This window comes from Microbulbifer mixtoriginis (SeqCode) (assembly GCF_052466865.1).
In genome coordinates, this window is sequence record NZ_CP174293.1 from 790,001 (window position 1) to 902,500 (window position 112,500).

Annotated in this window: 106 protein-coding genes, 5 tRNA genes and 2 rRNA genes (2 of these 113 only partly in view); 91 read left to right on the top strand and 22 right to left on the bottom strand. The window is 51.8% G+C overall.

Annotation, left to right across the window (positions count from 1 at the left end; translation table 11 throughout):
• Together ACJJJA_RS03495 and rrf are read left to right on the top strand one after the other, a co-directional pair.
• A 23S ribosomal RNA gene (locus ACJJJA_RS03495) occupies positions 1-2,828 on the top strand (it extends 53 nt beyond the left edge of the window).
• Between the two features lie 208 nt (positions 2,829-3,036).
• Positions 3,037-3,152, top strand: a 5S ribosomal RNA gene (rrf, locus tag ACJJJA_RS03500).
• Between the two features lie 785 nt (positions 3,153-3,937).
• Here rrf and ACJJJA_RS03505 read toward each other — a convergent pair.
• Entirely contained in the window at positions 3,938-4,900 is a 963-nt protein-coding gene (locus ACJJJA_RS03505; RefSeq protein WP_444903754.1) for a hypothetical protein, read from the bottom strand.
• A gap of 300 nt (positions 4,901-5,200) precedes the next feature.
• Here ACJJJA_RS03505 and ACJJJA_RS03510 point away from each other — a divergent pair, with 300 nt between their 5' ends.
• The 25 genes from ACJJJA_RS03510 to tuf (ACJJJA_RS03630) all read left to right on the top strand — a co-directional run bounded on the left by ACJJJA_RS03510 (position 5,201) and on the right by tuf (ACJJJA_RS03630) (position 31,210).
• Complete coding sequence (locus tag ACJJJA_RS03510; protein WP_444905285.1) at positions 5,201-6,514, top strand: alpha/beta fold hydrolase; 1,314 nt, start codon at positions 5,201-5,203, stop codon at positions 6,512-6,514.
• Positions 6,511-7,266, top strand: a complete 756-nt coding sequence (locus tag ACJJJA_RS03515; protein WP_444903755.1) for an ABC transporter ATP-binding protein — start codon at positions 6,511-6,513, stop codon at positions 7,264-7,266. The genes ACJJJA_RS03510 and ACJJJA_RS03515 overlap by 4 nt, the downstream gene beginning before the upstream one ends.
• Positions 7,263-8,453, top strand: a complete 1,191-nt coding sequence (locus tag ACJJJA_RS03520) for an ABC transporter permease (RefSeq protein WP_444903756.1) — start codon at positions 7,263-7,265, stop codon at positions 8,451-8,453. The genes ACJJJA_RS03515 and ACJJJA_RS03520 overlap by 4 nt, the downstream gene beginning before the upstream one ends.
• A gap of 25 nt (positions 8,454-8,478) precedes the next feature.
• Positions 8,479-9,591 (top strand): alanine racemase, encoded by a 1,113-nt coding sequence (gene alr, locus ACJJJA_RS03525; protein WP_444899144.1) that lies wholly within the window; start codon positions 8,479-8,481, stop codon positions 9,589-9,591.
• 5 nt (positions 9,592-9,596) lie between these two features.
• Positions 9,597-10,598 carry a bifunctional biotin--[acetyl-CoA-carboxylase] ligase/biotin operon repressor BirA gene (gene birA, locus ACJJJA_RS03530; protein WP_444903757.1) on the top strand — a complete coding sequence of 334 codons (1,002 nt, stop codon included), beginning with the start codon at positions 9,597-9,599 and terminating at the stop codon, positions 10,596-10,598.
• Positions 10,595-11,332, top strand: a complete 738-nt coding sequence (locus tag ACJJJA_RS03535) for a type III pantothenate kinase (protein ID WP_252084402.1) — start codon at positions 10,595-10,597, stop codon at positions 11,330-11,332. The genes birA and ACJJJA_RS03535 overlap by 4 nt, the downstream gene beginning before the upstream one ends.
• A gap of 15 nt (positions 11,333-11,347) precedes the next feature.
• A complete protein-coding gene (locus ACJJJA_RS03540; RefSeq protein WP_444903758.1) occupies positions 11,348-12,037 on the top strand; it encodes an SPOR domain-containing protein in 690 nt (229 codons plus the stop codon).
• Between the two features lie 192 nt (positions 12,038-12,229).
• Positions 12,230-12,305, top strand: a tRNA-Thr gene (locus ACJJJA_RS03545).
• 111 nt (positions 12,306-12,416) lie between these two features.
• Positions 12,417-12,500, top strand: a tRNA-Tyr gene (locus ACJJJA_RS03550).
• Between the two features lie 60 nt (positions 12,501-12,560).
• Positions 12,561-12,634 (top strand) — tRNA-Gly (locus ACJJJA_RS03555).
• A 68-nt stretch (positions 12,635-12,702) separates the two neighbouring features.
• A tRNA-Thr gene (locus tag ACJJJA_RS03560) sits at positions 12,703-12,777 on the top strand.
• A gap of 130 nt (positions 12,778-12,907) precedes the next feature.
• Positions 12,908-14,101, top strand: coding sequence for an elongation factor Tu (tuf, locus tag ACJJJA_RS03565; RefSeq protein ID WP_252084404.1), 1,194 nt, complete (start codon positions 12,908-12,910; stop codon positions 14,099-14,101).
• 101 nt (positions 14,102-14,202) lie between these two features.
• Positions 14,203-14,278: transfer RNA gene (locus ACJJJA_RS03570), tRNA-Trp, on the top strand.
• Positions 14,279-14,394: 116 nt separating this feature from the next.
• Positions 14,395-14,763, top strand: coding sequence for a preprotein translocase subunit SecE (gene secE, locus ACJJJA_RS03575; RefSeq protein WP_152451114.1), 369 nt, complete (start codon positions 14,395-14,397; stop codon positions 14,761-14,763).
• A 10-nt stretch (positions 14,764-14,773) separates the two neighbouring features.
• Positions 14,774-15,307, top strand: a complete 534-nt coding sequence (gene nusG / locus ACJJJA_RS03580) for a transcription termination/antitermination protein NusG (RefSeq protein ID WP_252084405.1) — start codon at positions 14,774-14,776, stop codon at positions 15,305-15,307.
• Positions 15,308-15,461: 154 nt separating this feature from the next.
• The gene (gene rplK, locus ACJJJA_RS03585; RefSeq protein ID WP_152451118.1) at positions 15,462-15,893 is read left to right on the top strand and encodes a 50S ribosomal protein L11; all 432 of its coding nucleotides are present in this window, start codon (positions 15,462-15,464) and stop codon (positions 15,891-15,893) included.
• Positions 15,894-16,589: a 50S ribosomal protein L1 gene (gene rplA / locus ACJJJA_RS03590; protein ID WP_152451120.1), complete on the top strand. Its 696-nt coding sequence runs from the start codon at positions 15,894-15,896 to the stop codon at positions 16,587-16,589.
• 279 nt (positions 16,590-16,868) lie between these two features.
• Entirely contained in the window at positions 16,869-17,363 is a 495-nt protein-coding gene (gene rplJ / locus ACJJJA_RS03595) for a 50S ribosomal protein L10 (protein WP_020411124.1), read from the top strand.
• 78 nt (positions 17,364-17,441) lie between these two features.
• Positions 17,442-17,810, top strand: a complete 369-nt coding sequence (gene rplL / locus ACJJJA_RS03600; RefSeq protein WP_252084407.1) for a 50S ribosomal protein L7/L12 — start codon at positions 17,442-17,444, stop codon at positions 17,808-17,810.
• 294 nt (positions 17,811-18,104) lie between these two features.
• A complete protein-coding gene (gene rpoB, locus ACJJJA_RS03605) occupies positions 18,105-22,178 on the top strand; it encodes a DNA-directed RNA polymerase subunit beta (RefSeq protein WP_444903759.1) in 4,074 nt (1,357 codons plus the stop codon).
• 131 nt (positions 22,179-22,309) lie between these two features.
• Positions 22,310-26,539, top strand: a complete 4,230-nt coding sequence (gene rpoC / locus ACJJJA_RS03610) for a DNA-directed RNA polymerase subunit beta' (protein ID WP_444903760.1) — start codon at positions 22,310-22,312, stop codon at positions 26,537-26,539.
• Between the two features lie 249 nt (positions 26,540-26,788).
• The gene (rpsL, locus tag ACJJJA_RS03615) at positions 26,789-27,163 is read left to right on the top strand and encodes a 30S ribosomal protein S12 (RefSeq protein WP_067150990.1); all 375 of its coding nucleotides are present in this window, start codon (positions 26,789-26,791) and stop codon (positions 27,161-27,163) included.
• Positions 27,164-27,273: 110 nt separating this feature from the next.
• Entirely contained in the window at positions 27,274-27,744 is a 471-nt protein-coding gene (gene rpsG, locus ACJJJA_RS03620; RefSeq protein ID WP_143729448.1) for a 30S ribosomal protein S7, read from the top strand.
• 90 nt (positions 27,745-27,834) lie between these two features.
• Positions 27,835-29,940 (top strand): elongation factor G, encoded by a 2,106-nt coding sequence (gene fusA, locus ACJJJA_RS03625; RefSeq protein ID WP_444883680.1) that lies wholly within the window; start codon positions 27,835-27,837, stop codon positions 29,938-29,940.
• Between the two features lie 76 nt (positions 29,941-30,016).
• Entirely contained in the window at positions 30,017-31,210 is a 1,194-nt protein-coding gene (gene tuf, locus ACJJJA_RS03630; RefSeq protein ID WP_252084404.1) for an elongation factor Tu, read from the top strand.
• A gap of 668 nt (positions 31,211-31,878) precedes the next feature.
• On the opposite strand, the gene ACJJJA_RS03635 is transcribed toward tuf (ACJJJA_RS03630), so the two are convergent.
• Positions 31,879-32,355, bottom strand: a complete 477-nt coding sequence (locus ACJJJA_RS03635; RefSeq protein WP_444903761.1) for an aminoacyl-tRNA deacylase — start codon at positions 32,353-32,355, stop codon at positions 31,879-31,881.
• 175 nt (positions 32,356-32,530) lie between these two features.
• Between ACJJJA_RS03635 and rpsJ the strand changes: the two genes are divergently transcribed.
• From rpsJ to ACJJJA_RS03785, 30 genes are all read left to right on the top strand, one after another.
• The gene (gene rpsJ, locus ACJJJA_RS03640) at positions 32,531-32,842 is read left to right on the top strand and encodes a 30S ribosomal protein S10 (protein ID WP_010133849.1); all 312 of its coding nucleotides are present in this window, start codon (positions 32,531-32,533) and stop codon (positions 32,840-32,842) included.
• A 111-nt stretch (positions 32,843-32,953) separates the two neighbouring features.
• Complete coding sequence (gene rplC, locus ACJJJA_RS03645; RefSeq protein WP_252084412.1) at positions 32,954-33,589, top strand: 50S ribosomal protein L3; 636 nt, start codon at positions 32,954-32,956, stop codon at positions 33,587-33,589.
• Positions 33,590-33,607: 18 nt separating this feature from the next.
• Positions 33,608-34,222 carry a 50S ribosomal protein L4 gene (gene rplD / locus ACJJJA_RS03650; RefSeq protein ID WP_252084413.1) on the top strand — a complete coding sequence of 205 codons (615 nt, stop codon included), beginning with the start codon at positions 33,608-33,610 and terminating at the stop codon, positions 34,220-34,222.
• On the top strand, positions 34,219-34,515 hold the full coding sequence (rplW, locus tag ACJJJA_RS03655) for a 50S ribosomal protein L23 (protein ID WP_152451143.1): 297 nt from the start codon (positions 34,219-34,221) through the stop codon (positions 34,513-34,515). The genes rplD and rplW overlap by 4 nt, the downstream gene beginning before the upstream one ends.
• Positions 34,516-34,529: 14 nt before the next feature.
• Entirely contained in the window at positions 34,530-35,354 is an 825-nt protein-coding gene (rplB, locus tag ACJJJA_RS03660; RefSeq protein WP_020411387.1) for a 50S ribosomal protein L2, read from the top strand.
• A 37-nt stretch (positions 35,355-35,391) separates the two neighbouring features.
• Positions 35,392-35,670 (top strand): 30S ribosomal protein S19, encoded by a 279-nt coding sequence (gene rpsS, locus ACJJJA_RS03665; protein WP_020411388.1) that lies wholly within the window; start codon positions 35,392-35,394, stop codon positions 35,668-35,670.
• Positions 35,671-35,685: 15 nt separating this feature from the next.
• Positions 35,686-36,018, top strand: a complete 333-nt coding sequence (gene rplV, locus ACJJJA_RS03670; RefSeq protein WP_020411389.1) for a 50S ribosomal protein L22 — start codon at positions 35,686-35,688, stop codon at positions 36,016-36,018.
• Positions 36,019-36,037: 19 nt separating this feature from the next.
• Complete coding sequence (gene rpsC, locus ACJJJA_RS03675; RefSeq protein ID WP_252084414.1) at positions 36,038-36,718, top strand: 30S ribosomal protein S3; 681 nt, start codon at positions 36,038-36,040, stop codon at positions 36,716-36,718.
• 11 nt (positions 36,719-36,729) lie between these two features.
• Entirely contained in the window at positions 36,730-37,143 is a 414-nt protein-coding gene (gene rplP, locus ACJJJA_RS03680; protein WP_020411391.1) for a 50S ribosomal protein L16, read from the top strand.
• Positions 37,143-37,334: a 50S ribosomal protein L29 gene (gene rpmC / locus ACJJJA_RS03685; RefSeq protein ID WP_020411392.1), complete on the top strand. Its 192-nt coding sequence runs from the start codon at positions 37,143-37,145 to the stop codon at positions 37,332-37,334. The genes rplP and rpmC overlap by 1 nt, the downstream gene beginning before the upstream one ends.
• Positions 37,335-37,336: 2 nt before the next feature.
• On the top strand, positions 37,337-37,600 hold the full coding sequence (gene rpsQ, locus ACJJJA_RS03690; RefSeq protein ID WP_108731660.1) for a 30S ribosomal protein S17: 264 nt from the start codon (positions 37,337-37,339) through the stop codon (positions 37,598-37,600).
• 46 nt (positions 37,601-37,646) lie between these two features.
• Positions 37,647-38,015 carry a 50S ribosomal protein L14 gene (rplN, locus tag ACJJJA_RS03695; protein ID WP_067151032.1) on the top strand — a complete coding sequence of 123 codons (369 nt, stop codon included), beginning with the start codon at positions 37,647-37,649 and terminating at the stop codon, positions 38,013-38,015.
• A 20-nt stretch (positions 38,016-38,035) separates the two neighbouring features.
• Positions 38,036-38,347, top strand: a complete 312-nt coding sequence (rplX, locus tag ACJJJA_RS03700; protein ID WP_108731661.1) for a 50S ribosomal protein L24 — start codon at positions 38,036-38,038, stop codon at positions 38,345-38,347.
• Positions 38,348-38,378: 31 nt separating this feature from the next.
• Complete coding sequence (gene rplE / locus ACJJJA_RS03705) at positions 38,379-38,918, top strand: 50S ribosomal protein L5 (protein ID WP_020411396.1); 540 nt, start codon at positions 38,379-38,381, stop codon at positions 38,916-38,918.
• A gap of 9 nt (positions 38,919-38,927) precedes the next feature.
• Complete coding sequence (gene rpsN, locus ACJJJA_RS03710; RefSeq protein ID WP_020411397.1) at positions 38,928-39,233, top strand: 30S ribosomal protein S14; 306 nt, start codon at positions 38,928-38,930, stop codon at positions 39,231-39,233.
• 40 nt (positions 39,234-39,273) lie between these two features.
• The gene (rpsH, locus tag ACJJJA_RS03715; RefSeq protein ID WP_252084415.1) at positions 39,274-39,666 is read left to right on the top strand and encodes a 30S ribosomal protein S8; all 393 of its coding nucleotides are present in this window, start codon (positions 39,274-39,276) and stop codon (positions 39,664-39,666) included.
• A gap of 12 nt (positions 39,667-39,678) precedes the next feature.
• Positions 39,679-40,212 (top strand): 50S ribosomal protein L6, encoded by a 534-nt coding sequence (rplF, locus tag ACJJJA_RS03720; protein ID WP_252084416.1) that lies wholly within the window; start codon positions 39,679-39,681, stop codon positions 40,210-40,212.
• A 13-nt stretch (positions 40,213-40,225) separates the two neighbouring features.
• Positions 40,226-40,576 (top strand): 50S ribosomal protein L18, encoded by a 351-nt coding sequence (rplR, locus tag ACJJJA_RS03725; protein ID WP_252084417.1) that lies wholly within the window; start codon positions 40,226-40,228, stop codon positions 40,574-40,576.
• Between the two features lie 10 nt (positions 40,577-40,586).
• Positions 40,587-41,093: a 30S ribosomal protein S5 gene (gene rpsE, locus ACJJJA_RS03730; protein WP_252084418.1), complete on the top strand. Its 507-nt coding sequence runs from the start codon at positions 40,587-40,589 to the stop codon at positions 41,091-41,093.
• A 38-nt stretch (positions 41,094-41,131) separates the two neighbouring features.
• Entirely contained in the window at positions 41,132-41,317 is a 186-nt protein-coding gene (rpmD, locus tag ACJJJA_RS03735) for a 50S ribosomal protein L30 (protein WP_020411402.1), read from the top strand.
• 1 nt (position 41,318) lies between these two features.
• On the top strand, positions 41,319-41,753 hold the full coding sequence (rplO, locus tag ACJJJA_RS03740; protein WP_020411403.1) for a 50S ribosomal protein L15: 435 nt from the start codon (positions 41,319-41,321) through the stop codon (positions 41,751-41,753).
• An 11-nt stretch (positions 41,754-41,764) separates the two neighbouring features.
• Positions 41,765-43,111, top strand: a complete 1,347-nt coding sequence (secY, locus tag ACJJJA_RS03745; protein ID WP_444883684.1) for a preprotein translocase subunit SecY — start codon at positions 41,765-41,767, stop codon at positions 43,109-43,111.
• 41 nt (positions 43,112-43,152) lie between these two features.
• Positions 43,153-43,269, top strand: coding sequence for a 50S ribosomal protein L36 (rpmJ, locus tag ACJJJA_RS03750; protein ID WP_010133825.1), 117 nt, complete (start codon positions 43,153-43,155; stop codon positions 43,267-43,269).
• Between the two features lie 346 nt (positions 43,270-43,615).
• Positions 43,616-43,972 (top strand): 30S ribosomal protein S13, encoded by a 357-nt coding sequence (rpsM, locus tag ACJJJA_RS03755; RefSeq protein WP_152451165.1) that lies wholly within the window; start codon positions 43,616-43,618, stop codon positions 43,970-43,972.
• 87 nt (positions 43,973-44,059) lie between these two features.
• Positions 44,060-44,449, top strand: coding sequence for a 30S ribosomal protein S11 (rpsK, locus tag ACJJJA_RS03760; protein ID WP_020411406.1), 390 nt, complete (start codon positions 44,060-44,062; stop codon positions 44,447-44,449).
• A 15-nt stretch (positions 44,450-44,464) separates the two neighbouring features.
• A complete protein-coding gene (rpsD, locus tag ACJJJA_RS03765) occupies positions 44,465-45,085 on the top strand; it encodes a 30S ribosomal protein S4 (RefSeq protein ID WP_108731669.1) in 621 nt (206 codons plus the stop codon).
• A 44-nt stretch (positions 45,086-45,129) separates the two neighbouring features.
• Positions 45,130-46,134 (top strand): DNA-directed RNA polymerase subunit alpha, encoded by a 1,005-nt coding sequence (locus ACJJJA_RS03770; RefSeq protein ID WP_252084420.1) that lies wholly within the window; start codon positions 45,130-45,132, stop codon positions 46,132-46,134.
• Between the two features lie 123 nt (positions 46,135-46,257).
• Positions 46,258-46,644 (top strand): 50S ribosomal protein L17, encoded by a 387-nt coding sequence (gene rplQ / locus ACJJJA_RS03775; RefSeq protein WP_152451171.1) that lies wholly within the window; start codon positions 46,258-46,260, stop codon positions 46,642-46,644.
• Positions 46,645-46,716: 72 nt separating this feature from the next.
• Positions 46,717-46,971, top strand: coding sequence for a YeaC family protein (locus ACJJJA_RS03780; protein ID WP_444887953.1), 255 nt, complete (start codon positions 46,717-46,719; stop codon positions 46,969-46,971).
• A 158-nt stretch (positions 46,972-47,129) separates the two neighbouring features.
• Entirely contained in the window at positions 47,130-47,765 is a 636-nt protein-coding gene (locus ACJJJA_RS03785) for a hypothetical protein (RefSeq protein WP_444887954.1), read from the top strand.
• A 52-nt stretch (positions 47,766-47,817) separates the two neighbouring features.
• Here ACJJJA_RS03785 and ACJJJA_RS03790 read toward each other — a convergent pair whose 3' ends face one another.
• The 6 genes from ACJJJA_RS03790 to uvrA all read right to left on the bottom strand — a co-directional run bounded on the left by ACJJJA_RS03790 (position 47,818) and on the right by uvrA (position 55,798).
• The gene (locus tag ACJJJA_RS03790; protein WP_444887955.1) at positions 47,818-49,272 is read right to left on the bottom strand and encodes a pectin acetylesterase-family hydrolase; all 1,455 of its coding nucleotides are present in this window, start codon (positions 49,270-49,272) and stop codon (positions 47,818-47,820) included.
• 406 nt (positions 49,273-49,678) lie between these two features.
• Positions 49,679-50,656: a 5-oxoprolinase subunit C family protein gene (locus ACJJJA_RS03795; RefSeq protein ID WP_444903762.1), complete on the bottom strand. Its 978-nt coding sequence runs from the start codon at positions 50,654-50,656 to the stop codon at positions 49,679-49,681.
• Between the two features lie 13 nt (positions 50,657-50,669).
• The gene (pxpB, locus tag ACJJJA_RS03800; RefSeq protein ID WP_444903763.1) at positions 50,670-51,401 is read right to left on the bottom strand and encodes a 5-oxoprolinase subunit PxpB; all 732 of its coding nucleotides are present in this window, start codon (positions 51,399-51,401) and stop codon (positions 50,670-50,672) included.
• Entirely contained in the window at positions 51,398-52,147 is a 750-nt protein-coding gene (gene pxpA, locus ACJJJA_RS03805) for a 5-oxoprolinase subunit PxpA (RefSeq protein ID WP_444903764.1), read from the bottom strand. The genes pxpB and pxpA overlap by 4 nt, the downstream gene beginning before the upstream one ends.
• Before the next feature lie 52 nt (positions 52,148-52,199).
• Positions 52,200-52,802 (bottom strand): hypothetical protein, encoded by a 603-nt coding sequence (locus ACJJJA_RS03810; RefSeq protein WP_444903765.1) that lies wholly within the window; start codon positions 52,800-52,802, stop codon positions 52,200-52,202.
• A 170-nt stretch (positions 52,803-52,972) separates the two neighbouring features.
• Positions 52,973-55,798 (bottom strand): excinuclease ABC subunit UvrA, encoded by a 2,826-nt coding sequence (uvrA, locus tag ACJJJA_RS03815; RefSeq protein WP_444883692.1) that lies wholly within the window; start codon positions 55,796-55,798, stop codon positions 52,973-52,975.
• 160 nt (positions 55,799-55,958) lie between these two features.
• On the opposite strand from uvrA, the gene ACJJJA_RS03820 reads away from it, so the two are divergent.
• The 4 genes from ACJJJA_RS03820 to ACJJJA_RS03835 all read left to right on the top strand — a co-directional run bounded on the left by ACJJJA_RS03820 (position 55,959) and on the right by ACJJJA_RS03835 (position 60,249).
• On the top strand, positions 55,959-57,365 hold the full coding sequence (locus tag ACJJJA_RS03820; protein ID WP_444903766.1) for a mannose-1-phosphate guanylyltransferase/mannose-6-phosphate isomerase: 1,407 nt from the start codon (positions 55,959-55,961) through the stop codon (positions 57,363-57,365).
• A gap of 90 nt (positions 57,366-57,455) precedes the next feature.
• A complete protein-coding gene (locus ACJJJA_RS03825; RefSeq protein WP_444903767.1) occupies positions 57,456-58,637 on the top strand; it encodes an MFS transporter in 1,182 nt (393 codons plus the stop codon).
• 161 nt (positions 58,638-58,798) lie between these two features.
• Positions 58,799-59,386 (top strand): single-stranded DNA-binding protein, encoded by a 588-nt coding sequence (gene ssb / locus ACJJJA_RS03830; protein WP_252084431.1) that lies wholly within the window; start codon positions 58,799-58,801, stop codon positions 59,384-59,386.
• A gap of 14 nt (positions 59,387-59,400) precedes the next feature.
• Complete coding sequence (locus ACJJJA_RS03835) at positions 59,401-60,249, top strand: sugar nucleotide-binding protein (RefSeq protein ID WP_444903768.1); 849 nt, start codon at positions 59,401-59,403, stop codon at positions 60,247-60,249.
• A 65-nt stretch (positions 60,250-60,314) separates the two neighbouring features.
• Here the strand turns inward: ACJJJA_RS03835 and fabB are convergent, their stop codons facing one another.
• Entirely contained in the window at positions 60,315-61,538 is a 1,224-nt protein-coding gene (gene fabB / locus ACJJJA_RS03840; RefSeq protein WP_444887964.1) for a beta-ketoacyl-ACP synthase I, read from the bottom strand.
• A 65-nt stretch (positions 61,539-61,603) separates the two neighbouring features.
• Complete coding sequence (gene fabA / locus ACJJJA_RS03845; protein WP_444883698.1) at positions 61,604-62,128, bottom strand: 3-hydroxyacyl-[acyl-carrier-protein] dehydratase FabA; 525 nt, start codon at positions 62,126-62,128, stop codon at positions 61,604-61,606.
• A 276-nt stretch (positions 62,129-62,404) separates the two neighbouring features.
• Here fabA and galU point away from each other — a divergent pair, with 276 nt between their 5' ends.
• Both galU and ACJJJA_RS03855 read left to right on the top strand, forming a co-directional pair.
• Entirely contained in the window at positions 62,405-63,253 is an 849-nt protein-coding gene (gene galU / locus ACJJJA_RS03850) for a UTP--glucose-1-phosphate uridylyltransferase GalU (protein ID WP_444883699.1), read from the top strand.
• Complete coding sequence (locus tag ACJJJA_RS03855) at positions 63,254-64,603, top strand: phosphohexomutase domain-containing protein (RefSeq protein WP_444903769.1); 1,350 nt, start codon at positions 63,254-63,256, stop codon at positions 64,601-64,603.
• Positions 64,604-64,745: 142 nt separating this feature from the next.
• On the opposite strand, the gene ispB is transcribed toward ACJJJA_RS03855, so the two are convergent.
• Entirely contained in the window at positions 64,746-65,708 is a 963-nt protein-coding gene (gene ispB, locus ACJJJA_RS03860; protein WP_444883701.1) for an octaprenyl diphosphate synthase, read from the bottom strand.
• A gap of 247 nt (positions 65,709-65,955) precedes the next feature.
• Between ispB and rplU the strand changes: the two genes are divergently transcribed.
• From rplU to proB, 4 genes are all read left to right on the top strand, one after another.
• On the top strand, positions 65,956-66,267 hold the full coding sequence (rplU, locus tag ACJJJA_RS03865) for a 50S ribosomal protein L21 (protein ID WP_252084438.1): 312 nt from the start codon (positions 65,956-65,958) through the stop codon (positions 66,265-66,267).
• Between the two features lie 17 nt (positions 66,268-66,284).
• Positions 66,285-66,542 carry a 50S ribosomal protein L27 gene (rpmA, locus tag ACJJJA_RS03870; protein ID WP_067086922.1) on the top strand — a complete coding sequence of 86 codons (258 nt, stop codon included), beginning with the start codon at positions 66,285-66,287 and terminating at the stop codon, positions 66,540-66,542.
• A 199-nt stretch (positions 66,543-66,741) separates the two neighbouring features.
• A complete protein-coding gene (gene cgtA, locus ACJJJA_RS03875) occupies positions 66,742-67,947 on the top strand; it encodes an Obg family GTPase CgtA (protein ID WP_444903770.1) in 1,206 nt (401 codons plus the stop codon).
• A gap of 121 nt (positions 67,948-68,068) precedes the next feature.
• Positions 68,069-69,205 carry a glutamate 5-kinase gene (gene proB / locus ACJJJA_RS03880; protein WP_444903771.1) on the top strand — a complete coding sequence of 379 codons (1,137 nt, stop codon included), beginning with the start codon at positions 68,069-68,071 and terminating at the stop codon, positions 69,203-69,205.
• Positions 69,206-69,275: 70 nt separating this feature from the next.
• On the opposite strand, the gene rpsT is transcribed toward proB, so the two are convergent.
• The 5 genes from rpsT to ACJJJA_RS03905 form a co-directional block, all read right to left on the bottom strand.
• Positions 69,276-69,542: a 30S ribosomal protein S20 gene (gene rpsT, locus ACJJJA_RS03885; protein ID WP_020411431.1), complete on the bottom strand. Its 267-nt coding sequence runs from the start codon at positions 69,540-69,542 to the stop codon at positions 69,276-69,278.
• Positions 69,543-69,685: 143 nt separating this feature from the next.
• Positions 69,686-71,719 (bottom strand): ATP-binding protein, encoded by a 2,034-nt coding sequence (locus ACJJJA_RS03890; RefSeq protein WP_444903772.1) that lies wholly within the window; start codon positions 71,717-71,719, stop codon positions 69,686-69,688.
• A gap of 49 nt (positions 71,720-71,768) precedes the next feature.
• Complete coding sequence (pdsR, locus tag ACJJJA_RS03895; protein ID WP_252084443.1) at positions 71,769-72,458, bottom strand: proteobacterial dedicated sortase system response regulator; 690 nt, start codon at positions 72,456-72,458, stop codon at positions 71,769-71,771.
• A 220-nt stretch (positions 72,459-72,678) separates the two neighbouring features.
• Entirely contained in the window at positions 72,679-73,365 is a 687-nt protein-coding gene (locus ACJJJA_RS03900; protein WP_444903773.1) for an OmpA family protein, read from the bottom strand.
• 152 nt (positions 73,366-73,517) lie between these two features.
• The gene (locus ACJJJA_RS03905) at positions 73,518-73,826 is read right to left on the bottom strand and encodes a hypothetical protein (protein ID WP_444887970.1); all 309 of its coding nucleotides are present in this window, start codon (positions 73,824-73,826) and stop codon (positions 73,518-73,520) included.
• Between the two features lie 4 nt (positions 73,827-73,830).
• On the opposite strand from ACJJJA_RS03905, the gene murJ reads away from it, so the two are divergent.
• The 6 genes from murJ to ispH all read left to right on the top strand — a co-directional run bounded on the left by murJ (position 73,831) and on the right by ispH (position 81,341).
• Positions 73,831-75,441: a murein biosynthesis integral membrane protein MurJ gene (gene murJ, locus ACJJJA_RS03910; RefSeq protein ID WP_444883707.1), complete on the top strand. Its 1,611-nt coding sequence runs from the start codon at positions 73,831-73,833 to the stop codon at positions 75,439-75,441.
• A 111-nt stretch (positions 75,442-75,552) separates the two neighbouring features.
• A complete protein-coding gene (gene ribF / locus ACJJJA_RS03915; RefSeq protein ID WP_444903774.1) occupies positions 75,553-76,536 on the top strand; it encodes a bifunctional riboflavin kinase/FAD synthetase in 984 nt (327 codons plus the stop codon).
• Between the two features lie 49 nt (positions 76,537-76,585).
• Positions 76,586-79,390 carry an isoleucine--tRNA ligase gene (gene ileS, locus ACJJJA_RS03920; RefSeq protein WP_444903775.1) on the top strand — a complete coding sequence of 935 codons (2,805 nt, stop codon included), beginning with the start codon at positions 76,586-76,588 and terminating at the stop codon, positions 79,388-79,390.
• Positions 79,383-79,910 carry a signal peptidase II gene (lspA, locus tag ACJJJA_RS03925; protein WP_252084448.1) on the top strand — a complete coding sequence of 176 codons (528 nt, stop codon included), beginning with the start codon at positions 79,383-79,385 and terminating at the stop codon, positions 79,908-79,910. The genes ileS and lspA overlap by 8 nt, the downstream gene beginning before the upstream one ends.
• A 6-nt stretch (positions 79,911-79,916) precedes the next feature.
• The gene (locus tag ACJJJA_RS03930) at positions 79,917-80,357 is read left to right on the top strand and encodes an FKBP-type peptidyl-prolyl cis-trans isomerase (protein WP_252084449.1); all 441 of its coding nucleotides are present in this window, start codon (positions 79,917-79,919) and stop codon (positions 80,355-80,357) included.
• Between the two features lie 51 nt (positions 80,358-80,408).
• Complete coding sequence (gene ispH, locus ACJJJA_RS03935; RefSeq protein WP_252084450.1) at positions 80,409-81,341, top strand: 4-hydroxy-3-methylbut-2-enyl diphosphate reductase; 933 nt, start codon at positions 80,409-80,411, stop codon at positions 81,339-81,341.
• A gap of 35 nt (positions 81,342-81,376) precedes the next feature.
• Here ispH and ACJJJA_RS03940 read toward each other — a convergent pair whose 3' ends face one another.
• Entirely contained in the window at positions 81,377-81,892 is a 516-nt protein-coding gene (locus ACJJJA_RS03940; RefSeq protein ID WP_444887974.1) for a GspH/FimT family pseudopilin, read from the bottom strand.
• Positions 81,893-82,082: 190 nt separating this feature from the next.
• Between ACJJJA_RS03940 and ACJJJA_RS03945 the strand changes: the two genes are divergently transcribed.
• From ACJJJA_RS03945 to ACJJJA_RS03970, 6 genes are read left to right on the top strand one after another with little or no spacing between them, the layout of a single operon-like run.
• The gene (locus ACJJJA_RS03945; protein WP_444903776.1) at positions 82,083-82,649 is read left to right on the top strand and encodes a GspH/FimT family pseudopilin; all 567 of its coding nucleotides are present in this window, start codon (positions 82,083-82,085) and stop codon (positions 82,647-82,649) included.
• Between the two features lies 1 nt (position 82,650).
• Positions 82,651-83,088: a type IV pilus modification protein PilV gene (pilV, locus tag ACJJJA_RS03950; RefSeq protein ID WP_252084453.1), complete on the top strand. Its 438-nt coding sequence runs from the start codon at positions 82,651-82,653 to the stop codon at positions 83,086-83,088.
• Between the two features lie 10 nt (positions 83,089-83,098).
• Positions 83,099-84,166: a PilW family protein gene (locus ACJJJA_RS03955; protein ID WP_444903777.1), complete on the top strand. Its 1,068-nt coding sequence runs from the start codon at positions 83,099-83,101 to the stop codon at positions 84,164-84,166.
• Between the two features lie 17 nt (positions 84,167-84,183).
• Positions 84,184-84,729, top strand: coding sequence for a pilus assembly PilX family protein (locus ACJJJA_RS03960; RefSeq protein ID WP_444899123.1), 546 nt, complete (start codon positions 84,184-84,186; stop codon positions 84,727-84,729).
• A 6-nt stretch (positions 84,730-84,735) separates the two neighbouring features.
• The gene (locus ACJJJA_RS03965; RefSeq protein WP_444903778.1) at positions 84,736-88,149 is read left to right on the top strand and encodes a pilus assembly protein; all 3,414 of its coding nucleotides are present in this window, start codon (positions 84,736-84,738) and stop codon (positions 88,147-88,149) included.
• Between the two features lie 13 nt (positions 88,150-88,162).
• A complete protein-coding gene (locus tag ACJJJA_RS03970; protein WP_444887980.1) occupies positions 88,163-88,594 on the top strand; it encodes a type IV pilin protein in 432 nt (143 codons plus the stop codon).
• Positions 88,595-88,685: 91 nt separating this feature from the next.
• Here ACJJJA_RS03970 and ACJJJA_RS03975 read toward each other — a convergent pair whose 3' ends face one another.
• The gene (locus ACJJJA_RS03975; RefSeq protein WP_444903779.1) at positions 88,686-90,092 is read right to left on the bottom strand and encodes a sigma-54-dependent transcriptional regulator; all 1,407 of its coding nucleotides are present in this window, start codon (positions 90,090-90,092) and stop codon (positions 88,686-88,688) included.
• 131 nt (positions 90,093-90,223) lie between these two features.
• On the bottom strand, positions 90,224-91,804 hold the full coding sequence (locus ACJJJA_RS03980) for a sensor histidine kinase (RefSeq protein ID WP_444903780.1): 1,581 nt from the start codon (positions 91,802-91,804) through the stop codon (positions 90,224-90,226).
• 89 nt (positions 91,805-91,893) lie between these two features.
• Here ACJJJA_RS03980 and ACJJJA_RS03985 point away from each other — a divergent pair, with 89 nt between their 5' ends.
• On the top strand, positions 91,894-93,522 hold the full coding sequence (locus ACJJJA_RS03985) for an NAD+ synthase (RefSeq protein WP_444903781.1): 1,629 nt from the start codon (positions 91,894-91,896) through the stop codon (positions 93,520-93,522).
• Positions 93,523-93,580: 58 nt separating this feature from the next.
• On the opposite strand, the gene ACJJJA_RS03990 is transcribed toward ACJJJA_RS03985, so the two are convergent.
• Complete coding sequence (locus ACJJJA_RS03990; RefSeq protein WP_444903782.1) at positions 93,581-94,531, bottom strand: outer membrane protein assembly factor BamD; 951 nt, start codon at positions 94,529-94,531, stop codon at positions 93,581-93,583.
• Positions 94,532-94,631: 100 nt separating this feature from the next.
• Here ACJJJA_RS03990 and rluD point away from each other — a divergent pair, with 100 nt between their 5' ends.
• The 5 genes from rluD (at position 94,632) to ACJJJA_RS04015 (ending at position 103,940) form a co-directional block, all read left to right on the top strand.
• Complete coding sequence (gene rluD / locus ACJJJA_RS03995) at positions 94,632-95,588, top strand: 23S rRNA pseudouridine(1911/1915/1917) synthase RluD (protein WP_444887984.1); 957 nt, start codon at positions 94,632-94,634, stop codon at positions 95,586-95,588.
• Positions 95,589-95,668: 80 nt separating this feature from the next.
• The gene (gene pgeF / locus ACJJJA_RS04000) at positions 95,669-96,442 is read left to right on the top strand and encodes a peptidoglycan editing factor PgeF (RefSeq protein ID WP_444903783.1); all 774 of its coding nucleotides are present in this window, start codon (positions 95,669-95,671) and stop codon (positions 96,440-96,442) included.
• A 358-nt stretch (positions 96,443-96,800) separates the two neighbouring features.
• Complete coding sequence (gene clpB, locus ACJJJA_RS04005) at positions 96,801-99,404, top strand: ATP-dependent chaperone ClpB (protein ID WP_444903784.1); 2,604 nt, start codon at positions 96,801-96,803, stop codon at positions 99,402-99,404.
• A 348-nt stretch (positions 99,405-99,752) separates the two neighbouring features.
• On the top strand, positions 99,753-100,850 hold the full coding sequence (locus ACJJJA_RS04010) for an efflux RND transporter periplasmic adaptor subunit (protein ID WP_444887986.1): 1,098 nt from the start codon (positions 99,753-99,755) through the stop codon (positions 100,848-100,850).
• An 18-nt stretch (positions 100,851-100,868) separates the two neighbouring features.
• Entirely contained in the window at positions 100,869-103,940 is a 3,072-nt protein-coding gene (locus ACJJJA_RS04015; RefSeq protein WP_444903785.1) for an efflux RND transporter permease subunit, read from the top strand.
• A 20-nt stretch (positions 103,941-103,960) separates the two neighbouring features.
• On the opposite strand, the gene ACJJJA_RS04020 is transcribed toward ACJJJA_RS04015, so the two are convergent.
• Entirely contained in the window at positions 103,961-105,025 is a 1,065-nt protein-coding gene (locus tag ACJJJA_RS04020; protein ID WP_444883728.1) for an AraC family transcriptional regulator, read from the bottom strand.
• A gap of 252 nt (positions 105,026-105,277) precedes the next feature.
• Between ACJJJA_RS04020 and ACJJJA_RS04025 the strand changes: the two genes are divergently transcribed.
• Together ACJJJA_RS04025 and ACJJJA_RS04030 are read left to right on the top strand one after the other, a co-directional pair.
• Entirely contained in the window at positions 105,278-106,495 is a 1,218-nt protein-coding gene (locus ACJJJA_RS04025; RefSeq protein WP_444903786.1) for a hypothetical protein, read from the top strand.
• Between the two features lie 19 nt (positions 106,496-106,514).
• Positions 106,515-107,594: a DUF4785 family immunoglobulin-like domain-containing protein gene (locus ACJJJA_RS04030; protein WP_444903787.1), complete on the top strand. Its 1,080-nt coding sequence runs from the start codon at positions 106,515-106,517 to the stop codon at positions 107,592-107,594.
• Positions 107,595-107,604: 10 nt separating this feature from the next.
• Here ACJJJA_RS04030 and ACJJJA_RS04035 read toward each other — a convergent pair whose 3' ends face one another.
• Positions 107,605-108,084, bottom strand: coding sequence for a DUF4124 domain-containing protein (locus tag ACJJJA_RS04035; protein WP_252084469.1), 480 nt, complete (start codon positions 108,082-108,084; stop codon positions 107,605-107,607).
• Between the two features lie 459 nt (positions 108,085-108,543).
• On the opposite strand from ACJJJA_RS04035, the gene ACJJJA_RS04040 reads away from it, so the two are divergent.
• The 4 genes from ACJJJA_RS04040 to pssA form a co-directional block, all read left to right on the top strand.
• Positions 108,544-110,280 carry an acetolactate synthase 3 large subunit gene (locus ACJJJA_RS04040; protein WP_444903788.1) on the top strand — a complete coding sequence of 579 codons (1,737 nt, stop codon included), beginning with the start codon at positions 108,544-108,546 and terminating at the stop codon, positions 110,278-110,280.
• An 11-nt stretch (positions 110,281-110,291) separates the two neighbouring features.
• Complete coding sequence (gene ilvN, locus ACJJJA_RS04045) at positions 110,292-110,783, top strand: acetolactate synthase small subunit (RefSeq protein WP_252084471.1); 492 nt, start codon at positions 110,292-110,294, stop codon at positions 110,781-110,783.
• Between the two features lie 24 nt (positions 110,784-110,807).
• Positions 110,808-111,833, top strand: coding sequence for a ketol-acid reductoisomerase (gene ilvC, locus ACJJJA_RS04050; RefSeq protein ID WP_444891386.1), 1,026 nt, complete (start codon positions 110,808-110,810; stop codon positions 111,831-111,833).
• Between the two features lie 112 nt (positions 111,834-111,945).
• Positions 111,946-112,500: the 5' portion of a CDP-diacylglycerol--serine O-phosphatidyltransferase gene (gene pssA / locus ACJJJA_RS04055; protein ID WP_444903789.1), read on the top strand. It continues 321 nt past the right edge of the window; the window shows 555 of its 876 coding nt (coding positions 1-555); it begins with the start codon at positions 111,946-111,948; the stop codon falls past the right edge of the window.

The window sequence follows — 112,500 nt, forward strand, 5'->3', positions numbered from 1 at the left end:
GGACGTAGGAGCCTGCGAAAAGTCTAGGGGAGCTGGCACACAAGCTTTGATCCTAGAATGTCCGAATGGGGAAACCCACCTGTTTTACAGGTATCCATAACTGAATACATAGGTTATGGAGGCGAACCCGGGGAACTGAAACATCTAAGTACCCGGAGGAAAAGAAATCAACCGAGATTCCCTGAGTAGCGGCGAGCGAAAGGGGATTAGCCCTTAAGCTCTTTATGTTTTAGTGGAAGGTTCTGGAAAGTACCGCGATACAGGGTGATAGCCCCGTACACGAAAAGGCATTTAGAGTGAAATCGAGTAGGTCGGGACACGTGTTATCTTGACTGAATATGGGGGGACCATCCTCCAAGGCTAAATACTCCCAGCTGACCGATAGTGAACCAGTACCGTGAGGGAAAGGCGAAAAGAACCCCGGAGAGGGGAGTGAAATAGAACCTGAAACCGTATACGTACAAGCAGTAGGAGCCCTTCGGGGTGACTGCGTACCTTTTGTATAATGGGTCAGCGACTTATTGTCTGTAGCAAGGTTAACCGCTTAGGGGAGCCGTAGAGAAATCGAGTCTTAATAGGGCGTTTAGTTGCAGGCAATAGACCCGAAACCCGGCGATCTATCCATGGGCAGGTTGAAGGTTGAGTAACATCAACTGGAGGACCGAACCCACTAATGTTGAAAAATTAGGGGATGACCTGTGGATCGGAGTGAAAGGCTAATCAAGCCGGGAGATAGCTGGTTCTCCTCGAAAGCTATTTAGGTAGCGCCTCGCGTCTCACCCTCGGGGGTAGAGCACTGTTTGGGCTAGGGGGTCATCCCGACTTACCAACCCCATGCAAACTCCGAATACCGAGGAGTGCAATCGCGGGAGACACACGGCGGGTGCTAACGTCCGTCGTGGAAAGGGAAACAACCCAGACCGCCAGCTAAGGTCCCAAATACCAGTTAAGTGGGAAACGATGTGGGAAGGCCCAGACAGCTAGGAGGTTGGCTTAGAAGCAGCCATCCTTTAAAGAAAGCGTAATAGCTCACTAGTCGAGTCGGCCTGCGCGGAAGATATACCGGGGCTAAAACTGGTAACCGAAGCTGCGGATGCTCTTAGGAGCATGGTAGAGGAGCGTTGTGTAAGCCGTTGAAGGTGGATCGGGAGGTCTGCTGGAGGTATCACAAGTGCGAATGCTGACATGAGTAACGACAAGGGAGGTGAAAAACCTCCCCGCCGGAAGACCAAGGGTTCCTGTCCAACGCTAATCGGGACAGGGTTAGTCGACCCCTAAGGCGAGGGCGAAAGCCGTAGTCGATGGGAAACAGGTTAATATTCCTGTACTCGCTATTGCTGCGACGGAGTGACGGAGAAGGCTAGGCCAGCATGGCGATTGGTTGTCCATGTTTAAGGTTGTAGGCTGGGGACTTAGGCAAATCCGGGTCCCTAAGGCTGAGAACTGATGACGAAGCCCACTTGTGGGTGAAGTGGTTGATGCCCTGCTTCCAGGAAAAACTTCTAAGCTTCAGGCAATAGTGAATCGTACTCTAAACCGACACAGGTGGTCAGGTAGAGAATACCAAGGCGCTTGAGAGAACTCTGGTGAAGGAACTAGGCAAAATGGTACCGTAACTTCGGGAGAAGGTACGCCGGTTTTGGTGATGGGACTTGCTCCCTAAGCTGAGGCCGGTCGAAGTGACCAGGTGGCTGCGACTGTTTATTAAAAACATAGCACTCTGCAAACTCGTAAGAGGACGTATAGGGTGTGACGCCTGCCCGGTGCCGGAAGGTTAATTGATGGGGTTAGCTTCGGCGAAGCTCTTGATCGAAGCCCCGGTAAACGGCGGCCGTAACTATAACGGTCCTAAGGTAGCGAAATTCCTTGTCGGGTAAGTTCCGACCTGCACGAATGGCGTAACGATGGCCACGCTGTCTCCACCAGAGACTCAGTGAAATTGAAATCGCTGTTAAGATGCAGTGTACCCGCGGCTAGACGGAAAGACCCCGTGAACCTTTACTACAGCTTTGCACTGAACTTTGAGCCTACTTGTGTAGGATAGGTGGGAGGCTTTGAAGCAGTAACGCTAGTTACTGTGGAGCCGTCCTTGAAATACCACCCTGGTATGTTTGAGGTTCTAACTCTGGTCCGTTATCCGGATCGAGGACAGTGTATGGTGGGTAGTTTGACTGGGGCGGTCTCCTCCCAAAGAGTAACGGAGGAGTACGAAGGTGCACTCAGCATGGTCGGAAATCATGCAATGAGCATAATGGTATAAGTGCGCTTGACTGCGAGACAGACATGTCGAGCAGGTACGAAAGTAGGTCATAGTGATCCGGTGGTTCTGTATGGAAGGGCCATCGCTCAACGGATAAAAGGTACTCCGGGGATAACAGGCTGATACCGCCCAAGAGTTCACATCGACGGCGGTGTTTGGCACCTCGATGTCGGCTCATCACATCCTGGGGCTGAAGCCGGTCCCAAGGGTATGGCTGTTCGCCATTTAAAGTGGTACGCGAGCTGGGTTTAGAACGTCGTGAGACAGTTCGGTCCCTATCTGCCGTGGGCGTTGGAAATTTGAGAAGAGTTGCTCCTAGTACGAGAGGACCGGAGTGAACGAACCTCTGGTGTTCGGGTTGTCACGCCAGTGGCATTGCCCGGTAGCTATGTTCGGACGGGATAACCGCTGAAAGCATCTAAGCGGGAAGCCTCCTTCAAGATTAGATTTCCCTGACTCCTTGAGAGTCCTAAAGGGCCGTGGAAGACTACCACGTTGATAGGCTGGGTGTGGAAGCGTTGTGAGGCGTTGAGCTAACCAGTACTAATTGCCCGTGCGGCTTGACCATACAACAGAGATGGTTACTAACGACTAGCTAAGCTAGCGGATTGTGGAATGAAAGACACACAATGATCGCTTGCGGTGTATTACTACAGATTGTTTTACCGACTTATTTGGGGTTATCGCCGGTCACCAACATGACCGAGGCAAACAGCGATAATACGGCAGGCCAAGCAAAATTGCTTATAAGACCAACGCCAACCCAAGCCAGTTTGCCTGACGACAATAGAGTTGTGGAACCACCTGATCCCTTGCCGAACTCAGAAGTGAAACGCAACATCGCCGATGGTAGTGTGGGGCTTCCCCATGTGAGAGTAGGTCATCGTCAGGCTTCTAATCCGAAAAGGGCCACCCAACAGGGTGGCCCTTTTTTTATGTACAAAAAAAATGAATGCATAAAAAAATAAAAACAGAGAATAAAAAAATAAATTCAAAATGCAGAAAAAATAAAAAGCCCAATCGAATTTTTACTCGCAACACTCCCGCCGAAAAATCCAACTCGGTAAAGCCAATGAAAAAAGCGCAGGCTCTAAAAAGCTCCGAGGAGCCTTCCCTCCTATAAATAAAGCACTTTCTTAAATTTTTTCTGTAAGGAAAAAGTGGAAATACAAAAAAATAATGCGCCTTATTTAATTTACACCCCAGGCACCACCTAAAAAATACCTGAAATTAAAAAGTGCTCTTTAACCTAGAAAAATCATTGCGTTGAAAAAAACGGCGCAGAAATACCAATAAAAATACCGGTGATTTTTTGCACGTTTTAATGAACCTGTGCAACCACGGGGCCTGGCGCGGATATACCGCAGTTATGCACAAGTCTATCCAGACTTTCTGTTAATAACGCCAAGCGCTGGAAAGTGGATAAATGGCTGGTGTTTTTTTACCCGTTGAAAAGGCCCCCGCGGAAACAGGGGCCTGAGCGTGGATATCCCTGAGTTATACACAGCTCTATCCATGGATTCTGTTAGTAACAGCCTGTTAATGGAATGGTCATCAGCAGGAAACAGAAATATGCCTTGGTGTTGTGGGTAACTTGGAAGAATGTTCGGGTGTGTGTAAAAGGGGAGTAATAAAAAGCCCCTAGAGAGGGGCTTCAGAAAGTACTTACAACTTGAATTAATTTACCTGCTCATAGGCATTGTCCGGAACTAGATCATACTGCATTTCTTTCAAGCGTAATTCATCGAGAGGAACAAGAGCTGAGGGAAGAGTAAAGTGCCGAATAACTGTACCTGCCTGGCAGTCTATTATCTCAATATCCTCCTGTGTCTCCTGCAGACTATGTAACAAGCCCTTCAGGTGGGTTGCACAGGCATTGGAGAGGGATTGGTAATCATGTGTGCCATTGAGCCTGACAAAACGAGCTTCGGCGCCAGCTTCTTCTATACGGAGCCAGGCAATACCGGCTTCCTTTCCAGGTTCTCCAAAGACTATAGGGCCGAGAGAGTCTTCGTCGACAGGAGCAAAATCTGTGTCGGTTGGGGATAGTAAGGTACCTACCCAAACCCAGCCGGGGAGGCTTATACGGCTAAGCTGCCACTCACACAACCAGACAGTTTGATCGTCATCAATACGGAATTCTCGATAGTCTCTTTGGCTAAGGTAATTGTCAAAGGAGACTTTGGCGGTGGGGTTGTCTCTGCGAAAGCTGTGTAGTTGTTGGGTCATCTCATAATTGACTTCCCAGTGTTTTTTTAATCGCCATTGCATGGGGTATTGTCCCCACTCAACGATATATTCTTCACGCTCAGAAATGGTTTCAACCACTCGCCAAAAAGCGCCATCAATCAGTATGCAAGTTTCACCAATTTTACATCCTGGCGCGATGATACTGCACTCGGGAGATGCTTCAGAAGCACTGACGATATGCTCAGCACGCCCCTCAATAACTTCATACCAGGGAAAACCGTGGCGCAGAGGGGGAGGAAAAGCCAGTGCTGGTCGGCCACCAAGTAAGCGACGGAAAAGTACAGACTTCTCAATTTCAAGGTCAGAAAGTGTATAGCCCTCCTGCTGGGTGATCTGGCCCCAGGCAAAAGCGGCTCGAATTAAGTGTTTTTCACGGTCTGAAAAGCTCATGGGTGCAGTCATGGGCAAGCTAAAACTGAAACCTTACCACTCAGAGCAGATGGGTGCTAATGCAATTCTTCGAGATTGAGTGGCTGGGGACAGAGATGTTGGAAGTTGGATACACTGCGATGCTTGGCACCATAGGTTAAGGAGAATAATAACGTGTTAGGGGTAAAGAGTCTTCGAACTGCTGTCGCCATATTAAGCGTCTTGTTATTAGCGCCGGTAATAACTGCAAAGGAATTGTCTAATACGCAGGAATGCTATTTGGATGGTTGGCGGCACCCATTAAGATGCGAGCGAATTTCAGTGGGGCACGGAGATAGCAAGGTAAATTTAGCAGTATTTGTTTCACCGGCTCTAGATGAGACGCAGCGAGAGCCTTTATATCTTCTCGCTGGTGGTCCAGGTCAGGCCGCAAGTGGTCTGATTCCGCTATTGCACACATTCCGAAAAATTAATCAGAAGCGGGCAATAGTCATGGTTGATCGGAGGGGAACCGGGCACTCTCGGTCATTTGGTTGTGGTATAGATCGGCATACACCAATGGATTTATCACTGATTTCCAAAGAATTGGAGCAGTGTTATCTACAGCAGGCTAATTTTGCTAATTCATTGAGTAGTCGACAAGCGGTTGAGGACCTGGAAAAGGTACGAAAGTATTTTAATCACAAGCAAATATCTCTTTGGGGGGGATCTTGGGGGACCCGAACAGCGCTTCTCTATCAACAGTGGTATCCGAACAGTTTGAAATCATTGGTGCTCGATGCGGTTGCACCTATCGACACAAAAGTCTTTTTGAGTGCGGCAGCTGCGGAGGACGCTATTCAAATACTGATGCGTGATTGCAACTTAGAGTTGAGCTGTTCTAAGTTTGGAAGCTGGAGGGAAGTATTGGATAAATTATTAAGTCAATGGGATGAGTCTAAATCCATAGATTTCCCTGATCCTGTGACAGGAAAGCCAATGAAGCACCCAGTGTCTCGTTGGGTGCTACAAAATACCATACGTGCCGCCCTTTACTCTCCAGAAGCTGCTGCACAATTACCCTTTGCTATTCAGCAGGCTGGCTTGGGGAATTATTATCCGCTTGCGGGTATTACTGGTTTATTTCCCGAGTCAGCGTTAGGTATGTCCCTTGGCTTAACGCTTTCTATTGCTTGTGCGGAAGAATTATCCCGTATCAGTGAGGAGGAGGTTTTAGCTGATACTAATGGGTCTTTTGCGGGAAATGCTTTTCTTGAGATATTTGAACGTGGTTGTGAAGTTTGGCCTGTAGCCGATCGCTACTATGCAAAACCACAACATCGAGAGCACCCGGTGTTACTAATTTCTGGGGAAGCCGATCCAATAACACCTCCAAGGTATGCCGAAAAACAACTTGGCTACTTGACCAATAAACAGCATTTAATCATTACTAGCGGTGGTCATATTAATTCCATGAGAGGTTGTGTACCGCGATTAATCGAAGAGTTCCTGGACTCTTCAGGGAAAGAATTGGCAACGACTTGTGTTGATAAAATCCTCAGACCACCGTTTGTGAGTGGAATTTATGGGCCAGAGATAATGCAGCGCGTAGCGCCTACCACTACAAGTGGAAAGCTTGGGGAGAATGCACTGTGATTAAGGTTGAGGGGGTAAATAAGCAATTTTCTGGGGATTCTATACTGCGCAATCTTAGCTTTTCTGTGCCAGATGGTGAGATAACGGCCTTGCTTGGTGCTAACGGTGCTGGAAAGACCACGTGCCTGAGAATAATTGCCGGTCTTTTGAATGCAGATAGCGGCAAAGTTTTTGTTGGTGATATAGACCCTTGTAAAAATCCAAAAGATGCTCGTAGGCAGCTTGGTATTGTAGGTGATAGGGAGGGGCTTTATGAGCGGCTCACTGTTGCAGAATATTTATCGTTTTTTGCCTGTGCTCAAGGGCTGACTGGGTCAGAATTAGAATTTGCACTGCAATCGGTTAAGGAAGAATTAGAGCTATCGAACCTGTGGAATCGCCGAACCAAGGGGTTTTCTCAGGGAGAGCGGATGAAAGTTTCTCTCGCTAGAGCATTGGTGCATCGTCCGAGTCACTTGGTGCTCGATGAGCCAACCCGGGGGTTGGATATACTTGCTGCTCGCCTGTTACGTAAGACGCTTTTGCGCTTGAGGGCAGAGGGAACTGCTGTTTTATTTTCCAGCCATATTATGGCTGAAGTGCTCGAGCTATCCGACAGGGTTCTAGTTATGGCGGGAGGTTCGATAGTGGGGAACGGGACCCCGGATGAACTTATGCAACAGACTGGCTCCGCAAGCCTTGAGGATAGCTTTGTGGAGCTTGCCTATGGGAATTTGTTAGAAAAAGACAAATGCGGTGAGCCGGTAGGATGAGTTTTAAAAATCTATTTTCTTTGCAGATGCGAGCATTACTTCTTAAAGAGTTACGCGAAGTTTGGCGTGATCGACGCGCCCTAATGATCACGCTAGGTTTCACCTTATTGTTCCCTGTGCTGATCATCAGTAGTGGCGCTTTATCTTTGAAAGTAATGTCTGATACCTCCTTTGATGTAGCTATTATTGGGGCTGAGTATGCGCCGCTGTTGGAGGAGCAGTTACAGACAGGGGACTTGCGAATTGAGCGCTTACAAGATGGGGATCCTCAAGCGCTTTTAGCAGATACATATGATGTGGTTTTGCGAATAGAGAAAAACTTTACTGAAGATTATCGAAGCCTGTTGTCTCCCAAGATTTATCTGTATGTAAATAGTGCCGATCAGTCTGCGGGGCGTGCTGGGCAGCTGGTGCAGCAGCAGTTGGCGCTATTTCAGCAGGTGATTGTACGGCAGCGTTTAGCGGTCAGAGGTTTAGCAACTCAGGTTTTAGCACCGTGGCAGCTTGAGGTGCGGGATGTCAGTACGCCGTCCAGTCGAGGCTTGGCAATTTGGGGACTGATGGTTCCCTTGTTACTGATAATGGCACTGCTAGTGTGTAGTGCGGCCCCTTCTATTGATACTTCTGCTGGGGAGCGTGAGCGCATGACCATCGAGGTATTATTACAGCAGCCTATAAGCAGCTGGCAACTTGTGGTGGCGAAAGCTGTAGCCGTTACCAGTATTGGTTGGTTTGGTGCACTTCTTTCTCTGGCAGTTTTAACTGTATCACTGAGCTTGCTTCCCTTGGCTGAGATTGGTGTCCGCTTTTCAGCTGGCATCAATGAACTGATGGGGATAAGTCTTATTTTACTGCCCTTAGCACTTCTGGTTGCGGTATTGCAGATTCTGCTATCTCTGCGTTCCCGTTCTTTTAAAGATGCCCAGATTCAGCTGAGTATTTTACAGGCTCTACCTGTCACACTGTTAATTGTATTGAAATTGTCCAATATTGAACTGGACTCGCCCTTGTGGCAGTTGACTCCACTTATCGGGCAGCAGCAGTGGTTGAGTGCATTAATGGCTGGTGAGTCCGTTTCTGTCTCCCTGGCGATAGCTGGTTCCCTGGTCACCCTTTCTTTGGTCGGGCTGTGTATATTAGTAGGTGCCCGTGCTTTAAGGCGTGAAAGCTTACTTGGGGCAACCTAGCTGGTGAACTGAGAGTTGTAATGGCATGAACGATTTTCGCGAGGGTCTGCTGAGTATCAATTTGCAGTCCATTGCTGACAACTACCTGGATCTGACTAAGCGACTGGCAGCGGGTACTCGTTGTGGCGCAGTAGTCAAAGCGGATGCCTATGGCCTTGGTATGAATCAGGTAGTGCCGGCTCTGTATAGACAGGGTTGCCGAGACTTTTTTGTGGCAACGCAAACGGAAGGGGAGCGCCTGCGTAAAGAGCTGGGTGATAGCGTTCGCATTGTTATCTTGACTGGGGTGCGCACCGGGGCAGAGCTGGAATGTGCACGCGCAGGATTAATGCCGACACTTTTCACACTAGAGCAGTTGCGCAACTGGGTGGATATTTCCGTTAGCGAGGGGATTAAGGCGCCTTGTGCGGTAAAGATAGATTCGGGTATGACTCGCCTGGGTATGTCTCCCGAAGAGTTTGACCTACTGCTAAGAGATAGTCAGTTGTTGCGCTCGGCGGATATTCGTATTTTGCTGAGCCACCTTGCCTGTGCGGATGAACCTCAGCATCCACAAAACAATATTCAGTTGCGTAGCTTTAAAGCGGCTGGGGAAAGATTGAGGGCCCTGTGCCCTGAGGTTCAGCTGAGTCTCGCCAATTCATCGGGTATTTTCCTAGGTGAAGAGTATCACTTTGATATTGCGCGGCCGGGCTCTGCGCTTTATGGCGTCAATCCAATACCCGGGACCACAAACCCTATGCGCTCAGCTGTGGCACTCAGTCTGCCTATCGTGCAAAAGCGATTTGTCAGTCGTGAACAATGGGTAGGCTATGGAGCTACCCAACAAATAGCAGCGGGCAGCTGGTTGGCGGTAGCCCGTGGTGGATATGCCGATGGGATAATCCGGGCTCAGGGAGGGCGCGGTTGTGGCTGGGCCTATGGCCGCCAACTGCCGATAATTGGCCGGATTTCCATGGATTCCACAACATTTGATATTTCTGCTCTCTCTCAAGAGGAGCGGGAATCTCTCCAATCGATTGAGATACTGAATAAAGACCTGACCGTAGATGAGGTGGCTGAATACGCTGGCACCATAGGTTATGAAGTGCTGACCAGCTTAGGGCACCGCTATTTCCGTCGCTATATAAAAAGTTAATTACCTTGTTAGACACTATTAAGAAAAGTCCACTGGAACCATTGCGCCCAGTTTTGGAATTATTGGCTGATGGCGAGACGCACTCTGGCGAGGCGCTCGGATTGGCTCTAGGAGTAAGCCGGGCTGCGGTTTGGAAGCAGTTACAGAAGCTAGAGCAGTACGGATTGGCTTTGGAGTCCATTAAGGGGCAAGGCTACCGCTTGCCTGGTGGTTTGGAGCTCCTGTCCTCAGAAAAAATTTACAGCACATTGGGTGAGCAAGCCGGGATGCTATTGCGAGAGTTGATGCTATTTGATGAGGTCGACTCCACCAATACCCAGTTGCTATCACTCATGGAGGAGGGAAGAGGGCACGGGGTTGCACTGCTCTCCGAGCGGCAGAGTGCCGGCCGCGGTCGTCGTGGTCGGCAATGGGTTAGCCCCTATGGGACGGGCATCAGCCTATCCATTGGGTGGGAGTTCAATGGGGGGGTGCAATGCCTCGAAGGATTGAGCCTCGCCGTTGGGGTGGCTATTGCCCGGGCATTGGAGCGCTTTTCGGTGCCAGATGTTCGTCTCAAATGGCCAAATGATGTTTGGTGTCGCGGTCGAAAGTTATCTGGTGTTTTACTGGAGCTTAAAGGCGATCTTACGGATCGCTGTGCTGTGGTGATTGGTATTGGCTTAAATAGTGGCCTGCGAAGTGAGATTGCCACGGCAATAGATCAGCCATGGGCAGACTTGCAACAAGTGAAGCCCGGAATATCTCGCAATCAATTGGTGGCAGCGATTCTGACTGAGCTGCTACCGCTTTTATACAGCTATACCGAACAAGGTTTTGTTGCTTACCGTGAAGCCTGGATGAAGCTGGATCAGTTTGCTGGGCAAAAGGTTACTCTGCAGACAGGTAGTCAAACCTGGCGCGGAGTTGCAGTTGGCGTTAGTGAAAAGGGTGCTTTGAAGTTAAATATGGACGGGCAAGTGCAACACTTCCATGGTGGTGAGATTTCTTTACGGGGGCAGGTTTGATTCTCGAACTGGATATCGGTAATACCCGGGGTAAGTGGCGCCTGTTAGATGAATTACAGGTGAGCGCCAGGGGTAGCTTTATGACTGCCGATCTGCGCGATGGGCATTTGCCCGATGGGTGGGATCTGTTGGATCCGCGGAGAGTACGCGTGGTCAATGTGGCCGGACCGCAAGTTGCGGAGACGCTGATCGGGCATATTCAGGAGTTGTTTTCACTTGAGGTGGAGTTTTCTCAGGTACTGCTGGAGTGCGCTGGGGTAGCCTGTGGTTATGATAATCACCGCCTGCTCGGCACTGATCGCTGGCTGGCTATGCTGGCTGCCTATGATCGAGAGCGGCGGGCGGCCCTAATTGTCGACTGCGGCAGCGCGGTCACTCTGGATTTGGTCGACAATAGCGGGCGTCACTTGGGAGGCTACATTGTCCCTGGTGTTGGCCTTATGCAACGTTCTTTGTATCTGGATACTCATGCGGCTAAAAGTGCGCAGGATATTGCTCTAACGGAGTCCCTCGGTGCAGGCCGCAGTACCGATGAAGCCATAAACCGAGGCCTCCTGCTTATGGTACTTGGTGCCATCGATCGTGCACTGGAAGAGTTGCGTGGATACTGTGCTGAAGAACCGCTGTTGTGGTTGACAGGCGGCGATGCCCCAGTGCTGTCAGCTCTTTATCAGCGGGAGCACCATTTGGTTCCTGAGCTGGTAATGGATGGCTTGGCGTTAAGTAATCCTTAAAATAAATAACACCCTATGCGCTGGATAGCTCTTTTCTTAATACTGTTGAATTTCGGCGTCTTTGCTTGGTTTGTTGGTACTTCAACCTCTGATAAAGAGAGAATAAGGGTTGCCGATAAAAGGGCGGAGGTACAGGTCCAGAGTATTGCCCTGGTCAATGAAATATCTCCGCAGGAGCTGTCTCCTCTGCCGGTGGCTCCCATGTCGCCAGCAAAGGCAAGCTCTACTGAGCAGCTCTGCACTTTGCTTGGCCCATTTGCGGAGGAGTCGCTTGGAGAGGCGATAGTACAGCGCTTAAAGTCCCTGCAGGTTTCTGCCGTATTGCGAGATGTGGAGATGCAAGGGCAGATGCGTTACTGGGTTTTTCTGCCACCATTGAATTCCAGGCGAGAAGCCTACAACCGTTTACGAGAATTGCAGGCACAGGGAATAGATAGTTATGTGATCCCCAAGGGTGCGTTGGCTGATGGTATTTCCTTTGGCATTTTCAGCGAGCGTTCGCGTGCTGAATCTCTGACAAGTGAGTTGATTGAGAAAGGCATACGGGCTCAATTCCGCGAGGAGCCTCAGACCCACGCCGAACGCTGGATCGTATTGGCGCCAGGCGCCTCAGATAGTTTAGCCCCGGATTTTTGGTTGCAGTTGCAGCAAGAGCATCCCGAGCTGGATCGTCGCCGTAATCTTTGTGCAGAAGTGTCCGGTTGATGGGGTTGGGCTAGAGGTCTAGGTCCCCAGCCGCGAAACAAGGTTCGCCGTATTTTTCTATATGTGGCAACAGGCGACATAAAAATTCTGATTTTTCTGCAAAAAGGGTGTTGCGTGTCGGGATAACTTCCCATAGAATCCCGCCTCCATTGACGAGGGTGACTATTCAACTTCGGCAATGGACGGGATAGGGCTGGCGTAGCTCAGTTGGTAGAGCAGCTGACTTGTAATCAGCCGGTCGGGGGTTCGACTCCTCTCGCCAGCTCCATTTTTATCCCGGCGCTGCTCGACATTAGATTTTTCAGCTAAGTCTGTGAAATTTAAAGAAAAAAATGTTGACAGCGCGGCGGAAGGTGTAGAAAATGCACCCCGCATTGAGGCAGGGGTTCCCGAGTGGCCAAAGGGATCAGACTGTAAATCTGACGCGAAAGCTTCGGTGGTTCGAATCCACCCCCCTGCACCATTTTTTACACCGTAAGGTGTTGCCGGCAAGACAGGTAGTTTTGTCTGGAGGCTCCCGCAAGCGGGCATAGTTCAATGGTAGAACCTCAGCCTTCCAAGCTGATGATGCGGGTTCGATTCCCGCTGCCCGCTCCAACTATGGGTTCGGCTGGAATGCTCTCCAAAATGGCAAGCCTTGTGGTCGCCTAGGAAGGCGTTGATTTGCTCATGTAGCTCAGGGGTAGAGCACACCCTTGGTAAGGGTGAGGTCGGCGGTTCAAATCCGCCCATGAGCTCCATTTTTCAATAGCCGCAAGGGTGAAAGCTCTTGCGGTTGTTTGTGTCCGGGGTCGGGCTTTTCCGGGTCGGATGCGCATGTTCTGTACGTGGGTGGTGCCGTTAGCGGCTCATCTATATTAGGAGGCTGCAATGGCAAAAGAAAAGTTTGAACGTTCCAAGCCCCACGTGAACGTGGGCACCATCGGTCACGTTGACCACGGTAAAACCACCCTGACCGCTGCTCTGACCCGCGTATGTGCGGAAGTATGGGGCGGTGACGCTGTTGCTTTCGACGGTATCGACAATGCTCCGGAAGAGCGTGAGCGCGGTATCACCATCGCTACTTCTCACGTTGAGTACGAGTCCCCGACTCGCCACTACGCGCACGTAGACTGCCCGGGACACGCCGACTACGTTAAGAACATGATCACCGGTGCTGCTCAGATGGACGGCGCTATCCTGGTATGTTCCGCTGCTGACGGCCCCATGCCGCAGACTCGTGAGCACATCCTGCTGTCCCGTCAGGTAGGTGTACCTTACATCGTTGTATTCCTGAACAAGGCGGACATGGTAGACGACGAAGAGCTGCTCGAGCTGGTAGAGATGGAAGTTCGCGAACTTCTGGACCAGTACGAGTTCCCGGGTGACGACACTCCGATCATCGTTGGTTCCGCTCTGATGGCCCTGAACGGTGAAGACGACAACGAAATGGGTACTACCGCTGTTAAGAAGCTGGTAGAAACTCTGGACGAGTACATTCCTGAGCCGGAGCGTGCAGTAGATCAGCCGTTCCTGATGCCGATCGAAGACGTATTCTCCATCTCTGGCCGTGGTACCGTAGTAACTGGTCGTGTAGAGCGTGGTGTAATCAACACTGGCGACGAAGTTGAGATCGTTGGTATTAAAGAAACCACCACCACTACCTGTACTGGTGTTGAAATGTTCCGCAAGCTGCTCGACGAAGGTCGTGCTGGTGAGAATATCGGTGCGCTGCTGCGTGGCACTAAGCGTGACGAAGTAGAGCGTGGTCAGGTACTGGCTAAGCCGGGCTCCATCACTCCGCACACCAAGTTCGAAGCGGAAGTGTACATCCTGTCCAAGGACGAAGGTGGTCGTCACACCCCGTTCTTTAAAGGCTACCGTCCTCAGTTCTACTTCCGTACTACCGACGTAACTGGTGCGGTTGAGCTGCCGGAAGGCACTGAAATGGTAATGCCGGGCGACAACATTCAAATGGTTGTTACCCTGATCGCTCCGATCGCCATGGAAGACGGCCTGCGCTTCGCTATCCGCGAAGGTGGTCGTACCGTAGGTGCGGGCGTTGTTGCTAAGATCATTGAGTAATCTTTGATCTTCGTGTCGCCAGGGTTCCCTGGTGGCGCAGTAGATGAGAGGGTGGTCTGTAGCCCTCTTTATCTTCGGGTGCTAAGGCATCCAAGCTGTACAGGCCAGTAGTTCAATTGGTAGAGCACCGGTCTCCAAAACCGGGTGTTGGGGGTTCGAGTCCCTCCTGGCCTGCCATTTTAAACACTCCACTTGAAATAAGTTTAGGGGTGTCGCAAGACCCTACTTGTCAGTGGGGCTTTTGTGTTTTTGAGCACTAAGGGCTTATCTGTAGTGCGCTAAGGGCTTCATATATGAATGCTAAAGCAGAAGCGAAAACCTTTCGTCTTGACGGCCTGAAATGGCTGCTAATAGTACTGCTGGTTGGTGGTGCTGTAGCGGGCAATTCTTATTATGCCGAATTCCCCCTGATTTACCGCGTGCTGGCAGTGACTGCAATCTGCCTGGCTGCCCTGGTTGTCGCGGTGAATACTGCGAAGGGTAATGCACTCTGGCAACTGTTGCGCGAAGCGCAAACGGAAGTCAGGCGCGTGGTTTGGCCGACTCGTCAAGAGGCCACCCAGACGACTGTGATTGTGGTGGTTTTTGTGTTGATTATGGCGCTAATTCTCTGGGCGCTGGACTCCGCTTTAGGTTGGGCGGCATCCAAACTCATCGGCTAAAGGTTGATACATGTCAAAGCATTGGTATGTGGTCCAGGCTTACTCGGGCTATGAGAAGCGTGTAGCTAGCTCTCTCAAGGAGCGAATTGAGCTGCACGAAATGGATCACCTGTTTGGTGAAGTGCTGGTTCCCACCGAAGAAGTGGTGGAGATGCGAGCAGGGCAAAAGCGCAAGAGTGAGCGCAAGTTCTTCCCCGGTTATGTCCTGGTGGAAATGGAACTGAATGACGATACTTGGCACTTGGTAAAAGAAACTCCTCGAGTGCTCGGTTTTATCGGAGGCAAGGCGGATAGGCCGGCCCCGATCACTGACCGCGAAGCGCAGGCTATCCTGAATCGAATCGACGATTCCGCCGATAAGCCCAAGCCCAAGACCCTATTTGAGCCAGGTGAAATGGTTCGGGTTATCGATGGTCCGTTTAATGATTTCAACGGTGTGGTCGAAGAGGTCAACTACGAGAAGAGCCGCCTGCGCGTGGCCGTATTGATCTTCGGGCGCTCCACCCCCGTTGAACTGGAGTTTAGTCAGGTAGAAAAGACCTGATTCCAGTGTAAATTTTTTGCCCTCTTTCGCCGCAAGGTGGAAGGGGGTTTTCGCGTCCCCGGAAAATATATTTTGTTTTTTGGGGCGGGGAGCCAGCTCTCTGCCGAGAGGTAAGTTGTGGCTGGCGTTACCACCCATCTAGAGGAGAGCTGTAATGGCTAAGAAAGTAGAAGCTTATATCAAGCTGCAAGTTAAGGCCGGTCAGGCCAACCCAAGTCCGCCCGTTGGTCCTGCACTGGGTCAGCACGGCGTGAACATCATGGAATTCTGTAAGGCGTTCAACGCCCAGACTCAAAGCCTTGAGCCGGGTCTGCCGGTGCCGGTTGTGATCTCTGTATACAGCGATCGCTCCTTCACCTTCATCATGAAATCTCCGCCCGCCGCAGTACTGCTGCGCAAGGCCGCCAAGATCAAGAGTGGTTCCGGTCGCCCGAATACCGACAAGGTCGGTAAGGTTACCCGCGCTCAGATCGAAGAGATCGTAGAAATGAAAAAGGCTGACCTGACTGCATCCGATATGGACGCGGCCGTGCGCACCATCGCCGGTTCCGCACGCAGTGCCGGTATCGAAGTGGAGGGTCTCTAAGTGGCTAAATTGAGCAAGCGTCAGCGCGTAATCGCTGAGAAAGTTGAAGCTGGTAAAGCATACGGCATCGAAGAAGCCGTAGCTCTGCTGAAAGAGCTGTCCAACGTTAAGTTTGCAGAGACTGTAGACGCTTCTGTAAACCTGGGTATCGATCCGCGTAAATCCGACCAGGCTGTTCGCGGTGCGACCACTCTGCCGCACGGTACTGGTAAAGAAGTTCGCGTAGCTGTTTTCACCCAGGGTGCAAACGCTGATGCCGCTAAAGAAGCGGGCGCTGACCTGATCGGTATGGACGAGCTGGCTGCCGACGTTAAAGCGGGCAAGATGGACTTCGACGTAGTAATCGCTTCTCCCGATGCGATGCGCGTTGTAGGTCAGCTGGGTCAAATCCTCGGCCCGCGCGGCCTGATGCCGAACCCGAAGACTGGCACTGTAACTCCAGACGTTGCTACCGCAGTTAAAAATGCCAAAGCTGGTCAGGTGCGTTTCCGCGCTGACAAAGGCGGCATCATCCACGGTGGTATCGGCAAAGTTGCTTTCGATGCGAACTTGCTGAAAGAGAACCTGGAAGCTCTGGTAGCAGACCTGAAGAAGGCCAAGCCGGCTTCTGCAAAAGGTGTGTACCTGAAGAAGATCACCCTGAGCACCACTATGGGCCCAGGTCTGGTTATCGACCAGTCTTCCCTGAACATCTAATTGAAGCTGTGCGCTGACACTGTTGGCGCATAGTAAATCGAACTTTGGGGTCCACTTGATGCTTAGGCAGAAATGTGGGCCGTCAAAGACCGTAGGTGCCAGATGCGTTGAGGTTTAACGTGTCTGGCTTAATCCAAATCTCGGCCAGGTTGGCCGTTGAGAGGTTTGAGCCTACGCAGACGGTGTCGCCCAAACCAGTATTTTTACTGGATTTGAGCTTTATGCACCGGAACGGATCGGGCTTTGAGCCCGGTTTTTTTCAAATCCAGGAGTGACACTATGGCTATTGGACTCGAAGACAAGAAAGCGATTGTCGCAGATGTCCAGCAAGCTGCTGAGGGTGCTCTGTCTGCGGTAGTTGCGGATTCCCGCGGCGTTACCGTAAATGACATGACTGCCCTGCGCAAAGAGGCTCGCGAGAACGGCGTTTGGTTGAAAGTCGTCCGCAATACTCTGGCGCGTCGCGCTCTGGCAGGAACCGATTACGAATGTCTGACTGACAAATTCGTAGGTCCTAGCATCATTGCATTCTCTAACGAACACCCAGGTGCCGGCGCGCGCATCCTGAGCCAGTTCGCCAAGGGCAATGACAAGCTGGAACTGAAAGGTGCTGCCTTCGAAGGCGCGATCACCGACGTCGCATTGTTGGCAAGCCTGCCGACTTACGACGAGGCGATCGCCAAGCTGATGAGCGTGTTGAAAGAAGCATCTGCTGGCAAGCTGGTCCGCACTATTGCGGCCGTTCGCGACCAAAAAGAGCAGGAAGCTGCGTAATTGTATTCGCTTTAGCGAATCGCGGTTTCAAAACGAAATACGAGCAGCTACTGCTCAAACCAATTCAGGTAATGACTCATGTCTCTGACTAAAGAAGATATCATCAACGCTGTTGCCGAAATGTCTGTTAAAGACGTTGTTGAGCTGATCGAAGCAATGGAAGAGAAGTTCGGTGTAACTGCTGCAGCAGCAGTTGTAGCCGGCCCGGCTGGTGGCGAAGCTGCCGCTGAAGAGAAAGACTCTTTCGACGTAGTTCTGACTTCTGCAGGCGACAAGAAAGTGAACGTGATCAAGGTTGTTCGCGGCATCACCGGCCTGGGCTTGAAAGAAGCCAAGGCACTGGTTGACGGCGCTCCAAGCCCGCTGAAAGAAGGCGCAACCAAAGACGAAGCTGAAGCCGCTAAGAAAGAGCTGGAAGAAGCTGGCGCAACTGTAGAACTGAAGTAATTCGGTTGTTGCGATTCCCGCTATTGGTCGCCTAAAACGACACATAGCGGTAAGGCTGGTGGACTTTTGTCCGCCGGCCTTTTTGCCGTTTGCGGTACTGAGGTTTTAGCGGTGCCGGCGGTATAAAACCGTGGCAAACCTCATTTAAACATAGCGCAGTTGCGCTGCCCGAAAGCAAGCGGAGAGGTTTCTGAACAGCACAGGCAATCTGTGTTGTTCAGAGGCTTCTCGCCCGGAGGGGCTCCCGAATGGAGTCCCACGAAGTCTTGTCACTGATCAAGCTGGGGAATTTGAATGGCTTACTCATATACTGAGAAAAAACGTATCCGCAAGGATTTTGGCAAACTGCCTAAGGTCATGGATGTGCCCTTCCTGCTTGCGATACAGCTGGATTCATATCGCAATTTTACACAGGCCGACAAGCGCCCCGACGATCGCTTAGATGTCGGCCTGCAGGCGGCGTTTAAATCCGTATTTCCGATTGTTAGCTATTCAGGCAATGCCGCTCTGGAGTACGTGAGCTACACACTGGGTAAGCCCGCTTTCGATGTTAAGGAATGTACTCTGCGCGGCGTGACCTACGCCTGTCCGCTGCGTGTACGTGTGCGCCTGATTATTTACGATAAAGAGTCTGCGAATAAGTCCATTAAGGACATCAAAGAGCAGGAAGTTTACATGGGCGAAATCCCGCTCATGACCGACAACGGTACCTTTGTAATTAATGGTACTGAGCGTGTTATCGTATCCCAGCTACACCGTTCCCCGGGTGTATTTTTCGATCACGACAAAGGCAAGACCCATTCCTCCGGTAAGCTGCTGTACGCCGCGCGTGTAATTCCTTATCGTGGCTCCTGGCTGGACTTCGAATTCGATCCAAAGGACTTGGTATTCGTTCGTATCGACCGCCGCCGCAAACTGCCTGCGACAATTCTGTTGCGTGCACTGGGATATAGCTCCCAGGAAATGCTGGAGATGTTCTTCGAGACCAGCAAGTTTGAGCTGCAGGAAGACCGCGTTAGCCTGGAACTGATTCCCTCCCGCTTGCGCGGTGACGTGGCCTCTTTTGATATTAAAGATGGCCAGGGCAAGGTGATTGTGGAAGAGGGGCGTCGTATCACCCCGCGTCATATTCGCCAGCTGGAGAAAGCCGGCGTAGAAAAGCTGGACGCGCCACTGGAATACCTGTTTGGCCGTATTCTGGCTCACGATATTGTCGATGAGTCTACTGGTGAAATTGCAGTTGAGTGTAATGCTGAGATTACCGCTGAAGTAATCGCCCAGTTACGCACACTCAATATTAAGACTTTCGAAACGCTGTACACCAATGATCTAGACCGTGGGCCGTTTATCTCCGATACCCTGCGTGCAGAGCCTTCCCGCACTCAGCTGGAAGCGCTGGTAGAGATCTACCGCATGATGCGCCCAGGCGAGCCGCCCACCAAGGAATCTGCGGAATCCCTGTTTGAAAACCTGTTCTTCACCGACGAGCGCTACGATCTGTCCGCCGTTGGTCGCATGAAGTTCAATCGTCGCCTGGGCCGTGAAGACGAGACCGGCGAAGGTACCCTGAGCAAAGAAGATATCGTCGATGTACTGAAGACCTTGATCGATATCCGTAACGGCCAGGGCATGGTGGACGATATCGATCACCTGGGGAACCGCCGCGTGCGCTCCGTTGGTGAGATGGCCGAGAACCAGTTCCGCGTTGGTCTGGTACGTGTGGAGCGCGCGGTCAAAGAGCGCCTGTCCATGGCGGAGTCCGAAGGCCTGATGCCGCAGGACCTGATCAATGCCAAGCCGGTAGCTGCTGCAGTGAAGGAATTCTTCGGTTCCTCGCAGCTGTCCCAGTTTATGGACCAGAACAACCCGCTGTCGGAAGTAACTCACAAGCGTCGTGTTTCCGCACTGGGCCCAGGTGGTTTGACCCGTGAGCGCGCTGGCTTTGAGGTGCGCGACGTGCACCCGACGCACTACGGCCGCGTATGTCCGATTGAGACACCGGAAGGACCGAACATCGGTCTGATCAACTCCCTGGCCACTTACGCTCGCGCTAACCACTACGGTTTCCTCGAGAGTGCTTATCGCAAAGTGGTTGATGGCAAGGTAACCGACGAAATCGCTTACCTGTCAGCGATCAATGAAGCAAATTACATTATTGCCCAGGCGTCTGCGGAAGTAGATGACAACGGCAACTTCATTGATGACCTGATCAGCGTGCGTCACCATGGCGAATTTACCCTGAAGGCACCGGGTGAAATCCAGTATATGGATGTTTCTGCCAAGCAGGTGGTTTCTGTCGCTGCGGCGATGATCCCGTTCCTTGAGCACGATGACGCCAACCGTGCATTGATGGGCTCGAACATGCAGCGTCAGGCGGTACCGACCCTGCGTGCTGAAAAGCCGCTAGTAGGCACCGGTATGGAGCGCACAGTAGCGCGCGACTCCGGGGTATGTGTGGTAGCCAAGCGTGGCGGTGTGATTGAGCGTGTTGATTCCAGCCGTGTGGTAGTCCGCGTGGCGGACGCTGAGGTGGAAGCCGGTGATGCAGGTGTAGATATTTATAACCTGACCAAATACATCCGCTCCAACCAGAATACCTGTATCAATCAGCGCCCGATTGTTAACACTGGTGATCGCGTAACCCGCGGCGATATCCTCGCCGATGGTCCTTCTGTAGATCTGGGTGAGCTGGCTCTTGGCCAGAATATGCGCATCGCCTTTATGCCCTGGAATGGTTACAACTTTGAGGACTCCATCCTCATTAGTGAGCGCGTTGTACAGGAAGACCGCTTCACCACTATTCACATCCAGGAACTGACCTGTATTGCCCGAGATACCAAACTGGGTAGTGAGGAGATCACTGCGGATATCCCCAATGTGGGTGAGTCTGCGCTGAATAAGTTGGACGAGTCCGGCATTGTATATATCGGTGCGGAAGTAGGTGCCGGCGATATCCTGGTCGGTAAGGTGACTCCTAAAGGCGAAGCACAGCTGACCCCAGAAGAGAAGCTGCTGCGTGCAATCTTCGGTGAAAAAGCTTCCGACGTTAAAGACACTTCCCTGCGCGCGCCCAGTGGCACCCGCGGTACCGTGATCGATGTTCAGGTGTTCACCCGTGACGGCCTGCAGAAAGATCAGCGTTCCATCGATATCGAGAAGGCGCAGCTGGACGAGGTTCGCAAGGACCTGAACGAAGAGTACCGCATTGTTGAAGGCGCTACCTTTGAGCGTCTGCAGCAAGCACTGCTGGGCCAGAAGGCTGCCGGTGGTAAAGGTATCAGCAAGGGCCAGGAGCTCACCACTGAAGTACTCGCCGCTCTGCCGCGTGAAGACTGGTTCAAGCTGCGCATGGAAGACGAGGGTCTCAACGAGCAGCTGGAGAAGGCAGAAGTACAGCTGAAAGAGCGTCGCAAGCTGCTCGACGAAGCCTTCGAAGACAAGAAGAAAAAACTGGAGTCCGGCGATGACCTGGCTCCGGGCGTATTGAAAATCGTCAAGGTCTACCTGGCGATCAAACGCCGTATCCAGCCGGGCGACAAGATGGCCGGTCGCCACGGTAACAAGGGTGTGATCTCCGTGATCAAGCCCGTTGAGGATATGCCTTACGACCAAAACGGTGAGCCGGTAGATATCGTTCTGAACCCACTGGGTGTTCCCTCGCGGATGAACGTTGGTCAGGTTCTGGAAATGCACCTGGGTATGGCTGCTAAAGGTCTTGGCGTAAAAATCGACAAGATGATCAAGGAACAGCAGGAAGTCGCCAAGGTGCGCGGATTCCTGGAAGAGGTCTACAACTCCACAGGCGGTCGCAAGGAAGAACTGGATCAGTTCTCCGATCAGGAAGTCATGACCATGGCGCAGAACCTGCGTCGCGGTGTACCCATGGCGACCCCGGTATTCGACGGTGCCGATGAGAGCGAGATCAAGCAATTGCTGCGCCTCGCCGATATCCCGGATTCCGGCCAGATCACTCTGCACGACGGTCGTACCGGTGATGCTTTCGAGCGTCCGGTTACCGTGGGCTACATGTACATGCTGAAGCTGAACCACCTGGTGGACGACAAGATGCACGCGCGTTCTACCGGTTCCTACAGCTTGGTTACCCAGCAGCCGCTGGGTGGTAAAGCCCAGTTCGGTGGTCAGCGCTTCGGGGAGATGGAAGTGTGGGCGCTGGAAGCTTACGGCGCTGCATACACCCTGCAGGAAATGCTCACGGTCAAATCAGACGACGTGGAAGGGCGGACCAAGATGTACAAAAACATCGTGGATTCCGACCACCGTATGGAGCCTGGCATGCCGGAGTCCTTCAACGTACTGGTTAAGGAAATCCGCTCTCTCGGTATGAACTTCGAGCTCGAGCACGAGTAAGACCGATTGGTGCAAAAGCCTGTTCGCAGGTGAATTGAGACAAGCGCCGGCACCCTGGAAGCAGTGGGGTTGCCGGCCCGCCCGGCCCGGCGTAACGGCCGGGTTGACTACCCCCTAGTGGAGGAAAGGCCTTGAAAGATTTATTAAATCTGGTGAAGTCCCAGGAGCACCTGGAAGAGTTTGATGCGATTCGTATCGGTCTGGCCTCGCCGGACATGATCCGCTCCTGGTCCTACGGCGAAGTGAAGAAGCCGGAGACCATCAACTACCGTACCTTCAAGCCTGAGCGTGAAGGCTTGTTCTGCGCCAAGATCTTCGGCCCGGTAAAAGACTACGAGTGCTTGTGCGGTAAGTACAAGCGCATGAAGCACCGCGGTATTATCTGTGAGAAGTGCGGCGTTGAGGTCACCAAAGCCAAGGTGCGCCGTGAGCGTATGGGCCACATTGAACTGGCCAGCCCGGTTGCGCACATCTGGTTCCTGAAATCCCTGCCGTCCCGTATCGGCCTGTTGCTGGACATGACCCTGCGCGATATCGAGCGCGTGCTGTACTTCGAGTCCTACGTGGTAACCGAGCCCGGCATGACCACCCTGGAGCGCGGCCAGCTACTGAACGATGAGCAGTACTTTGAGGCGATGGAAGAGTTCGCCGATGAGTTTGAAGCGAAAATGGGTGCCGAGGCTATCCAGGAATTGATGGCAGATATTGAACTGCCGGTTGAGATCCAGCGCCTGCGGGAAGAGATCCCAGCGACCAATTCCGAAACCAAGATCAAGAAACTGTCCAAGCGCCTGAAGCTGCTGGAAGCCTTCTACAAATCCGGTAACAACCCGGAGTGGATGGTAATGAAAGCTCTGCCGGTTCTGCCACCGGATCTGCGTCCGCTGGTACCGCTGGATGGTGGCCGCTTCGCGACCTCCGATCTGAACGATCTTTACCGTCGTGTGATCAACCGTAACAACCGTCTGAAGCGTCTGCTCGAGTTGAATGCGCCGGATATTATCGTGCGTAACGAAAAGCGCATGCTGCAGGAATCTGTGGATGCACTGTTGGATAACGGCCGTCGCGGCCGCGCTATCACCGGCTCCAACAAGCGCCCGCTGAAGTCCCTGGCTGACATGATTAAAGGTAAGCAGGGCCGCTTCCGTCAGAACCTGCTGGGTAAGCGTGTGGACTACTCCGGTCGTTCCGTGATCGTGGTTGGCCCGACCCTGCGCCTGCACCAGTGTGGTCTGCCCAAGAAAATGGCTCTGGAGCTGTTCAAACCGTTTATTTTCGGCAAGCTCGAAACTCGCGGGCTGGCCACTACCATCAAAGCCGCCAAGAAAATGGTGGAGCGCGAAGAGGCCATCGTTTGGGATATCCTCGACGAGGTGATCCGCGAGCACCCGGTACTACTTAACCGTGCACCGACCCTGCACCGTCTGGGTATTCAGGCGTTCGAGCCGGTACTGATTGAAGGTAAAGCGATCCAGCTACATCCGCTGGTTTGTGCTGCCTATAACGCCGACTTCGACGGCGACCAGATGGCGGTACACGTACCTTTGACCATCGAAGCGCAGCTGGAATCCCGCGCGCTGATGATGTCCACCAACAACATCCTGTCGCCCGCCAATGGTGAGCCGATCATCGTACCGTCCCAGGACGTGGTACTGGGCCTGTACTGGATGACCCGAGAGCGCGTCAACGATAAAGGCGAGGGTATGTCCTTCTCCGATATCAAAGAGGTGAGCCGTGCCTTTTATGCCAGGCAGGTTGGCTTACAGGCGAAGGTTAAAGTGCGTATCCGCGAAAATATCGTGGGTGAAGATGGTGAGAAACACGAAACCATCTCTGTACAGGACACCACTGTAGGCCGCGCGCTGCTGTGGAATATCGTTCCGGAAGGCCTGCCCTTCGAGCTGGTTAACCAGCCGATGAAGAAGAAGTCTATTTCCCGTGTACTGAACGAGTGCTACCGCAAGGTGGGCCTGAAGGCGACCGTTATCTTCGCCGACCAGCTGATGTACACCGGTTTTGATTTCTCTACCAAGTCCGGTTCCTCCATTGGTGTGAACGACTTCGAAATCCCGGCCGAGAAAGCTCAGTTGATCGAATCCGCGGAAGCGGAAGTGAAGGAAATTGAAAGCCAGTTTGCCTCCGGTCTGGTAACGCAGGGTGAAAAATACAACAAGGTCATCGATGTTTGGTCCCGTACCAACGATAAGGTGACCCAGGCGATGATGGCGGGCATTAAGAAAGAGAGGGTGATTGACCGAGAGGGCAAAGAGACCCAGCAGGATTCTTTCAACTCTGTTTTCATGTATGCAGACTCCGGTGCACGGGGCTCCGAAGCACAGATTCGTCAGCTCGCTGGTATGCGTGGTCTGATGGCCCGTCCAGACGGCTCCATTATCGAGAACGCCATTACCGCAAACTTCCGTGAAGGTCTGACCGTACAGCAGTACTTCATCTCGACCCACGGTGCTCGTAAAGGTCTGGCGGATACCGCACTGAAAACCGCGAACTCCGGTTATCTGACCCGTCGCCTGGTGGACGTTGCTCAGGACGTGGTAATTACCGAACTGGATTGTGGCACTGACGACGGCCTGACCATGGCGCCGGTGATCGAGGGCGGTGACGTTATCGAATCTCTCGGTGACCGTATCCTCGGTCGTGTTGTGGCTCGCGATGTATTGAAGCCCGGCAGCGATGAAATCGCCGTTTCCGCCGGCACCATGATCGACGAGAAGTGGGTAGAGCGCATCGAAGCCATGGGTATCGATGAGGTTCTGGTTCGCTCCCCGATCACCTGTACTACTGCACACGGTATCTGTGCCCAGTGTTACGGCCGTGACCTGGCCCGAGGCCACCGCGCCAACCCGGGTGAATCTGTGGGCGTTGTTGCCGCACAGTCCATCGGTGAGCCGGGTACCCAGCTGACCATGCGTACCTTCCACATCGGTGGTGCTGCGAGCCGCGCCTCTGCTGCAGACAGCATCCAGGTGAAGCTGGGCGGTACCGTCCGTCTGCACAATGTGAAGACCGTTAAGACTGAAGCTGGCAACTTGGTAGCGGTTTCCCGCTCCGGTGAATTGGCGATTGCCGATAGCGCTGGGCGCGAGCGCGAGCGCTACAAGCTGCCTTACGGTGCTGTAATCAGTGTCTATGAGGGTGCTGAGGTTGATGGTGGCCAGATTGTGGCCAAGTGGGATCCGCACACCCACCCGATCATCACCGAAGTTGCTGGTTGGGTGAAACTGTCCGGTATGGAAGAGGGGCTCTCCATCCGCAAGCAGACCGATGAAATTACCGGTCTGTCCTCGATCGAAATTATCGATCCAGCCGAGCGTCCGGCGGCAGGTAAAGACCTGCGTCCGGCGGTAACTCTGTTGGATGAGAATGGCGAAGAACTGACTCTGGCCAACAGTAATGCGCCTGCGCACTACGCATTGCCGGCGCGTGCGATTCTCAGCCTGAAGAATGGTGACAAGGTGAACGTGGGTGACGTAATCGCACGTATCCCGCAGGAATCTGGCGGTACCAAGGACATCACCGGTGGTCTGCCCCGCGTTGCCGACCTGTTCGAAGCGCGTAAGCCGAAAGAGCCGTCCATCCTGGCGGAAATCTCCGGTACCGTTTCCTTCGGTAAAGAGACCAAAGGCAAGGTGCGTCTGCAGATCACCCCGCGCGACGGCAAGCCACTGGCCAACGGTAAGGACCACTACGAGGTTCTGATTCCGAAACACCGCCAGCTGACTGTGTTCGAAGGTGAAACTGTAGAGAAGGGCGAGGTTATCTCCGATGGCCCGTCCAACCCGCACGATATTCTGCGTCTGAAAGGTGTGGAAGAACTTGCGCGCTACATCACTAACGAGATCCAGGAAGTTTACCGTCTCCAGGGTGTAGGTATTAACGATAAGCACATCGAGACTATCGTGCGCCAGATGCTGCGCAAGGTGGAAATCCTCGAGATGGGCGATTCCAGCTTAATTAAGGGCGACCAGGTGGAATACCAGCGCGTGATCGAAGAGAACGAGCAGTTGCGCGCCGAAGGCAAACAGCCCGCTCAGTTCGAGCGCCTGTTGCTGGGTATTACCAAAGCGTCTCTGGCCACTGAGTCCTTCCTGTCTGCGGCTTCGTTCCAGGAGACTACCCGCGTTCTGACCGAGGCGGCGGTAACCGGTAAAGAAGATAGCCTGCGCGGTTTGAAAGAGAACGTGGTTGTGGGCCGCTTGATTCCGGCCGGTACCGGTCTGGCCTACCACGCAGAACGCAAGCGCAAGCGCAACCTGCAGCTGGAAGAAACCTTCGGCGAAGGTCCTTCTGCAGCAGAGGTAGAAGCGGCACTGACCGAGGCCCTCAAGTCCTCTGGCGAATAAGGCGTATCCCACTCTATCTGTTGGTGGAGTGGGGTAGGTCGGGGCACTTCGGTGCTCGATCTGATATTGGCGACTGTCTGTGATGTAAGCACTTACTTCTGTCGCCGATTGACTAGGCGGGTTGTCGCTTATAGAATGCGGCCCCCGCTGATGTGGGGTGTTTCGTTCGACCTCTGGGTCGGCGCTACACACAGACGACAGGCCCTCACTTTTAGAGGTGGTGGCATTTTATTTTTGGAGTGATTTTTAATGGCAACGATCAACCAGTTGGTTCGTAAGCCGAGAAAACGCAAAGTCGAAAAAAGCGACGTTCCCGCTCTGCAGGCTAGCCCGCAGCGTCGTGGAGTTTGCACTCGCGTGTACACCACTACACCGAAAAAGCCGAACTCCGCACTGCGCAAGGTTTGCCGTGTGCGTCTGACCAACGGTTACGAAGTAACTTCGTACATCGGTGGTGAAGGCCACAACCTGCAGGAGCACAGCGTGGTACTGATTCGCGGCGGTCGTGTAAAAGACCTGCCGGGTGTGCGCTACCACACTGTACGCGGTGCACTTGACTGTGCTGGCGTAAACGATCGCAAGCAGGGCCGTTCTAAATACGGCGCCAAGCGTCCTAAAGGTTAATCGCCTTTAACGATTTGCGTTTCGGTTTCCAACCGGAGTAAGGCTGAGCTCGCCGGATTGTAAGGTTTTACGGCGGCGTCTCAGAATAACCCTGAAGAGAGGCAATTCCCATGCCGAGAAGACGAGTAGTCGCTAAGCGCGAAGTACTGCCCGACCCCAAGTTCGGGAACGTCACCCTAGCCAAGTTCATGAACCACGTCATGATCAGCGGCAAGAAATCAGTAGCAGAGCGCATTGTATACGGTGCCCTTGATACTATTTCTGAAAAATTGAACAAAGACCCGATCGAAGTGTTTGAAGAGTCTTTGGAAAACATCGCGCCTATGGTGGAAGTTAAATCCCGCCGTGTTGGTGGTGCGACCTATCAGGTGCCTGTAGAAGTGCGCCCCTCGCGCCGTACGGCTCTGGCAATGCGTTGGCTGGTAGAGTTCTCCCGCAAACGCGGCGAGAAGTCTATGGCTCAGCGCCTGGCCAATGAAATGATCGATGCAGCTCAGAACAAGGGCGGCGCGGTCAAGAAGCGTGAAGATGTACACCGCATGGCGGAAGCCAACAAGGCGTTCTCTCACTACCGCTTCTAAGTCTGATGATTACCAACATCGGAAATTAATACCGAAAGGCAGCACGGAAATTTCCAGGCTGCCTTTTGCCGTTATATCGAGGATACAACTGTGGCACGTAAAACGCCTATCGCACGCTACCGTAACATCGGTATCTGTGCCCACGTAGACGCCGGTAAAACCACCACTACTGAGCGCGTACTTTTCTACACTGGTCTGTCCCACAAAATTGGTGAGGTGCACGAAGGCGCCGCAACCATGGACTGGATGGAACAGGAACAGGAGCGTGGTATTACCATCACCTCCGCTGCAACCACCTGTTTCTGGGCTGGCATGCAGCAGCAGTTCGATCAGCACCGCGTAAACATCATCGACACCCCAGGACACGTTGACTTTACCATTGAAGTAGAGCGCTCCTTGCGCGTACTCGACGGCGCGGTTGTTGTACTGTGTGGTTCCTCTGGTGTTCAGCCGCAAACTGAAACCGTTTGGCGCCAGGCCAACAAATACCACGTGCCGCGTATGGTATTCGTGAACAAAATGGACCGCGCCGGTGCGAACTTCCGCAACGTTGTGGACCAGCTGAAAGATCGTTTGAACGCGAACGCCGTACCGCTGCAAATGACCATCGGTGCTGAGGACGAGTTTAAGGGTGTTGTTGACCTGGTGAAAATGAAGGCCATTCTGTGGAATGAAGCCGATCAGGGCATGACCTTCGACTACGCTGATATCCCCGCTGAGCTGCAGGACGAGTGCGACGAAATGCGCGAGTACCTGGTAGAAGCGGCCGCTGAAGCCAGCGAAGAGCTGATGGAAAAGTACCTGGAAGAGGGTGAGCTGACCGAAGAAGAGATCAAGGCAGCTATCCGTCAGCGTACCCTGGCCAATGAAATCGTACCGGTTCTGGGCGGCTCTGCGTTCAAGAACAAGGGCGTGCAGGCCATGCTGGACGCGGTTATCGAATACCTGCCGGCGCCGACTGAAGTAAAGGCGATAGAAGGTACTCTGGAAGACGGCGAAACCGTTGAGACTCGCGAAGCCGACGATGACGCTCCGTTCGCCGCTCTGGCGTTCAAAATTGCTACCGACCCCTTCGTTGGTACTCTGACTTTCTTCCGCGTTTACTCCGGTAAGCTGGAGAGCGGTACTGCGGTATACAACTCCGTAAAAATGAAGAAAGAGCGCGTTGGTCGTATGGTGCAGATGCACTCCAACGATCGTAAAGAGATTAAAGAAGTACTGGCGGGTGACATCGCAGCTGCGATTGGTCTGAAAGACGTGACCACTGGTGACACCTTGTGTGCCGAGAGCAACAAAATTGTTCTGGAGCGCATGGAATTCCCAGAGCCGGTAATCTCCGTAGCGGTTGAGCCCAAGTCCAAGCCGGACCAGGAAAAAATGGGTATTGCCCTCGGCAAGCTGGCCCAGGAAGACCCGTCTTTCCGCGTGAAGACCGACGAAGAAACTGGCCAGACCATTATCTCTGGTATGGGTGAGCTGCACCTGGACATCATCGTCGACCGTATGCGTCGCGAGTTCAATGTAGAAGCGAACATCGGTAAGCCTCAGGTGGCCTACCGCGAAGCGATCCGTAACACCTCTGAGATCGAAGGTAAGTTCGTTCGTCAGTCCGGTGGTCGCGGTCAGTTCGGTCACGTTTGGGTGAAATTCGAGCCCGCTGAGGATGAGTCCGCAGAAGGCCTGGAATTCGTTAACGAAATCGTGGGCGGTGCAGTACCTAAGGAATATATCCCTGCGGTATCAAAAGGTATCGAAGAGCAGATGCAAAACGGTGTTCTGGCTGGCTACCCGCTGCTAGGCCTGAAAGCGACTCTGTATGACGGTTCCTACCACGATGTGGACTCCAGTGAAATGGCGTTTAAAATCGCCGGTTCTATGGCGACCAAGAAGCTCTCCTCTGTGGGCGGCGCGGTATTGCTTGAGCCGATGATGAAGGTGGAAGTAGTAACTCCAGAAGAGAACATGGGTGACGTAGTTGGCGACCTCAACCGTCGTCGCGGCCTTATCCAGGGTATGGAAGACAACCCCGCTGGTAAGGTGGTAAACGCAGAAGTGCCTCTGGCAGAGATGTTCGGTTACGCAACCGACCTGCGTTCTGCTACTCAGGGCCGTGCTACCTACACCATGGAATTCCTGAAGTACGCCGAAGCGCCGAAAAACGTTGCCGATGAGATCATCGCCAAGAACAAAGCCTAATTAACTTCTGCTTAAAGGGGGCTGGGCCAACAGCTGGGGCCCCTTTGGCAAACTTTTAGCTAGAGGACATCTAAAGATGGCAAAAGAAAAATTTGAACGTTCCAAGCCCCACGTGAACGTGGGCACCATCGGTCACGTTGACCACGGTAAAACCACCCTGACCGCTGCTCTGACCCGCGTATGTGCGGAAGTATGGGGCGGTGACGCTGTTGCTTTCGACGGTATCGACAATGCTCCGGAAGAGCGTGAGCGCGGTATCACCATCGCTACTTCTCACGTTGAGTACGAGTCCCCGACTCGCCACTACGCGCACGTAGACTGCCCGGGACACGCCGACTACGTTAAGAACATGATCACCGGTGCCGCTCAGATGGATGGCGCTATCCTGGTATGTTCCGCTGCTGACGGCCCCATGCCGCAGACTCGTGAGCACATCCTGCTTTCCCGTCAGGTAGGTGTACCTTACATCGTTGTATTCCTGAACAAAGCGGACATGGTAGACGACGAAGAGCTGCTCGAGCTGGTAGAAATGGAAGTTCGCGAACTTCTGGACCAGTACGAGTTCCCAGGTGACGACACTCCGATCATCGTTGGTTCCGCTCTGATGGCCCTGAACGGCGAAGACGACAACGAAATGGGTACTACCGCTGTTAAGAAGCTGGTAGAAACTCTGGACGAGTACATCCCTGAGCCGGAGCGTGCAGTAGATCAGCCGTTCCTGATGCCGATCGAAGACGTATTCTCTATCTCTGGCCGTGGTACCGTAGTAACTGGTCGTGTAGAGCGTGGTGTAATCAACACTGGCGACGAAGTTGAGATCGTTGGTATTAAAGAAACCACCACCACCACCTGTACTGGTGTTGAAATGTTCCGCAAGCTGCTCGACGAAGGTCGTGCTGGTGAGAACATCGGTGCGCTGCTGCGTGGCACCAAGCGTGACGAAGTAGAGCGTGGTCAGGTACTGGCTAAGCCGGGCTCCATCACTCCGCACACCAAGTTCGAAGCGGAAGTGTACATCCTGTCCAAGGACGAAGGTGGTCGTCACACCCCGTTCTTTAAAGGCTACCGTCCTCAGTTCTACTTCCGTACTACTGACGTAACTGGTGCGGTTGAGCTGCCGGAAGGCACTGAAATGGTAATGCCGGGCGACAACATTCAAATGGTTGTTACCCTGATCGCTCCGATCGCCATGGAAGACGGCCTGCGCTTCGCTATCCGCGAAGGTGGTCGTACCGTAGGTGCGGGCGTTGTTGCCAAGATCATTGAGTAATAGTTACTTTTGATCTAAATAAAAAACCGCAGCGGACGCGCTGCGGTTTTTTTTTGCCTGATATTTTTTTGTTTTTTCTCGCCAATACAGCCTGTTAAGTGTTTATTTTAATTGGCTACTTGGGAGGGTTTTATGGATAAGTGTTTGCAAAGAAAAACCGTAAAAAAAGTTGTCAGAGAGGTTCAAGTTTAGCCTCGTAATTTATGATGAGCGTTGCTGTAGTTGTGCAATTTGATAAAGGTTTATAAGGGCTTTATTTGAGAGATATTTATTCGCGATAGCGTATTGGAGAGAGTTAAATTGGGGGTTGTTTTATTTTGTGTATGGCTCTTTGAGCGTTAGCATTTGCTGTGTTCTCATTGTGGCTCTGCAGGGCTTTAAGTAGCGTAGGTGTCCTGCTTTGCAAACTAAAACCTCTTCAGGGTATGTATTTGTTTTGTGTTTTGTAGAAATATTTAGGGTGGTTAAAACAAATATCCCTGTGCCCATCGATTTGCTGGTATAGCCTAGTCGCTGGGTAGGGTACTTATCTAATGGATAGGTTAGTGGAAGGCGGTGTTTGCTGGTCAGAATCCTGTGGCTCTGGCTTGAGCAGCACCACAGGATTACATTTCTTTGTGGCGCCTTATTCAGGCTGATATTTCAAATCCTTCTGCTTCTAGGGTTGCTTATGGCCAGTCCTTACTAAGATCAGCGCTTCGACACCCGGCAAACAGTTTATTGAATTGTGGTCCATTCATTTCTACCAGTTCTTCGTGGTCACCCGCCTCAAAAAAGATCGTCTCACAGCGGTTGAGCCCGCTGTCTATCAGGGTAGTAATGCCATAAGCCTGGCCGACAGGGGGTAGGGCGCCCAGCTCGCAGTCTGGGAAGACTGACCCCAGCTCATTTTCTGCAACCATCTCCAGGTCGTTGCGGCCGGTTTCAGTGTGCACTGCGCGTAGATCCAGGCTGCTGCTGGCGGGTATTACCGCCATCACGAACCCCTCCTTATCGCGCAACAGGATTGCCTTGGCTACTTGGTCTTCGCGCACATGAGCAGCGTGGGCGCTCTCTCGACTGGTGCGTGTGTGGGGATGCTGTATTAGGTGGTAGTCAACTGACTGGTCATTCAAGTATTGACTTAATCTCGCAGCAATAGTCATGTCTTTACCCTCAATTTACTTAAGGTACTCCATTGTAGTTTGAGCCGATTGAAATTTGATCATGCTGTACAGTTGACAGCCTCTTGCACGCCCCGTAGAATTCGCGCTCCTTTTCGCCCGCCCTCGGGGTTGCGAGAAAGGACGTTCTTTAGTTCATAAGTTGGAGTTTGATTCCATGCAGGGTCAACGTATCCGAATTCGCCTGAAGGCCTTCGATCACAAGCTGATCGACGCGTCTACTCAGGAGATCGTAGAGACGGCTAAGCGCACTGGCGCACAAGTTCGCGGTCCTATCCCGCTGCCGACTCGCAAAGAGAAGTACACCGTACTGATTTCCCCGCACGTTAATAAAGACGCTCGCGACCAGTATGAGATCCGTACTCACAAGCGTTTGCTGGACATCGTTGAGCCTACCGAGAAAACCGTCGACGCGCTGATGAAGCTCGATCTGGCGGCCGGTGTTGAGGTCCAAATTAGTCTCGGCTAAACACTTTTAACTAACTACCGAACCCCAGGCGAAAAAGGTCTGGGTAGTGTAACGCTCTGAAATTGGGCGGCCGCAGTGGGTTAAAGCCCCGTGCACTGAGAGGTTAATAAGATGACTATAGGTATTGTCGGCCGCAAGAGCGGCATGACTCGCGTCTTCACTGAAGATGGCGTATCCATTCCGGTAACCGTTGTTGAGGTTGCTCCGAATCGCGTCACCCAGGTGAAAACTGTGGAAACCGATGGCTATGCCGCTGTTCAAGTAGCAGTGGGTAACCGTAAGGCTTCCCGTGTCTCCAAGCCCGAAGCGGGCCACTTCGCCAAAGCCAATGTAGAGGCTGGCACTAATCTTTTCGAACTGCGTACTGACGCTTCCGAAGAGACTTTCGAAATCGGTTCTGAAATCACTGTAAGCAGCTTTGAAGCTGGCCAGAAGATCGACGTAACCGGCACTTCCAAGGGTAAAGGCTTCCAGGGTGGCGTTAAGCGCTGGAACTTCCGTACTCAGGACGCAACCCACGGTAACTCTCTGTCTCACCGCGCTCCCGGTTCTATCGGTCAGTGCCAGACTCCTGGCCGCGTATGGAAAGGCAAGAAAATGGCCGGACACATGGGTGCTGAGCGTGTAACCGTGCAGAACCTGGAAGTAGTTCGTGTCGATGCCGAACGCAACCTGCTGCTGGTTAAAGGCGCTGTTCCCGGTGCTCCCGGTGGCAACGTTATCGTTCGTCCGGCAGTAAAAGCCTAAGTCTGAGGGGAATTAGATATGGAACTGAATATCGCTACTCCCGAAGGCGCTAAAGGCACAGTAGCTGTCTCTGAAGTGACTTTCGGACGTGAGTTCAACCAAGATCTGGTACACCAGGCAGTTGTCGCCTACATGGCTGGCGCTCGTCAGGGTACCAAGGCGCAGAAGAATCGTTCTGATGTTTCCGGTGGTGGTAAAAAGCCCTGGCGCCAAAAAGGTACTGGCCGCGCACGTGCCGGTACTATCCGCAGCCCGCTGTGGCGCTCCGGTGGTGTAACTTTCGCCGCTGACCCGCGTGATCACAGCGTTAAGCTGAACAAGAAGATGTACCGCGCTGCACTGCGCTGCATCCTGTCTGAGCTGGCTCGTCAGGAGCGCTTGATAGTGGTTGAGTCCTTCGATGTGGACGCGCCCAAGACCAAGCAACTGGTTAGCAAACTGGCTCAGTTTGACCTGTCCGATGCGCTGATCGTGACTGAAGAGGTTAGCGAAAACCTGTACCTGGCCGCTCGCAACTTGCACAAAATCGATGTTCGTGATGTGCAGGCGATCGATCCAGTAAGCCTGATTCGCTTTGATAAGGTCGTGGTTACCGTTTCTGCGCTCAAGAAAATTGAAGAGGTGCTGGGATGAACCAAGAGCGACTCTACAAAGTACTGCTGGGCCCGGTAATTTCCGAAAAAGCTGCTGTGCTGGCCGATAGCGCCAACCAAGTAGTTTTCAAGGTTTCCACCGATGCCGAAAAAGCTGAGATCAAGGCCGCGGTTGAAAAGCTGTTTAACGTTTCTGTTGAGCAGGTTCGCACCGTGAACGTTAAAGGTAAAACCAAGCGTACCCGCTACGGCATGGGCCGTCGCAGCGATTGGAAAAAAGCCTACGTTCGCCTGGCCGAAGGCAGCGACATCAACTTTGAAGCTGCTGAGTAAAGGGGACTGTTACAATGGCAATTGTAAAAACAAAACCGACCTCCGCCGGCCGTCGACACCTGGTTAAGGTTGTTAACCCCGACCTGCACAAGGGTGCTCCTTACGCTCCTCTTTTAGAGAGCAAGAGCAAAAGCGGTGGCCGTAACAACAACGGTCGTATCACCACTCGTCATATCGGCGGTGGTCACAAGCAGCACTACCGCGTAATCGACTTCAAGCGCAACAAAGACGGTATCCCCGCCAAAGTTGAGCGTCTGGAGTACGATCCCAACCGCAGCGCGCATATCGCTCTGGTTTGTTACGCGGATGGTGAGCGTCGTTACATTATCGCACCGAAAGGCCTTAAGGCTGGCGCCACCATTCAGTCCGGCGATGCCGCACCGATTGCTGTGGGCAACACCCTGCCTCTGCGCAACGTTCCGGTGGGTTCTGTAATTCACGGTATCGAGCTGAAGCCTGGTAAAGGCGCTCAGTTGGCCCGCTCTGCGGGTGCTTCTGTACAGCTGGTAGCCCGTGAAGGCCAGTACGCGACTATTCGTCTGCGTTCCGGCGAAATGCGCAAGGTTCTCGCTGAGTGCCGCGCAACCCTGGGTGAAGTGAGCAACTCCGAGCACAGCCTGCGCAAGCTGGGTAAAGCTGGTGCTGCACGCTGGCGTGGTGTTCGTCCTACCGTTCGCGGTGTGGCGATGAACCCGGTAGATCACCCGCACGGTGGTGGTGAAGGTCGTACCTCTGGTGGCCGTCACCCTGTTACTCCGTGGGGCGTTCCGACCAAGGGTAAGAAAACGCGCAAGAACAAGCGCACCGATAAGATGATTGTACGTCGTCGCGGCAAGTAAGCCGCGCGATGTCTGAGCAGCTAGAGAGGAATCGACAGTGCCACGCTCATTAAAAAAAGGTCCCTTTATTGATCTGCATTTGATCAAGAAGGTGGAGGCGGCGATTGAAGCAAACGATCGTCGACCGATTAAAACCTGGTCCCGCCGTTCCATGATTATGCCGGAAATGGTTGGACTGACGATTGCCGTTCACAACGGTCGTCAACACGTGCCCGTTTTGGTTAACGAAGAAATGGTTGGCCATAAACTGGGCGAGTTCGCTGCTACCCGCACTTACCGCGGTCACGCTGCGGACAAGAAAGCGAAGAAGCGCTAAGCCGAGGTTAAAAAGATGGAAGTAGCAGCAAAATTACGCGGCGCACGTCTATCGGCGCAAAAGGCGCGACTGGTAGCTGATCAGGTTCGCGGCAAAGGCGTTGAAGAAGCCCTGGATATTCTTGCATTTAGCAATAAAAAGGGTGCGGCGATCGTCAAGAAAGTACTGGAATCGGCCATTGCCAACGCTGAGCACAACGAAGGTGCTGACGTTGACGAGCTGAAGGTTTCCACAATTTTTGTGGACGAAGGTATGACCATGAAGCGCATTAAACCGCGTGCGAAAGGTCGTGCAGATCGCATTCTTAAGCGTACTTGTCACATCACTGTGAAAGTGGCCGAGAAATAAGAGAGCAGGCGAGAAAACCATGGGACAAAAAGTACATCCTACCGGCATTCGTCTGGGTATCGTTAAAAAGCATACCTCTGTTTGGTATGCCGGCAGCGACGAGTACGCAGACAAGCTGTACACGGATCTGAAAGTTCGCGAATTTATTCGCAAAAAACTGGCCCACGCTTCTGTGAGCCGTATCGAGATCGAACGTCCGGCGAACACCGCTCGTGTGACTATTCACACTGCGCGTCCGGGTATCGTGATCGGTAAAAAAGGTGAAGACGTAGAACGTCTGCGCAACGCTGTTAGTGCGCAGATGGGCGTACCTGTGCACATCGACATCGAAGAAGTGCGCAAGCCTGATATGGACGCCGCTCTGGTTGGCCAGAACGTTGCCCAGCAGCTGGAACGCCGCGTTATGTTCCGTCGCGCGATGAAGCGCGCCGTACAGAACGCTATGCGTCAGGGCGCTGAAGGTATCAAAATTCAGGTAAGTGGTCGTCTCGGTGGTGCGGAAATCGCACGTACCGAATGGTACCGCGAAGGTCGTGTGCCTCTGCACACCCTGCGTGCCAACATCGACTACGCCACTGCTGAAGCGATGACTACCTACGGCATCATCGGTATCAAGGTGTGGATCTTTAAAGGCGAAGTCATCGGTGACGAAATGCCCGATGAGAAGCCGGCTAAGACCCGCAAGAAAGCTGCTAAATAAGGGGTACGCAGATGCTGCAACCAAAGCGTACAAAATTCCGCAAGGTACAGAAGGGTCGCAACCGCGGTCTTTCTCAGCGCGGCTCTAAAGTGAGCTTTGGCGAGTTTGGCCTCAAGGCCATCGGTCGCGGTCGCATTACTGCGCGCCAGATCGAAGCGGCTCGTCGCGCAATGACTCGTCACGTTAAACGTGGCGGCAAAATCTGGATTCGCGTGTTTCCGGACAAGCCAATTACCAATAAGCCCCTCGAAGTCCGTATGGGTAAAGGTAAAGGTGGCGTTGAATACTGGGTAGCTCAGATCCAGCCGGGCAAAGTCCTCTATGAGATGGAGGGTGTGTCCGAGGAGCTGGCTCGTGAGGCTTTCGCACTTGCTGCGGCCAAGCTGCCTGTAAAAACAACTTTCGTTAAGCGTTCGGTGATGTAATGAAGACTGCAGATCTACGCGAAAAGTCAGTTGAAGAGCTGAACCAGGAACTGCTGAACCAGCTCGAAGCTCAATTCAAGCTTCGTATGCAAAAGTCCACCGGTCAGCTGGCTCAGACTCATCTGCTGAAGCAGACTCGTCGCGACATTGCTCGCATAAAGACTGTGTTGACCGAGAAGGCAGGTAACTAATCATGGCTGAAGCAAAACTGAAGCGTACTCTGACCGGTAAGGTCGTGAGTGACAAGATGGATAAAACCATCACCGTTTTGATCGAGCGCCGTGTTAAGCACCCGATCTACGGCAAAATTGTAAACAAGTCCACAAAGCTTAAGGCACATGACGAGAACAATGATTGCAGCATCGGCGATGTTGTAACCATCGAGGAATCTCGTCCGCTGTCCAAGAGCAAATCTTGGGCTTTGCAGAAAATTGTAGAGCGTGCGGCGAAGGTATAACCCCTAGCGCATTGACTGCCGAATTGAAAGGTTTCGGAGAGAGACAATGATTCAAGCGGAATCCTACTTAGAAGTAGCTGACAACAGTGGGGCTCGCCGCGTCATGTGCATCAAGGTGCTGGGCGGCTCCCATCGTCGTTATGCCGGCGTGGGCGACATTATTAAGGTAACCGTTAAGGAAGCCATTCCCCGCGGTAAAGTGAAGAAAGGTCAGGTAATGAACGCCGTTGTGGTTCGCACCAAAAAAGGTGTGCGTCGCGCGGACGGTTCCCTGATTAAATTTGACGATAACGCAGCGGTGCTGCTGAACCAGCAACTGGCGCCGGTTGGCACCCGTATTTTTGGTCCGGTAACTCGCGAATTGCGCGGTGAGAAGTTCATGAAGATCATCTCCCTCGCTCCCGAAGTTATCTAGGCCTCGAGCGGAGAAGAGTTATGCGCAAGATCAAGCGTGACGACGAAGTGATCGTTATCGCCGGTCGTGACAAGGGCAAACGTGGTTCAGTACGTAAAGTACTGAACGACGGCCGCCTGATTGTCTCCGGCATACAGATGATCAAAAAGCACCAAAAGCCAAACCCACAGATGGGTATTGCGGGTGGCATCGTTGAGAAAGAAGCTGCTATCCAAGCTTCCAACGTAGCCATCTTCAACCCTAACACCCAGAAGGCTGACCGGGTGGGCTTTAAAGTACTGGAAGACGGCACTAAGATTCGCGTCTTCAAATCCAGCGGCGAAGCCATCTAAGGCTCTTGACGCAAAAGCAGGTTGGTAGATCATGGCAAAGCTTAAAGAGCTCTACACTAAGGACCTCGTGGCCAAGCTAAAAGAAGAGCTTGGTCTCGAGAATGTGATGGCAGTGCCGCGCATCACCAAGATCACCATCAACATGGGTGTTGGTGAAGCGATTGGTGATAAGAAGGTGCTGGAGCACGCTGTCAACGATATGACAGCAATTACTGGTCAAAAGCCCATCGTTACTAAAGCGCGCAAGTCTATTGCGGGCTTTAAGATTCGCGACGGTTGGCCGATCGGCTGCAAGGTAACTCTGCGCGGTGAGCGCATGTATGAGTTCCTGGAGCGTTTGGTTGATATCGCGATTCCGCGTATCCGCGACTTCCGTGGCATTAGCCCGAAGCAGTTCGACGGCCGCGGTAACTTCTCTATGGGCGTGACTGAGCAAATCATCTTCCCGGAAATTGACTACGACAAAGTAGATAAGCTCCGCGGTCTGGATATTTGTATTACCACTACAGCTGCAAACGACGATCAAGGTCGTGCGCTGCTGAAAGCGTTCAACTTCCCTTTTAAGGGTTAAGAGGATTCCATGGCGAAGAAATCCATGATTGCGCGCGAAAACAAGCGCGCTCGAACCGCAGCTAAGTACGCCGAAAAGCGTCAAGAGCTGAAGGCGATCATCGCCAGTTCCACTGCTTCCGAAGAGGAGCAGTGGGAGGCTCAACTCAAGCTGCAGAAAATGCCGCGCGATGCAAGCCCGGTACGTCAGCAACGCCGCTGTCGTATTACTGGTCGCCCCCACGCTGTATACCGCAAGTTCGGCCTGTGCCGTAACAAGCTTCGCGAAGCTGCGATGCGTGGTGATGTTCCTGGCCTCGTGAAGTCCAGCTGGTAATTACCAGCTGGTTTAAGGCAGATTTGAGGAGTCTCATAAGATGAGTATGCAAGATCCGTTGGCAGATATGCTGACTCGCATCCGCAATGCCCTGGCACGCGGAAAGGCGGAAGTCACCCTGCCATCATCCAAACTGAAAGTAGCAGTGGCCAAAGTCCTGAAAGACGAAGGTTACGTTACTGATTTAAATGTAAGCGAAGGCGCAAAGCCGGAACTGACCATTGCTCTGAAATACTTCCAGGGCAAGCCGGTTATTGCCGAGCTGAATCGCGTTTCCCGTCCGGGCCTGCGCGCTTACACTGGTAAAAAAGCTCTGCCTACCGTACGCGGTGGCCTGGGTATCGCGATCGTTTCCACCTCTAATGGTGTGATGACTGATCGCGCTGCACGCCAGGCTGGTGTTGGTGGCGAAGTGCTTTGCACCGTATTCTAAGCGGGGGTTGCAATGTCTCGAGTAGCAAATAGTCCGGTAGTTCTCCCCGCAGGTGTTACCGTAGACCTGAAAGGTCAGAACATCGCTGTTAAAGGCGGTATCGGTAACCTGGATATGGTTATTCACGGTGATGTAGAAGTAAGCCAGGCTGAAAGCCAGCTGACTTTTGCCGCGCGCAATAACTCCAAACAGGCCAAAGCGCTGGCGGGTACTACCCGTGCTCTGGTCAATAACATGGTGATAGGCGTAAGCAAGGGCTTCGAGAAGAAGCTGCAGTTGCTGGGTGTTGGTTATCGTGCGAAAGCCGCCGGTAAAGCGGTTAACCTGACCCTGGGCTTCTCCCATCCGATCGATTATCAGTTGCCGGAAGGTGTGACTGCGGAAACGCCATCCCAGACTGAAATCGTACTTAAGAGCAGCAATAAACAGCTGCTGGGCCAAGTGGCCGCTGAGATCCGTGCGTTCCGTCCGCCGGAGCCCTACAAAGGTAAGGGTGTCCGTTATGCCGATGAACGCGTGTATCGCAAAGAGGCCAAGAAGAAGTAAATAGGGCATAGATATGAACGTTAAGAAAGCATCTCGCTTGCGTCGTGCACGTCGTGCCCGCGCCAAGATCCGTGAGCTGGGCGCCGTTCGCCTCACCGTGAACCGCACACCGCGTCACATTTACGCACAGATCCTGTCTGCCGAAGGCAATGCGGTATTGGCTTCTGCCTCTACCCTGGACAAGGACCTGCGCGAAGGTAAAACCGGTAACGTCGACGCCGCTTCTGCGGTTGGCAAACTGATCGCTGAGCGCGCGAAAGCCGCGGGCGTTGAAGAAGTTGCCTTCGATCGCAGTGGCTTCAAGTTCCATGGCCGTGTAAAGGCTCTGGCTGACGCTGCCCGCGAAGCCGGTCTGAAATTCTAAGGGTTGAGTTATGGCTAGAGAGAAAGACAAAAGCAACGACGAAGGCCTGCAGGAGAAGCTGGTCCAGGTCAACCGCGTTGCCAAGACTGTTAAAGGTGGTCGTATCTTCGCCTTTACCGCACTGACCGTAGTTGGCGACGGCAATGGTCGTGTCGGTTTCGGACGTGGCAAGGCGCGTGAAGTGCCTGTTGCGATCCAGAAAGCGATGGAAGCTGCACGCCGCAATATGATCCAGGTAGAGCTGAATGGTGACACCATCCAGTACGCTACCAATGGTCGCCACGGCGGTTCCAAGGTTTACATGCAGCCCGCCTCCCAGGGTACCGGTGTAATTGCCGGCGGTGCCATGCGCTCCGTACTGGAAATGGCTGGTGTACACAACGTACTGGCTAAGTGCTACGGCTCTACCAATCCGGTGAACGTAGTACGTGCAACTTTCAAAGCTCTGGATCAAATGCAGAGCCCGGAAGATGTAGCTGCCAAGCGCGGTAAATCAGTCGAAGAGATTCTGGGCTAATCACAGCCCAGATTTAAGGTTATTGGTGGGTTAAGACCATGGCTAAGAAGACCATTAAAGTCACCCAGACCAAAAGCATCAACGGACGCCTGAAAAGTCATCAGGCGTGCGTTGCGGGTCTGGGCCTGCGCCGCATCGGCCACACAGTGGAAGTGGAAGATACTCCTTCCGTGCGCGGCATGATCAACAAAGTAAACTACCTGGTTAAGGTTGAGGGGGAATAACATGCGTTTGAATGACCTGTCTCCCGCACAAGGCCACAAGCACAGCGCCAAGCGCGTTGGCCGTGGTATTGGTAGTGGTTTAGGTAAGACCGGTGGCCGCGGCCACAAAGGTCAAAAAGCGCGCTCCGGCGGCAGCGTTCGTCCGGGCTTCGAAGGCGGTCAGATGCCTTTGCAGAAGCGTCTGCCTAAGTACGGTTTCACCGCTCGTGTTTCTCGCTTCACCGCAGAAGTACGTCTGGCAGAGCTGGCCAAGGTAGAAAGTGACGTAATCGATTTGGCAGCGCTGAAGAATGCCGATATCATCGGCAGCCATATTAAACGCGCCAAAGTGTTTCTCTCAGGTGAGCTGACTAAAGCTGTAACCGTAAAGGGGCTGGGAGTGACCAAAGGCGCAAAGGCGGCTATCGAAGCTGCTGGCGGTAAAATAGAAGACTAATCGAGGCGCCAATGGCACGACCAGGATCCGGTGGAAATCCCCTGGGCAACAGCAAGGGATTGGGCGAGCTCTGGGCTCGCCTTCGTTTTCTGTTTCTAGCGATACTTGTTTATCGCTTGGGAACACATATTCCGGTGCCCGGCATTGATCCGGAAAAGCTGTCAAATCTGTTTAATCAGAATCAGGGAACCATCCTTGGTCTGTTTAACATGTTTTCAGGCGGCGCCCTGGAAAGGATGAGTATTCTGGCTCTGGGCATCATGCCCTACATCTCCGCATCCATCATTATGCAGTTGATGAGTGCGGTGACTCCCTCTCTGGAAGCATTGAAGAAAGAAGGGGAGGCCGGAAGGCGTAAGATCAACCAGTACACCCGTTATCTGACGGTGGTGTTGGCCCTGATTCAGGGTATCGGCATGACCTTTGGGTTGGCAGGGCAAAATCTGGCTTACTCATCTGAGCCTGCGTTTGGTTTTTACTTTGTGGCGGTAACGTCGCTGGTGACCGGTGCCGTATTCATGATGTGGCTCGGTGAGCAGATCACTGAGCGCGGTGTGGGCAACGGCATTTCCATGCTGATTTTTGCCGGTATCGTTGCTGGGTTACCCGGCGCTATCGGACAGGCGTTCGAGCAGGCCCGACAGGGTGAGTTGCATATTCTTATGCTGCTTATCATCGGTGTTATCGCTTTAGCTGTGGTGTTCTTTGTTGTAGTAATGGAGCGCGGTCAGCGCCGAATTACGATCAACCACGCTAGGCGACAAGCCGGTCGCTACTCCGCAGCACCAGCTGCGCAGGCGAGCCACCTGCCTCTGAAGGTGAATATGGCCGGTGTTATTCCGGTGATCTTCGCCAGCAGTATCCTGCTGTTCCCAGCGACGCTGGCACAGTGGTTTGGACAGGGTGGTGAAGGTGTCGGTGCCCAGATTCTGCAGTGGATGGCATTGCAGCTGGGGCCAGGGCAGCCGCTGAACATTATTCTGTTCGCACTGCTGATTGGTTTCTTCTGTTTCTTCTATACGGCGTTGATGTTCAACCCGAATGAAGTTGCAGATAACCTGAAAAAGTCTGGTGCCTATGTACCTGGTATTCGTCCAGGTGAGCAGACAGCCCGCTATATCGATAGTGTGTTGACCCGACTCACTCTGGTAGGTGCTGTGTATATCGCACTGGTATCCCTGCTGCCGCAGTTCCTGGTGGTTGGGTTTAACGTTCCCTTCTATCTGGGGGGTACCTCACTGCTGATCGTTGTAGTAGTAGTGATGGACTTTATGGCACAGGTACAATCGCATCTGTTGTCACACCAGTACGAGGGCTTGATGAAAAAAGCGAACCTGCAAGGCTACGGTCGTCGCTAGTGCGTCACCTGCTCGCAGTTTGATTGAATTGAGGTAAGGTCATGAAAGTACGCGCTTCTGTAAAAAAGATCTGCCGTAACTGCAAAATCGTGCGTCGCAAGGGCGTTCTGCGGGTAATCTGCAGCGCTGAGCCACGTCACAAGCAGCGTCAAGGCTAAGGGGCCAGCCCCTTACAGAGAGCGTCCGTTGGGCGCCTCTGTAAAAGCTGGAAAAATTCGCTATTTGTTACAGCCCCGTAATGAATGGCAACACCATAAAGAATTTCTTTGTGGTGGGAGGTCAGCCTAAAGGTTGGACCTCCGCTAGGGGGCGTTGACTGTCGTCCACATCCGCTGCGGGAGGCCGTGGTGGGCGTGGGCTATTGCAATTTGGTGTCTGAAAAGCTATTCTTGCGCGCCTTTTTGGTGGCGCCGTCGGTTTTTTAGTCGCTGTCAGCGCCGAAATCAAAGTAGAGTCACATACTTAATATAAAGCAGTGGCTCCCAATACGTGGAGTACGCCTCTATGGCACGTATTGCTGGTGTCAATGTACCAGACCACAAGCACGCCGTGATCTCCCTGACCCACATTTATGGGGTAGGTCTTACTACGGCTAAGTCTATTTTGGCAGCGGTTGGTATCGCTGAATCCACCAAAATCCGCGACCTGTCTGAAGAGCAGATCGAAACCATCCGCGGTGAAGTTGCAAAGCTTACCGTAGAAGGCGACCTGCGCCGTGAAGTATCCATGAACATCAAGCGTTTGATGGACCTGGGTTGCTATCGCGGTCTGCGTCACCGTCGCAGCTTGCCGCTGCGTGGTCAGCGCACCAAGACCAATGCTCGTACCCGTAAGGGTCCGCGCAAGCCGATTCGCAAGTAAGCCTTAATTGAGGCGCGAAATCGCGGTTCAAGATGCCCCGCCTGGCTAATCGCCGAGGGGTTTTGATACAGGATTTAGGATACTGGTATGGCTAAGCCAAAAACTACTGTTCGCAAAAAGGTCAAAAAGACCGTTGTCGACGGTATTGCCCACATCCACGCATCGTTCAACAACACGATCGTGACGATCACTGATCGCCAGGGTAATACCCTCAGCTGGGCCACCGCAGGTGGATCTGGCTTCCGTGGCTCACGTAAGAGCACCCCGTTTGCAGCCCAGGTTGCCGCTGAGCGCGCAGGTACTGCAGCTCAGGAATACGGCCTGAAAAACCTCGACGTAGAAGTGAAGGGCCCTGGCCCCGGTCGCGAATCCGCTGTTCGCGCACTGAACAACTGCGGCTACAAAATCACCAACATCACCGACGTGACGCCTATCCCGCATAACGGATGTCGTCCGCCCAAGAAACGTCGCGTGTAAGAGGGGGCTGATAGAATGGCACGTTATATTGGACCAAAATGTAAACTGTCCCGTCGTGAAGGGACTGACCTGCAGCTGAAGAGTGGTGTACGTCCGCACGACTCCAAGTGTCGCGCAGAATCTAAGCCCGGTCAGCATGGCGCTGGTCGCGGCCGTCTGTCCGACTACGGCATCCAGCTGCGTGAAAAGCAAAAAGTTCGTCGTATCTACGGCGTACTGGAAAAGCAGTTCCGTAACTACTATAAGGAAGCAGCACGTCTGAAGGGCGCTACAGGTGAAAACCTGCTGCAACTTCTCGAGCAGCGTCTGGACAACGTGGTTTACCGCATGGGCTTCGGCTCAACTCGCTCTGAAGCGCGTCAGCTGGTTTCCCACAAAGCAATTCTTGTAAACGGCACTACCGTTAATATCCCTTCTTTCCAAGTTAAAGAAGGCGACGTTATCGCTGTACGTGAGAAAGCCAAGAAGCAGCTGCGTATCCAGAATTCCGTTTCCCTCGCTGCCCAGCGTGGCGATGTCGAGTGGGTAGACGTAAACGCGAGCAAACTGGAAGGCACTTTTAAGCGCACTCCGGATCGTGTCGATCTGCCGGCAGAGATCAACGAAAACCTTATTGTGGAACTGTACTCCAAGTAACAATTAGTCCACTTTAAGGAATGCAACTGTAAACAGGTATGGCTATGCAGACTGCTGTCAACGAGTTTTTGACACCGCGTCGTATTGACGTCACCGAGTACAATCCGAATCACGCCAAAGTGGTTCTGGAGCCCCTGGAGCGTGGTTTCGGCCACACTCTTGGCAATGCGCTGCGTCGCATCCTGCTGTCCTCCATGCCGGGCTGCGCCGTCACCGAAGTAGAAATCGACGGTGTCGAGCACGAGTACAGCGCGATTGAAGGTGTGCAAGAAGATGTTATTGAAATCTTGCTCAACCTGAAAGAAATCGCGGTTGTTATGCACGGCAAAGATCAGGCGGTATTAAGCCTGAGCAAGAAGGGCCCGGGTGCAGTGACCGCTGGAGATATCCAGGTAGATCACGATATCGAGATTGTGAATCCTGAACACGTGATTGCCAATATCACAGGTGATGTAGAACTCAACCTGCGACTCACTGTTGCGCGTGGGCGTGGTTATCAGCCCGCCGACGCTCGCCGTGATGAGGAAGAGGAAAGCCGCGCGATTGGCCGTCTGCAGCTGGACGCATCTTACAGCCCGGTTCGCCGTGTATCTTACAGCGTGGAAAGCGCGCGTGTAGAGCAGCGTACCGATCTGGATAAGCTGGTTTTGGACCTGGAGACCAATGGTACTCTGGACCCAGAAGAAGCTATTCGTCGTGCAGCCACTATTCTGCAGCAACAGCTGGCAGTATTTGTGGACCTGGAAGGCGAGAAAGATGCGCAACCGAAGGCGGAAGAGCCCGAAGTTGATCCAGTATTGCTGCGCCCGGTTGACGACCTGGAACTCACCGTACGTTCGGCTAACTGTCTGAAAGCGGAAAACATCTACTACATCGGTGACCTGATTCAGCGCACTGAAGTAGAGCTGCTGAAGACTCCGAACCTTGGCAAGAAGTCTCTGACTGAAATCAAGGATGTACTGGCTTCCCGTGGTTTGTCACTGGGTATGCGTCTGGAAAACTGGCCACCGGCCAGCCTTAAAGGCGATAGCAAATTAAGCCCCCTGTAAGCATTTGGTAGTCGCGGCGATGTCGCGACTAGTAGAAAGAACCCGAGCGGTGCCACAGCTTAGCGCGACACCGCTCCAGAACGACCTGCTGAGACAGCAACTGTGGTCGTAAGGAATTGAGTCATGCGTCATCGCTATAGTGGCCGTAAATTCAGCCGTACCAGCGCTCACCGCAAGGCCATGTTCAAGAACATGACCGCTTCTCTGGTAGAGCACGAACTGATCAAAACTACACTGCCAAAAGCCAAGGAGCTGCGTCGCGTCGCCGAGCCGCTGATTACCCTGGCTAAGAAAGACAGTGTTGCCAACCGTCGTCTGGCTTTCGCTCGTATCCGTGATAAGGATGCTGTGCGCAAGTTGTTCGATGAGCTGGGTCCTCGTTACGAAGCCCGTCCAGGTGGATATATCCGTATCCTGAAGTGTGGTTTCCGCGCTGGTGACAAAGCACCGATGGCTTACGTTGAACTGGTGGATCGTCCACAAGTTGAAGACGAAGCTGCTGAAGCATAAGTTGCACTAGCAATTTTGCTACGGAAGGCCGGTCATAGACCGGCCTTTTTTGTATATACGGGAGAATTTTGTATGTCTTTTGAGCAGTTGTTAAATAATTTGAACCCGCAAATTGTTGCCAGCCTGCGGCGAGCAATTGAGTTGGGTAAATGGCCCAATGGTGTTGTGATTACTGCAGAGCAACGTAGTCTCTGTGCAGAGGCGGTTGCCAGCTGGGAGGCCCAAAATCTGCCTAAAGAGCAGCAGCTAGGCTATGTCGCACCAAAGACCTCCAAAGACCCCTGTTCTGCTAAAAAAGGTGATGAACAACCTTTGAGCTGGGTATAAGTCGCTTTAGCTGATTCTCTTACTTTCCAGCTGTTTAATAGATATTGGCGCATATCTCTTCAGCTGGGACGCCCTTCCCATTCATCCCCCCGCTTTTCTCTGCTTATATAGTTACCGACATAACGAAATATAAATTTAAATTTGCTCGGTAATTGGATATGAAAAAACTGATATTGCTTGCCGGTGCAGTAAGCCTAGCTGTTGTCGGCATTGATCATTACGATATTAATGTCAAAGAAAGTGTGGCGAGAGTGCAACAGTTTGTGCAGCCATTAAAGGAAAATAATGGGTTGGCACAGGATATCTCTGAAAAAATACCTTGGTCAGAGCTGGATACAACGGAGATGGTGGAACTACTGGACCATCCTAGGGTGAAGGCCTATCTCGATCGTGAGAAGTTAAAGCAGGAGTTAAAAGATTACTTTGCCGACCTTGGGAACTTATCCAGTGCTGAGGCCTGGGACGCAATTGAGCAGGTGGAGAGTGAGAAACGAGTAACGGGTTATGAAGCACTGTCGATGAAACTAGCCTGGTTAGAAAAAAATAGCCTTAACGAAGCCGATTTCAAGCAGCGCGCCGAAGAACTTTTTAATATTTATCGAGAAAAGGCTCAGTCAGTGATCAGCCGCTATGACCCACATACTCAAGTGCCAGGCTTCTCTACCTATAAAGATCTAGAGCGCTCTATTGTTGAAGAGGTTCAGCAAATGACATCTTTTCCCAATGGAATGAATAAGCAAGAATATTTGCGACAACGCTTACAGGAAGCTCGGGAAACAGTGTACGGTAGCTAATCAAATAACAGTGCTGCTGTTAGTCAGCAGCACTGTCTTCCGCTTAGCTCTCTTACATAAATAAGCCAATCAAGTCATAGAACCAATTACTGTTGTTATCAAAGTCAGATACTTTATCTGTCTCATAGGCGCGAATCATTCCACCACCGTTGTGGTTCACGATGTTGTTTAGGAAGTCCTCTAACTCCAATCCATGCTCAGCAATTTCACCGTACTTGAGGTCAATAATAGTGGTGCAGTGGCTCTCATTTAGGTTGCGAAACATTGGGAAGTAGTAGCCCCAATTACTGGTTTGATCCAAGAGTGGTATTAGATTTTCATGGGTGTCCTTTTGCCAGCGCTGGCGTAGTTTATCTAAACGAGAGTTGGCATCTGGGTCGTTGTAAATATCTTCGTAGAAGCGCTCATAGGAGTATGAAGAAAAGTTACCATCCGCCAGGAAGTGCGTGATACCCAGGCGATCTGTAGGGAATTTATCTGACAGTGCGCGGTATATCGAAGCCAACTGATTGCTGTCAAATCCTGGAGTAAAAGATTTTATCGCATTAATAGGGTTCTCTTCATTGGGATCCCCATCAGTTGTATAAGTAGTCCAGGAATGAAGCACTTCGTTGTGTAACGGTAAGGATGGGTATTGAGTGTTGTTTTCACTGTCCAGAGGCGCTTTGTAAAGCGGGCCGGAATCATCTATCAGATAGCCGTATTCGACATCCATATCCTCACGAAGCTTCGTGTAATTTAACAGAGCCCCTACGCTGCCTGCACTGCAACCAGCGGCAAGCATTTGCTTGGGTTTCTGCAAATTATTCTTTACCCATGAGGTTACTGCCTGCACATTGCGCAGGCCATTATGATGCCAAATTAGATCCGAATTCTGTCCAGTCTTATCCTTATATATCTCTGTCTTATCACCAACATAAATATCACCAGTGCAGTATGGAACGTAAACCATGTTCCACTCGCCAGTTTTATACTGGTTGTAAGGATGGTGAGTATAAATAAGGGGTGAAACACCTGCGGTAGTGAGATTATCGAAATTTGTGAAATCTAGGAGGTGTACATTACTGAGATAGTCATCAGGGATGCCATTAGGGTTGCGTGCCCCGCGAATACCAGCCTGGCCGGAGCAGCTTTCGTAGTCCCAACAGGCACCGCCACCTTCAAAATAAAAAATGGTATTGCTGGTATCGGGCACCCGATAAACAAAAAATTTATAGGGGGAGCCATTGCCACACATGGCGCCGGTACTGGCAGGAACATCTACTTTTTGCCAAGTATTAAAATCTTTAGGCTCGAAGTCATCGTTAAAGCTTGGGTCGTGCATGGTCAGAGGATACATCCCCTGAGCTTGCTGGGTAGAGACCGGTGCATCAGCGTTGGGAGGGTCAAAGAGGTGTTTGAGGGTTTTCCAAAAATTGTAATCACCTGGTTCTGCTTGTGCATATGAGGTGATAAGGAGTGAGCTGGCAATAAATGCCATAGTTAAACCACGGAGAATTTTTATCATTATTAATCCCCTTCCGGTAATTGGTGTTTTCTCTCTGGACCAGGCCGCATCGCGAACACAAGTTGTAGAAAATAACGTCACTTCAACGCTTGCAGTTAGCTAAGTAGGACACTCGTCCAAATCGCGCTTTAGGTAAAACCCAAGAAGACTAGTTAATAATGGACTTTTGGTCTAGCTAAAGACTAATTAAAACTACTAAGTCATGCTGGACCAATTGGTCTGACAGATTTCGTGAAAAATATTTTATTAAGTTTGGAGTGTCGATGGTTTTTGGAGTGCGCGTTGGTTGGTTTGGATAAATATTGCTTAGTCACAATGTGTGACCAGGCTGCTACATAAGGGGGCGACTTTCGTAGTTTAATTGTTTTTCTTACATAAAGTGAAAAACGTTAACCTAAGCCTTGCTTTAGAGGATGAAAGACTCATTATTTTCTGGTGCTAGATTATTTTTAAGGTTCTCAAGATACTTCATTTTTTTTAATAGTATCTCTCTTGCCTGTGCTTGATTGACTAGTTGAAAATTAATTTTATCCTGAGCCTTGAGTTGTCCTAATCTATGCAGGTCGGCTCGAATGATATGGGCAATACGAGGATATCCGCCGATAGTTTGCCCCTCAATAAAAGAAATAATGGGTTCGCCATTGTTAGGTATCTGAATACTGCCTGGGTAAAGTCCGGAGGAAATCATTTCATCCGAACTGTCCGTAATAGCTTTAGAGTCTACAATGATTGATGGGGATAGGCGAATCCCCATACGATTGCTCTGGGCGGATACTTGAAAGGTTTTTCTAAAAAAATTATTTAATGTTAACTCTGTAAATCGCTTTTTTTCTGGTCCGTAGATGACTCTCAAAAGTGGTCGAGATTGATAGCAGGGTTGTAGGCTTCGATCTATGTGAGCGGATTTTGCGATGCGAATATTTTTCAAATGAAAGCGTTCTTCGTAACTGATAGCCTTTCCTTTGTTGCCTCCAAAGTGACTGATTAAGTGTGTTGATACGCTGTTGAAAGCCTGGGGGGTAGAAATTTTGGCGGATAAGCCAATATATGCTCTGGTGCCACTTAGTAGTCGACCAAATTCTAAAATATCTCCCCGCTTAACTTTGATGACCTTGTAATTTTCTACAGTTATTTTATTTAACAGAACATTGAATTGTGCTCCTGTGATAGCTATTGAGATATCACATTCGAACCTAATAACTGGACCAGTTAACGTTAATTCCAATACAGGGTTGTTAAGGCAGTTACCCAATAGCAGATTGGCAAGTTGCATGGACAGGATGTCGGCTGCGCCTCCTTGGGGAATTCCACAGTGCATTAGACCTGGGCGTCCAAAGTCTTGAATGCTTGTTTGTAGTCCTGGACGAATAAAATAGATACTCATAGTTAGATCAGTTTCACATTATAGACTGATGAATATCGTCAAATTCTGCTTGATTGATCGAATAGAACTTAATGATATCTAATGGATCTGCAATAAATGGATGGCTGCTGTAGGGTTGGAATAATTGAATGGGAGTCTGGCCGATAATTTGCCACCCTCCTGGTGTGGCCTGTGGGTAAACTCCTGTTTGGCTGCCGCCGATGCCAACAGCTCCTGCAGGAATGCGCACCCGTGGATTTTTTTTGCGAGGACATTCCAGTCTAGGGTTGAGACCGCCGAGATACAAAAATCCGGGAGTAAAGCCCAACATATGTACGAGATAAGAGGGTGCTGTATGCAGCTTAATAATTTCTTTGCTGGATAAGCCAGTGTGTTTGCTCAATATTGAAATATCTGGAGCAAAAATTGATTCATAGCACACAGGAATGCGAATAGTACGGGGTTTTCGTGAGATGTTTTTGTGGGCTTTAAGGAAGTCTTGAATTGATTGTTGAACTTTCTGTGAGAGCATCTCGCTATCAGATATAGCAGGGTTAAAAATTAGTGTCAGACATTGATAGGCAGGAATTAATTCAATAAAGTTATTAGGGTTTTTGTTAAGGAGATATTCTTTAAGCCCAATAATATGACGGCTAAGGTTTTCACTTGGCTCTGAGTTGAAGCGGATATCTAACGCACTATCTCCATTTGGGTAAACACTAAAATGGAGCTTAGTTGAGTGGTTTCTTTGTTTGGAGGATGTCACGATTGTATGTTCAGGCCATGATGTTGTAGGTGCTTGACTAGTGCTTTTGCGATTTTTAGAGCGGCAGGATTGTCACCATGTAAACAAATCGTATCCACAGAGAATTTCAGCGGTGTGCCATAATAGCTTGTGAAGTCTGTACCCTTTGCCAATGCGACAGCTCGTTCTAGGCAGTTTTCAATATTATTTAGCACTGAGCCAGGTAGATTACGTGGGGCCAATTTGTCTTTGTTTAAGTAGTGCCTATCTATAAAACCCTCCCGATAAAAGGTGCACTGCTTCTCTATTGCCACAGACTCCATCGCACCGTTGGCTAAACCGATAATTTTCAGAGAGGGATACTCTTTGGCGAAGAGTGAGATAATTTCTTTAGCGAGTAACCTATCTGCTTCGGCATCGTTATATAAAGCGCCATGTAGTTTAACGTGATCCAGCAGTACACCTGCTTCAGTAGTCAGGAATTGCAGCTGCTTGATCTGTTGAAACAATGAGTCAAGTAATAGATTTATTGGGAGTTTGACAGACTTTCTTCCAAAATTTTCCCGATCTGGATAGCCGGGGTGTGCTCCAATTTTTAAATGATGTTTTTGTGCGTTGAAAATGGAAAGGCGCATAATGTCCCGGTTTCCTGCGTGAGCGCCACAGGCGATATTGCAGCGGGAAATAAAGGGCATGATTTGTGTGTCTCTAATGCAGCTTTTTAGATCGCTACCTTCCCCTAGGTCACAGTTGATGTCTATGCGCATAATATCAGTCCCTTCGACTTGCACTTATCTTTAGGCCTAAACTATTTCATTTTCAACTTGTAGGGCAAGACTTTACCTCTGAAGAAATTTGTACACCTTTTGATTCATAGCAGTCGCCCAGAGGTGAGCAAAAACATGCTTTCACTTCAATGTCATTTCTTAATGCATTTAACTTTGTCCAAAGTGGTTCATTGGCGGATGTTCTTTGAAGTGTCAAGAATTTTAGGGAGAAATGTGAAGCGATAATGGCTTGTTCCAATATTACTGTGTTTAAGCCACTCCTTGCCGCGAGAGTGCTTTCTCCTTTATTTTCTAGCTCGTGAATCGTCTGATATAAATTTTTTTCTTCTTTGTGGCAGCAAGAGGTTAGAAACGCTTCAAAGTCTGAGTAAGTCTTATCATGATAAGTGAACTCTAGAGACTTCAGAATTGCGGGTCCCGAGCCGGCGTTATGTAATGAGAAGATTATAGTTGGTTTTTGTGTCGCTCCATCAAAGTTTCCTTGATCAAATTTAACCACAGGCATAGTCATAACTCGGACTTGTTTGTTTGCGGCCTTGGCTTGCAGATAAGTGGCATAAAAAGAGGCTATAGAAATTAAAATTGCGCATAATGCAATTATTAAGTTGAGCCTTTCTTTATTGAGAAAATTCATTTATTTAGGTCTTTAAAAGGTAAGGGGAGTCTTCGAGTAATTCACAGAGGCACTTCTCTTGCTTCAGGGGGGAGCCCCCTGAAGCAAGACGAAAATACTCAGAGTCTTTTAAGAGCAGCATAGAGATTTGCCAGAAAAGTACCGAGGGGCCAAGCGCTCTGGCCATCAATTTATCCAAGCATGGGTTTAAGGAAGCGGCCGGTATGGGAAACTTTCATTTCTGCCACATCCTCTGGAGTCCCTGCTGCAATAATCTGTCCTCCACCGGAGCCGCCTTCCGGGCCCAGGTCCACAATCCAGTCAGCAGTTTTGATCACATCTAGATTGTGTTCGATAACCACGATGGTATTGCCGTGATCGCGCAGGCGATGTAAGACATCCAGTAATAATTGGATGTCGGCAAAATGCAGGCCAGTGGTGGGTTCGTCAAGGATATACAAGGTTTGGCCGGTGTCGCGCTTGGACAGTTCACGGGAGAGTTTTACTCGCTGCGCTTCGCCACCGGAAAGTGTGGTGGCCGCCTGGCCAAGTTTGATATAGGAGAGACCGACATCCATCAGAGTTTGTAATTTCTTGGCAATTGCGGGCACGGGGTCAAAAAACTCTCTCGCATCTTCCACTGTCATTTCCAATACCTCGTGAATATTTTTGCCTTTGTAATGTACTTCCAGGGTCTCGCGGTTGTACCGTTTACCATGGCAGGTGTCGCAGGGCACATAGATATCCGGTAGAAAATGCATTTCCACTTTGATCACACCGTCGCCCTGACAAGCCTCACAGCGACCACCTTTTACATTAAAGCTGAAACGGCCTGGCTTGTAGCCACGTGAGCGTGCTTCCTGGGTACCGGCAAATAGCTCTCGAATCGGGGTAAAAATACCTGTGTAGGTGGCCGGATTAGACCTCGGGGTGCGGCCGATAGGGCTCTGATCGATATCCACACATTTATCGAAATGCTCTAACCCATGAACGGACTCATAAGGGGAGGCCTTCAAGGTGGTGGCTTTATTGAGTGCTGTGGCAGCAAGAGGGTAGAGGGTGGTATTGATTAGGGTAGATTTACCAGAGCCCGAGACACCAGTGACACAGGTAAAGAGGCCTACGGGGATTTCCAGGTCTACGTTTTGCAAATTGTTGCCGCTGGCACCTTCGAGGCGCAGCATATAGTCCTCGTTGGGGATATAGCGCTCTTCCGGTACAGCAATTTTCTTTTTTCCGGACAGGTACTGTCCGGTGAGAGATTTTTTACACTTGGTGATTTTATCCGCGGTACCAGCCGCGACGACTTCGCCACCGTGAACACCGGCACCGGGGCCTATATCGACAATAAAGTCGGCACTGCGGATAGCGTCCTCATCGTGCTCAACGACAATGACTGTGTTACCGATATCGCGTAGATGGGTAAGAGTGTTAAGTAGGCGTTCGTTGTCCCGTTGGTGTAAGCCAATAGAAGGCTCGTCGAGGATATACATTACGCCCACCAGGCCGGCCCCGATCTGGCTGGCCAGGCGAATCCGCTGTGCCTCACCGCCAGATAGAGTTTCTGCGCTGCGATTCAGAGTTAGGTAGTTGAGCCCCACATCTACCAGGAAGCGAAAGCGATCGCGCAGCTCTTTAAGAATTTTATCGGCAATTTCTTTTTGGGCACCTCTGAAGGTCAGCTCGTGATCAAAATAGTTGAAAGCATCGCCGACGGGCAGCTCGGTAATCTGTGCCAGGGTACGATTATCCACAAAGACATGACGGGCCTCGCGGCGCAGTCGGGTGCCATGGCACTCAGGGCATTTTTGTGTGCTCAGGTATTTGGCCAGTTCTTCGCGTACAGATTGGGATTCCGTGTCCCGATAACGGCGTTGGAAGTTGGGAATAATGCCCTCGAAAGTGTGCTGCCGCACGGTAACATCACCGCGATCATTCACATAGCTGAAGTCGATTTCCTCATCGCCGCTGCCCTGTAAAATGATCTTGCGGTGCCCCTTGCGTAGTTTCTTCCAGGGTTTGTCCAGATCGAAGCCGTAGTGCTCGGCGAGGGAGTCGAGCATGTGATAGTAGTAGATGTTGCGTCTGTCCCAACCGCGAATAGCACCCTCGGAGATGCTGCTCTCTGGGTCGAGAATCACCTTATCCTCGTCAAAGAACTGCTTAACCCCCAGGCCGTCGCAACTGGGGCAGGCGCCGGCCGGGTTGTTGAAGGAAAACAGGCGCGGTTCCAGTTCGTCCAGTGAATAGTCACAGACGGGGCAGGCGTGGCGTGCGGAAAAAAGTCGGTCTTCCTGGTCACCATCCATAAAACTGATGGAAGCGATGCCATCGGTGAGATTCAAAGCAGTTTCGAAGGACTCCGCCAGGCGTAACTGCAGGTCATCGCGCACCTTAAAGCGGTCTACCACAACCTCTACGGTGTGCTTGCGTCGCTTGTCCAGCTTGGGCGTGTCGTCCAGATCACAGATAACGCCATCGATACGTGCTCGAACGAAGCCGTCACGGCGCAGCTGTTCAAATACATGCTGGTGCTCGCCCTTGCGGTCGCGTACTACGGGTGCCAGTAGCATCAGCTTAGTGCTCTCCGGCAGGGTCAGTACCTGATCCACCATCTGGCTCACGGTCTGGGCCTGTAGCGGTTCGTCGTGTTCCGGGCAGCGCGGTTCGCCGACACGGGCGAACAACAGTCTGAGGTAGTCGTAAATCTCAGTAATGGTGCCCACGGTGGAGCGCGGGTTGTGGGAGGTGGACTTCTGCTCAATGGAGATGGCCGGCGACAGTCCCTCAACAGTATCCACATCCGGCTTTTCCATCATCGATAGGAATTGCCGTGCATAGGTGGACAGGGATTCCACATAGCGGCGCTGGCCTTCAGCGTAAAGGGTGTCAAAGGCCAGGGAGGATTTACCGGAACCAGACAGTCCGGTTATCACGATCAGCTTGTCGCGGGGGATGTCCAGATCGATATTTTTCAGGTTGTGGGTGCGAGCACCCCTCACATAAATCGTGTCCACGCTCTACCTATATTGCTGCTAATACTGGGCCGGGCCACGGACTTGCTCCGCACGGGGCGATCACAACTGCGGTGCCGGGAAAACAGCCGAGTATAAACTCGCGACCCAATGTGCCAAAATCGTCTACCGCAAAAAACCAACCGATGAACAGAAAGCGCTGATGATCCCTGTAATTCTTTGTGGCGGCACTGGCTCGCGCCTGTGGCCACTGTCCCGGGAAACCTACCCAAAGCAATTTTTGCCGCTAACAGGTGAAGAAACCATGTTGCAGGCCACCGCGAGGCGGTTGGAAGGCGTGGCACAGCTACAGGCTCCGATTTTAGTGTGCAATGAGGAGCATCGCTTTGCTGCAGCGGAGCAGTTGCGCGAGATTGGTCACGGTGCCCAATCTATTTTGCTGGAGCCCTGTGCGCGCAATACGGCACCCGCTATCGCTCTGGCGGCCATAGCAGCGCTTGAATCTGGTGAAGACCCCCTGCTACTGATACTGCCGGCGGACCACGCGGTGGCCGATGTGGCGGCCTTTCAGGAGGCACTCAAGCCTGCCCGGGCCTTAGCTGAGCAGGGACATTTGGTGACTTTTGGTATTGTTCCGACTCGGGCAGAGACCGGTTACGGCTATATCCGCCGCGGAGAGGCGCTCTCTGCCGGTGTATGGTCGGTAACAGAGTTTGTCGAGAAGCCAGATGCCGATACCGCCGAGTCCTACCTGGCGGATGGCGGTTATTCCTGGAACAGCGGTATGTTTCTGTTCCGCGCCTCCCGCTATCTGGAGGAGCTGGGCCAGCATCGAGAAGATATCCTCAATGCCTGTCGCACTGCTTACGAGCAGGCGGCTCGAGATCTGGACTTTACCAGGGTGGATAGAGAGGCCTTCGCCGCTTGCGCCGATGAATCTGTGGATTATGCGGTTATGGAGCCTACCGAGTCTGCGGCTGTAGTACCTATGGATGCTGGCTGGAGCGATGTGGGCTCCTGGCTGGGATTGTGGGAGCTGGCCGAGCGGGATGGCGACGACAATCTGCTGCAAGGAGATGTGTTGCAGGAAGACAGCAGCGGTTGCCTGGTGCGTGCGGAGAGTCGCCTGGTCAGTTTGCTCGGTGTAGAGGACCTGGTGGTGGTGGATACCGACGATGCTCTGCTAATTGCTGACAAGCAGCGGGTTCAGGAGGTGAAGAAACTGGTGGGAAGCCTCAAGCGCTCCGGCCGCAGCGAGGCCCAGCGACACCGCAAGGTGTATAGACCTTGGGGTTACTACGACTCTATCGATGCGGGCCCGCGTTTTCAGGTAAAACGCATCGTGGTTAAGCCTGGACAACAGCTTTCACTGCAGATGCACCACCACCGCGCGGAGCACTGGATTGTGGTGCGTGGCACCGCAAGGGTGACCCGCGGTGATGAAGAGCTGCTGGTTACCGAGAATCAATCCACCTATATCCCCCTGGGGGTGACGCACCGGTTGGAAAATCCCGGCACCATCCCTCTGGAGCTGATCGAGGTGCAGTCCGGCAGCTACCTGGGCGAGGACGATATAGTCCGTTTCGATGACGACTATGGTCGAGGCTAGATCTCCGCGAAAGTTGTACTGCTCCCACTACAGCCTGGCGCTCACTCGCTGTACAATGCGCGCCCACTTTGACGCTGTTCCGGGAGCTGCATGAATTCTATTGAGCGCCGAGCCCTGGGTGGGCTGGCTTCCCTTTATGTGTTTCGCATGCTCGGCCTGTTTATGGTGCTGCCGGTGCTCACGGTGTACGGTGAAGGCTATCGTGATAGCGCTCCGATGCTGCTGGGGTTGGCCATGGGTGCCTACGGTTTGAGTCAGGCCTTATTGCAGATTCCGCTGGGACTTCTGTCTGATCGCTGGGGCCGAAAACCCGTAATTTATACCGGCCTGGCGCTATTCGCCCTAGGCAGTATCGTCGCTGCTCAGACAGATTCCGTATATGGGCTGATTGTCGGCCGGGTGTTGCAGGGGTGTGGAGCGATCGCTGCCGCAGTGATGGCGCTGGTGGCTGATTTGACCCGGGATGAAAAGCGCGGCATTGCCATGGCCGTGATCGGGGCCTCGATCGGTGTGGCCTTTATGTTGGCGGTAATACTGGGCCCGGCACTCGCGGGTGCTGGCGGACTGCCGGCCATTTTCTGGCTGACAGCAGCACTGGCCGTACTCGGCATGTTGCTGGTATGGCGGGTGGTACCAACCCCTCAAGTAGCAAAGCGCCCTGCGGTATTTAAGGGTGGTTTCCGCAAAGTATTGGGTAGTGGCCTGACCTGGCGCCTGGTCAGCGGGGCCTTCTTTTCTCACTTACTATTGACGGCGCTGTTTGTGGCATTGCCACTGGTGCTAGTCGATCGCCTGGATTGGCCGGCGGATGAGCACTGGAAACTTTATGGTCCGCTAATGCTGGGCACCTTTATCATTATGCTGCCCTTAATGCGTGTGGCCGAGCGCTCTGGCAAAGTGCCGCTTGCGCTGAACCTGGCGGCGCTTGCTCTGGTGGCTGGCAGCGCGGCGTTACTGCCGATGAATGGAACAATAGCAGTTGTACTGCTGCTGAGTATTTTCTTTGTGGGCTTCAATCTGTTGGAAGCCTTACTGCCGGCCCAGTTGACTCGCAAAGCCCCGGAGGATGCCCGTGGGGCAGCTTCGGGCCTGTATGCGACGCTACAGTTTTTTGGCACCTTTGTCGGCGGCAGTCTGGGCGGATATCTGTATGGACTCGGTGGCGCCAGTGCTGTAGCGGGGCTCGGTTTTGCTGTAGTGGTAACTTGGATGCTGCTTTGGTGGGCTCTGCGCGAGCGGCTCTCCGATATCCGTGAGGGTAGCGCTTACTAACAGTGGGTGTCTGTTGTATGCTGCTGTATAAAAATACACTGTCTGCAGCTGTAAGTGGCTGCATGCTTACATACTCAGAGTACGAGTGAAACCGTACCTGAAATTTAATATTGAATGATTAGTGCTCCGGGTGGGACCCGGGTCGAAGAGAGGAGAGGGCCATGGCCAGGGGTATCAACAAAGTAATCTTAATTGGCAATCTGGGTAATGACCCAGAAACCAAATATATGCCGAGCGGTGGTGCGGTTACCAACATCAGCTTAGCCACCAGCGAGAGCTGGAAGGATAAGCAGACTGGCCAGCAGCAGGAGCGCACTGAATGGCACCGCGTAGTATTTTTCAACCGCTTGGCAGAGATTGCCGGTGAGTATTTACGTAAAGGTGCAAAGGTCTATGTAGAAGGTTCGCTGCGCACGCGTAAATGGCAGGATAAGAATACTGGTCAGGATCGCTACACTACGGAGATTGTTGCCAGCGAAATGCAAATGCTGGATGGTCGCGGAGAGCAGGGCGGTTTCGGTCAGGGTATGGGCGGTGCCGCAATGGGTGCGGCAGGTGCAGCTATGGGGAGCCAGATGGGCGGTCAGCAAGGCGGTTACGAACAGCAGGGCGGTTTCCAGCAAGGTGGCTATCAGCAGGGTAATCAGGGGCGCCCGGCTCCCAGTAACCAACAGCAACCTGCGCAGCAGCAAAGCCAGGGCCCTGCCGGTGGTTTTGATAATAGCTTTGACGACGATATCCCCTTCTAAAACAGGCCTGTCCTGTGTCTGATCTACATACCGGATATAAGCCGGATCGGGTTGCGCTGATTCGCGCCGGAAACGATATCGATAGCGCGCTGCAGAAACGCCTGCAGCGTGCTGGTTTCCGTACACAGCTGCTCGCACCCGCAGAACTCGATAAGTTGCGCCCCGCCTCTATTGTCATTAATGCGTCGGCATGCGCGGATGACCAGGGTATGCCGGAAGCCCTAGAGGTTGCTGAGTCATTGGTACAGTGCTCCTGTCAGCATGTTATTCACCTCTCTTCCTATGCGGTCTTTGCCGGTGGTGAACCGAGGAAATATGACGAGGATGAGGTGGCGGCACCTCAATCTCATAGTGGGCGGCAATGGCTGGCTTGTGAGGAAGCCTTATCAGGATGTGAGAATCTGACAGTTCTGCGTTTTGGCTGGATGGTGGATAGCAACCCGGATGCTCTGCTGGGGCGGGTGTTACGGGGTTTTGTGACGGGTGAGCCGGTCACACTGGATGGCTGTAATAGCGGTAATCCGGTCACGGCCCTGGATCTGGCTCGTGTTGCAGTTGCAGTGGCGCAGCAACTAGCCAGTGGCGCTGAGGCTAGGGGGATCTATCACTACGGCAGCTCGGATGACTGTACTGCGGTGGAGTTTGCTCTTGAGGTTGTGGAGCGAGCCCAGTCACTCTACGACGAGGGCAGGTTCGCACAATTCAGCGCACTGGAAACCGGGCCGGACCAGAACCGGGGGGTGGTGTTGGCCTGTGGTAAGTTGCGCGATGTCTTTGGCATACAGCAGCATAGCTGGCGCCAAGGCCTCACTAGGCAGGTGGAGCTGTGGCTGGAGCGTCTGGATACGGAGACGCAGGAATAGCTTTAGAGCGATTGTAAAAAGGGCGCCAATGTGGCGCCCTTTTTATTTGGATCAAGATAACGGCTTTAAACTTTATCGAAAATCAGGCACGCGTTGGTACCACCGAAACCAAAGCTGTTGGACATGGCACGCTTAATCTCGCACTCGCGCAATTCAGTGACTAGATCCATCCCTTCCGCTTCTGGGTCCCGGTGTTCCACATTGGCGGAAGCGGCAATAAAGTTATTTTGCATCATTAGCAGACTGTAGATGGCCTCCTGCACGCCGGCAGCGCCGAGGGAGTGTCCGGTTAGAGACTTGGTGGAGGCAAATGCGGGCACTTTGCCGGCAAAGACTTCGCTCATGGCTTTTAGCTCAGCGATATCGCCGACCGGGGTTGAGGTGCCGTGGGTGTTGATGTAGTCCACACCGCCTTGAAGCCCTTTGCCATCCATACCTGCCAGGGCTTGTTGCATGCAGCGCACTGCGCCTTCTCCACTCGGGGCCACCATATCGTACCCATCAGAAGTTGCGCCGTAGCCAGTGAGTTCGGCGTAAATGGTTGCGCCGCGGGCGAGTGCATGGTCCATTTCTTCCAGAATCAGACAGCCACCACCACCGGCGATAACAAAACCATCCCGATCGGCATCGTAGGGGCGTGAGGCCTTAGTGGGGTCGTCGTTAAACTTGCTCGATAGAGCGCCCATGGCGTCGAACAGGTGCGTGAGACTCCAGGCCAGTTCCTCACCGCCACCGGCGAAGACAATATCCTGTTTGCCCATCTGAATCAGCTCGGCACCGTTGCCGATGCAGTGGGCACTTGTGGCACAGGCGGAGGAGATACTGTAGTTCACACCTTTGATTTTATAGGGTGTGGATAAGCAGGCTGAAACGGTGCTGTTCATCACCTGGGGAACTCGGTAGGCGCCGACACGGCGAACCCCCTTTTCCTTGAGCGTGTGTGCGGCATCAATAATATTTTGGGTGGAGGTGCCGCCGGAACCCATCACAATGCCGGTTCGAGGGTTGGAGATGTCTTTCTCCTCCAAGCCGGACATTTCGATTGCCTCTCGCATGGCGATGTAAGCATAGGCTGCTGCATCTCCCATAAAGCGCAGTTGCTTGCGGTCTATATGCTCTTTGAAATCAATATCCACAGGGCCTGCAACCTGGCTGCGCAGGCCTAGCTCTTTGTACTCCTCCTGGAAGCGGATACCGCTGCGGCCTGCTCTTAGTGAATCGGTAACTTCTTTTGTATTGGTACCGATACAGGATGTGATGCCCATCCCGGTAATGACTACCCGACGCATAGTGATCTCCAACAGTACTTGGTAGTAAAGGCCTTTAAAGTTTTGCCCGCCTGAGCTTAATAAAGTTAAAAGTTATCAGTACGAGTAAATAAACCAACGCGAAGGTCTTTTGCAGTGTAGATTTCACGCCCATCCACCGACACAGTGCCATCGCCAATACCCATAACCAGCTTTCGTTCAACAAGCCGACTCATTTGAATGTGGTAGGTTACCTTCTTGCTGGTAGGTAAAATTTGACCGGTAAACTTTACCTCCCCACAGCCGAGGGCACGGCCATGTCCGGGATTACCCTTCCAGGCCAAAAAATAGCCTAGGAGCTGCCACATAGCATCGAGCCCCAAGCACCCGGGCATTACCGGGTCACCGGGAAAGTGGCAATCAAAAAACCAGAGGTCGGGGTGTATATCCAGCTCGGCGATGACTTCACCCTTATCATATGCTCCCCCCTCTTTTGATATATGGGTGATACGGTCAAGCATCAGCATGTTGGGGGCGGGCAATTGTGCATTGCCTGGACCAAACATCTCTCCGCTGGAGCAGGTCAGTAGCTCCTCTCTGTTGTAGCTACTTTTTTGAACAAAATTACTCATCTTCTCCCCGGCTTTGGGTGGTTACGCAACTCATGTTGAGCGTTTTTGTAAGAGCGGGCATTCTAAGCGCTGTGTGTCGCTTGTCCAGTCAGTCAAAATTATTTTTGTGACTGTCGTAGTAATTACCTTCACAACATCTTATATGATCATTTGTGTAGAGCGCTGACACATTGGAGGAATTTGGCGTCATCCTTTGTAAGTGAACTCTCTTTTTAGCTATGTTAGGTTCCCGCCCGGCGCGGAGGAGCGCTCGTTTTAAGTTCATGGGGGAGCATAATGCTCAAGAAATGTTTATTCCCGGTTGCCGGTTACGGCACCCGTTTCCTGCCAGCCACTAAGGCGATGCCGAAGGAAATGTTGCCACTGGTGAACAAGCCGTTGGTGCAGTATGGGGTAGAAGAGGCTATCGAAGCCGGCCTTACAGAGATAGGTTTCGTTACTGGACGTGGTAAGCGCGCTATTGAGGACCACTTTGATACCAATTACGAGCTGGAGCACCAAATTGCCGGAACTGGCAAAGAGCGCTATTTGGACTCTGTTCGGAAGGTGATTGACAGTGCCAGCTTTTCTTATACCCGCCAAGGCGAAATGCGTGGTTTAGGCGATGCGATATTACAGGGACGCCGCTTGGTGGGGGATGAGCCATTTGGGGTAGTGTTGGCGGATGACCTGTGTCTGAATAATGACCTTGGCGTACTTTCGCAGATGGTGCAGCTTTACAAGCAGTTTCGCTGCAGCATAGTGGCCGTCGAAGAAGTGCCTATGGAGCAGATTCATAAATTCGGTGTGATTGCCGGCAATGAAATCAAGCCGGGCCTATACCAGGTAACGGATATGGTGGAAAAGCCGGCCGCTGAAGATGCGCCAAGCAACAAGGCAATCATAGGTCGCTATATTCTCACCCCAGATATTTTTGATCTCATCCGTGACACCCCGCCGGGCAAAAATGGAGAAGTGCAAATTACCGATGCGCTGCTGACCCAGGCGCGCCAGGGTTGTGTTCTTGCTTACGCTTTTAAAGGGCGGCGCTTTGACTGTGGCTCTGTGGAAGGGTTTATTGAGGCCACTAACCACGTCTTTGAAAATGTGTATCTGCCGGAACAGGCTGCCGAGGAGAAAAAATAAGTGTCAGAGTTGACCTGCTTTAAAGCCTATGACTTGCGTGGCCGGGTGCCTGATGAGCTGAATACCGAAGTGGCTTATCGGGTGGGGCGGGCATTTGCCCAATTTCTGGGGGCGAAACGTGTTGTCGTTGGTCATGATATTCGACTCACCAGTGGTGAGCTGACGGATGCCCTGGTGAATGGTTTGCGCGATGCTGGTACCGATGTCTTCCACATTGGTGAATGCGGCACCGAAGAAGTGTATTTCGCTACTTTCCATGGTGATTTTGATGGCGGTATTTGTGTTACCGCGAGCCATAACCCCATGGATTACAATGGCATGAAGTTTGTTCGCGCGGGTAGTAGGCCGATTAGTGGGGATACCGGGTTATTGGAAATCAAGCGCCTGGCAGAGGAAAACCACTTCGCTCCTGTTGCAGAGCGCGGTGGACTGCAGAGCTTTGAGCACAGGCCGGCTTTTGTTGAGCACTTACTGGGTTATGTTGATAGTAAAGCGCTGAAGCCTTTGAAGCTGGTAGTGAATGCGGGCAATGGTGGTGCAGGTGCAGTTGTCGATGCGTTAGCCCCTCACTTGCCTTTTGAGTTTGTGCGGGTTCACCATCAGCCAGATGGGAATTTTCCCAACGGTATCCCCAACCCAATCCTACCGGAAAACCGTGCCTCTACTGCAGAGGCGGTGCGTGAGAGTGGCGCCGACTTTGGTATTGCCTGGGATGGAGATTTTGACCGCTGTTTCTTCTTCGATGAAAACGGTGATTTTATCGAGGGCTACTATGTGGTCGGCCTGCTTGCCGAGGCCTTCCTGGTCAAGCACAAAGGCGCCAAAGTGGTCCACGATCCGCGCCTGCTGTGGAATACGGAAGATATTGTGCGTGCTGCTGGGGGTGAGCCGGTTCAGAGTAAAACTGGCCATGCCTTTATTAAGGAGCGCATGCGCAAAGAAGATGCTATTTATGGTGGTGAGATGAGTGCACACCATTATTTCCGTGACTTCGCCTACTGCGATAGTGGCATGATCCCCTGGTTGTTGGTGGCGGAGCTCGTCAGCCGAAGTGGTAAAACTCTGTCCCAGTTGGTCGGGGAGCGCATGGCGGCTTTCCCTTGCTCGGGTGAGATCAACTCCAAGGTGCAGGATGCGGCAGCCGTTATTAAAGCTGCAGAGGAAAAGTATGGTGCAGATGCACTCAGTGTCGAGCACGTGGATGGTCTGAGCGTGGCTTATGCCGAGTGGCGCTTTAATTTACGCATGTCCAATACTGAACCCGTGATTCGCCTCAATGTTGAGTCCCGCGGGGATAAGGCTTTGATGCGTGAGAAGACCGAAGAGCTACTAAAGCTAATTCGTTCATGATTTCCTGATCAGCTCTGAATAGGCTTCATGAGCTGCCGCCTTGAAATTAAAAAAGCCCCATTTTATGGGGCTTTTTTGATGGGTGCTGGTTTACGGCATCTGGCCTTCTCGTATCCAGGGCTAGGACGATACTCCGAGCTTGCTAGACATTTCTCTCCACGGCAAAGCTGGCTAGTTGTTGTAGTGCGGTTTTTTGATCACTCTCGGGTAGGAAATCCAGCTGAGTTTTGGCATCCTCCACGGCAGCGCGGGCCCGCTCCATGGTGTAATCCAGTGCTCCGCAGGCCTCAATAGCCTCGACAATTTCTACCAGCTTTGCTGCACTGCGCTGTTCAATTGCCGCCTTTACCAGAGCCGCCTGGTTTTGGCTGCCATTGGCCATGGTGTAGATCAGGGGAAGTGTGGGCTTGCCCTCCGCAAGATCGTCGCCGACATTTTTGCCTAGTTCTTCCGGGTTGCCTCGATAGTCCAGGGCGTCATCCACCAGCTGGAATGCGAGGCCTAAATGGCGTCCATACAGTTTCAGGGCATTTTGTTCCTTGGCAGAACAGTCGGCCAAAACGGCGGCGGTCTCACAGGCCGCTTCGAACAATGCTCCGGTTTTCTTGTAAATTACACTGAAGTAGTTTTCTTCGCCGACCTCTGGGTCGCCGGCGTTTACCAGCTGCTGTACTTCACCTTCGGCAATGGTATTGGTGGTGTCAGAGAGGATTGCCATGATGCGCATGTCCTGTAGGGCAATCATCATCTGGAAGGCACGGGAGTATAGAAAGTCTCCCACCAGGACGCTGGGTGCATTGCCCCATTTGGCATTGGCGGTAAGGCGGCCGCGGCGCATATCGGAGGTGTCCACCACATCATCGTGTAGCAGGGTGGCGGTGTGGATAAATTCGATAATGGTGGCCAAATCAATATGGCCCTCATCTTGGTAGTTACAGGCCCTGGCACATAGCAGTACCAGCAGGGGTCGCAGGCGTTTGCCGCCGGCCTCAACCAAGTAGTGGCCTATATTTTCCACCAGGGGGACATCCGAGTGCAGTTGGTCGAGAATACGCTGGTTGACCGCGGCAAAGTCTTCGGCGGCGACCCGGTGAAAAGGCAGCATTTGAGAGTTCCTTAATACGACTAGACAGGCGCCCCCGAAGGCTCGGGCGGCAGAGGGCCGCTATTGTATCAACCCGGCGAATTGATTAGAATCTGCGCCCCGTCGATTGCGGGCTCCGCGGCTTTACTGTTGTTGGTGCCGCCGGCGAAATAGATGTTAAACAACACGGCGCAAGCTCCCGAAATGCGGAGCAGTGACTCGATAGTCCTCCCGCTGCTTCGTGTCGTCCATACCGGAGCATAGAAATATGTACGCTGTTATTGAGAGCGGTGGCAAGCAACACCGTGTAGAAGAAGGCGAAGTACTTCGCCTGGAAAAGCTGGAAGTAGCTACTGGCGAAACCATCGATTTCGACAAAGTGCTGATGGTCGTTGATGGCGACAAAATCAACATCGGCGCTCCCGTTGTAGACGGCGCTAAAGTATCTGCTGAAGTGGTAAGCCACGGCCGCGGCGAGAAAGTGAAGATCATCAAATTCCGCCGTCGTAAGCACTCCATGAAGCGCCAGGGCCACCGTCAGTGGTACACCGAAGTTAAAATCACTGGCATCAAGGCATAAGAGAGGAGTAACGACTCATGGCACATAAGAAAGCTGGCGGTAGTACGCGAAATGGTCGCGATTCCGAGAGTAAACGCCTGGGCGTGAAGCGCTTTGGCGGCCAAGCTGTAGCGGCAGGCAACATCATCGTTCGTCAACGTGGCACCAAGTTCCACGCTGGTGTTAACGTTGGTATGGGCAAAGACCACACCCTGTTCGCCACTGCGGACGGCGTTGTGAAGTTTGAAGTTAAAGGCCCCAACAACCGCAAGTTCGTTTCTATCGAAACTGCTTAAGCGGTCGCAAGCCCTAGCTTCATAAAAAGCCCCGCTATTGCGGGGCTTTTTTGTTGGGGCAGCCCTAATAGAGGGGTGGTGGGAAGTTGGGGCGGCAGATGCCTGCGAGTGGCGGCTTGTCGGCTGGTATGATGAATATGATGGTAGGTGTGTGTATGTGCGCACCGGATGAGACAACCGCTGTGGCGGTGGAGTGATTATGAAGTTTGTCGATGAGGCGCCCATATTTGTGCAGGCGGGTAAAGGCGGCAATGGCTGCCTGAGTTTCCGCAGGGAAAAGTTTGTAGAGAAGGGTGGTCCGGACGGCGGTGACGGCGGTGATGGCGGTTCCGTCTACCTGGAGGCCGATGATTCCCTCAACACTCTGGTAGATTACCGCTACCAGCCCCGTTACGCCGCTGAGAGCGGCCAGCCTGGCCGTGGGCGTAACTGTACTGGGGCCAAAGGGGAAGACCTTGTTCTTAAAGTGCCTGTGGGTACCACAGTAATCGATGTGGATACCGGTGAAGCTGTTGGTGATATGACCCGGGCCGGTGAGCGCCTGCTGGTCGCCCAGGGGGGCTTTCACGGTTTGGGTAATACGCGCTTTAAATCGAGTACTAACCGAGCCCCTCGCCAGACCACCAATGGTAGCGAGGGTGAGCTTCGCAGCCTGAAGTTGGAGTTGAAGGTGCTTGCGGATGTGGGAATGTTGGGGTTGCCCAACGCCGGCAAATCCACGTTTATTCGGGCGGTATCGGCGGCCAAGCCTAAGGTGGCTAACTATCCCTTCACGACCTTGGTGCCAAACCTAGGCGTGGTACAGGTACAGCGGCATCGCAGTTTTGTGATTGCCGATATTCCGGGTTTGATTGAGGGGGCGGCTCAAGGAGCAGGCCTGGGTATTCGTTTCCTCAAGCATTTAACTCGCTGCCGGGTGCTCCTGCATCTGGTAGACCTGGCGCCATTTGATGGTTCGGACCCAGTGGAGAACGCCCGCGCTATCGAGCGTGAACTGGCTAGTTTTAGCGATACTCTGGCGGGTCGCGAGCGCTGGTTGGTACTGAATAAGACCGACCTGGTGCCTGCTGCTGAACTGGAAGAGCGCTGTCAGTCAGTTGTGGATGCGCTGGGCTGGAAAGGGCCGGTGTTCCGGGTGGCGGCTATTCGCGGTGAGGGTACGGATGTGCTTAGCGGCCGCTTGATGGATTACCTGGAGGAGCGCCAAGAGCTGGAGGATCTCGATCCGGAATTGGCTGAGGCTGAACTGGAGGCGCAGCGTCAGATGCAGCGCGAAGCCCGCGAGCGTATCGAGGAGCTTCGGGATAGCCATCGCGCCAAACGCAGGGCTGCCAAGGGGCATGTCGATGATGACGAAGATTGGGATGATGACGATCACGATGTCGATATTGAGTATCGCTCCTGAATCGTATGTTTCCGGTGACTAATCTGTGCTGCCGCGCAGAATTTCTGTCAGCTCCGGCTCTTTACCGGCAATGTGATGATAATTCGATAGGCCCCTAGGGGCCGGTGTCCAGGGAGGAAGTATGGGCTCCGTATCAGTGTCCCGTAGAGGGCTTTCTAAGGGGCAGCGCTGGGTGGTAAAAATTGGCAGTGCCCTGCTTACTGATAATGGTCGTGGCGTCAATAATTCGGCGATCTGCGCCTGGGTGGCGCAGATCGCCGAATTGCGCCAGCAGGGTGTTGAAGTGGTGTTGGTTTCTTCTGGGGCAGTAGCCGCGGGTATGGATCGTCTCGGCTGGAACCTCAGACCGGAGTCGATCCATCAGTTGCAGGCCGCAGCTGCGATAGGGCAGAGCCATCTGGTGCAGGTCTATGAGCAGGCTTTCGGTCGCTTCGATATACGCAGCGCGCAGATTTTGCTGGATCATGATGATCTCTCCAATCGCACTCGTTACCTCAATGCGCGCAGTACATTGCGAACACTGCTCTCCTTGGGAGCTGTGCCGATCGTCAATGAAAACGATACCGTTGTAACCGATGAAATACGTTTCGGCGATAACGACACCTTGGCGGCGTTGGTGGCTAACCTTGTCGAGGCGGATGCCCTGTTGATTTTGACCGATGCCGATGGGCTCTTTACCGAAGATCCTCGCGATAACCCCGATGCGGAGCTCGTTGGTGAGGCCTCGGCGCTGGATCCGAGGCTGCTGGGGATGGCGGGGGACTCCCGCAGTGGTCTGGGACGAGGAGGTATGACCACCAAAGTACGCGCAGCACAACTGGCGGCTCGTTCCGGTGCCTGCACTGTGATTGCCGGGGGTGCCAGAGAGGGAGTGGTAACGCGGGTATGGAAGGGCGAGGATTTGGGAACTCTCCTGCTTCCGGAGGCGGACCCCTTGGCGGCGAGGAAGCGCTGGCTTGCCGGGCAGCTACAGGTGCGCGGTAGTCTCACTCTCGATAGTGGTGCTGAGAGGGCCTTGCGAGATGGTGGTAAGAGTTTGCTATCGGTGGGGGTGACTGCGGTGCAGGGGCGTTTTCACCGGGGAGACCTGGTTTCCTGTCTTGATGGTGCGGGTCATGAGATCGCCCGTGGTCTTGTAAATTACGATAGCAGTGAGAGTGCCAGGATTCTCGGGCAGTCATCGGAGCGCTTTGTTGAGTTGCTCGGCTATCGTGATGACGATGAGTTGATACACAGAGATAACCTTATCTTGCTCTAGCAGAAGCGCTGGCTTTCAGGCATAAAAAAACCCCGCATTGCGGGGTTTTTTGTGTCTGCTACCTAAAGAATTAGGCGGCGAGAGCTTTAACCTGAGCGTTCAGGCGGCTCTTGTGACGAGCGGCTTTATTCTTGTGAATAATGCCTTTGTCTGCCATGCGGTCGATAACGGGAACCGCTTCTGCGTATGCAGTTTTTGCTTTTTCAGCGTCGCCTGCATCGATGGCCGCAACTACCTTCTTAATGTAGGTGCGCACCATGGAGCGCAGACTGGCGTTATGCATGCGGCGCTTGTCGTTCTGGCGCGCGCGTTTCTTCGCTTGAGGTGAGTTGGCCACCGGTTGCTCCTGTCTGGAATCTATAAATCTGTAACTAACAGGCCCTGGGGCCCGATCGGGACGCGACATTATCCCCACAGCTGGTTGTTTGTCAACCATCTGGGCAGATAGCTTGCGCTTTGTCTGCCAGTGCTGGTGCGTGATTAGCGGGTCGGCAGTTTTAGGCTGAACTCCACACCGCTATTATCTGTGCGATTTCGAGCCTCCAAGCGGGCTCGGTGAAAGTCAGCAATCAATTTAGCGATATGCAATCCAAGGCCCAAATGCCCAGCGTTGTCACCTTCCTTACGCACAGATACCAGGGAATCGAACAGCTTGTGTGCATAGCCATTGGGTAGCAATGGACCGTCGTTACTCACACTAATTAGGTATCCGTCCTTTTCGCTGTGGACTGCAAGCTGAATCTCACTGTGCTTTGGGGCGAAACTACAGGCATTGTCTACCAGCTTATCTAAAAGCTGTGCCAATAGCTCCGGCGCGCCCTCACAGCGAAGCTCTCCATTAGGCTTTTTCAGAGAAAATTGGTGGCGGGGGTGGGCGTCGCCATAGCACTGCACCATAACTTCCAGCAGGTCCGCCAAGTCAAAGCGCTCGCGCTCTGCCTGATGAATGCTGGCTTCCAGGTTGCTAGCCGCAGAGAGGCTGTTGAGGATGCCGGATAGGCGGGCACTGCCATCCAGTGCGCGTTCGGCATAGCGGCGGCTGTCTTCATCCAGTTTGCCGGTGGAGAGGTTATCGAGTGAAGAGCGCACCACCGCGAGAGGCGTGCGCAACTCGTGGGACAATTTACTGGCGAGGGTTCGCAGGTATTGGTGATACTGATCTAGCTCGCCTAGCAGACTGGCAAAGGCACGGTTAAGTGCGCCCAGTTCGTCTCTGGCAGAGGAGAGGGGAAAGTTGCCACGCAATTTGCCACTGCTGTCGACCGCATTGCGCGCAGCGTGGTGCAGCTTGCGAATGCGCCAAGATAGCCAGCTGGCGTAGCCGAGCAAAAACAGCAGTGCGGTTGCTGCTGCCGCACAGCTAATCAACCATAACCTGTGTGCGGCGCTATCGGTCATCGACTGCATAGCCTCAGCGGACTGCAACACAAGCACTCGTCCCAGCAGAGGCCTTTCTACGACTTCGTCAGCCCGGGTTATCACGGGCACACTGACTGCTCCTATACGCGACTGTAGTGGCCCGCCAAACCATTGCTCGGCTGTATCACGTCCAATGCCACTGCTTAGCGGCAGTTCATTTGGGGGTAGCTTTGGTAGCTCTTCCCTGGCAAGCAGTTTGCGATAAATCCAACTGCGCAGCCAGGGCCGCGGTGTGCTCTGCTCCTCAATGGCCACCTGTGGTTGGCCGTTACTGGCGAGCAAGAATCCTTCGCTGTCTACGACTGCCAAGCGCAGGTCTGGGCGGGCAAAGTGGTCCAATTCCCCCTGCAGCTTGGGCAGTGGAGCAACTAAGTGCCCCGGCAGGCCATCGGCGGGAAGGGTGCTGGTACTGTGAACTGGTGGGGAACCGTTGCTACTGGTGCGGTCGAGTATTTGAATGGACAGGCTGCCACGTGTGAGTGTGTAGGGAAGGCTGAGCTCTAGTTGATACCCCTTCGGTGAAGCGGTCCAGCGCCCGCGTAGGCGCAATTCGCGTTGGTAGCTGCCTTCGCGTGGATTGTGCCAAAAGGCCTCGACAGGCCCCCGGCTCGCCACCGGCAACAGATAATGGCGCCCATTGGTAAACAGCTGAACGGTATCCCCTCCGGCGAGCAGGTTTGTGCGAGGGTCCCGGTAGGCTGGGGTCTCATCACTTACTGTTAGAAGTAGGTAGATCTGATCAGCATACTGGCCGAGTGTGATCTGGGCCTGGGGCATGTGCTGCTCATTGAGCAGTTCTCGGGGAGTAAGCTCCCAGGGACGCCAATCGTCCCCGTAACCATCTACAACTGGAGGGTGGGAGAGGGGGTTTAAGTAGAGCTGGCTTCCAGGCGGTCTAGCATGGCGTGCGGGATCGGGAGCGATTAACTCTGGTGCGCTGGCCAGGCGCGCGGCAATTGCAGCAGCTGTGGCCTCGAGGGCCTGTAGTTGGCCCTGCGCCAGTGCCGCATCCACCTGACGGAGATACTGACACCCAGCCCAGGGCAGGGCCAGCGCCACAAGGCTCACCAATAGGAGTTGTCGGCGAAGTTTCATCTACGGGTCCCCGAAAAGCTGTAGACCGGCTGCTATGTTGCCAAGGCAATCAGAGCTGCCAGCGATAGCCCATGCCATAGGCTGTACCTATAGCGTTGAATTCATTATCCAGGGCCTGAAATTTTTTGCGGATTCTCTTTACGTGGGAGGTGATGGTGTTGTCATCCAGAACTACCCGAGCGGCCTCCATCAGCTGACTGCGGGACTTCACATGCCCGGGGCGCTTGGCTAGAGCGTGGACAATCCAGAATTCAGTGACAGTGAGATCAACTACCCTTCCGTCCCAGTGGCAATGCAACCGGGAAATATCCAATTCCAGCTTGCCCTGGGTAAGGCTCTCCCCTTCATCGCTCTGGTCGCGCAGTACGCTGACTCGGCGTAGCAGCGCGTTGATACGCGCCTGCATATGGGGCAGGGAGATATCCTTAGTGAGATAGTCGTCGGCGCCGAGGCGTAGTCCCGAAATAATATCCAGTTCGGAATCTCTGGCGGTGAGAAACAGGATTGGCAGACTGGGGGCCATAGCGCGCAGCTCCCTGCACAGTTCAAAACCGCCTTCCACTTCACTGCCGAGCCCGACGTCGATTACTGCCAGATCCGGCAGTCGCTGCCGAAAGGCTTCCATGGCTTCAATCCTTGCGCTGTAGAGATCGACTCGATAACCGCTGCGGCGCAATGCATCGCGGTAATTTTCGGCGATGGCGCGCTCGTCTTCGACAATAGCGATAGTTGCACTCATGGCTGATTCCGGCTGCTTCCTTTGTGGCGGAGAATCATGCACGAAATAGCAGCTTATTGGCAAAAAGGCGGGCGCAAATGGCCCGCAAGCACAACAGGGTTTTTTTCACGGAGGAGAGTTTGTGGCCATACTTTTAATCAGTCCACAGGCGCAATAGCGATTTGAAGTCACCTTGCGCAGCCGCGAGGATTTGTAGTCCATCGCGACTGTTTAGCAGTTGTTAGAAGTGTCCGGCCATGGATTCCGGTAGGGAAAATCGGATATCTACGCGGCGCTCCATGGCGTAGGCGTCGACATCGCCCTTGGGGGCCTCTGAGTAGGTGGAGCCCATAGCGCGACGGCTGATACGGGAGGCGTCAATACCCAGAGAGATCAGTGCCTGTTCAACACTTAGGGCACGTTGGTCAGAGAGCACGTTGTTGTAACCATCGCTGCCCCGTGGGTCTGCGTGTCCCTCGAGTTGAATCTGCAGGTGGGGGTGGCGTTTCAGGAAGTCTGCCATGGCATTCAGCTGTTGAAGCTGGGCGGTCTGGAGTTCGTCTTCCCCGGTGGTGAATAGCATCTGGAACTGTAATGAATCCAGTGCCACTTGGCTGGCATCATTCGCGGACAGTCGAGCCGCATCCAGTTGCTGTGCCAGGTTGCTGAGCTCTGCACGGCTCTCTGTCAGTTGTGTTGCCAGCATATCAGCCTCTTCTGCTTGCTTGACCTGTTCGCCGAGCCAGGCTCCACCGATTGCGCCGGCGATAAACCCGACAGGGCCCCCTACAGCGGCACCGGCAACGGCTGCCGTGGTAAAGACCGTGGCCTGCTTGGCCGGGGTCAGTTTCGATTCGTTGAGTTCATTCGCCTGGGTACCAGAGGCGATCAGGGAAGTCAGGGCTGCAACCATTAATGTTTTTTTCATTGCTTACTCTCCTTGGAGGCTTTCTTTTACTCGGTGGGGCTGTGTGTGGCCCGTTTGAGTGCTATTAAAAAGCTCCAAGGAGGCACTGGCGTGGCGCAGTGGTGGCAAATCGCTGCGCAATTGTGGCGAAAGATGGCAACCGGTGTGTCCTGTTATTTCAGGCGGTGGTAGCGCCGGTCGCGGGGCGAATCTACGCGGACACGCACACGCTGGGGGCGGGGGCCACGCATTATCGCAATGTAAAGCACAATCGCCAGTGCCAGGGCAATAATCAAAGCGTTAATGGTCATCCTGTCTTCTCCCCGCGCCACCGATTCCGTGGGACGCGTCACTAATTCACAGCTAGTATAGGCTCGTGGGCTCCAGGTCGTAGGAGCATAAAGATATCCATCCCTCAATGACTTTTGTGGAATTGCGGTAGACTTGCCGGCCAGCAGATATCGCCCAAATCCAGGAGTCACAGCGTTGCCCCAGTCGCCGCCCACCCAAGACCAGCCCGTCGAAAAAACCGGTACATCCAGACTCCTGCGCGGCAGCTCGGTGGTGGGGGCCGCAACGATGTTGTCCCGGGTTGCTGGCCTGGCCAGGGATATGGCCCTGGCGCGCTTTGCCGGGGCTGGGGATGCCGCCGATGCTTTTTTCGTGGCGTTTAAAATCCCTAACTTTTTCCGCCGCTTGTTTGCTGAGGGCGCCTTTGCTCAAGCATTTGTGCCGGTGTTGGCGGAGTACCGCCAAAAGGGGGGCATTGCTGCAGCACGAGAGCTCAATGATCGCGTCGCGGGAGCACTCGGCGGTGTTTTGTTGTTGGTTACTTTATTTGGCGTATTGTGCGCGCCTCTGGTGACGGGGATCTTTGCATTTGGCTGGTGGTGGGATGGCAGCGAAAGGGAAAAGTTTGAGCTCGCCACCGGCATGCTGCAAATTACCTTCCCCTACCTGATGTTGATCTCCCTGGCGGGTTTCACCGGCGCTATTCTGAACAGCTTTGATCGCTTTGCGATCCCGGCACTGACGCCAATTATGTTGAATCTGGTGTTGATTGGTGCGGCAACTATAGGTACGGCTTGGTTCGATCCGGAGATACTGGCCTTGGCTTGGGGTGTGCTTTTGGCCGGAGTGGTGCAATTGCTGTTTCAGCTGCCTTTTCTGGCGCGCGAGGGGTTATTGCCAAGGCCCAAGTGGGATTGGAGCCACCCGGGGGTGCGCAAAATTCTGCGCCTGATGGCTCCGGCAATTTTTGGAGTATCGGTCACTCAAATCAGTTTGGTATTGGATACGCTGCTGGCTTCATTCCTGCCCAGTGGCAGTGTCTCCTGGTTGTATTTTTCCGATCGCCTGACCGAATTACCGCTGGGGGTGTTTGGTGTGGCTGTGGCAACGGTGATATTGCCGAGCTTGTCTCGTTTGCACAGCGATGGAGACCCGCGCCGCTTTCGCCATACCCTCGACTGGGCGCTGCGCAGCGTTACCCTTATCTCCCTGCCTGCGGCGGTAGCCCTTGTGGTATTAGCTGAGCCGCTATTGACCACGCTATTCCAATACGGCCAGATGCAGCCCAGAGATATGCAGATGGCGGCCTGGTCCCTGCGAGCTTACGCCTTGGGGTTGTTGGCTTTTATGTTGATCAAAGTGCTAGCGCCGGGCTATTTTGCCCGTCAGGATACTTATACACCGGTGCGTTTCGGCTTGATCGCAATTTCGGCCAAGATGGTGTTGAGCCTTCTGTTTGTTATCCCGCTGAATCATTATTTTAAACTCGGTCATATGGGACTGGCGCTGGCTACCGCCTGCCAGGCGGCAATCAACGCCTGGTTACTGTACAAGGGTTTGCGCCGGGATGACGTTTACATGCCTGAGGCTGGTTGGGGGCGATTCCTATTGCGGTTGATAGCGGCGAATTTGGCGATGGTCGCTGTGCTGATGGGGCTCCTTCACGTCTGGGAAAGTTGGAGTGCCTGGGGCTGGTTTGAACGGGCCTGGCGTATGAGTGTAATAGTAGCCGCAGGGGGCTTGGCCTACCTGTTTACCCTGTTTGTGTCAGGCCTGCGCCCACGTCACTTCCGCGCCACCAGTTAACTTTGAATAGACGCCAATATGGCATGAATTGTATCGGCCAGTCGCTACTGGCCGCCCTGTGGGAATCCGCTATACTGTGCGGCTCGATTTTATGAGGATGGGAAGATCGTTTTGGCCCAGGAACGCGAACTAATTCGCGGGTTGCACAACCTGCGCCCCCGCCACCGTGGATGCGTGGCGACGATCGGCTCGTTCGACGGCGTACATCTTGGTCATCAGGCGATCATTGCCCAGTTGCAACAGCGTGCGCTTGAGCAGGGTCTTCCTTCGGTAGCCATTATATTTGAACCCCAGCCCCACGAGTTCTTCTCTGGCGAGCAGGCTCCCGCGAGGCTGATGCGTTTTAAGGAAAAAGTGCTGGCGCTGTTCGATGTGGGCGTGGAGCGAGTCTTGTGCCTGCAGTTTAACGATACCCTGCGCGGCCTCAGTGCTGAGGCATTTATCCAGAGAATACTGTTTGATGGCCTGGGCATTCGCCATCTGGTGGTGGGCGATGATTTTCGTTTTGGCTGCGACCGCAGCGGAGACTATAGCCTCCTGCAAACGATGGGCGCCCAGCATGGCTTTACCGTGGAAGATACCGCGACTATGGAAATACGTGGCTCCAGGGTCAGCAGTACCCGTATTCGCGAAGCCCTGCAGAATGGTGATTTTGAGCTGGCTGAAACCCTCTTGGGGCGGCCCTACAAGATTACCGGCAGGGTGGCGCCAGGGCGTTCACTCGGTCGTCAGCTGGGTGCGCCCACGGCCAATGTGCGCCTGCAGCGCTACCGCTCCCCGCTAGTTGGCGTTTATATGGTACGCACTACTGCCACAGATGGTTCTGAGCTTGCTGCGGGGCGCCAAGACATAGATGGCGTGGCCAATGTGGGATTTCGCCCCACTGTAGAGGGCGAGGGCGCGCGCCCCCTGCTGGAGGTGAACCTGTTTGATTTCAATGGCAATCTCTATGGGCGAGAGCTCGCCGTGGAGTTCTGCCACAAGTTGCGCAACGAGGAGAAGTTTGCCTCGTTGGATATTCTCAAGGCTCGTATCGCCGAAGATATTGAAAATGCCCGGCAGTGGTTTAAACAAAATCCTAGACCGCACCAATAAACTGAGACGACCTAATTTATTTTTCTACTAGAGCTGAAGTAGACACCCAATGACTGATTATAAAGCGACCCTGAATCTGCCTGAGACCGATTTTCCCATGCGCGGCAATTTGCCGCAGCGTGAGCCGGCAATTCTGAAAAAATGGCAGGACAACAAGCTCTACGAAAAAATTCGCGAGGCGCGTGCCGGGCGCGAGCAATTTATCCTGCACGACGGCCCTCCCTATGCGAATGGCGATATTCATATTGGTCACTCAGTTAACAAGATTCTCAAAGACATCATTATCAAGTCGAAAACCCTGAGTGGTTTCGATGCTCCCTACGTACCTGGCTGGGACTGCCACGGCCTGCCGATTGAGCACCGCGTAGAGAAGAAAATTGGCAAAGCTGGCAGCAAGGTGGACCATAAGACTTTCCGTCAGAAGTGCCGTGAATATGCCGCCAAGCAGGTGGATGGGCAGAAGAAAGATTTTGTACGCCTGGGAGTGTTTGGCGAATGGGACAACCCCTACCGCACCATGGATTTCCAGTTTGAGGGCGATATTATTCGCGCCCTCGGCCGTGTGGTGAAAAATGGCCATCTTGCACGCGGTTTCAAACCGGTCTACTGGAGTGTGGTGGGTGGTTCCGCGCTGGCGGAAGCGGAAGTGGAGTATCAAGATAAAGTCTCCTATTCCATTGACGTTTGCTACCCGGTGAGTGAAGAGGCGGATTTGGCCATAGCCGATGCCTCTGGTGGCCACGCTGGAGAAGGCCCACTGTCGGTGGTGATCTGGACTACAACACCCTGGACCTTGCCTTCGAGCCAGGCGGTCTCCGTAAACGGTGAACTGGAATATGTGGTGGTGCAGGCAGGCAAGCGCCGCCTGTTGATCGCAGAAGCCTTAAAGGATGCGGTACTGGCCCGTGCAGGCTTCGAAGGGGAAATTGTGGGTCGCATTCGCGGCGCGGCCCTGGAGCACTTGAAAGTGCATCACCCCTTCTACGACAAGTTGCTGCCCATTGTCCTGGGCGATCATGTCACCACTGATGCTGGAACCGGCTGTGTACATACAGCCCCAGACCACGGTCCGGACGATTTCCAGGTAGGCAAACGTTACGGTATCGAGACCCTCAATTACATTGATAATAATGGTGTTTATCGCGACAGCGTGCCGCTATTTGCTGGCGAGCATGTCTACAAAGTGGACGACAAGATTGTTGCATTACTTGAGGAACGCGGTGTGCTGCTGCATAAGGGCAAGCTGGAGCACAGCTACCCGCATTGCTGGCGAACAAAGACACCGCTGATCTACCGTGCGACTCCTCAGTGGTTTATCAGCATGCGCCAAAATGACCTGCTGGATCAGGCGCAAAAAGCCGCCGATGACGTATTGTGGATCCCCGGCTGGGGTAAGGCACGAATCGACTCCATGCTCAATGGCAGCCCGGACTGGTGTATTTCCCGCCAGCGCACCTGGGGGGTGCCTATCGCTTTGTTCGTGAACAAAGAGACCCACGAGCTGCATCCGGAATCTCCTGCGTTGATGGATAAAGTGGCGGCCCTGGTTGACGAAAAGGGTATGGATGTCTGGTTTGATCTGGATGCTCGGGATCTTCTGGGTGATGAGGCGGAACATTACGAGAAAGTTACCGACACCCTTGATGTCTGGTTCGACTCAGGTGTGACCCATTACGCGGTGTTGGAGCGCCGCGAAGGGCTGCGCTTCCCCGCCGATCTATATCTGGAAGGGTCCGACCAGCATCGCGGCTGGTTCCAATCTTCCCTGAAGACTTCTATCGCCATTAATGGTTGCGCGCCTTATAGACAGGTACTAACCCACGGTTTCACCGTGGATGCGCAGGGGCGCAAAATGTCGAAGTCTATTGGCAATACCGTTGCTCCCCTGGATGTAATTAATAAGTTGGGTGCAGATGTACTGCGCCTGTGGGTATCGGCCACCGACTTCAGTGGTGAAATGGCCGTTTCCGACGAAATCCTTAAACGCACCGCCGATTCTTATCGCCGCCTGCGCAATACCGCGCGTTTCTTCCTATCTAACCTAGCCGGTTTCGATCCGCAAAAAGACCTGTTGCCGGAGGAAGAGTTGCTGGCACTAGATCGCTGGGCGCTGGATAAAGCTGCACACCTGCAGGATGAGATCCTGGCAGCCTACGATAATTACCAGTTCCACCAGATTTACCAGAAGCTGCATAACTTCTGCGTGGTTGAAATGGGTGGTTTCTACCTGGATATCATCAAGGACCGCCAGTACACCACCAAGGAAGATAGTGTCGCGCGTCGCTCTGCACAGAGCGCGCTCTACCATATTGTGCAGGCATTTGTGCGCTGGATTGCCCCAATCCTCAGCTTCACTGCGGAAGAGTTGTGGCAGTTTATTCCTGGTAATAATGCCGATAGCGTGTTTATCGAAGAGTGGTATCCGCTGCCCAAACTGTCAGCCGAAGCTGATAAAGGTGCGGACTATTGGGCTGTAATGGCCGAAGTGAAAACGGCGGTAAACAAGGTATTGGAGGAGCAGCGCGCTGCTGGAGCAATTGGTGGGTCTCTGCAGGCGGCAGTTACTCTGTATGCCAATGATGATCTGCGCGAGAAATTGCTCGAGTTGGAGAATGAACTGCGTTTTGTATTGATTTGCTCTTCCACTTCAGTGCAGCCTCTCAGCGATGCGGCGGGTGCTGAAAGCACCGAGCTTGAAGGTCTTAAAATTGGTGTGAGCAAAGTGGATCACCCCAAATGTGAGCGTTGCTGGCACTATCGTGCAGATGTGGGTGAAAACAGTGATTACCCAGATATTTGCGGCCGCTGTGTAGAGAATGTGGCTGGTGACGGCGAGGTAAGGCGCTATGCCTAAGACTAATCTGCTATTCGGCCACCCCTGGCGCTGGTATTGGCTGGCACTGGCTGTGGTGGTTCTGGATGTTGCCACTAAAGTCTGGGCTGTGGGCGAATTTATGTACGGCCCATCGGTGCAAATTATTCCGGGCTTTCTGCAGTTCACCTATGCGGAAAACTACGGTGCAGCTTTCAGCTTCCTGTCTGATGCGGGTGGTTGGCAGCGCTGGTTTTTTGGTGTGATCGCAATGGTGTTTAGCATTGTTGTGATTATCTGGTTGTGGCGTTTGCCAGCGCTAAAGCGCTGGGAGCCCTGTGCCCTGGCCCTGATTTTGGGTGGTGCTCTCGGTAATCTGTGGGATCGCATTCTGCTGGGATATGTGCGGGACTTTATTTCCGTGTACTACGGCAGTTGGCATTTCCCAGTGTTTAATGTGGCGGATATGGGTATCAGTATCGGCGCGGCCATGCTGGTTATAGAGTTGCTTTTCTTTGCAGAAAAAGACGGCGACAAGACAAAAAATAACGCGGAAGTTTAACGAACCATGAGTAATAGCGTTATCGGCGAGCACAGCCGCGTAACTCTGCATTTCAGCCTTAAGCTGGATGACGGTACCGAAGTGGATTCCACTTTCAAAGGTGATCCCGCCTCTTTTAGTGTGGGGGATGGCAGCCTGCTGCCAGGCTTTGAAAAAGCCCTCTTCGGTCTCAAAGCTGGCGATGAGGCGGAAATCGAAATCCCCCCTGAGCTGGGCTTCGGTCAGCGTAATCCGGCCAATATGCAAAAGGTGCGCCGCGACAGCTTCGCTCCGGATATTGAGCTGGAACCTGGCTTGGTAGTTTCCTTTGATAATGGAAGTGGTGAATTACCCGGTGTAGTTCGCGAGATTGAGGAAGATGAAGTAACCGTTGACTTCAACCACCCCCTGGCAGGGCAGACACTGAGCTTCCACGTAAAAATTATCGCAGTGGATTCGATTCAATAAGGGCAATTTTTCACCCGTTGAATAGATTATCGAAAGAGTGCTGAAGTAAAAATGCAAATCCGACTGGCTAATCCCCGTGGCTTCTGTGCCGGCGTCGACCGCGCGATTGATATTGTTAACCGTGCCTTAGATGTCTTTGGTGCGCCCATCTATGTACGTCACGAGGTGGTACATAATAAGTTTGTGGTGGAAAGCCTGCGCGAACGCGGTGCCGTGTTTGTGGACGAGCTGTCGGAAGTGCCCGATGATGTTATCGTTATTTTCAGTGCCCACGGTGTATCCAAAGCTGTGCAAAGGGAAGCAGAAGATCGCAACCTGCGTGTATTCGATGCCACCTGTCCACTGGTTACCAAGGTGCATATCGAAGTCAGCAAATTCAGCAGTGATGGCGCCGAGTGCATACTAATCGGCCACGCCGGACACCCGGAAGTAGAGGGCACTATGGGTCAGTATGATGGCACTGCTGGTGGTGCTATCTACTTGGTCGAAGACGAGGAGGATGTGGCCAAGCTAAAGGTGAATGACGAGAATAATCTCGCATATGTTACCCAGACCACCTTATCCATGGACGATACTGCCCGGGTAATCGATGCCTTGCGACAGCGCTTTCCCAACATCCGCGGTCCGCGCAAGGATGATATCTGCTACGCCACCCAAAACCGCCAGGATGCTGTCCGCCAACTTTCTCTGGAGAGCGACCTGGTGTTGGTTGTGGGCAGCCCTAATAGCTCCAACTCCAACCGCCTGCGCGAACTGGCCGAGCGCTGTGGTGCCGATGCCAAATTAATCGACGGCGCTGTTGATATTGATGCCGATTGGCTCACAGGCAAAAAATCCATTGGCATCACCGCCGGTGCCTCGGCTCCAGAGGTACTGGTGCAAGAGGTGATTGGCAAATTGCAACGGCTTGGTGCCACAGTGCCAGAAGAGATGGATGGGCGTGAGGAGAATATTCGCTTCTCTTTGCCCAAGGAGCTGCGCTAGCGCCTTTCTAAATGTTGATAATTGTAACTTCCTTTTTAGGGGCAGTTGCCGATATCTGCCTTTTCAATCCGCATTCGCCCACTTCTTGATAGGATTAGAGCCTGTGCGGCCTGAACTTCCTGAGCGCAGACATGTAGTGTTCCAGCTTGGAACGCCCCCAATGGCGAGCCTGTTTTCCGGCTTTCACCTGAGCTTATAAAAGAAATATAGTCCTTTACTGGCGAGTTAGGTGCTATTTGCACTTCCTTCAGGGCTTCTTTTTTGAGAATTAAGTGTTCATCGTTACTGCGTAAACCGTCATTATCAGGATCCAGAAAAATCTCCCAGCCTAATTCCCAACTTCCGAAGTTTCTCATGGTTACTCTTTGATTGTGGGTAATAGCATTTGTACGAGTCAATTGAACAGCATTAAACAGTTCTTCGGTTACTGCTTTTAGGCGTGTCTCTTGAATCATTGAAATAAAGCTTGGTGTTGCGATCATCACCAGTACCGTCAATACAGTGAGAACTATCAGTAATTCAAGCAATGTGAACCCTTGTTTATTCTTCATACATATCTCTACTCCTTGAAGTAGTTCTCCTTATGAAGACCATTAAGCCCCCAGAAAAAGCCGCTTGTCGGTCGCTAATAGAGATAAGAAAGTGAGGATGCTAAATTGTTAACTATACCGTTGGGTGACTTTTAACTGCTAGATGCTTGGCGGATGAGTGAACGTAAGTTATGAGTAAATTGAGGAAATAATGCATCGTAAGCGATTTATAAGTACTCATGGGGAAAAGCAGACTCAAAGCGGCTTTACTTTAATTGAGTTGTTGGTAGCTATGACAGTATTAGCAATTGTAATCTCGGTCGCTATCCCAAGCTTTACAGATATGATTAATAATTACAGGTCATTTGCATTAGCCGATGATTTTATTAATGCGCTTCATTATTCTCGTAGTGAGGCGGTAAAACGCGGTACTAATGTATCAATTTGTGCAAGTAGTAATGGCTCTAGTTGTGCAGGAGAAAATAAATGGTCTGATGGCTGGATAGTTTTTGTTGATGGAGCCTTGACAGAAAAGGCTGTTGACCCTGTTGTTGATAGTGTTTTGCGCAGTTGGGATTTTAAGGGTGAGGAAGCTGTTATTGGTGTTACACAAAATGCGGCAACAAAGTTTGTGCGGTTTACGGGTATGGGTACACTAGGTCGGTTTGTCCAGACGAATATCAGTGTAAAAACAACTGGCTGTACAGGAGATAGCGCAAAAAATATTGTGCTCGCTAGCTCCGGTGTTATTTCAATATCTAAAACAAGCTGTGAATAATATGAAAAAATTTAATGCACAGTATGGTGTTGGTTTAATTGAAGTGATGGTAACCGTATTGATCTTATCAACATCTTTACTTGGTTTGGCCGCACTACAGAGCAGGGCACTTCAGTACAATCATAGTGCCTACATGCGATCTCAAGCAAATATTCTTGCTTACGATTTATTAGATCGAATGAGAGCGAGCCGTGGCAGATTGGCTGATTATAATTTAGGTATTAATGATGCTCCTCCAATGGCTAGTGGTAATCAGGCACAATCTGACCTGATCGAATGGCGACAAGCACTTAATGAGCTATTACCAGAAGGCTCTGGTGGTATTTCATGTGATACAAATAATGTTTGTACTGTGGTCATCCAATGGGCTGAACATGATGCCACCGGATCAGATGGTAATGCGGATAAAAGTAACTTCCAGTATATGACGAGAATTTAGAGGGATGTATATGCGTGAACAATCGGGGATCTCCCTGGTAGAACTTATGGTATCAATTACCGTAGGTCTAGTGCTTCTAGCTGGTGTCACCCAACTATTTCTATCGAGTAACCTAACCTTTAGTACGCAAAATGCAATGTCGCGAGTTCAGGAAACTGGGCGTTTGGCGATAGAGTTTTTAAGTGAAGATATTCGAATGGCTGGCTATGTTGGATGTGCAAACCCTTCGCGTCATTCAGGTAGCGGAGATATGAAAAATTTCCTTAATAACAGCGACTTGATTAGTTATCGATATGATGTTGCAGTAGAAGGTGAGGATTCTTCCAAGGATGTCGCTGGGTTTCCAAATGGCGCACTGGCAGGCACTGATGCGATTTTAATTCGCAGTGCCTTTGGTAGTGGCGTTGGAGTAGCGGATATGAGTAATCCGACCCAGATATTTGTAGAGAATACTGGGGTGGAAAGTGGAGAGTGTGATGAAGGTAAAGATAAATATAGTGGATTTTGTGAAGGTGATATCGTTGTAGTATCAAGTTGTAGCTATGTGAGAGTTTTTCAGGCAACCGGTTTTGTTGGTGCCAGCTCCAGTGAAACTATTGGAATACAACATTCGGATATTGCCTCTTTTGAGCCAGGTAACAAAGTAGCAGTTTGGGGCGCTGAGACTACTGACGGACATAATTCTTTTGGAAAAGATGCTCAAGTAATTAATTTGGAATCAACTTTTTACTATATTGCCAATGGAACTTCCGGGCGCCCTAGCTTATTTAGGGCAGTAAATGGAGAGCAACAAGAGTTGCTCGAAGGTGTTGAAGATATGCAGATCACTTATGGTTTGGATATCAATGATGATGATGTTATTGATGCCTATCAAACGGCAGAAAAAATCGGTTCTATTCTTGACTGGAAGAAAGTTTCAACTGTTCGCTTAGATTTACTAGTGGCTAGTATTGAAGACAGTGTTTTACAAGAAGCCCAGCCATACACTTTTGACGGTAAAGTTATTAATAACCCAGGGGATCGTCGTCTTCGGCAGGTGTTTACCAGTGTTGTAACAATAAGAAGCCGTGTGCCCTAATTATAATAAGGTCTCCTATGTATAAAGAAATCAGTACTTTCAAGCAGGAGCGAGGAGCCACTTTGTTAGTTGGCTTGGTCATGTTATTGCTAATGACATTTATTGGCCTTGCGGCTATCCGTGGGAGTGGTATGCAGGAGCTTATGGCAGGCAATATGCGGGATCGTCAATTGGCGTTTCAGGCCGCAGAGTCTGCTCTTCGAGTCGCTGAAGAAAATCTAATAACCGAGCTTAATAAACCTATTAGTACAATTTTTGATGGCGATACTGTTGGATATGGTGAGGAGTTAGATGGTTCGAAAAATAGTGGATTCTGGCTGGATTTTAGCTGGTCTGGTGTGTCGGTAAAGGCTGACCTTGATCTAGAAAATATAGCTAGCCAGCCAATTTATATTGTGGAAAAGGTGACGACTGAAGCAAGTAATACAGGTGAAACTGGTGGTGCTATTGATCTTGAGTCTGTGGATAAAGGTGTCCCTCCCAATTATTACCGAATAACCAGTAGAGGTGTCGGCGGTACTGAAAATACGGTTGTGATTTTGCAATCTACTATGAAAGATTGAGTGGTGATGAGAAAAGTAGCTATGTCATTTATATCTAGAAAAATTAAAAATTTCTCTGCAGTAATTGCCGCATCACTAACGCTTGGAATTGCCCATAGTGCTGCGTCCCTAACGCTATCCCAACAGCCTTTATTTTTAAAGCAGGGTACTGATCCGAATATTATGTTTGTTCTTGATGACTCAGGTTCAATGCAGTTCGAGATTACTCCCTCTGAAGTGGCTAATTACTTTAATAAGCTGGATCGGGTCGTCTATGTTTTTCCAAATACGGAAACAAATAGTTCCTCTGTAAAATTTGTACCCTGTCCATATGCAGATGGGGATACATCAAGTTGTGATTACTGGGCTAATGGTGATCAGGCGATACCAAGGTTTGAAGATGATAATAAGTGGGCGGCTTATTTCCGTTCTGCTCATAATAATAAGACATATTATAATCCAGAAATACGCTACGAACCATGGTCGAAGGAGGATGGTTCTCTTTGGCCGGCGGCAAATCCAGAGGCGGCTTACCATAACCCAGCAAATACTTCAAAAGGTTGGAGAAATCTAACAGTTGATAATTATCAGCGTGCAAAATGCTGGCTATGGGATTCTGCGAATAAGAACTCCCATAAAAGTGATGCTTGTGGCAATGGCTATTTGTATTTTTATCCGGCTACTTACTTCCAATATAGCGGTAATGGTAGTCTTTTTGATTCGTCAAGCTATAGCCGTAAAGAGATTCGATCCGGTCTGACTTTCCCTCGTAGCGAAGATCGAACGGATTGTAAACTATCGACTACTTCTTGTAGTTATGAGGAGGAGATCCAGAATTTTGCTAATTGGTATTCATATTACCGTTCCCGGGTATTACTTTCCCGTGCTGGAATTGGTAAGGCATTTTCTTCTCAAACAGAAGGTCTCAGAGTGGGTTTTGGAACCCTAAATAAAGGAACCAGCAATGTAGATCAGGTTAGTACGGGTACCATTATTAGTGGTGTACGCGCTTTTTCTGGAGATGATCGTGAAGATTTTTTTGAAAATCTTTACGGTGTAGATATTCCTCAGGCAGGTACTCCACTCTTAAGTGCCTTAAAGCGAGTTGGTGACTATTACAGTCGAACGGATAGGAATGGTCCTTGGGCAGGGGAACCTGGAACTAATGACTCCAGTGCTCAAGTTGCGTGTAGGGCGAGCTATACCATTTTGATGACAGATGGTTATGGTAATGATTACAGCAGTATATCTAGCTTTGGTAATGTAGATGGTAATGATGGAAATCCATTTCAGGATTCTCGTTCGAATACTCTTGCAGATATAGCCAGGTACTACTGGGAAAATGATTTACATGGCAGTCTCGATAATAAAGTCGATAGTGGGGACGCTGATCCGGCAGACTGGCAACATATGGTAACCTTTGGTGTAGGTTTAGGAGTGACAGGTAGTGTTGACTCTGATACCGCTTTTAATGCTATTGAATCTGGTGCGGCAATTTCCTGGCCAAACCCTAATAATAGTGATGCGGCGAAGCTAGATGATTTACTCCACGCTGGGGTTAACAGTAGGGGGGGGTTTTACAATGCAGCAAATGCGACTGTATTTGCATCTCAGCTTTCCGATCTACTTACCAGAATAAATGAGAGAGAGGCTTCCTCTTCATCTGTTGCAGCCAATTCAACGAGGCTGAGCACAGACAGTGCAATCTTTCAAGCTATTTTCAACTCGGGTGATTGGAGTGGCGAAATAAAATCTATTAGGCTGGAGAGTGATGGAACACTTTCTGATACGACTCTTTGGAGTACCTCAACAGCGGGAAAAATTCCAACGAATAATCGAGATATCATAACTTTTGATGGTTCTGATACGGTTAATTTTTCTTGGTCAAATTTAACCAGTAGCCAGAAGACGGCCTTAATTGGTACTGACGATGAAGATTTGGCAAAGCAAAGATTGAACTGGGTGCGTGGTGAAGACGTCGATGGTCTACGTGACAGGGCTGTTTTACTAGGGGATGTTGTAAATGCAAGCCCTGTATTGGCGAGTAATAAAGATCAAAAATTTAAAACACTTCCAGACAATCTTGGGGGGAATAGCTATCAGGACTACCTTGAAGGTCGAAAAAATAACCGCAGTGAAATTCTCTATGTAAGTTCGAATGATGGCATGCTGCATGCCTTTGACTCATCTGATGGATCAGAAAAGTTTGCATATGTCCCCAGTGCTATATATTCAAAATTAAAGAATGTTGCAGCGCTGGATTATGGTACTGAGGATAACCCGCATCAATATCTTGTTGATGGTCCTTTGTTTGTCAGTGATGCCTACTTTGCCAAGAATAAAAGCGGTAGCCCAAAGTGGATGAATGTTCTCGTTGGAACTTATGGCGCAGGGGCTAAAGGATTATTTGCCTTAGATATTACTGATCCTGAGAATCCTGACATACTATTTGAAATTGATGGTTCTAATCCTGATATTGGCAATATTCTTGGGCGACCAATAATTGCCCCTACAGAGGATGGTTGGAAAGTTATATTTGGTAATGGTTATAATTCAGCCAATGATAAAGCTAAGTTGCTGGTGATTGATTTAGCTGACCCAGCTGATATCCAGGTAATTGCCACAAATACTAATACGGATAATGGATTGGCCGGTCCCTCATTACTGATTGACTCAAATAGAGTGGTGCATGCTGCTTATGCTGGGGACTTGATGGGTAATATGTGGAAGTTCGACATTTCCGGCAGCAAATGGCAGTTAGCTTTTTCAGGTAATGCTCCCTTATTTACTGCGAGGGACCCAAATGGAAAGGTTCAACCAATTACTTCTACCCCGGTACTTGGTTCTAATGCGGAAGTAGACGGGGCGATTATGGTTTACTTTGGTACAGGGAAATATGTAAGCCAAACAGATCAAACCGCTGGAAGCATTATTCATAGCTTTTATGGAATAGTGGATAAAGGGGTGGTTTTGTCAGGCACCGACCGTTCTGATTTGATGCAAAAAAGTATAGTTGAAACTGGTAATTCTAGGAGCGTTACCAACGATGGGGACACTAGTTGGTGGCCGACAAAAAGTGGATGGTATTTGGATTTTAATTCTACTGGTTCTTCAATAAGTGGAGAGAGAGTAATTAGTAAACCCCTGCTGATTAATGACCGCTTGATTTTCCCAACTTTGATCCCTTCGGATGATCCTTGTGTTGCCGGTGCCTCAGGCTGGATTATGGAATTAGTAGCATTGGGTGATCCTAGATTTGCTGGAGAGTCGATCATTGGTGGATCTAAAAAAGTTGACGAGGCTATTATCGGTTTTTCCGATGTAATTATTGCGGGAAGAAAAATTATTGCTCCATACATAGATGTTGGTGGGAATGCTGGAACTACTGGCGGTTTTCGGATTGGGGGTATTGAAAGGATCTCTTGGAGACGGATACGTTAGGTGAAAGTAGCTTATGAAAATGAATGTTAAAAAACCAAATTCAGGTTTTACTCTAGTGGAATTGATGGTTGTTGTTCTGATTATTGGGATCATCAGTGCTGTAGCCATCCCCTCGTATATGGAAATGATAAGAGAGGGGAATCGAACTGATGCGCAAACCGTATTAAATGACGTTGCACATAGGTTACAGCGCTGCTTTACAACTTATAGCACTTACAATAATGATAATTGTGCCGTCGCAGCATCAATCACAGAGGGAAACAGTATTGAATCTGAGAAAGGTTACTACACAGTCACAGGTATTTTAGCGGCAGCAACTTTTGATCTTACTGCGCAACCTGTTGCAGGAAAGAGCCAAAGTAAAGACAGTGAATGCACTGCGCTAAAGTTGGATGAAGCAGGAGCTAGGACGGCAACTGGATCAAATACTTCAGAGTGCTGGTGAGACTCTTCTTTTTTTACTCTTTACTTTGTTAATGGCTAAAAAGAATGTCTAAGGGATATCACACGGATCAGTGTGATATCCCTTGACCACCTTAAGTCTCCAGCCCCAATTTCTTCAACCGGTAACGCAGTGAGCGAAAACTGATACCAAGTTTCTGAGCTGCGGCGGTACGGTTCCAGCGAGTCTTGGTGAGTGCGCTTTCAATCGCTTCTTTTTCAATATCCTGCAGGAATTCATCTAGGGAGTTGTACTGGCTGGGATCAAAGCGATTGTTTTCTTCCGATTGGTTTCTATTTAAGGCTTCACCTTTAGTGCTAGTAGAGGAAGCCTCTCGATCTTGCGATTGCTCATCCTTCTCCAGTAGCAGGTCATCAAGGCAAATTTCCTGATGATCGCATAGGGTGAAGGCGCGTTGGAGGATATTTTCGAGTTGGCGAACATTACCGGGAAAGGGGAAAGCCTGTAGGGCTTGCATGGCATCGGTAGATATGCCAGGGGGTATTGTCCCTGAATTTTGGGCAATACGCTGCATAATGGCATCGACCAATAAGGGTATATCTTCACTGCGCTCGCGTAGAGGGGGTGTGGATATTTCGATTACATTGATGCGGTAATAGAGGTCGCTGCGAAAGCGCCCTTCGCTGACCTCTTTGGCCAGGTCCTTGTGAGTAGCGCTGAGGATACGTACATCGATAGGAGTTTCCTGGCTTGCGCCTATAGCCCGAATACGTTTTTCCTGTATTGTACGCAAAAGCTTGACCTGCATATCCAGAGGTAGGTCGGCAACTTCGTCAAGAAATAGAGTACCGCCCTGAGCGCTCTGTAGTAGACCCGCTTTGTCTTTATGTGCGCCGGTAAAACTGCCTTTTTTATGCCCAAAAAACTCGCTCTCCATAAGGTCAGTGGGAATGGCTCCACAGTTAATGGGGACGAAAGGTTTGTCGGCACGGGCTCCCTGGGAATGAATGGACCGGGCAGCCAGTTCTTTACCTGAGCCCGATTCGCCACTGATATAAACCGGGGCATCACTGCGCGCAACTTTGGCTATCTGTTCGCGCAGCTTGCGCATATTGGGGGCTTCCCCTAAGAGCAGCTGCTTCGCGCTCTTGCTCTGTTGTGGATCTCGCTCCCTATTCACGCGTAGGGCCAGCTGAGCGAGGTTGCGAAGCCGTTCTAAATCGACCGGTTTACTGACAAAGTCAAATGCGCCGAGCTTTAGCGCCTTAATGGCAGTATCCATATTGCCGTGCGCGGTAATCACTGCGATGGGCAAGTCTCGAAGAACACCACTCTGGATATGCTCGACTAGTTGTAGACCATCGCCATCTGGCAGACGCAGGTCGGTCAGGCAAAAATCATAGTGGTTCTCTTTAAGCAGGCGTGTTGCCTCCGCTAAGCTGGCGGCGGTGTGACAGTTCACATCCATGCGCTGCAGAGTGAGTGTGATTAGTTTGCAGATATCCGGTTCGTCATCGACAACCAGGGCCAGAGGTAGCATCAATTCTCTGTCTTTTCTTGTTTTGTGGAGATTGTGGGCAAAGGTGCCGATTCTGATTATGTCAGAAATTCTTTACGAATATTCTCATACATTTTGGGAAATATTCCTGAGCAGAATCAAGTCACATTCTTTTAGTGAGCAAATTCAACTCTAAAGCAACTCATATCATCCTTGCTACGGCAGTGGTAGAGATTGGCCTGATTGGTTTCACAGAGTTCTCGGGCAATATAAAGACCCAGACCACTGCCGCGGCTGCCGGTGGTGAAAAAGGGCTCAAAAATCTTGTCTTGGTGTGCCTGTGGAACCCCAGGCCCTTGGTCTTTCACATCCAATTGAGTACAACCGCGCTCAGAATTGTAGTACACACTAATTGAGGCATGTCTCTTGCCGGAGGCTACTTGAGAGTGGTGCAGGGCATTGTCGGTTAAATTGGTGACCACCTGGGCCATTTGTGCCGAGTCAAACCTGGCTTTGAGGGGGTTCTCAGGTAGGTCGAGCTCAACTTGATCTGCCCCAATGGATCCGGCGTTATAGTCTTGGATCAACTGTTGTAGCCAGCTACTGATGTCATGTTCCTGGGGATTGCCTGCTCGACGCCGCGAGAGTTGCATAACATTTTCGACGATCTGATTAACCCTCTGGCTCTGCCTACAGATGATTTCGGTGAGATAGTGATCTTCCTCAGCCAATTGGGAGGACTCAGACAACAGTTGGGCAGCATGGCTGATAGCCGAGAGAGGGTTGCGAATCTCATGGGCGATGGAGGCGGTGAGATGTCCGAGAGAGGCAAGTTTCAATTTCTGTGCAGCTACGGTTAGCTTGCGATTATCTTCTACGAATACCAGTGAACTGTTGCCGCTTTCATGCTCGAGCTTCGCGAAGTTTAGGTGCAGTTCTCTACCATTGTCCCCTTGTAGCAGTGAAGTATCGGGTCCTTTAGTATCGCGCCACTGGCGAATTGACTGGAGTAGTGAGCCCCCTGCGAGGCTTTTAGCGTGTAACTGCTCTCCCAAGAGCCGTCGGGCTGCCTGATTAATCAGCTCGGGCTGGCCAGTAGGGCCCATTACCAGTACTCCGGTGCCCATACGCTCAATAATCTGCTGTGCCAGCCGCTGAAGGTGTGCAGCTTGGCGGCTTTGCTGGTCGGCGCGAATATTGGCGCTACGAATACGTACAGACAAATATTGTAATGCGCTCACCGTGGCGAATAGCAACAGGCCTAGGCTTCCTGCGGCGACAATATCCTGACTGGTGCCTTTACCTGAGATCAAATTATACAACTCTAGGCCGATGACCCCGAGACTTGCCAGCGCCGCGAAGAAGGCACTCATTCGGCGATCTAAAAGAATAGATCCGATTGAACAATTGATTAGTAGTAGATAGCCGAGACCGGAGTTCAAGCCACCACTGGATTCAATTAAAAGAAGGAAAACCAGAATATCACAGGCCAGAATGATACCAATTTGCCCTGTGCCTACTTGATAGGCCTGCTGGCGTAAAAAAATTAACCAGCCAAAGTTAAGTAGGGAATACACCACGCTTGTATATAAGAAAAGTAGCGGTGCAGTATCTCCAAGGGCGCCGGCTCCTATATCCGAATAGAAAATTCCAAGTAACACTAGGGCGATAGATAGCCGATAAATTGCGCAAATTCGCAATAGCTCATGGTGTTGAAAAGAGGGGGTTGTACTGGTGTCGTTGGTACTACTCAAGGTGGTTTCCCGGTATGTTGTTATGGTGACCGCTGCCGTTAGAGCCCACAGGGGTTACAATGGCGGCCTGTCTTGTCCGAGGTTTAACCATGTCTACTTTGCAGCTAGTGCTGGCACAAATCAATTCTCTCGTGGGAGATATTCCCGGTAACACCGCTCGAGTTATTGAGGTGGCTAATAGGGCACACCGTGAATTGGGTGCAGATTTGGTTCTGTTTCCCGAGTTGACTTTGTGCGGTTACTCTCCAGAGGATTTATTGCTGCGTCCCAGTATGCAAACCCGTATTGAGGCTGCACTGGAAGCATTGAAAGCGGTTCAGCTGCCCTGTGCGATTCTGGTCGGTTATCCCCGTCATCTAAACGGCAAGCTGTTTAATATGGCGGGCCTGATTGCCAACGGAGAGTTGGTGGCGGAGTATGCCAAGCAAAAATTGCCAAACTATCAAGTATTCGATGAGAAGCGTTATTTCACCAAAGGTGATCAACCTTGTGTCGTGGATATCAAGGGTATTTCGGTAGGCTTTAGCATTTGCGAGGATATCTGGCATCGGGAACCCATACAGCAGACCGTAGAGGCAGGGGCCAAATTGATTCTGAATATCAATGCCTCTCCCTTTCATCGCGGTAAATCTCTTCAGCGACAGGAGTTGATATCCACTCAGGCGCGTGTAGCGGAAACACCAATTGTGTACGTGAATTGGTGTGGTGGTCAGGATGAGCTGGTCTTCGATGGGGGTTCAATGGCTGTGGATGCCGATGGACAGATCTGCGCCAGGGCAGAAGAATTTGCCGAGCAGTTACTGCCCGTATCGGTTTCCCAGCAGAGTGGAAGAGTAACCCTATTACCCGGTGAGGTGGCGCCTCTTATGGGGGATCTGGCATCGGTTTATCAGGCGCTGGTACTGGGAGTACGCGATTATGTTAATAAAAATGGTTTTAACGGTGTGGTACTGGGACTCTCAGGTGGCATTGACTCGGCTTTGACCCTGGCGATTGCCGTGGATGCACTGGGCAAAGATCGGGTGGAAGCAGTGATGATGCCATTCCATTACACTTCAGATCTGAGTAAGACCGATGCCGCCGATCAGGCACAGCGCCTTGGCGTCAATTACCGGGAAATTGGAATTGAGCCCATTTTCGATGCCTTCATGGGGGCATTGGCGGAAGAGTTTGCAGGTAATGCGAGAGATACCACCGAGGAAAACCTGCAGGCGCGAGCTCGCGGAGTATTGCTTATGGCGATCTCCAATAAGAAGGGGGCCATGGTACTGACTACCGGTAATAAGAGTGAAATGGCAGTCGGTTATGCGACTCTTTACGGAGATATGGTTGGGGGCTTCAACGCGCTAAAAGATGTACCTAAGGTACTGGTGTTTGAGTTGGCGCGCTATCGAAATACGGTCTCGGAAGTCATTCCTGAAACTGTTATCACACGACCGCCAAGTGCTGAGTTGGCCCCAGATCAGGCGGATACCGACAGTCTGCCTCCCTACGAGGTGTTGGATGAGATTCTGAATCTCTACGTTGACAGAGACTATAGTGCCGAGCAAATTGTTAAGCAGGGATTTGAGCGCAGCATTGTGGAGCGTGTAGTGCGCCTGGTATCACGCAATGAGTACAAGCGTCGCCAGGCTGCCGTGGGTGTGCGGATTTCAGAGCGGGGTTTTGGCCGAGATCGACGCTACCCGATAACCAATGGTTGGAAGGCTGGCGAGTAAGCTGGACTAGAACATAAAACGGCGCCGAAAGGCGCCGTTTTATGTTTTGTAAGGGGTATTACATCAGCTCCGGAGGGAGAGGGGCTTCATCGCGGTTGTACTCGGGGTTATACAGCTCACGGCTATCGAAACCTTCGGGATCAGACTTTTCAAACAACCCGAGGGTAACTCGGTGTACCAGGCTGCGACCGCTGGCGCCTTTGAAGAAGTCATAGTTGAAGGTGCCATCTTCATTGAACGCTGGATGCTTGGGATAGTTGTTGCGCAGCACGCTCAGGGCGTTGGCTTCCAGCTCCGGCATCTCCATCATGTGGTAGCCCTGTACCATCACTGCGAGTGCATCGGGTACGGCCGGAGTCTGCTGGAAGTTTTCCACAACATAGCGGCCACGGTTGGCGGCGGCGAGGTAGGCGCCGCGCTTGAAGTAGTAGTTGGCCACATGGATCTCATAGCGAGCCAGCAGGTTACGCAAGTGAATCATGCGTTTCTGCGCATCTGCGGCGTAGCGGCTTTCCGGATAGCGGGCCATCAACTGAGAGAAGTAGGCGAAGGATTCGCGAGCAGCGCCTGGATCTCGGTTGGTGAGGTCGGTAGGCATAAAGCGCTCAAACAGGCCGGCGCCCTCGGTGAAGGAGGATAGTCCCTTCATGTAGTAGGCGTAATCGACGTTGCGGTGTTGCGGATGCAACCGGATAAAACGGTCCGCTGCGGCGATGGCGGCATCGTTTTCATAGTTGCGGTAATAGGCGTAGATCAGCTCCAGCTGGGCCTGTTCTGCATAGTTGCCGAAGGGGAAGTTGTCTTCCAGGGCGCGCAGGTTCTTGATCGCCAGATCCCACTGGCTAGTGCGAAGTTGCCGCTGGGCAGCCTCGTAGAAGGCTTGTTCAGTGCGGTTGCCAGTGGGCAGGCCCTCTTCTGAGTCATCGGTGTTGGCACAGGCAACCAATAATACCGACACCAAGGCCAGCGACAGCATTTTCCAGGCTTGCATAGCCCCTCGCTCTATCATTCTCACACTCTACCTTATTAAACTATCCGCCAAGATTAATCTGGCGCTCCAGACATTTAAACACAGTCCCGGAGCTGCCCAAAGTATTTGCAATTGTTTGATGAATGACCACCTAAAACTCGATATTGAAGTTCCGGCCAGTATGGCTGGTCGAAGATTAGACCAGGCAGCAGCCGAATTAATTCCCGATTACTCCCGCGCTCGCCTGCAATCCTGGATCAAAGGCGGCCAGCTCACCTTGAATGGTGCTGTTGCCAAGCCTAAGGATAAGCTATTTGGCGGTGAGCAGCTCAGTCTACGCGCGGAATTGGAGGCTCAGGGAAGCTGGAGTGCCCAGGCCCTGGACCTGAATATTGTCTATGAAGACGATAGTCTCATTGTGATCAATAAGCCTGCAGGCCTAGTGGTTCACCCGGCTGCGGGTAATCCTGATGGCACTTTGCTAAACGGCTTGCTGCACCACTGCCCAAATCAGGAGATGATTCCCCGTGCTGGCATTGTGCACCGCTTGGACAAGGATACCAGTGGCCTGATGGTTGTCGCCAAGACTTTACCGGCACAGGTACACCTTGTAGACCAATTGAAGCAGCGGACGGTCAGTCGGCAGTATGACGCTTTAGTACAAGGCTATATCACCGGCCCCGGTCGCGTTGACGCACCTATCGGTCGGCATCGCCAGAATCGACTGAAAATGGCGGTACTCGATTTTGGTGGTAAAGAAGCCATCACGCACTATCAAGTACAGCAGCGCTTCCGTGCCCACACCCTGTTGCGCTGCAAGCTGGAAACCGGGCGTACCCACCAGATTCGAGTACATATGGCCCATATACGTCATGCATTGGTCGGCGACCCGCTTTATGGTGGTAGGCCTAAATTGCCCGCCGAGGCTAACAGGGAGCTGGTTGAAGCACTACAGGGGTTTCCCCGTCAGGCCCTACACGCTGCAGAGTTGGCTCTGGTTCATCCGCGCACCGGGGAAAATATGCACTGGTGTGCTCCTATGCCAACGGATATGCTTCAGTTACTCGAGCTCCTCAATAGGGATCGGAGTGAGTGAAATCTGTGACTATATCTTCACTTGAGGTGGAGTGTGCAGTCATGGCCCGCTCCGCAACATCGATATAAAGCAGAAAAACTATGTCCCTCGATCATTACCTGACTCCCTCTTGGCCGGCGCCAGCCAGGGTGCGTGCCGTCACTACCTTGCGCAATGGCGGTGTTAGCTCCGGAGCTTTTAGCAGCTTCAACCTTGGCGCCCATGTGGGGGATGAGGAGCCTGCAGTAATGGCCAACCGGCAGCAGTTGTCGGAGGAGTTGAAGCTGCCGGCGGTGCCTCAGTGGCTGGAGCAGATTCATAGTGACAAGGTCATTGAGGCACAGAGCGATGGGCTTGTGCGTACCGCTGATGCCAGCTTTAATCTTGGCGGTGGCGCTGCTTGCGCGGTTCTCACAGCCGACTGTCTGCCGGTGCTTATCTGCGACAAGACGGGCACCAGGGTAGCTGCAGCACATGGGGGGTGGCGCGGTTTGGCCGAGGGCATTTTGCGTAACACGGTTACTGCGCTTGATTGCGACCCAAAAGAATTACTAGTCTGGCTGGGGCCTGCGATTGGCCCCGAAGCTTTTGAAACGGGCGTCGATGTTTTAGAAGCCTTTTTCGAGCATGCGCAAAGTGGCACGCATACCGAGGCGATTGCTCAGTGTTTTCGTCCCCACAGTAAGAAACCCTTGCACTTTCTTGCTGATATCTATGCCCTGGCGCGAGCTGAATTGGCTGAACTTGGCATAGAAAATATTTATGGGGGAGAATATTGTACAGTGAATGAAGCCGAACGTTTTTTTTCTTACCGCAGGGAAAGAACTACCGGACGAATGGCTTCATTAATCTGGTTGGCGGATGATGAAAGCTGAGAACACAGTAAAGGAAGGCGAGTGATTTTTGCTGTGCTTTCTATGTCTTACGTCGCTTTCGCTTCCTTTGCCTGAGTTGGGGTAAGGCTATGGCAGAGTGAACCACTTTTTCCTTTGACTTCCATTGGGGTCTTAAGCGCAAAAATCAAGCTTCAGGTATGGATTTAAAACTAGATTTAAGAAAAAATTATTTTGCGCATTAGTGATTTACGTTAGGAATTTCCACCAATTGATTTAAATCATTGAAAACCTTCCTCCCGCCCCTATTTTATTTCCCAACACTACACTGAAGCGTGGCACCGCTTGGCTGCTATCGACCCAGTACTACAAAAATCCCCGAGTAGGAGAGGTTGCATTCATGCGTATAGACAGAATGACAAACCCGCTGCAGGCAGCTTTTGCCGATGCACAATCTCTGGCCGTTGGCAGAGATCACAACCAAATTTATCCAGAGCACCTGTTGCTTGCGCTGCTCAACCAAAATAACGGCAGCGTGCCTGCATTTTTGTCGCAGGCCGGATTTAATCTAAATGGTCTGCGCAATGATCTGGCTAAAAGGCTGGATAACCTGCCAACTATCAGTTCCCCCACTGGGGATGTGGGTATGTCGCAGGAGCTGATGCGCCTGATGAACCTCACGGATAAAAAAGCGCAAAAAAATGGTGATAGTTTTATTTCCAGTGAGACAGTTTTACTCGCTGCGTTTGATTCTGCTGCAGGGGAAATTGCCAAAATACTCAATGCCAATGGCGACTTAAAACAATTAGAGGCAGCGATACAAAAAGTGCGTGGTGATGAAAAAATTGACGATCCCAATGCGGAAGAGGCACGTCAGGCATTGGATAAGTACACCTTGGATCTGACCGAGCGCGCAATAGCCGGCAAGCTGGACCCGGTGATTGGTCGCGACGATGAAATTCGTCGTACGATACAGGTATTGCAGCGCCGCACTAAAAACAACCCGGTACTGATCGGTGAACCCGGTGTGGGTAAAACCGCGATTGTCGAGGGGCTCGCGCAGAGAATTGTGAACGGCGAGGTTCCCGAGGGCCTCAAAGACAAGCGTCTGTTGTCTTTGGACTTGGGTGCCCTACTGGCCGGCGCCAAGTTTCGAGGAGAATTTGAAGAGCGCTTAAAAGCTGTTCTCAATGAGCTCTCCAAGCAGGAAGGACGGATCATTCTGTTTATTGATGAGCTGCACACCATGGTGGGGGCGGGCAAAGCCGAGGGCGCTATGGATGCCGGTAATATGCTTAAACCGGCTCTAGCGCGTGGTGAGTTGCATTGTGTTGGCGCCACAACCCTGGATGAATATCGCCAGTACATCGAGAAAGATGCGGCCCTTGAACGTCGCTTCCAAAAGGTACTGGTGGATGAGCCCACCGAGGAAGATACCATTGCCATATTGCGGGGATTAAAAGAACGCTACGAAGTGCACCACGGTGTGGATATCACCGACTCGGCCATCATTGCTGCCACCAAATTGTCCCAGCGTTATATTACCGATCGTCAGCTGCCGGACAAAGCCATCGACCTGATCGATGAAGCGGCTAGTCGTATCCGCATGGAAATAGATTCCAAGCCGGAATCGATGGATAAACTGGAGCGCCGTTTAATCCAACTTAAAATCGAACGCGAGGCAGTCAAAAAAGATAAAGATGACGAGGCCACACAGAAGCGCTTAGCCAAGTTGGAGGAGGAAATTCACCAGCTGGAAAAGGAATACTCCGATCTCGAGGAAGTTTGGAAAGCGGAGAAATCCCAGCTTGCGGGTAGCCACGACCTGAAAGAGAAACTGGAACAGGCCAAGTTGGATATGGAATCGGCGCGTCGCGCCGGTGATTTAACCCGAATGTCGGAGCTGCAGTACGGTGTTATCCCACAGCTGGAACAACAGTTGAAGACTGCTGCAACCCATGAGGCAAGTGAAGAGCCGCGCCTGTTGCGCAATCGGGTGACCGATGAAGAAGTGGCCGAAGTTGTTTCTCGCTGGACAGGTATCCCGGTTTCCAAAATGCTGGAGGGCGAGCGAGAAAAATTACTGCGTATGGAAGACGAGCTTCACAAACGTGTTATAGGCCAGGGTGAAGCGGTGGAAGCTGTCGCCAATGCGGTGCGGCGCTCCCGCGCGGGTCTCGCTGATCCTAATCGCCCCAACGGCTCTTTCCTATTTCTGGGCCCCACCGGGGTTGGTAAAACTGAGCTCTGTAAGGCGCTGGCACAATTTCTCTTCGACACCGAAGATGCCATGGTGCGCATCGATATGTCGGAATTTATGGAAAAGCACTCGGTGGCCCGCCTGATAGGCGCACCTCCGGGGTATGTGGGTTACGAGGAGGGCGGCTATCTGACTGAGGCGGTGCGTCGTAAACCCTACTCAGTAGTGTTGCTCGATGAAGTGGAAAAGGCACATCCGGATGTATTCAATATCCTGCTGCAGGTGCTGGATGATGGTCGCTTGACCGATGGCCAGGGTCGCACCGTGGACTTTCGCAATACTGTTGTAGTGATGACTTCCAACTTGGGGTCGGACCTGATCCAAAAGTTTGCCAGCGCCGAGAGTGGAGATGACTTGGATGCCGAAATTCGTTATCGACAGATGAAAAATGCGGTGATGGAAGTGGTGGGCAATCACTTCCGCCCAGAATTTATTAACCGTATTGATGAGGTAGTGGTATTCCACCCGCTGGATAAGGCAGAAGTGCGCTCCATTGCGGAAATTCAGTTGCGACAATTGTGCCGCCGTCTGAGCGAGCGTGATCTGAAGCTGGAGGTTTCCGTGGGCCTGTTGAATAAGCTTGCTGAGGTGGGCTTTGATCCGGTCTATGGCGCGCGGCCACTGAAAAGGGCGATACAAATCTGGCTGGAAAACCCACTGGCGCAAGATGTGCTCGCAGGTAAATTTACTCCCGGCACCACTATCCACGCGGATGTCGAGGGTGATCGGGCGGTATTTCGCTAGTCGGTATTATTCGTTTGTCTGTCGATGAAACAGGTGGTTATACATCTGTTTCATCGACTCTTAGAGTAGGATATTTCGTTTTCTTCCTCCTTCTTTAATCTCGCTCAAAAATTGGGTGCAGGTACCTATCTTTTCACCATTATCGTCACTTCCGTCCCTTCCGTGGCGTTCAAATATCATTTCAGGCTAATCCAATGAGAGTCTAACAATACGCACGGGATTTTCTTTATAAACTAAATCTGGTGGTCTGTTCAGTTGGTGGCTCCCAGAGTCAGACTTCCCGTCTTGTTGATCCGCGGCATTGTTGTGAATGATCGGGGGTAAATTATCAGTAAACGCATGGTGCTTATGCTGCTCGGGTGCCTGGTACTTTTTGGCGGTATTTTTGCGTATAAATTTATTGCCCAGCGTATGGTGAATCAATTTCTGGACAATATGCGTTTGCCGGCTCCTACAGTGACCTCGGCGAAGGCGCAGGTGCAAAATTGGCCAGAGGATTTAAGCGGGGTTGGTACAGTCCGTGCCGTCAATGGTGTTGAGGTTACGACAGAGGCCGAGGGTGTGGTTAGTGCTATCCACTTCAAGTCCGGCCAGTATGTACACAAAGGCGACCTTCTCGTGGAAATATTCGCCGAGCCGGAGAAAGCACAGCTGCAGGTTCTGGATGCTGAGCTGCGTTTGGCAAGGCGCAATTATGCACGAATTAAAACGCTTACCGCGCGTGGTGTGACCACCGAAGCAGAGCTCGATAGTGCACGTAGCACCTTGGATCAGGTAGTGGCCAATATCGAGGTACAGCGCGCCAGGGTGGATCAGCGTAGAGTGCTGGCGCCTTTTAATGGTGTTCTAGGAATACGCCGTATTGATCTTGGGCAGAATGTCAGCCCGGGGGACGCGGTAGTCACTCTTCAACAGCTCACGCCTATCTTTGTCGACTTTTCCCTGCCAGAGCAGAAATACTCTCTGGTTAAGGAGGGGATGCCAATCAGCCTGACTACCGATGCTTTTCCCGGTAAAACCTATCTGGGGAGAATTACCGCGGTAGACCCCAGAGTAGATAGGGCCAGCCGCAATTTCCTGATACAGGCTACGCTCGAAAACCCCAAGAAGCACCTGCGCCCAGGTATGTTTGCCCAGGTTTCTGTAAAAATTGAAGCCAGCCGTCGAGTACTTTCGGTCCCCCGAACGGCCTTGTTGTTTGCTCCCTATGGCGTATCGGTCTTTGTGTTGGAAACGGATGCCTCTGATAACAGTGTCACCGCAAACAAACGTTTTGTTAAAACCGGGGAGGAGCGCGGTGATCTGGTGGAAATTGTAGAAGGATTGCTACAGGGCGATGAGGTGGCCAGCAGCGGCTTGCTCAAATTGCGCAACGGTGAGGCTGCGGTAATCAACAATGAGAACAAGCCGCCAGAGGACCCATCTCCCACTCCTGAAAACAGTTAATTTCTACTGGGTGTTGCGGTGAATTTTACAGAAATATTTATTCGTAAACCGGTATTAGCTTCAGTAGTCAGTTTATTTATTTTTCTGCTGGGTTTGCGCTCAATAACTGAATTAAATATTCGCCAGTATCCGGAACTGGAGAATGCAGTTATTACAGTCACTACTGTCTATGTGGGAGCAGACTCCGATCTTGTACAGGGATTTATTACCACGCCGCTTGAACAGGAGATTGCAACGGCGGATGGCATAGATTACATGGTATCTACCAGCGTACAGGGGCTCTCGACCATCAATGCCTATGTGCGATTTGATTACGACCCCAACGAGGTGCTGACTCAAATTGTTGCCAAGGTAAATAAATTGCGTAGCGACTTGCCCGAAGAGTCTGAGGATTCCAGTGTGGAGATGCAGCAAGGGGAAACAACCGCTGCCATGTACCTTTCTTTTTCCTCGGAGATCCTTGCTAACAATCAAATTACCGATTACTTAGTTCGGGTTGTGCAGCCCAAGCTGGCTACTATAGCCGGGGTACAGCGTGCACGTTTGCTTGGGGACAGTACTTTTGCTATGCGCGCCTGGTTGAAGCCTAAAGAAATGGCTGCGTTGGAGGTGACACCTGAAGACGTAGCCAATGCCCTGCGCAATAACAATATCCTTTCTGCAGCGGGGGCTACCAAGGGCTCTAGAGTAGCAATAGAAATACGTGCAGACACGGATATTTCCCGCCAAGTGGATTTTCAAAATCTGGTGGTGCGGGCGAGCGGCGATCAATTGGTAAGACTTAGAGATGTAGCGGATATTGAGTTGGGAGCGGAGACTTACGATAGCTCTGTGACATTTAACGGGCAGTCTGCAACTTTTATTGCTATTGAAGTCGCCCCCAATGCAAACTCCTTGGATGTTATCAAACATGTACGGGAAAAGCTGGAGAGTGAAATTTTCCCGCAGTTACCGGAGGGGATGCAGGGAGAAATTCCCTATGACAGTACTGAGTATATTCAGGACTCTATTTCTGAGGTGGTGCGTACCATTGTCGAGGCAGTGATCATCGTTATCGTGGTCATCTACCTGTTTCTGGGGTCTTTGCGCAGTGTTTTGATTCCTGCCATCGCGCTTCCTCTTTCCCTAGTGGGTGCAATGTTTCTGATGCTGTTGATGGGCTTTTCCATCAACTTGCTAACTCTGTTAAGTATGGTGCTGGCTATTGGCATAGTCGTGGATGATGCGATTATCGTTTTGGAAAATGTGCACCGCCATATTGAAGAGGGGCTCACGCCTCGCGAAGCAGCCATTGTAGGGGCTCGAGAACTAGCATGGCCAGTAGTAGCCATGACTACCACTTTGATCGCCGTGTATATTCCTATTGGCTTTCTCGGTGGCCTTACCGGAACTCTGTTTATCGAGTTTGCGTTTTCTCTCGCCGGTGCCGTACTGCTATCGGGTGTGGTCGCGCTAACACTTTCACCAATGATGGCTTCTAGGATACTGAAGCCGCGTGACGGTGGGGGGACACGCTTGGAGGCCTGGTTGGAGCGGCGCTTTGCGAATTTACAGAAGGGTTTTGAAAAGCGCTTGCACAACGCATTAGAGGAACGCAGCGTTATTTTGCTTTTTGGTTTGATTGTTTTGGTGAGCTGTTATTTTCTTTTTATTACTTCACCGCAGGAGCTGGAGCCTACAGAAGATCGGGGTTTGGTCCTCACTATATCCACAGCAGATGCTTATGCCACACTGGATTATGTTGAGCAATATACAGGGGAGTTGGTGGATATTGCTGATCTCTATACTGAGGTGGAAAATATTTTCCTGCTCAATGGCGCCGGTACTTTTAGCAGTGGTGTCAATAATGCTACGGCGGGCTTTGTATTAGGGCCCTGGGAAAAGCGCAAACGTGACACTGCACAAATGCAGGAACTAATCAGTGAGGATGTGCGCAACATCGCTGGTCTTAAAGTGGCTGTGGTTGTGCCGCCGAGCTTGCCCACTGCAGGTGGTCAACTGCCGGTGGAATTTGTTATCGGGGCAACAGAGCCAGTGGAGAATCTCGCCGATGTTGCCAGTGAGATCATGGCAAAGGCCTTGCAAAGCAGGAAGTTCATTTTTCTGGACTCCGATCTGAAAATTGATAAGCCTAAGGTCGTTATTGAAATAGACCGAGAGAAGGCTGCGACGATGGGGGTGGATATGGTGAACCTCAGTCGTGACCTGGGGGCAATGCTTTCCGGTGCTTATGTTAATCGCTTTTCACTTGATAATCGTAGTTATAAGGTGATCCCCCAGGTCGAGCGAGTTGATCGCCTGACTCCTGCCCAGTTGAAGCAATATTATATCCGGGCGATTAACGGGGACCTGGTTCCTATTAATACCCTGATTAATCTGCGCCAAATCGTTGAACCACAGCAATTAAAACGCTTCCAGCAACTTAATGCGGTTACGATATCCGGAGTGCCGCGCCCGGGTGTCACCCTAGGTGAAGCGTTGGACGTTTTGGAAAATGCTGCGAGGCAAATACTGCCAGCCGAATATTCTGTGGACTATTCCGGTCAATCCCGCCAATTCAAAACGGAAGGTTCTGAATTAGTCATAACTTTTTTCTTCGCACTGATAGTAATTTATCTGGTGCTGGCGGCTCAGTTTGAGTCCTGGCGCGACCCTCTCATTATGTTAGTGACTGTCCCGATGAGTGTGTGCGGCGCTATGATCTTTGTAAGTCTTGGTCTAACCACACTTAATATCTACACCCAGGTGGGACTGGTGACTCTAATCGGCGTTATCTCCAAGCATGGAATTCTAATTGTGGAGTTTGCCAATAAATTACAAATGGGGGGAGTTGATAAGCGTACCGCTATAGAGGAGGCTACTTCTATTCGTCTGCGGCCGGTATTAATGACAACGGCATCACTGGTGCTGGCAATGGTGCCACTGCTGATTGCTTCAGGGCCCGGTGGTGGGGCCCGTTTTGCCATGGGGCTGGTCGTCGCCTCGGGTATGACGATTGGCACATTGTTTACGCTTTTTGTGGTGCCTGCCATGTATCTTTATTTGGGGCGGGATTACGAAAAGATAAGGGCACAAGTGCAGGGCAATTAATGGCCTCGTGCACGATAGTTTTAAGCGTCGAGGATACCCCTTGTGGTGTTACTACGGCGGAACTCACTGGGAGTAACCCCTTCGTGTTTTTTAAAGAAGCGGGTAAATACCGCGCGCTCGGCAAAGTGCAGCTTTATTGCGATACTCTCGACAGATTCACTGGAGGACAGTAGTAGACGTTTGGTCAGGGCCAGGGTGACACTGTCTTTTAGCTCCTGAAAAGTAACCCCCTGTTCTTTCAATCTCCTTTGCAGGGTGCGGCCGCTGGTGCGAAAGTGAGCGGCGGCCTGTTTAATGGTGACTTCCTCGCGGAGAATGTGTTTTTCCAGCCATGAGCGCAGGCTCGCGGCTAAGTTGTAACTCGATAGCGTATTGTGTAAAACAGTTTTTAAAACATTTCGGCTCTGGCTACGCAGTAACTTGTGGTAGCTGGGGATAGGAAAATCCAGTGTTTCAGAGCCAAGAATAATGGCGTTGGTATCACAGTCAAATTCTACTGGGCTTTGGAATATACGGGCATAAATAGAATCATCCTCGGGTTTTGGCCTGCGCAACTTAACACCGCATACCTCAGTAAACTGGGGGTTCAGCGTACGCAATAATTCCGCGATTCGGGCCATTAACATTTCGGCAAAGAAATGGTTTACCGGTTCGCTAAATAATTCTAAGCGCCATTGCAGAGTGAGGACTTCACATTCTTTTTCTTGTCTTGTTTCGAATCTTAGTAGCGGCGCCAGGGTTTGCGATAAAACAATTTCCGCAGGGCGCAGTATTTCCCGTGGCCGCCGCAGGGAGGGTTGCGCCTCGATAATGGTTTCTTCCAGCCACAAGATAATAGGAAAGCGACTGAAACTGAGTCCCGGTGAAGAAACTGGGGAAAGTGCTACCAGATTTTCAATCAGTGCATTGAACTCGCTGTAACTGAGTCGCTCATTTTCTCGAGGATTCCAGCTAAATGCGAAAGGCAGCCGCTCAATTAGAGTACCAATAGGAATACCCAGCCGCGCAGCAGCTGTAACGAAATAGGGTGCAAATATTTTAGGCACGCCGGCATGGCCGGACATATTTTTATTCTGGTCTCTCATGACTCTTTGCCGTCCGGGTGGCGTTAATTCGATCATAGCAAAGGCGTATCAATCTAAGAAAACAATAATGTGAATTATGACGAACCGGTCGCCTCATGTGGCGCACTTGATCATCCTGTGGCGCCATAAATCCTATTGCGGCACCCACCTCAGCAGATAAGTTGCAGGGGTCTGCAGTGTGTTGCGAAACGGATACCTCGAGACTCTGCAGTCAGTAAATATCCACTTATAAAATTATAAAGGTCAATAACCATGACACTGTCTAAACGACTGGGCGCAGGCCTGTCTGTTTTTTTTGCTGCGATGGTAGGCACTTCTGCAGCGGTAGCGGAGAACTGCTACATCCTGGTCCATGGACATGGAGTCGAGGGGCATACAACCAGTACAGCGAGCGATGGGAGTTTAGTGCAACCGGCACTGGACTATTGGAGCGAAACCTATTTCGATGAATATAAAAACAGCAGTTTTATCGACCAGCTGCTAGTCAGCGGCGGCAATTACGGAGTAGTGGGGTACAACTCTACCGATGAGGGTGAGCTGCCCTACTGGCACGATAAAACCTCCGGTGAAATTGCACGGCAAATTATTCAGATTCGCAGTGGAGCCGGAGACAGGTTCGAACACGAAAACCAGTGTTCTGCCGATGATACCTTCTGGATTATTTCCCACAGCCAGGGCGCTGCGCAGATGATGTATATCGCTGGCAACGCTGTTGAAGGATCACCTTACTACAACCGGGCTTACAATCAGTACGACACAGATACTGAAGTACAGGATGTTAAGAAGTGCTCGACAACTTGGTGGGGCAGCAAGAGCTGTAAAACCGTTTCTGAGGAAGTGCAGGTTGCCAGCCTGAGTGATGCCAACGCGGTTACTGTGGATTTTGATAGTGCGATTAGCGGAGTGGCTGCGATCTTCACCACTGGTGGAGCAATCACCGGTACCGAGGGCGTGGATCGTATCTGTAATGGCACTTGGTATGACGAGGTGATCAATGACCTCTTCTTTGGCAGGGAGTGTGCCGCGGTGCGCTATATGCAGACCAACGATATTTATACCGTGCGTAATTATGTGGGCACTAATCTGGGTGCGCCTGTCTACACCATTGGCGGCTACGCGGGCTTTCCCGGTGCAGAAAGCGTTTCCTCGGCACTGTTGAATGGTGAAGATGATGGTTATATTAATCTCGCTTCCCAGATGAACTGCTCTGGTTCCGGCAAACGAAGCCTCTGGTCAAACCTCAAGCAGTACGACACCTTCATGGGTATTGCCTACGGCAGTGCCACTTTCTCCTGTGACAACGACAATAAGGGTACGGCTCGCTCCTACAATCTGGCCAGCATTTATACCGATCACGATGCTCAGCGCAATGGCGGTATTTTGTCTCCGGATTACGATGGCATTCCCGATGGTTTGAATTGTGGGGTTGGTAAAAACAGCGCCGGCCGAATTGCCGCCTGTACTCAGTAATTTTTGCGGGAGCTAGCCCATGTCCGTCAGCAACAATCGCCTCAAGGGGCGCTTAGCCATCCTGGGATCCATTGTCCTTATCGCCGCAGCCGTGGCTTATTGGTTCACTGGTGAGGGTGGGGAAGTATCCACAGCGGTTGTTGCCAAGGCGGAAGCTGGGGGGCTCCATGCCCCACAGCCACAGAGGGGCGAGCTTCAAGAGGTAGCGCTGGTTGAAGAGAAACCGGTCGAGGATAAATCTGTTCAGGTTTGGCAGGAGATCCAGGCGCGGCCGGTCAAGACCGAATTGCACCAGTCACTGCTCTCTGATCTGGCAAAATTTCACCGCTATCCACCGGAAAATCGCGCGATCAAGAGCGCTTCGCAGGATCCGATTTCCCAGACCCATGCCCCAGACCAGCGCACTACCTACAGTGACAATGGAGACACCTTGACCCTGTGGACTGATCAGAAGTTCTATCTGTATGGTGATACCGTGCGTGTCTTCGCCTTTCAGACCGATAGCGATGGTGTCAAGGTACCAGCGGACCTGACCGCCCTAATGGTGTTGGATGACCAACATGTGCTGGGTTCACTGACCTTTGAAGATGGTAACGGGGACTTGGTTTACGAGGCGGAGATAGAGGCGGGAGCTTACCAAGGGCAGTCGCTGCCAACGGGTATTTATAAGATCATCGTGGATACGGATATCGATGGCCTGCGCGATGCAGCGGCATTTACACTGTCAGAGGATACGGGCAGCTATACCGGCAACTTGCGGGACTCGCTTACCAGTGAGGGTAATTTACTAGTGGAAGCCGAAGTGGAAATATTGCAACAGGGCCGTTTTTACTTCCGTGGTTCCCTCTACAACGATGAGCAGACGCCCATTGGCAGCACCCAATATGCGGTTGAGCTTTCTCCAGGGCGCCACTGGATCCCCTTCGAATTTTACGGTCTGATGATCCGCGATGCCGATCAGGATGGCCCCTATCTGGTTAAGCAGCTGAGTATTGCGCGGGTGACGGTGCCCAGGGCAGATAGGCTGTTTGAACCCGGCTATTACACCGAGCGTTACAGCCTGGAGCAGTTTAACGAAACGCCTTATAAAGAGCTTTAAAAGCTAGGGCTTAGCAGTTATCGCGAATACTCTGTTTTTCCTTGGTAATGCGTTCCTGGCGTTCATCTTCTCCCAGCATACGGTGATTACCCTCTTCGTCGATTTCACGTACCCGAGCGTGGGTAGTCAGGGCTTTTAGGTTTTTCTGGGAGGACTCACAGCGTTGTGCGCGTGCAGCTGCTTGGGCGCGGGCTACTTGCTCATCCACTTTTGAGGGGCCTTGAGCTTCTTGTTTTGTGGTATTTTTTCTCTCGGGAGTGGGCTTGGCAGCCACTTGTTTGGCTTTTTCTGCAGCTATCGCAGCCTGTTGTTCCGCTTCCCATTGTTTGTAGCGCTCCGACTTCGGCTTCTTTATAACTTCAACTTCAGTGCTACTGGGTGGCTGCTCCCCAAAGTGCACTACGCCGTTCTCATCCACCCACTTGTAGATGCCGTTGGCTTGAGCGGCCAGTGCCAGGCCGGAGAATAGCATTGCGAGTGCGATGCGCATCGGATTACCCCTCATCGTTGTATCTTTCCTTACCCGACATATTGTACCGGTAACGGTGGACTTTCCTGTAACTCTCTTAACACTTTCAGTCATGTCTATTGACAGTCAATGTTGGATTGGCAAAATCGACTGTTTCCTCGGCGAGTAGTCGTCTCCGCACACCCGCGGCCAGGACACTAGCACAGGTGGACCACCCCTCCACCGCAATTCCGCCGAGAGGCTCTCCCCACCCCTGGAGGCCTGCTAGCCTGCAATTCGGACACCGCCGTGTCGGTTTCAGGCTGGGTGTTTTACTGCGCGCGATGATCTCATCCTAAAAATCGGCATGTAAACACGCAACAGGCTGATATCTGTCATCATTTTCCTTTACAATTGCCGTTCAACATTCTTGTTGTTCGTTCGGTTAGCGGTTCTTTGGTGATGGCTATCCTACCAACTAGGTAAATTGAGGAGACTCAAGTGGAATTACTTTCCGGCGGCGATATGTTGGTTCGCGCGCTGCAGGATGAAGGGGTAGATCTGATTTTTGGCTACCCGGGCGGTTCGGCACTGCATATCTATGACGCCATCTTTAGGCAGAAGTCCATCAAACACATTTTGGTGCGGCATGAACAGGGTGCTACTCACGCTGCAGACGGCTATGCCCGCTCAACAGGCAAGGCGGGTGTTGTACTTGTGACCTCGGGTCCAGGGGCCACGAATGCGATTACCGGAATTGCGACCGCCTATATGGATTCGATTCCTATGGTGGTGATTTCGGGTCAGGTGCCCAGCGATAAGATCGGTGAAGATGCCTTTCAGGAAACCGATATGGTTGGGTGCTCGCGGCCAATCGTAAAGCACAGTTTCCTGGTGAAGAACGCCGAGGATATTCCTGAGATCGTTAAGAAAGCTTTCTATATAGCCACGACTGGTCGCCCTGGCCCTGTGGTGATTGATGTACCCAAGGATGTAACCAACCCCGCCGAGCGCTTTCCCTATCGCTACCCGGATAAGCTGCGCATGCGCTCTTATACCCCGGCGGGCAAGGGCCACAGCGGACAAATACGCAAGGCGGTGGCGTTGTTGCTATCGGCGCGGCGACCGGTAATTTACGCCGGCGGTGGTGTGGTTCAGGGGGATGGCTCCGAACTGCTCACCGAGTTGGCTCGCCATCTGAATTATCCCGTGACCAATACCTTGATGGGACTCGGCGCTTTTCCCGGCAGCGATAGACGTTTTCTCGGTATGCTCGGCATGCATGGCACCTTCGAGGCTAATACCGCTATGCATCATGCAGATGTCATTCTGGCGGTGGGAGCGCGTTTCGATGACCGCGTTACCAATACACCCAGCAAATTTTGTCCGGGAGCCAAGATTATTCATATTGATGTGGACCCGGCTTCTATTTCCAAAACCATCGTCGCCGACATTCCCATCGTTGGTACTGTGCAGTCAGTACTGGCTGATATGCTGGAATCCTTTAAATCCAGTGAGGAACAGCCGGACCAGTCAGCAATCGTTGACTGGTGGCGTCAGATAGACGACTGGCGTGAACGTCACGGCCTCTATACCGTTCCGCGATACAAAACTGACGGCGCCCTGATCATGCCGCAGGAAGTCATTCGTGCGGTTTACGATATCACCGAGGGCGATGCCTTCGTGACCTCTGATGTTGGACAACACCAGATGTTTGCCGCCCAGTATTACCATTTCGACAAGCCGCGCCGTTGGATTAACTCCGGCGGGCTCGGCACCATGGGTTTTGGTCTGCCTTCTGCCCTGGGGGTGAAGATTGCCCACCCAGATAAAGAAGTTGTCTGTGTGACCGGTGAGGGCAGTATCCAGATGTGTATTCAGGAATTGTCCACCGCTACTCAATACCATCTGCCGGTTAAGATTCTGTGTCTCAATAACCAGGCACTAGGCATGGTGAAGCAGTGGCAGGAAATGCAGTACGAAGGGCGCCTTTCCAACAGTGTCTACGAAGAGTCCCTGCCAGACTTCGTCAAGCTTGCAGAAGCCTATGGCCACCTGGGTGTGAAGATTGAGCGAAGAGAAGACTTGCATGAAAAACTGCAAGAGGCCTTTGCGCATAAAGACCGCACGGTGTTTATCGATGTTTATGTCGATCCCTCTGAGCATGTCTACCCGATGCAAGTCATGCCGAGTGGCTCCATGCGTGATATGTGGCTGAGCAAAACCGAACGGACATAGGGATTAAGGAAATGCGGAGAATTATTTCGGTTTTGATGGAGAACGAGCCGGGAGCGCTATCCCGAGTTGTGGGATTGTTTTCCCAGCGCGGCTACAACATTGAGAGCTTGACTGTGGCGCCTACAGAAGACGCTACTTTGTCACGTCTCACCATGGTGACCATAGGTGATGATCACAAGATCGAGCAGATAACAAAAAACCTCAACAAATTAATTGATGTGGTGAAGCTGGTTGACCTTACTGAAGGCTCTCACATTGAGCGGGAATTATTGCTGGTGAAGGTGCGCGCCAATGGAGCCCAGCGCGATGAGGTCAAACGAAGTGTAGATATTTTTCGTGGGCAGATAGTGGATGTTACCAGCAGTATGTACACGGTTCAGGTTGCCGGCACCGGTCAAAAACTCGATGCATTTTTACAGGCATTGGGAGAGCACACCATTATGGAAGTCGTGCGCTCCGGGGTTTCTGGAATTGCCCGCGGTGAAAAAGTATTAAGTGTTTAGATAGCAGGAAATAGGAATTTAGTCATGCAAGTTTATTACGATAAAGATTGTGAACTGTCTTTAATTCGCGGGAAAAATGTTGCGATTATCGGTTACGGTTCTCAGGGGCATGCCCACGCCAATAACCTCAAGGATTCCGGTGTAGAAAATATTGTTGTCGGTTTGCGCAAGGGTTCTGGCTCCTGGAGCAAAGCGGAGAGTGCCGGCCTGCGTGTTGCCGAGGTAGAGAGTGCGGTCAAAGATGCTGATGTGGTAATGATTCTGGCACCGGATGAGTACCAAGCCAATATTTACAAAGAGCAAGTGGCCCCTCATTTAAAATCTGGTGCGGCACTCGCCTTTGCTCACGGGTTCAATGTGCATTTCGAACTGATTGAGCCGCCGGCAGATATAGATGTCATTATGATTGCGCCAAAAGGTCCCGGGCATACTGTACGCTCCACTTATCTTGAAGGGGGCGGTGTGCCAACTCTGATTGCGGTTTATCAGAATGCTTCCGGCAATGCGAAAGAACTGGCACTTTCCTACGCCAGTGCAAATGGTGGCGGCCGTTCTGGAATTATTGAAACTAATTTCCGTGAGGAGACTGAGACAGATCTTTTTGGAGAGCAGGCTGTATTGTGCGGGGGGGTTTCCGCCCTGGTGACCGCTGGTTTCGAAACTCTGGTTGAGGCCGGTTACGCGCCTGAGATGGCCTATTTCGAGTGCCTACATGAGCTGAAGTTGATTGTCGACCTGATGTATCAGGGCGGTATTGCTGACATGCGCTATTCTATTTCCAATACTGCAGAGTACGGTGATTATGTCACTGGGCCGCGGATTGTTACCGATGAGACTAAAGCAGAAATGCAGCGCGTTTTGAAGGATATTCAGACCGGGAAATTCGCAAAGGACTTTATGTTGGAATCTCTCGCTGGACAGCCGCGCTTAAAGGCTGAGCGCCGCATTGGTGCAGAACATCAAATTGAGCAGGTGGGTGCCAAGCTTCGTGCCATGATGCCCTGGATCAAAGCGAATAAAATTATTGATCGGACAGAAGGCAACGGTTGAGAACTGTTTAACTAAAAAGACGGCGGGATACCCCGCCGTTTTTTTTTGCCCTGTGCCCACACAGGGCAATGGCGTACACTCGCTGGCTGCAAAATGCATTAACGGAGAGTCTATGAGCGTTCAAGGGGATGATAAGCAGCCCGAAGACCCAATTAGTGGTCTGAATGAGGAAATTCGTCTGCCCGTCGACGAGCACATTGAGGAAGAGGTTGCAGAGAATGGCAAAAAGGTGCGCGCGCGCGGTGTCTATCTCTTGCCCAACCTAATCACCACCGGAGCCCTTTTTAGCGGTTTCTACGCAATTATTGCCGGTATGAGCGGAAACTTTGAGGCTGCCGCGATCGCAATTTTTGTGGCTATGGTTTTGGATGGCCTGGATGGGCGGGTTGCACGTCTGACCGACACTCAAAGTGCCTTTGGCGTGCAATATGATTCCCTCTCTGACATGGTTTCTTTCGGCCTTGCTCCAGCTCTGGTAGCTTTTAGCTGGGGGCTGGATTCTTTGGGCAAATTTGGCTGGGCTATCGCGTTTTTATATGCAGCTTGTGCCGCCCTGCGCTTGGCCCGATTTAATACCCAGGTAGATACCGTCGATAAAGGGGTATTTATTGGTCTTGCCAGTCCAACAGCTGCGGCAATTGTTGCCAGCATGGTTTGGGCTGGACAC

Bases quoted from the DNA above. Each gene is read 5' to 3' on its own strand.
- ACJJJA_RS03505 (WP_444903754.1), bottom strand. From the start codon at position 4,900: ATGAGCTTTTCAGACCGTGAAAAACACTTAATTCGAGCCGCTTTTGCC.
- ACJJJA_RS03520 (WP_444903756.1), top strand. From the start codon at position 7,263: ATGAGTTTTAAAAATCTATTTTCTTTGCAGATGCGAGCATTACTTCTT.
- alr (WP_444899144.1), top strand. From the start codon at position 8,479: ATGAACGATTTTCGCGAGGGTCTGCTGAGTATCAATTTGCAGTCCATT.
- ACJJJA_RS03540 (WP_444903758.1), top strand. From the start codon at position 11,348: ATGCGCTGGATAGCTCTTTTCTTAATACTGTTGAATTTCGGCGTCTTT.
- tuf (WP_252084404.1), top strand. From the start codon at position 12,908: ATGGCAAAAGAAAAGTTTGAACGTTCCAAGCCCCACGTGAACGTGGGC.
- secE (WP_152451114.1), top strand. From the start codon at position 14,395: ATGAATGCTAAAGCAGAAGCGAAAACCTTTCGTCTTGACGGCCTGAAA.
- nusG (WP_252084405.1), top strand. From the start codon at position 14,774: ATGTCAAAGCATTGGTATGTGGTCCAGGCTTACTCGGGCTATGAGAAG.
- rplK (WP_152451118.1), top strand. From the start codon at position 15,462: ATGGCTAAGAAAGTAGAAGCTTATATCAAGCTGCAAGTTAAGGCCGGT.
- rplJ (WP_020411124.1), top strand. From the start codon at position 16,869: ATGGCTATTGGACTCGAAGACAAGAAAGCGATTGTCGCAGATGTCCAG.
- rplL (WP_252084407.1), top strand. From the start codon at position 17,442: ATGTCTCTGACTAAAGAAGATATCATCAACGCTGTTGCCGAAATGTCT.
- rpoB (WP_444903759.1), top strand. From the start codon at position 18,105: ATGGCTTACTCATATACTGAGAAAAAACGTATCCGCAAGGATTTTGGC.
- rpsL (WP_067150990.1), top strand. From the start codon at position 26,789: ATGGCAACGATCAACCAGTTGGTTCGTAAGCCGAGAAAACGCAAAGTC.
- rpsG (WP_143729448.1), top strand. From the start codon at position 27,274: ATGCCGAGAAGACGAGTAGTCGCTAAGCGCGAAGTACTGCCCGACCCC.
- tuf (WP_252084404.1), top strand. From the start codon at position 30,017: ATGGCAAAAGAAAAATTTGAACGTTCCAAGCCCCACGTGAACGTGGGC.
- ACJJJA_RS03635 (WP_444903761.1), bottom strand. From the start codon at position 32,355: ATGACTATTGCTGCGAGATTAAGTCAATACTTGAATGACCAGTCAGTT.
- rpsJ (WP_010133849.1), top strand. From the start codon at position 32,531: ATGCAGGGTCAACGTATCCGAATTCGCCTGAAGGCCTTCGATCACAAG.
- rplC (WP_252084412.1), top strand. From the start codon at position 32,954: ATGACTATAGGTATTGTCGGCCGCAAGAGCGGCATGACTCGCGTCTTC.
- rplD (WP_252084413.1), top strand. From the start codon at position 33,608: ATGGAACTGAATATCGCTACTCCCGAAGGCGCTAAAGGCACAGTAGCT.
- rplW (WP_152451143.1), top strand. From the start codon at position 34,219: ATGAACCAAGAGCGACTCTACAAAGTACTGCTGGGCCCGGTAATTTCC.
- rplB (WP_020411387.1), top strand. From the start codon at position 34,530: ATGGCAATTGTAAAAACAAAACCGACCTCCGCCGGCCGTCGACACCTG.
- rplV (WP_020411389.1), top strand. From the start codon at position 35,686: ATGGAAGTAGCAGCAAAATTACGCGGCGCACGTCTATCGGCGCAAAAG.
- rpsC (WP_252084414.1), top strand. From the start codon at position 36,038: ATGGGACAAAAAGTACATCCTACCGGCATTCGTCTGGGTATCGTTAAA.
- rplP (WP_020411391.1), top strand. From the start codon at position 36,730: ATGCTGCAACCAAAGCGTACAAAATTCCGCAAGGTACAGAAGGGTCGC.
- rpmC (WP_020411392.1), top strand. From the start codon at position 37,143: ATGAAGACTGCAGATCTACGCGAAAAGTCAGTTGAAGAGCTGAACCAG.
- rpsQ (WP_108731660.1), top strand. From the start codon at position 37,337: ATGGCTGAAGCAAAACTGAAGCGTACTCTGACCGGTAAGGTCGTGAGT.
- rplN (WP_067151032.1), top strand. From the start codon at position 37,647: ATGATTCAAGCGGAATCCTACTTAGAAGTAGCTGACAACAGTGGGGCT.
- rplX (WP_108731661.1), top strand. From the start codon at position 38,036: ATGCGCAAGATCAAGCGTGACGACGAAGTGATCGTTATCGCCGGTCGT.
- rplE (WP_020411396.1), top strand. From the start codon at position 38,379: ATGGCAAAGCTTAAAGAGCTCTACACTAAGGACCTCGTGGCCAAGCTA.
- rpsN (WP_020411397.1), top strand. From the start codon at position 38,928: ATGGCGAAGAAATCCATGATTGCGCGCGAAAACAAGCGCGCTCGAACC.
- rpsH (WP_252084415.1), top strand. From the start codon at position 39,274: ATGAGTATGCAAGATCCGTTGGCAGATATGCTGACTCGCATCCGCAAT.
- rplF (WP_252084416.1), top strand. From the start codon at position 39,679: ATGTCTCGAGTAGCAAATAGTCCGGTAGTTCTCCCCGCAGGTGTTACC.
- rplR (WP_252084417.1), top strand. From the start codon at position 40,226: ATGAACGTTAAGAAAGCATCTCGCTTGCGTCGTGCACGTCGTGCCCGC.
- rpsE (WP_252084418.1), top strand. From the start codon at position 40,587: ATGGCTAGAGAGAAAGACAAAAGCAACGACGAAGGCCTGCAGGAGAAG.
- rpmD (WP_020411402.1), top strand. From the start codon at position 41,132: ATGGCTAAGAAGACCATTAAAGTCACCCAGACCAAAAGCATCAACGGA.
- rplO (WP_020411403.1), top strand. From the start codon at position 41,319: ATGCGTTTGAATGACCTGTCTCCCGCACAAGGCCACAAGCACAGCGCC.
- secY (WP_444883684.1), top strand. From the start codon at position 41,765: ATGGCACGACCAGGATCCGGTGGAAATCCCCTGGGCAACAGCAAGGGA.
- rpmJ (WP_010133825.1), top strand. From the start codon at position 43,153: ATGAAAGTACGCGCTTCTGTAAAAAAGATCTGCCGTAACTGCAAAATC.
- rpsM (WP_152451165.1), top strand. From the start codon at position 43,616: ATGGCACGTATTGCTGGTGTCAATGTACCAGACCACAAGCACGCCGTG.
- rpsK (WP_020411406.1), top strand. From the start codon at position 44,060: ATGGCTAAGCCAAAAACTACTGTTCGCAAAAAGGTCAAAAAGACCGTT.
- rpsD (WP_108731669.1), top strand. From the start codon at position 44,465: ATGGCACGTTATATTGGACCAAAATGTAAACTGTCCCGTCGTGAAGGG.
- ACJJJA_RS03770 (WP_252084420.1), top strand. From the start codon at position 45,130: ATGCAGACTGCTGTCAACGAGTTTTTGACACCGCGTCGTATTGACGTC.
- rplQ (WP_152451171.1), top strand. From the start codon at position 46,258: ATGCGTCATCGCTATAGTGGCCGTAAATTCAGCCGTACCAGCGCTCAC.
- ACJJJA_RS03780 (WP_444887953.1), top strand. From the start codon at position 46,717: ATGTCTTTTGAGCAGTTGTTAAATAATTTGAACCCGCAAATTGTTGCC.
- ACJJJA_RS03785 (WP_444887954.1), top strand. From the start codon at position 47,130: ATGAAAAAACTGATATTGCTTGCCGGTGCAGTAAGCCTAGCTGTTGTC.
- ACJJJA_RS03790 (WP_444887955.1), bottom strand. From the start codon at position 49,272: ATGATAAAAATTCTCCGTGGTTTAACTATGGCATTTATTGCCAGCTCA.
- ACJJJA_RS03795 (WP_444903762.1), bottom strand. From the start codon at position 50,656: ATGAGTATCTATTTTATTCGTCCAGGACTACAAACAAGCATTCAAGAC.
- pxpA (WP_444903764.1), bottom strand. From the start codon at position 52,147: ATGCGCATAGACATCAACTGTGACCTAGGGGAAGGTAGCGATCTAAAA.
- ACJJJA_RS03810 (WP_444903765.1), bottom strand. From the start codon at position 52,802: ATGAATTTTCTCAATAAAGAAAGGCTCAACTTAATAATTGCATTATGC.
- ACJJJA_RS03820 (WP_444903766.1), top strand. From the start codon at position 55,959: ATGATCCCTGTAATTCTTTGTGGCGGCACTGGCTCGCGCCTGTGGCCA.
- ACJJJA_RS03825 (WP_444903767.1), top strand. From the start codon at position 57,456: ATGAATTCTATTGAGCGCCGAGCCCTGGGTGGGCTGGCTTCCCTTTAT.
- ssb (WP_252084431.1), top strand. From the start codon at position 58,799: ATGGCCAGGGGTATCAACAAAGTAATCTTAATTGGCAATCTGGGTAAT.
- fabB (WP_444887964.1), bottom strand. From the start codon at position 61,538: ATGCGTCGGGTAGTCATTACCGGGATGGGCATCACATCCTGTATCGGT.
- fabA (WP_444883698.1), bottom strand. From the start codon at position 62,128: ATGAGTAATTTTGTTCAAAAAAGTAGCTACAACAGAGAGGAGCTACTG.
- galU (WP_444883699.1), top strand. From the start codon at position 62,405: ATGCTCAAGAAATGTTTATTCCCGGTTGCCGGTTACGGCACCCGTTTC.
- ispB (WP_444883701.1), bottom strand. From the start codon at position 65,708: ATGCTGCCTTTTCACCGGGTCGCCGCCGAAGACTTTGCCGCGGTCAAC.
- rplU (WP_252084438.1), top strand. From the start codon at position 65,956: ATGTACGCTGTTATTGAGAGCGGTGGCAAGCAACACCGTGTAGAAGAA.
- rpmA (WP_067086922.1), top strand. From the start codon at position 66,285: ATGGCACATAAGAAAGCTGGCGGTAGTACGCGAAATGGTCGCGATTCC.
- cgtA (WP_444903770.1), top strand. From the start codon at position 66,742: ATGAAGTTTGTCGATGAGGCGCCCATATTTGTGCAGGCGGGTAAAGGC.
- proB (WP_444903771.1), top strand. From the start codon at position 68,069: ATGGGCTCCGTATCAGTGTCCCGTAGAGGGCTTTCTAAGGGGCAGCGC.
- ACJJJA_RS03890 (WP_444903772.1), bottom strand. From the start codon at position 71,719: ATGAAACTTCGCCGACAACTCCTATTGGTGAGCCTTGTGGCGCTGGCC.
- pdsR (WP_252084443.1), bottom strand. From the start codon at position 72,458: ATGAGTGCAACTATCGCTATTGTCGAAGACGAGCGCGCCATCGCCGAA.
- ACJJJA_RS03900 (WP_444903773.1), bottom strand. From the start codon at position 73,365: ATGAAAAAAACATTAATGGTTGCAGCCCTGACTTCCCTGATCGCCTCT.
- ileS (WP_444903775.1), top strand. From the start codon at position 76,586: ATGACTGATTATAAAGCGACCCTGAATCTGCCTGAGACCGATTTTCCC.
- lspA (WP_252084448.1), top strand. From the start codon at position 79,383: ATGCCTAAGACTAATCTGCTATTCGGCCACCCCTGGCGCTGGTATTGG.
- ACJJJA_RS03930 (WP_252084449.1), top strand. From the start codon at position 79,917: ATGAGTAATAGCGTTATCGGCGAGCACAGCCGCGTAACTCTGCATTTC.
- ispH (WP_252084450.1), top strand. From the start codon at position 80,409: ATGCAAATCCGACTGGCTAATCCCCGTGGCTTCTGTGCCGGCGTCGAC.
- ACJJJA_RS03940 (WP_444887974.1), bottom strand. From the start codon at position 81,892: ATGAAGAATAAACAAGGGTTCACATTGCTTGAATTACTGATAGTTCTC.
- ACJJJA_RS03945 (WP_444903776.1), top strand. From the start codon at position 82,083: ATGCATCGTAAGCGATTTATAAGTACTCATGGGGAAAAGCAGACTCAA.
- pilV (WP_252084453.1), top strand. From the start codon at position 82,651: ATGAAAAAATTTAATGCACAGTATGGTGTTGGTTTAATTGAAGTGATG.
- ACJJJA_RS03955 (WP_444903777.1), top strand. From the start codon at position 83,099: ATGCGTGAACAATCGGGGATCTCCCTGGTAGAACTTATGGTATCAATT.
- ACJJJA_RS03960 (WP_444899123.1), top strand. From the start codon at position 84,184: ATGTATAAAGAAATCAGTACTTTCAAGCAGGAGCGAGGAGCCACTTTG.
- ACJJJA_RS03965 (WP_444903778.1), top strand. From the start codon at position 84,736: ATGAGAAAAGTAGCTATGTCATTTATATCTAGAAAAATTAAAAATTTC.
- ACJJJA_RS03970 (WP_444887980.1), top strand. From the start codon at position 88,163: ATGAAAATGAATGTTAAAAAACCAAATTCAGGTTTTACTCTAGTGGAA.
- ACJJJA_RS03975 (WP_444903779.1), bottom strand. From the start codon at position 90,092: ATGCTACCTCTGGCCCTGGTTGTCGATGACGAACCGGATATCTGCAAA.
- ACJJJA_RS03985 (WP_444903781.1), top strand. From the start codon at position 91,894: ATGTCTACTTTGCAGCTAGTGCTGGCACAAATCAATTCTCTCGTGGGA.
- ACJJJA_RS03990 (WP_444903782.1), bottom strand. From the start codon at position 94,531: ATGATAGAGCGAGGGGCTATGCAAGCCTGGAAAATGCTGTCGCTGGCC.
- rluD (WP_444887984.1), top strand. From the start codon at position 94,632: ATGAATGACCACCTAAAACTCGATATTGAAGTTCCGGCCAGTATGGCT.
- pgeF (WP_444903783.1), top strand. From the start codon at position 95,669: ATGTCCCTCGATCATTACCTGACTCCCTCTTGGCCGGCGCCAGCCAGG.
- clpB (WP_444903784.1), top strand. From the start codon at position 96,801: ATGCGTATAGACAGAATGACAAACCCGCTGCAGGCAGCTTTTGCCGAT.
- ACJJJA_RS04010 (WP_444887986.1), top strand. From the start codon at position 99,753: ATGCTGCTCGGGTGCCTGGTACTTTTTGGCGGTATTTTTGCGTATAAA.
- ACJJJA_RS04020 (WP_444883728.1), bottom strand. From the start codon at position 105,025: ATGAGAGACCAGAATAAAAATATGTCCGGCCATGCCGGCGTGCCTAAA.
- ACJJJA_RS04025 (WP_444903786.1), top strand. From the start codon at position 105,278: ATGACACTGTCTAAACGACTGGGCGCAGGCCTGTCTGTTTTTTTTGCT.
- ACJJJA_RS04030 (WP_444903787.1), top strand. From the start codon at position 106,515: ATGTCCGTCAGCAACAATCGCCTCAAGGGGCGCTTAGCCATCCTGGGA.
- ACJJJA_RS04035 (WP_252084469.1), bottom strand. From the start codon at position 108,084: ATGCGCATCGCACTCGCAATGCTATTCTCCGGCCTGGCACTGGCCGCT.
- ilvN (WP_252084471.1), top strand. From the start codon at position 110,292: ATGCGGAGAATTATTTCGGTTTTGATGGAGAACGAGCCGGGAGCGCTA.
- ilvC (WP_444891386.1), top strand. From the start codon at position 110,808: ATGCAAGTTTATTACGATAAAGATTGTGAACTGTCTTTAATTCGCGGG.